This window comes from Bradyrhizobium sp. AZCC 1578 (assembly GCF_036924675.1).
Taxonomy (GTDB): Bacteria; Pseudomonadota; Alphaproteobacteria; order Rhizobiales; family Xanthobacteraceae; genus Bradyrhizobium.
In genome coordinates, this window is sequence record NZ_JAZHRZ010000001.1 from 3,863,923 (window position 1) to 3,975,263 (window position 111,341).

Here is a 111,341-nt window from a genome sequence, read left to right on the forward strand (position 1 = left end):
TGGAGCCTGTACAACACCATGCTCGCGCCCGGCGAGAGCATGCGGGTGTTTCCGCTGTCGAACTGGACCGAGCTCGACGTCTGGGAATACATCCTGATCGAGAACATCCCGATCGTGCCCTTGTACTTTGCCGCGCGGCGGCCGGTGGTCGAGCGCGACGGCGCGCTGATCATGGTCGACGACGAGCGGATGCCGCTGCGCGCTGGCGAGCAGCCGATGTGGCGCTCGGTGAGATTTCGCACGCTCGGCTGCTATCCCCTGACCGGCGCAATGCCGTCGACGGCGGCCAACCTGCCGGAGATCGTCCATGAGATGATGATTTCGCGAACGTCCGAACGGCAAGGACGCGTCATCGACCGCGACTCGACCGCGTCGATGGAACGGAAAAAAGCGGAGGGCTATTTCTGATGTCTTATCACGAGGCGCCCGCGGTAGCCGTTCTCGACGCGTTGCAGCTCGGGCAGGATGACCGGCCGACGCTGCGCTTCGTCACCTGCGGCAGCGTCGACGATGGCAAGAGCACACTGGTCGGCCGCCTGCTCTACGATTCGAAGACGCTGCTCGACGACCAACTGGCGGCGCTCGCCTCCGAGAGCAAGGTCGCCGGCACCACCGGCGGCGATCTCGACTTTGCGCTTTTGGTCGACGGCCTGCAGGCGGAGCGCGAGCAGGGCATCACGATCGACGTCGCCTACCGTTTCTTCGCCACCCAGCGCCGCCGCTTCGTCGTCGCCGACACGCCGGGCCACGCCCAGTATACCCGGAACATGGCGACCGGAGCGTCCGCTGCCGATCTCGCGGTGGTGCTGATCGACGCGCGCAAGGGCGTGATCACGCAGACCCGCCGCCACAGCCATATCCTCGCGTTGCTCGGCGTGCGCCACGTCGTGCTGGCCGTCAACAAGATGGATCTGGTCGGTTTCGATGCCGATCGTTTTGCGGCGATCGCCGCCGACTATCAAACGCTCGCGACCCGCCTCGGCATTCCGCAGGTTCAATGCATTCCCGTCGTGGCGCGCGACGGCGACAACATCTTCGCCGCGAGTACGCGGATGCCCTGGCACGACGGGCCGACGGTGATGGCGCATCTGGAGACGGTCGACGTGACCGGCGACATCGCAGAGCGACCGTTCCGGCTTCCGGTGCAATGGGTGAACCGGCCGAATGCGGAGTTTCGCGGCTTCAGCGGGCGAATCGCCAGCGGCACGGTGCGCATAGGCGACGCGATCAGCGTGCGGCCGTCCGGCCATCTCACCCATGTCGCCGGCATCATCACCGCCGCCGGCGAGCAGGACCACGCCACAGCCGGCCAATCGGTAACCCTCACGCTGACTGAGGAGATCGATGTCAGCCGCGGCGACGTGCTGACCGCGGGCGCCGCGCCGCTGGTATCGGATCAACTGGCCGCGCATCTCGCCTGGTTCGACGGCGACGCCATGCTGCCGGGCCGCCGCTACGTGCTCAAATGCAGCACCGCCTCGACCGGCGCGGTCATCTCGACGCTAAAGCACCGCGTCGCGATCGACACCATGGAGCATCAGGCCGCCACCACGCTCGCCGCCAACGAGATCGGCTACGTCAATCTTAGCCTCGACCGTCCGCTGGTCTGCGAGGCCTATCGCGAGGATCGCGAGCTCGGCAGCTTCATTCTGATCGACCCGATCAGCCACCGCACGGCGGCGGCAGGCATGATCGATTTCTCGCTGCGTCGCGCCACCAATATCCGCCGGCAGGCGCTCGACGTCGACAAATCCGTGCGCGCCCGTCTCAAGCAGCAGCGGCCCTGCGTGCTCTGGTTCACCGGCCTGAGCGGCGCCGGCAAGTCGACCATTGCCAATCTCGTCGATCGCCGCCTTGCCGAACTCGGGCGCCATGCCGCGCTGCTCGACGGCGACAATCTTCGTTACGGCATCAACCGCGACCTCGGCTTCACCAGCGAGGCGCGGGTCGAGAACATCCGCCGCGTCGCCGAGATCGCGGCGCTGTTCGTCGATGCCGGCCTGATCGCGCTGGTCTCGCTGATCTCCCCGTTCCGCGGCGATCGCGAAACGGCGCGGCGCCGGCTCGACGACGGCGAGTTCATCGAGATTCATGTCGCGACATCGCTGTCCGAATGCGAGCGCCGCGATTCCAAGGGACTCTATGCCCGGGCGCGCGCCGGCGAGTTGCCGAACTTCACCGGCATCGACCAGGCCTACGAGACGCCGCTTGCACCGGAAATCACCATCGACACGTCGGAGATGTCGGCCGAAGCGGCCTGCGAGCGCATCATCGCTTACTTGCGGGAACGTCGTTACCTGTAGCGGTCGCGCACCATCCGTTGCGGTGACCGCCGCCATAGCCGCGCGCATGACCTGCCGCGAGCATGGCCGCCGAAACGTTCCCGGTGCGCCGGGTCGCGGCCTCCGCCACGACCCTGCCGCTATATTTGTCCGGTCCAATGTTGAAGATCGTGACGCCGCCTTCGCCGAGCAGCGCGCGCAGGGCACCGGTCGCGGCCTCCGCCATCTGCAATTCCCCAGGGCACGATGCCTTCAATTCGGGCGCGTCGATGCCGCGCAGGCGTATGCGCGTGGTCGGCTCAACGCCGGGCGACAAATGCACCCGCGCCTCAAACGTGTCGCCATCGATGGTCCGGATGACATCGACGGGATGGCGCACGTCAGGACTTCCAGCGCGCTTCCAGACCATCTCGGCATCACGCGCCGCCTGGCTGTCGGCGAAGTCAGGCAACGACCGGCGTACCCAGTCCCGCACCGGCAGCGTCGTCGCCGCCGCGACGCAAAGCACGAACATCCACGGCAAGGCCGCCGCAAACCAGCGGCGCCGCGGACCCCGGCGCGAGGTCCGGTAAGCATTTATCTTCTCGTACGGAGGCATATTCCCGACTAAGGGCTGAGTCGGGCCGTCCGGCAAGAGCCGGTGCCGTCAAAAATCCGAAGCGATCCCTTTGCGCTCCCAATCGCCGTAGCGGGTCGGTTCCAGGCCCTTCGGACCCTGGAATTCCTTCTGCAGCGGCATGGCGCTGGCGTCAGTGGCCTTGCGGCGCGCTTCGGCCTCGGCGAGCGCGCGCTCGGCTGCGGGCGTCAGCTTCTTTCGTTCCGCAACCGGCGCGGGGGATGAATAATTGTCGGCCATCGCAACTCTCCCATAGCACGGGATGAGCGCACAGATGACATCACAATCGAGAAATTGTCTGTGGCGATTCTTACATTTGGCATATTCGCATGCCAAATGAGCGTTTCATTTCATTGGCATGAGCCGAAACCTTTCCGCCTTCCGAGACATTCCTGCTTCATGCCCCCTTCAAGATTCGCAGTACCTTCAGAAGTGCCAGGCCTCGCGGCGCGGCGGATCGCGGCTGATATTCTCGACGGCGTGCTGCACAAGCATCGCACCCTCGACGACCAGCTCGACGGCGCGGGCGCCCATCCCGGACTGAAGGCGCTCGCCGATCGCGACCGCGCGTTGATGCGGCGGCTGGTGGCGACGATCCTGCGGCGGCTCGGCACGCTCGGCCATTTGCTGTCGCGCCTGCTCGATCGCGGCATTCCGACGGATGCGCCGCGGGCACAGAGCGCGCTTCTGATCGGCGCGGCGCAGATTCTCTGGATGGACGTGCCGGATCACGCCGCCGTCGATCTTTCGGTGCGGCTGGTGCAATCGGACCGCCGCGCCGCAAAGTATGCCGGCCTCGTCAACGCCGTGCTGCGCCGCTGCGCGCGCGAGGGACAGCCGCTGATCGAAGAAGTCAAGTCGCAGACGCTTGATGTTCCGCCGTGGCTGTTGACGCGCTGGATCGGCGCCTATGGCGAGACCACCGCGCGCGAGATGGCGCGCGCCATCGGCCACGAGCCGTCCCTCGACATCACCGTGAAGACGGACGCCGCGCAATGGGCGAGCCGCCTGCATGGCGAAGCCTTGCCGACCGGAACCGTGCGCACGCTGCTGCAGGGTTCGGTGACCATGCTGCCCGGTTTCTCCGAGGGACAGTGGTGGGTGCAGGACGCCGCCGCCGCACTGCCGGCGCGGCTGTTCGGCGATGTCGTCGGCAAGAGCATCGTCGATCTCTGCGCCGCGCCCGGCGGCAAGACCGCGCAGCTCGCGCACGCTGGCGCGCGCGTCACCGCGGTCGATCGCTCGCCGGCGCGCATGGCACGGCTGCGCGACAATCTGGCCCGGCTTTCGCTGCAGGCCGATGACGTGGTGACCGATGCAGCCGAATGGCAAGGCAGCGGCAATGGCGGTTACGACGGCGTGCTGGTGGATGCGCCCTGCACCTCCACCGGCACCATCCGCCGACACCCCGATGTCGCCTGGCTGCGTCAGGAAGCCGACATTGCGGCGCTGTCCGCGCTACAGAAACGGTTGCTGCAAAAGGCGGTCGCCCTGCTCAAGCCGGGCGGAATGCTGGTCTATTGTACCTGTTCGCTGGAGCCCGAGGAAGGCGAACAGGCGGTCGCGTCCCTGCTCGCTACCGAACCGGGCATGCGCCGTGTCCCGGTCGAGGCGGACGAGGTCGCAGGCCTCAGCGAGATCGTGACCGCAAGCGGTGATTTACGCACCCTTCCCTGCCATTTGCCCCATGACGACCCCCGGCTCGGCGGGCTGGATGGATTTTACGCAGCGCGGCTGGTTAAAACCTGATTTTAGACCGGAATCACCCTGCCTTCGGGTGATTCGTCGATTTTCAAGATGGTGTCTTACCGGCGTTTCCGGATTAAAAGGATTCGCCAGAATACCCCTCCCTCTCCTTAAGCCAAGGCACGGCGTGTCGGTCGCTCAACGCAGACGCATCTCGACGCTTATCATGAGCCGCTCGGCGCGGACCGTGATCGCGCGCGCGACCGGCGCCACCGTGGCGGTATCGCGGCTGTGGCCGGGGCGCGCCGACCGGCTGATCATCGCCCCGCACGATCTGCGCACCGCCGACGCCACCCGCGCCGCGGAAATCTATGCCGGCCGCTTCGTGTTCGCCGGCAAAATCGTCACTTGCCATGGCCGCTCGATCTTCGATCTGGAGCCGCCGTCGGAAGATTGGGAAGTCGCGCTGCTCGGCTTCGGCTGGCTGCGGCACCTGCGCGCTGCCGACACCGCGCTGACCCGCGCCAATGCCCGCTCGCTGGTCGACGACTGGATATCGAACCCGGCGCGCAGGCGGCCGCTCGAACGCCGCCCCGACGTGCTGGCGCGCCGCGTGATCTCGCTGTTGTCGCAGGCGCCGCTGGTGCTCGGCGACACCGACGGAAAATTCTATCGCAAATATCTGCGCGGGCTGACCCGCGAAATTCGATATCTTCGCTACACGATGCTCGACATCGCCGACGGCGTGCCGCGGCTGCAGGTCCTGATTGCGCTGTGCTACGCCTCGCTGTGCCTGGCCAATCAGGCGCGGCACATCCGCTCCGCCACGCGACGGCTTTCCGACGAATTGCAGCGCCAGATCCAACCCGACGGCGGGCACATCTCGCGCAACCCCGGCGCGCTGGTCGAACTGCTCAGCGACCTCCTGCCCCTGCGTCAGACCTTTGCGGCTCGCAACATCGCGCCGCCGCCCGCGCTGTTGAATGCGATCGACCGCATGATGCCGATGCTGCGCTTCTTCCGTCATGGCGACGGCAGCTTTGCGCTGTTCAACGGCATGAGCAACGCGCCCTCGGACCTGGTGGCGACGCTGCTGGCCTATGACGACACGCACGGCGTGCCGATGGCGAACATGCCGCATACTGGCTTCCAGCGCCTCGACGCCGGCACGACGACCGTCATCATCGATAGCGGCCCGCCGCCGCCGCCGAATGTCAGCCAGGAAGCGCACGCCGGGTGTCTCTCGTTCGAACTGTCTTCGGGGCCGAGCCGGATCGTGGTCAATTGCGGGATGCCCTCGACCGGCCGGGACAATTGGCGCACCTTTGCCCGCAGCACCGCAGCGCATTCGACCCTGACCTATCACGAGGCGTCCTCGTGCCAGTTCGTCGAATTATCGGCGATGAAGCGCCTCTTGCAGGGCGCGCCGGTCGTCAGCGGTCCGGCCAACGTGGAAAGCTACCGCGAGGCGGTGGCCGACGGCGATCTCCTGACCACCTCGCATGACGGCTATCTCGCACGCTTCGGCGTCGTGCATCGCCGGGTGCTGATGATCTCCCATGACGGCGCAAGGCTCGACGGCGAGGACACCGTGTCGCCGGCGCCGGGGACGCGCATCAAGGGCGCCGAGACCGATTATGCGCTGCGGTTTCATCTTCATCCCGCGGTGAAGGCGAGCCGCCTCAGCGATGCGCGCGGCGTCATGCTGGTATTGCCCAACCGCGAAGTCTGGACCTTCGAGGCGCTCGACGACAAGGTCGATCTCGAGGACAGCGTGTTTCTGGCCGGCAATGACGGCCCGCGCCGCACCGCCCAGATCGTGATCCGCCAGGATTCCCGCCACGCCTCCTCGATCCGCTGGAGCTTTGTCCGCTCGAGCACGTCGGCGGGCGCCGCCAACACCCGGCGCAATGCGCGGCGCGAGCCGGAATTGCCGCTCTGAGGCACCGCGCAGAACGTCCGCGAACGATCGGCTTGACCAACGTAAGCTATTTGCTTACATTGCTCGTGTGATCCGGTCCTTCAAGAGCAAGGCCCTCTCCGAGCTGTGGGCGAAGGGCAGGAGTTCGAAAATAGACGCAAAAATGCACAAGCGCATTTTCGCGAGGCTCGATCGTCTCGACGTCGCGGTCCGGCCGGAGGAAATGAACGTGCCGGGTTTTGACTTTCATTCCTTGCATGGATTCAATCCGAGGCGATATTCCGTCCACGTCAACGGACCTTGGTGCATTACCTTCGAGTTCGATGGTGAAGCGTGTCGTGTCGATTTCGAACAGTACCATTAGAGGAGCAAAACATGGCGTATGCGGCCAAGCGCGGCAAAAGCCGCTGCCCCACTCATCCCGGCGCGTTGCTTCGTGATGAGATTATTCCGGCCACCGGCCGGACCAAGTCGGAAATCGCGGGGCTGCTCGGGATTTCGCGGCAGCATCTTTACGACATCCTGCAGGAGAAAAAGCCGGTGTCCCCGACCGTGGCAGTTCGGCTCGGCAAGCTTTTTGGCGATGGGGCGGGAATTTGGACCAGAATGCAAGCCGCCTACGATACTTGGCAGGCGGAGCGAACTGAGGACGTCAGTCAGATCCCGACCATCAAGGCAAAGGCGGCTTGAGACGCCCTCATGCAGTTTCGAGAGCGCCGGAACAGCAATCCGCCCCCCATTGTGAACCCTGCCAAAAGCTGCTAACCAGCCGGCGCTCGCGCGACTGGCGACTTTGGATGGAGCACCATCGGGAAGCGCGAGAGTAATCGCCGCGCGCCTGGGCATAAGCATCCCCTAACAAAGGACCTTGCCCATGACTGATGCCACCCGCCGCGTAACCCGCGCTCTATTGTCCGTTTCCGACAAGACCGGCCTGATCGAATTCGCCAAGGCGCTCGCCGGCCATGGCGTCGAGCTCGTCTCCACCGGTGGCACCGCGAAGGCCATTGCGGCGGCGGGCCTGGAGGTGAAAGACGTTTCCGAACTCACCGGCTTCCCCGAGATGATGGACGGCCGGGTCAAGACGCTGCATCCGAAGGTGCATGGCGGCCTGCTCGCGATCCGCGACAACAAGGAGCACGCCGACGCCATGAAGGCGCACGGCATCGCGCCGATCGACCTGCTCGTCGTCAACCTCTACCCGTTCGAGGCGACCGTCGACAAAGGCGCTGCTTACGAAGACTGCATCGAGAATATCGATATCGGTGGGCCCGCGATGATCCGGGCGGCCGCCAAGAACCACGACGATGTTGCCGTCGTCGTCGAGGCGCAGGACTATCAGGCCGTGCTCGACGAACTCGCCGCCAACAAGGGCGCAACGACGCTCGCGTTGCGCCGCCGCCTCGCCGCAAAGGCCTATGCGCGCACTGCCGCCTACGATGCCGCGATCTCGAACTGGTTTGCCACAGAGCTCAAGGACAACGCGCCGGATTTCCGCGCCTTCGGCGGCCGGCTGATCCAGTCCTTGCGCTATGGCGAGAACCCGCACCAGACCGCGGCGTTTTATGCGACGCCCGACAAGCGGCCCGGCGTCTCCACCGCGCGGCAGTTGCAGGGCAAGGAGCTTTCCTACAACAACATCAACGATACCGATGCAGCTTACGAATGCGTCGGCGAGTTCGATCCGAAGCGCACGGCCGCCTGCGTCATCGTGAAACATGCAAACCCCTGCGGCGTTGCGGAGGGCCCCGATCTCGTCACCGCCTATCGCCGCGCGCTCGCCTGCGACTCGACGTCGGCCTATGGCGGCATCATCGCAGTCAACCGCACGCTGGATGCGGAGGCCGCGCGCGCCATTATCGGCATTTTCACCGAAGTGATCATCGCCCCCGACGCCACCGAAGAGGCGATCTCGATCATCGGCGGCCGACGCAATTTGCGCCTGTTACTCGCGGGCGGCCTGCCCGACCCGCGCACGGTCGGCCTGACCGCCAAGACGGTTGCCGGCGGCTTGCTGGTGCAGAGCCGCGACAATGCGGTGGTCGAGGACATGGACATCAAGGTTGCGACCAAGCGCGCGCCGACCGACGCCGAACTGCGCGATCTCAAATTCGCCTTCCGCGTCGCCAAGCACGTCAAGTCGAACACCATCATCTATGCCAAGGACCTCGCCACTGTCGGCATCGGCGCCGGCCAAATGAGCCGGGTCGATTCGGCGCGTATTGCCGCCCGCAAAGCACAGGACGCTGCGGCCGAAATGAAGCTTGCCGAACCGCTGACCAAAGGCTCCGTGGTCGCATCCGATGCGTTCTTCCCCTTCGCCGATGGCATGCTGGCCTGCATCGAAGCCGGCGCAACGGCGGTAATCCAGCCCGGCGGTTCGATGCGCGATGAAGAAGTCATCAAGGCCGCCGACGACCACGGCATCGCCATGGTGTTCACCGGCGTCAGGCATTTCAGGCACTGATGCGCGGGCAAAAGAGAATGCAAACCTCGGGCGCGAAGCGCCGCGCGATCGCGAAGCTGTATCCACGTCATTGCGAGCGAAGCAATCCATGCCTCAGCGCGGGGATAGATGGATTGCTTCGCTTCGCTCGCAATGACGCGGATGGACCGCGGCAAAACCGGAAACCCGCCTTCGTGGAGAGCAATGCGCGACCGTCGTCCCCCCTCACTCCCGCACGCGCGTCAGCAGCGCCAGGCCCGCGACGAAGAACACCACCAGCAGCGCCATGCCGGCCTTCTGGCTTGCGGTGATGGCCGTGATCGCGCCGATCAGGAGCGGACCGATGAACGACGTCACCTTGCCGGTCAGCGCGAACAATCCAAAGTATTGCGCGATGCGATCCTTCGGCGCGAGACGGATCAGCAGCGTGCGCGACGCGGCCTGCAGCGGGCCGCCGGCCGCGCCGATCAGGCACCCGAGCACGAGATAAGCGCGCTCGGCGGCGCCGGAGAACAGCACGCCGCCCGGAGCTGGTGGCGCGACCTTCACGAACAGGATCGAATCCTTGTCGACCAGCAAGATCGCAGCGAGCGCAAGCAGCAGGATCGTGAGGCTGCCGGCGATGACGCGCTTGGGTCCGAACCTGTCGTCGAGCTTGCCGCCGAGCCAGGCGCCGAAGGTACCCGCAATCGCCAGTAGAATTCCGAACGTCCCGATCTGGATCGTATGCCAGCCGAAGGTGCCGGCGGCGTAGATGCCGCCGAACGCGAACAGCGACACCAGTCCGTCGGTATAGATCATGTTGGCGAGCAGGAACGTCGCCATCGATTTCTGCTTCAGCAATTCGCCGAGCGTTCGCTTGAGCCCGCTCAATCCTTCGCGCAACGCCTCGCGGATCGGACGCTTGGCCGGATAATCCGGTGTGAGCAGAAACATCGGCGTCACGAAAATGACGAACCAGATGCCGGTCAAGGGCCCGGTGATGCGATCGCCCTGGTGCGTGACCGGATCGAGACCGAACAACGGCGCGAGGCCGAACAATGTCCGCCCGGTCTCGGGACTGGCCGCCAGAAAGCCGAGCACGAGGATGAGGCTGAGGATACCGCCGATATAGCCGGTCGCCCATCCGGTGCCGGACAACCGCCCGATTCTGTCCGGCGGCACCAGCGTCGGCATCATCGCATTGTTGAAGACGGTGGCGAATTCGACACCGATGCTCGCAATAGCATAGGCCAACAGCAGTGGCGGGATGACGCTGGGGTCGCCCGGCTTTCCGAACCACATCAGGCAAGAGCCGATCACCAAAAGCGACCCGAAGCCGGCGATCCACGGCTTGCGGCGCCCGCTGGCGTCGGCGATGGCACCCAGCACCGGCGACAGCAGCGCGATCACGAGACCGGCGGCAGCAGTGGCGAATCCCCACAGCGCCTGTCCCCTCGCCGGATCTGGCGCGACGAAGCCCGCGAAATAGGGCGCGAAGACAAACGTGGTGATCAGCGTGAAATAAGGCTGCGCGGCCCAATCGAAGAAGATCCAGCTCACGACGGCGGCGCGGCGCGGATAGGCCTGCGGAATCTCGGCGCCAACTGCCTCGGAAGCGATCACCGCCATGCCGGATATTTCCTTCAAAAGTCTCGCGAAGCGTTTTGCGTGCCGAAGCCGAACCCATATAGCATGCGTCACCAACGCTGGCGCTGTTGCCCACGCGCCACACAGGCTCAAACTGCGGCGGATTTTCGATGACACTCTTTCAAATCAGCCGGCGCAAGGCGATTGCCGCAATCGCGCTGGTATTCGCCTGCGGCACGACTACCTTCGCGCAAGAACGCCGCTTTTATTCGCCGGACCTCTCCGCCGTTCGTTCCATTCCAGCCGAATACGGCATGGTGGTCGCCCAGGAAAGGATCGCGGCGGAAGTCGGCGCCGACATTCTCCGGCAAGGCGGCAACGCGGTTGATGCCGCGGTCGCCACTGGCTTTGCGCTTGCCGTCACCTATCCACGCGCCGGGAACATCGGCGGCGGCGGCTTCATGGTGATCCATTCGGCCGAGCGCAATGAAGACGTCGCCATCGACTATCGCGAGACCGCACCGGCCGCCACCACGCGCGATATCTTTCTGGGACCGGACGGCAAGCCCGATACCGACAAGTCGCGCAATTCCGCGCTTGGTATCGGCGTGCCCGGCACGGTGGCCGGATTGGCGCTGGCGCTGGAGAAATACGGCTCCGGCCGCTTCACGCTAGCGCAAATCCTTAAGCCCGCCATCGAGCTCGCACGAGATGGTTTCGTGATCGCCGACGACACCGCCGACACGCTGCCGGACCTGTATCGCCGGATGGCGCGCTGGCCGAACTCGGCCAAGACGTTCTCCCGTGACGACGGCACGGCGCTGCGAGAGGGCGACCGTCTGGTTCAGGCCGATCTCGCGGCAACGCTGTCGGCGATTGCCGAGCAGGGACCGCGCGGATTTTACCAGGGGCCGGTCGCCGAATGGCTGGCAAAAGCCGTCCGCGATGCCGGCGGCATCATGACGGCGGACGATCTCAAATCCTATGAGGCAGTGATCCGCAGTCCCGTGCGCGGCAGTTATCGCGGCTACGAGATCGTGTCGATGCCGCTGCCCTCGTCCGGGGGCACGGTGTTGCTGGAGGCGCTGAACATTCTCGAAGGGTTTCCCATGGCGGACATGAAGCAGGGCTCGGCGCCCTCGTTGCATGTCATGATCGAGGCCATGAAGCGCGCGTACGCCGACCGGGCGCGCTATCTCGGCGATCCCGCCTTCGTCAATGCGCCGGCGAACATCCTGATTGCGAAGGATTACGCGGCGAAGCAACGCGCCAGCATCGACCTTGCGCGCGCTACGCCCGCCGAGGCGTTATCCGTGAGCCTGCCGCGCGAGGGCAGCAATACCACGCATTATTCCGTCGTCGACGCCCGCGGCAATGCCGTCAGCAACACCTATACGCTGAATTTTTCCTATGGCGTCGGCCTCGTCGCCGATGGCACCGGCGTGCTGCTCAACAACGAGCTCGACGACTTCACCGCAGCACCCGGCGCGGCGAACGCGTTCGGCCTGGTCGGCTTCGAAGCCAATTTGCCGGGCCCGGGCAAAAGGCCGCTGTCGTCGATGTCGCCCACCATCGTGCTGAAGGACGGCAAGCCGGTGCTGGTGACGGGCTCGCCGGGCGGCAGCCGCATCATTTCAGCCGTGCTGCAGGTCGTGGTCAACGTGCTCGATTACAAGATGGACGTCGCCACCGCCGTGGCCGCACCCCGGCTGCACCATCAATGGATGCCGGACGTGGTACGCGTGGAGCGCGGTTTCCCGCAGGAAACGCTGGATGCGCTAAAGGAGAAGGGCCATCAGGTGGTCGAGCCGCTCGGCCAGACCTCGGGCAATTCGATCGCCGTCACGCCCAGCGGCCTGCTCGGCGCCCCCGATCCGCGGACAAGAGGAGCAGCGGCGGTAGGGCATTAAGCGCAGCGATGGGACAATGAAGCCACGCACTCGTGAGGGACGTACCAGTGGAAGGGTTCCCTCCCCCCTTGCGGGGGAGGGTTAGGGAGAGGGGTGCCACTTGCTCGACTGTTCGACGCATCGCACGGACAAGGCTCTCGGCTTCGCCGATCGCTTCGCGAGGTTCGTTGACCCAGGATCAATTATGTCTGCCGTTAGCGCCCGTGGCTTACCCTCTCCCCAACCCTCCCCCGCAAGGGGGGAGGGAGCCGTTCGTTCGTGCGTCCATAACTGGAGGTTCTCGTCATGACATCCCTCAAAGGCAAGACGTTGTTCATCTCCGGCGCCAGTCGCGGCATTGGGCTGGCGATTGCGCTTCGCGCCGCGCGTGACGGCGCCAATATCGCGATTGCGGCGAAGACCGCCGAGCCGCATCCGAAACTCAAGGGCACCATCTACACCGCGGCGGAAGAAATTCGCGCCGCCGGCGGCAAGGCGTTGCCGGTGCTGTGCGACATCCGCGACGAGGCGCAGGTGATGGCGGCGATCGAGCAGACCGTCGCCGAATTCGGCGGCATCGACATCTGCGTCAACAACGCCAGCGCCATCAGCCTGACCAACTCGCAAGCAACCGACATGAAGCGGTTCGACCTGATGTTGGGCATCAACACCCGCGGCACGTTCATGGTGTCGAAATACTGCATCCCGCATCTGAAGAAGGCGGAAAACCCGCACATACTGATGCTGTCGCCGCCGCTCGACATGAAGACGAAATGGTTCGAGCATTCCACCGCCTATACGATGGCGAAGTTCGGCATGAGCATGTGCGTGCTGGGCTTGTCGGGTGAGTTGAAATCCGCCGGCGTCGCCGTCAACGCGCTATGGCCGCGCACCACCATCGCCACCGCCGCGGTCGGCAACCTGCTCGGCGGCGAGGCGATGATGCGCGCCAGCCGCACGCCCGAGATCATGGGCGACGCCGCGCACGCGATCCTGACCAGGCCGGCTCGGGAATTCACCGGACAGTTCTGCATCGACGACAAGGTGCTGTACGCGTCCGGCGTCAGGGATTTCGAGCACTACCGCGTCGATCGGTCCGTGCCGTTGATGTCGGATTTCTTCGTCCCCGACGACGACGTGCCGCCGCCCGGCGTCACCGTGCAGGCGCTGCCCTCGGTCGGCGCCGCGCAGACGTCGCGCTAGAAGCCCGTGGAGCATGTGAACTTGCGAAAGTGGATCGCCCCGGCTGGTGAGGGAAGTGATCGCGGCGGTGCAGCCATGAGAGACCGTCAGTGCGAGGAGATGTCACCGCCCGACCACATACGGCCCGCCCTTTTCCAGCGCGCGCGCATAGGCCGGCCGACCCTGGATGCGTTCGAGAAACGCCATCGCCTTGGGATGGCCCTGCTCCAGCCCGCCGCGCGCCGCGGCGGCTTCCAGCGGAAAGCTCATCTGGATATCGGCGGCGGTGAATTCATTGCCGGCGAACCATTCGCTCTTGCCGAGTTCGCTCTCCCAGTAATCCATGTGCTGCTTGAGCTGCGGATTGACCAGGGTGGTCAGCGCCGTGTTGGAGACCTTGCGCACCAGCGGCCGCAGCAGCGCGGGCGCGCGCTTCGGCATCAGCGTGAACAGCAGCTTCAAAAGCAGCGGCGACATCGCGGAGCCTTCCGCATAGTGCAGCCAATAAGTGTAGCGCAGCCGCTCCGGCGTGTTCGGCGGCGGGATCAGTCGACCATTGCCATAAGTGCCGACGATGTATTCGCAGATCGCGCCGGACTCGGCGATCGTGTTGCCGTTGTCGGTGATGACGGGCGATTTGCCGAGCGGGTGAATGGCGCGCAGCTCCTTCGGCGCGCGCATGTCCGGCTGGCGCTGATAGCGGACGATCTCGTAAGCGACGCCAAGCTCTTCGAGAAGCCAGAGCACACGCTGGGAGCGTGAGTTGTTGAGATGATGAACCGTCAACGTTTTAGAATTCAAGTTATGCCTGCGCCACAAGGGTTTCTTGGATTTTCCCGCGCTGATCTTTCGAAAATTGTACGGCTTTTGCGCGGACGGTTAATTGTATCTTAACAGGACAGTTTCGGCCATAGCCCCTAGAACGCGCTTTCCGGGCCGCTGATGCGTTGGCCGCTGGCGGGCCACTACGGTCCCGGCGAACCGGGGCCACGCAACGCACGCGGCGGGCGCGCTGACGGCCGGGCATGAAAAAGGCGGCCCGTGCTGGACCGCCTTTCGCCGCCATGGCCGGGGAGTGCGAATCTACCCGGTCAGCGTCGCTTCCCACTCGCCGCGCTTGAAGGTCCCGACTTCGACCAACCCGGCGGCGTTCCAGCGGATCGAAAACACCTTGTTCGAATTCACCGGCCACACGTCCAGAAGATCGGTCAGCGGGGGCGGCGGCGCGATGCCGTTAGCTTCCTGCCACGCGACCATGCGCGGACCGGGCGCAGGAACGTTGGGCGTGTAAAGGATATCCAGCCCGCGCCAGTTGCGAACCCATCGGCCGAGTATCCCGCCCGTGTTTTCGTTCACGCCTTCGGCTTCGACGACGCGCAACGCGGCGGCTCTGATTTCCAGCGCGACGGCGGTCCGTCTCTTCGTCTTGGTTGCCATCATGAGCGTTTCGCCTTTCGCTTCGCTTCCACCGTCGCAGCGGCCTTGCGCAATCGGGCGCGGACCTGTTCCGGGGTCGCGTCGGGGTCTTCATCGTTGATGCGCTTCGCCAGCTTTGCCGCCGCCTCTCGCGCGTCGAACCGGGTCGTGATCTTGGTCGTCATCGCTTCGATTCCTTTTTCGTGCGCGCCATATCGGCAGCGTCTTGCGGGGCCAAACCGATCTATCGATTGATACAGCCGGATTGATCGGAATTGTCAGGTAACGTTGGAAATTTTAATAGCGCGGCCATTGCAAACGCTTAGCTGGTTAATGTGGTTGCCTTTCGCCCAAGGATGCGATTCGTGCGCTGATCTTTCCACACCCGCCGCCGGTCGCGGCGCGATGCTGTCCCGGCCGCAAGGGATAGCGCGATTCGACTCTCACGCTGCAAGGGGCGCAACATCGCGTCATGCCGTGGCGTCGAAAACCGAATCCGCGACTCCGCTATTGGTCTGATGGTACGCCATCCGCCATGAAGGCCGAAGGATTCAAGACCATTCTAGTCTACTGTGTCGGCCCGCCAGATGGCGACACGCGCGAACGCTGTTGGCATTCGTCGGCCGTGAAGTTGGATGACCTGCCGGAATGGCAATGGCCGGACATACTGGCACACCTGAAATGCACGAAGTGCGGCAGCGTCGGTTGGGTTGATCCACGCCCGAACTGGGGCGAGGTCACCGACTACAGCAAGGGCGTCAGCGGTTAGGGGCGACCCCCTTCATCCGAATCGGTCGGGGCCTTTGGTCTCCCGGAACGAAAGGAGTCCAGATTGTCGTTCCGCTATCCCCATTACTAACAGCCTTAATCAAGATTCGGGGGTTGATCGCCGTCCTTGCGCAAGATGTGGTATGGTGGAACCACGAGTCGGGGGTGGGGCGATTCGGCGTGCCTAACAAGCGTTCTGTGAACAAACGGAGTCCGCAATGGCGACCAAGCCGAAACACTTCACCAAACTTACGGACGCGGAGCTTCGTGCTCGGCAGCTAGAAATTGACGACCCTCACGACCAACCGAACCTGACTAACCATATCCCGGAAGGCGTCTCGCCAGTCCGCATTTTGAACGTTTATCGCTTTAGCAAGTGGCCCGCAGAGAAAGCGTATTGCTCCAAGTGTGAGGCGCGCCGCCATCGCGACGGCTTCACCGTTGAACTGGACGACGGCACTTCGGCAATTCTCGGCAGCAAATGCGGTGCCGATCTCTGGGGCGAATCCTGGCACGATGTATCCGCGCAATTCGATCTAGAGCTAGAGCGGGCCGGGACCATCAAGGGCTTTAACCGCATCCTTCCCGAGTTGAAGTCGATCATTGTTGCATTCGAGAAATGGCGGCCGATGGTGCGCGTCGTCGCAAAGAACCAGCGTCAGTTTCAATCGACAATGCCCGAAACCTTCCGTCGTCTTCGCAACACCGCCATTCGGGCCGACCGCACCTTAATTGTCCATCAAAGAGTCAGGGACTTCATCGCAGAAGGCGCATTCGAGCGACGATATGGTAAGCCGCCCGACGACCCAATCTATACGATGTACGAACGAAGTTCGCATCAGTTGAGCGGCGGCGGTTTCTTCGAACATACAAACATCGAAGTTCTCTTCGACCTTGCATTACAGGACTTGGAAGCCGCGGTCGCTGTCGGCATGAACACAGCAATCCACAGCCAGCATAAACTCAAAATGCATAGGGCCAAGCTTCGTGATGCATTGGAGCGCTTCGAACGAGTCGGATCAGCATTGAGGGCGCTGCAACTATTCTATACGTCGGACAACCTAGTTCGTGTGGCGCGATGGGTCGAACTCGATTCACCCGGTGAAAAATACGAAGTGCGCGACAACATGCTTATTGATCTCAGCACGGGTTTGAAGATGAAACCCCCGCCTGACTTCATCATGGTCGATATCGAACCCGTAAAGCGTCTTCGAAAGATCAGCTAAATGATCCGGCCTTTCTGGGACAGTGCGCAAACTTGCGCACCCTCCGGCAATCGCCGCCGAGCCTTTTGCTGCTCCATGCTATACTCGCGCCATGCAGGAATCACTTCGCGTTTTCATTGACGAGTCGGGCGTGCACGACAATTCCCCGGTCGTCACCGTCGCAATGTACGCCGGACAGCCTGTAGACTGGCGCTTGTTCGCGCAGGATTGGAATGCCGCCAAGCACCCCATCAACATCATTCACGCCGTAGACTGCGCAAACCGTACGGGCGAGTTTGATGGTTGGGACAGGGACAAGCGCAACGCCTTCGCCGCGAAGCTGTTGCCGGTGTTGCCGCGTCATAACCTTGTCGGTGTGGCTGTTGGAATCAATCTGGAACATTTTCGCGCCGCCATGGCCGCGCATCCTGAATTGGTTGACATGGTCGGCACGCCATATTCCGCGTGCTTTCAATGGGCCGTGCAAACCTTCCTCAACATGATGGGGCAATATGGTGCCGACCAGCCGGTTCAATTTTTTCACGAGCACAACGACTATGAAGCCGAAGCGCGGGTCGCGTTCAAATTCGTCCAAACGCACAGGCCGACGAAAGAGCCAATAGCACTTTCGTTCATTAGCAAAGCCGACGCCGTCGAACTGCAAGCGGCCGACGTACTCGCGTATGAGGCGAATCACGTTCTTCGGTCGCCGAAGGGCGCGCGCCGCCCATCGTGGGACGCGATAGACCCTGACCGCAATATCATCACATTGAAACACTACGGCGAAGACAATATGCAGATTCTTGTTTCAACGTTGCTTGATTTTCGGCGGCGCGCTCTTGCCGCCGGTTGGGACGGCATCGTTGACCCCAACGGTTAAACGACGTTGGCCTTGAATTCTTGATTGACCAGCGGCGCGCACTTCGCCTCTATCTCGGCGCGGAATTCACGCAGTAGCTTTGTCACGCGTTCGGGCTCTTTCACGCCCGAACTACTGTGGTCCCAAATGTCGGATCGCATTTGCAGTATCAAATCCCATTCATCAGTGCCCGCCCTCGGGTCCGGTATCTCGATTAGCATTTCAAGGGCTATCTGGATCATGTTGCGCGCCCGATGCAGCTTCGCGACTGTCGCTTCCATCTCCGGGCCGAACACAGCCATAAGCTTCGGCTGCACCTTTAAGACGCGGTCGAAGAAATCGTTGTGATGACTGAATCTCTTGATGATCGCATATGTGGATTTGGACTGCTCTATCTGCTCTTTGCTCATGCCCTCTGTCGGCATGTCAGCCCATTCATACGGACGCACTAGCCTTCGCCGGATATCGTCGAACACCATGCTAGACTCATAGGCCAGCGTCAGCGCTTCGAATGCGACTTCCAGTTTTCGTTCATGAACTTTTTCCCGTTGCCACTTGTCGAACGTTCGCAATCCTAAAAACGAAATGACGCCGGACATTATGAGTCCGACGCTCGCCAAAAGCTGAGTCCAGCCAAAGGCCCAAGGGTCTGTCATGCAGTCGTCGCCCCACGAATCGGGCCATTCTCGCCTGAGTTGCCCTTAAACACCAACACCTTTAACGGCTGGCTCGCTTGTCGGCGGGGTTGATCCATGTCGGACCCGTCGCGCCGTGGTCAAAGAATCCGGTGCCATCGTATCTATCAAGCATCTTCGCGAGCGCGAGTCTACGCGGCGCTTCGTCGATACCCACGACAGGAATTTCCGCCCCATCGTCTTCGGCGTGTCGCGCCTTGAATGCCGCAACTCTGCAAGCTGGCTGACAATAGCGCTGGAGACGTCCAGCGGCCTTCCGTTCGAAGGGAGTCCCGCAATGTTGGCACGGCACGGCGTCGGCTGACGTCACCACGGGAGCGGTAAGGACTCCAAGCCTGCATTCCTCCGAACAGAATCGCCGATTTCCAGTGTAGCGGTCGCGCGGCGGCATCAACACGCCGCAGCGCAAGCAAGGTCGCCGGACCGGCTGATGGTTCGCCCGTTCGCGCTCGCGTCTCTGCTTAACCCGGCAGACGTCGCTGCACATGGTTTGCGTTCTCTCGCAACCGGGGCGGGGCGTGAAGTCGCCGCCGCATACAATGCACGCCCTCGCCGTCATCGCGTCGCGCCACCGCTCTTCGACTTCTTACACTGCTTTGGCATGTCCGACTCCATTGTCCATCAAGAGCCATGCGAGGAAACTTCCAACTTGGTATCCGCCGGGGCCGCCGGGCGCGCCGCGCTTTAGCGCATCATCGACGCCGGTTTCCGTGAGTCCCAAGATGGCGATTAGTGCTCGCTTCGAAACACGCGGCTCTTTCATGAGGGGGTTTCCTTCGGTTTGTGTTGCGACGGCGGGACCATAGCTTTTTGCTTCCGCCGATACCAAAGGAACGATTCCGCAAATCGTCGCGCTCGCGATTCCATGTTTGCGCGGCGCGAGCGCGCGCCTGCGCGCTGCTTCAGCACCATCACGTTTCGTAAGAGAAATATTTTTCTTACCCATCCGGTGAGCGCGTGCGCTCCGTTTCTGCCCTCATAGCGTTTTTGGCCGTCTGAGGACCCCGGAAAAAATTCTCTTAGTCCAATCGAAGAAAAAATTCTCTTAGTGCTTCGAGAATCGGAATCACAAATAGCGCTGTAGGGAGTCTATCCCGACTCCGGTCTTGCCTCTATGCCTATGCACTGCATGTGCTGGCATCACTGATAGGGGCGCGCTTCCGTTGTTCGATAGTCGTCGAAGTGTTGTCGTGAGCGAACGCGCGATGGGCGGATTAGGTGCCAAAGCAGTAAGATGTTTTAGGGTTCAAGCATTTGGGAAATAAAACCTATATGCCGATTTAGCCGTCACGCTTCCGGGCTATCAATCGGGGCCGCCGATACCATGTGACGACGTGCGAGCGCTGGCGCGTGGCAGGGCGATGGCCGGACCGTGGGAGGGGGCGTCCCCATCCATGTGCATCTGCTCCAGTTGTTTTAAGAAATATCCGGGGTTTGCTCCGCTCCGCTCCAGTCAGTCCCTATAGGGACAGACTGACTGGAGCAACGCGATTCTGCTCCAGTGCTCTAGTCCCTGCTCCAGTGGAGCAAGCCAACTGGAGCAAAACCCCTGCTCAGCCGAAATCTATCATGGGACGCAGGCATTTCTTCGGGCGTCGCGCGTCATCCGTGCCCGTGTACTCTTCTAGCGTGCCGTCTTTGATCCACTCTTCTATTAGGGCCGCAATCTGGGCTTTCACGGCGTCGTCGGTCGGGTCTACCCCGGCGGCCTTCGCAACAGCCAACCCCGCCCATTTGTCGGCCCGCTTGTCAGCGCGCCACGGCCCGCCCTCTTCGAGCGCCGTTACCGCCTCGCGCGCGTCATCGGCGGACAGTTCAAGCGCCAGCTTTTTGTATTCCCATGCGACGACGACGCCGACGCTATCGCCGGGCAGAGGCGCGCCCGTGATTTCGTCCGGCCCGCCGTTCATCAGGTTGACCGACTCGAATCGATACCAATCATTCGCGGCGGTCGGCTTCGTCATCGACGAATTCGCCGTGTCGGCCTTGAAGTAGGACAGCCGCGCCCGGTCGTCCGTTATTCCGGCCCCCTTGGCTTCGGCTGCGGTCATCGTGTTGATGGCCCTACGGGTCCGCGCTGCGTAGTTCAACGACGATGCGCCGCGCGAGTCCTCAATCGACGCCGGGCCGCCGCCTGTCTTGCGCGTATGGTGCGACAGTTGAACGGCGCAGTTGGTCTTGTCGGCGATGGCGGCCCATTTCTTCGCAACGACTTCAATGGCCCCGTTGTCGTTCTCGGGGACTCCATGGGATGACACGAACGGGTCGATGATGACCACGTCCAGTTTGTGCTTCCGAATAGCCCGCACCATGGCGCGCGTCATCGGCTTCGCTATCTTTACCTTCCCATTGTCCAGTTCGGCGATTCGAATCTCCATATCGCGACCTGACATAATGAAGAGTCGGTCGCCTAGGTCGCGCTTCGTCAGCTTGTAATACTTCAGGATGGCTTCCACGCGGCGTTCTAGCTCTTCAAGCGGGTCTTCGCCGTTCCAGTAGAACACACGCAGCGGCGCAACAGGCTTGATGCCTAGCAGGTCTATGCCACACGCCATCGCTACTGCTTCGACCAAGATCAACGACGACTTGCCCGCGCCGCCGGTCGCGGCCGTGAGTCCCATGAACTTGCGAATATAGGTCGGGGCATAGAGCCATTCGCGCTTCGGAATCTTCGTCGGGTCTTTCGGCACATAGGCCGCAAGCTCGAAGGCCAATTCCGGCGGCGTGTCGAAGTCCATGTCTTCGGCTTCATCTTCGTCGGGAATGTCTGGTGCGTCGTCGAAGTCGTCGGCGGCCCCGGTCGCGGCGGACGGGATCAACGAGGAGTCGCCGTGATCGCGCAGCGCCTTGTTTAGAGTCTTGAAGGTCACGCCGTCGTTTTTGTTCGGGTCCAGCGTGTCCCATCGCCGGGCGATCATGTGCCCATCGTTCGCGAAGTTGGAGTCCGACGTTGACCACGCCACGAACGCGTCGCGGCCGTCGCCGCCGGTCGCATGGTGACAGCTTTGCATTAGCGGGAACCAAGTGTCATGCGAGTCGAAGTCGGCTGGGTCGATTGACGCCAGCGCGCGCTCTAGCTGTTCAACGCTGTAGGTGCCGCCGCCGACGCCTTCGCCGCTGCCTTCCGGTCGGCGCGCGAGCGCTAGAAGTTTCTTTGGCGCTTTGACCGGCGCGGCTTCACGTTCGACTTCGTATAAATTGCCGCTTGGGTGCAGCGAGCCCGGCGCGACAATCATCTGCCCTTGACCGTTGCGGAATTCGAGCCCCGCGTTCTCTTCGCCGTCTAGTGACTTGCGGAATTTGCCGACCTGATCTTCAGCGACGACATACGGCTTGTGATATCCACCGCCGCCGGTCTTCCACTTCGGCCCGGCGTCAACGTCGATTCCAAGGTTGGACGCAATGACTAAGAACGGGTCAAGGCCCTTCGACTCCCAATTGCGCCGGTCATTGTCCACGACGAGCACGCGCGGCGATAGGCGGAAACCGACGTTGCGGCCTTCCGCAATGCATCGGTCGATGACCTTCGCCGAATTATAAGCTTTCTTCTGCCATCCGAAGTCAGCGGGGTTCTTCGCACGCTTCGTGCCAGCCTTGCCAAGCGGAATCGCGACGCAGCCGGGCAGGCTCTCCAGGGCCTTCAGCAACCATGCCTTGTCCAGCTTGGGATTCGTTCCTTTGGTGCGCGGGGGTTTAACGGGTATATTCACGGTTTGACTCCATCGTTGCCTTGGCCCCGACACGACTCGCCATCGTGCGGGGCCGCTCTTTTTGGCGACGGGGATTCGCCGTTGAAAATTCTTATCCGAACATCGCGAACAGTTCTTCGCGTTTGCTGCGTTGATGGACCGGACGAACCGGACGGCGTTTCGGCTCAATATACGCGAGCGCCTTTCGATTCAGTTCGACTCGCTTGTCGTGTTGCCTGCCGCTCAATCGGCGCTTGCGGCTTGTATCGCGCAGAAAGTCGTATTCCCATTTCGTAAAAACTCGTTTCTTGAACAGGAAGTTCACCGTTGCGGCGTTCAACGCCCGGCTTATGTCGCCACGGACGCGCTTCACACAGCCGAAAATCAAATCGGAACGAAGCCCAAGGAATCGCTTCACGCAGCAATTGCCAACCCACGCCTCATTACCGTTGTGCCGATTCTTCAGCACGCAGATTTCGATGATAGGTTCATGCGTGCAGAGGCAAGCGTCTGGCCGGTCGGAGTGAAAGACGTGAATCAAGCGCCATTCTGTTTTGGCGATAGGCCAAATCTTCGCATCACTGAGTTCGATAATGCGGCTGGACAGATACCAGAAATTAGAGCCTGATTCCCTCACGACCGGGCCTCCTGTTACGTCGTTTTGCGCCGGTCCGTGCGGTTCGTGAAGTATCGCGCGACCTGACGCATGTCATAGATTTTGTTTTTGCCGACCGTGTACAACGGCGCGGGGAAGCCTGCTTCCGTGGTGTACTGGTAGACGCGATTCTTGCTCCGGCCCTCGCCGAATTGTTCGGTAATGTCGGCAACGGTGCCTTCGTGCTTTTGCATCGTCTAACTCCTAGCTGATATCCAAAACATGTTTTCCGGGAATCTCCAAAGGAACGATTCCGCACTAGCGCGTGTCGCGCAGTCGTGAGTCCAAGTAACGTTGGTAACGCTTCGACGGCGGTCGCCAATGCTTCGCCAACCACTGCTTCGCCGCTGCCAGCGCCTGTTCAACCGGCATTAGTGCGTCGATGCAGTACCCCATAGCGTTGCTAATCAAGCACGTCACTTTGACGTCGCCCTCATAGTAGGGGAATGCGTCTTCGACGAATTTGGTCCGGTTGCAATATCGCCAAACAAGCTTCTGCGTGTCCGTCGCGGTCAACAGCGCTTCGTTGTAAAGGCGCATCGACTCGCGAAGGTAGGCGAGCAAAAATTCGTCGCTCGGAAGTTCGGGGCGGCGGGTCATGATACGGCCTCACCCGAAGTCCATCGCCGCGTCTTCGGCCTTCTCTTGAAGGTCGATTTTCAGTAAGTCCAGTTCGAACTGACAACGATTGTCGTGCTTTGCAATTTTCCGGCCAAAGTATCGGAGCGCGTCGGACCGGTTCTCTTCCGGCACCGTCGCCCATGTGCCGTCAGATGCGCCGAAGTATCTGCAAGACTCCTCGAACCATCGCGCGGCGAATTCACGGTTGTACTGGACCTGCTCGCGGAAGTCGTCGCGTCGATCCTCGGGGACAGAGGCATCCGACGTTTCCGTACCACCAAAATTGAGGCGCAGGAAACGCATACGAAAATCGCTGACCGCAATGGCCTTCTCTGTCGGGTCAATCATTTTTTAGCCTCCGGGAACGGCTCTAGAAACTTGTATGCGGTCCCGCGCAGAAGTGCGGGCCGCTTCATCGCTTCGCGGTGGTACGCTTCCAGTTCGGCAAGCGCGTGATGATCTTCGAGCAAAGCGGCGTCGCGGTTTTCAGGCGACACGTTTGCCCATGATCCATCTGGACTGCCACGATAGAAACAGAGTTCACGGGTCCACTGCGCAGCCCACCGCTTTTCAAAGCGAATTCGCGCACGGAGTCGCGCACGGTCAAACTTGTTGGCGACTCCCTTCACGGTGCCGTCCTTCGAGCCAAAGCTAGTCGCGAGATATTTCAGACGCCAACCGCCGATTAGCGGCGCAGTTTTTCCAGATGATTCGTCCATGGTCATTCTCCGATGGGAAGGGTTGGGGAGCCCCGCCCCAACTCCGTGTTAGTCCCGCTCCACCGGCGGGGGATTATTCCAGCGATCATAGATCGCCACCGGGTCCAGCTTCGTCGCGGCCTTCGGCCGCTCGCGCGTGCCGTAGGCGCGCTCGCGAATGGCTGCGAAGCTGTCGCCGCCGTGGTCGACTCGCTTCGCGTCGGTGCCAGCGCTCGCGCCGTCGATAAGCTTCTGAAGGTCGCGTTGGCATTTCGCGCGATTCGCGGGCGGCACGTCGGGCAGATGGCCTGTCGTTGCGCCGTTCGCCACAAGCACCATCTGCGTTGCGTGTTTCCCTGCGACGCGTCGTGCTTCGCGATAGGTTTTCTGAAGCGGCGTTGATTCGAATTCAGTCATGTTCGTATTCCCTCTAGGTTGGTGAATCTCAAAACGTTCCGGCCCGTGTGCCTCGATGCTTTCACACCTCGCCGAGTGGGGAGTCCTCGACCTTTCCATCGTCACACACGGGCCTTCACGTCCCCGCGCCGTGCCTGTGGAAAGGCTAACCACGCACGGCGAAGCTTGTTGGTTACGCGGGCAGCAAATCGAGGATAGCTAAAACGTTTGCACTGACGCGCGGACCGGGATTTGCGCCCTGACTGCGCGCGACGCGATGAAAATACTCGGCTTTGTATTCAATCTCGCGAAGTTCGGCGTCTACTTGTGCGAGTCGCCGCGCACGTTCGACAGCGTCCAGCGCCTTCGACTCGTCGTGATTTTCCAGCATCAGCGCGGTTAAACGTTCGATCATTTCCGGCGCGAACAGCGCGGCCATGACGCCGAGCGCATCGGGAACGTAGGTTATGTTTCCCAGGCCATCGGGGACAGCAAGGCGCGGCAGATTGAGTCCGCGCGACCTGATTCTGTTTTTGTCGTCCACTTCGACAAATCGAACGCCCTTTAGCAGCGTGGCTGCATACTTCGTGACGCCGCTGGCGATATCGGATCGAATCTCTTCGGCGGTTTGCGGTGCTTTGATAATCGCTTTGCGCTCATTGAGTTTCGGCAAATACTGCGCGCGATAGTGTGCAGCCATTTCCGGGGCCGTCTTACCCGGCAACAATTCGTCCATGGTGTTCGCGGGCTTGTATCGCCGATGCACAGCGGGCGACGACATAAACTCCCGGATGTACTGCATCATTCCGCCGGGCTTGTTGCGCCTGTCCTCTTCGCGGCGGCGATGGTGTTCGGCCTTGTCCGCCTTCAGCTTCTCGATCTGCTGCAACAGACGCTCTTCGCGCTTGTTCGAACGCTGCGGGCTATCCTGTTCGACCATGAGCATATGGCCTAGCTCAGCTTCTCTAACGCGGAAGCCATTGCGCGTCCGTTGGTCGGCTTCGTATTCGGACTGGTCTTCCGCTTCCAACCGCTCTTCGTCGCGGATGATCGGGACCACATGTGGATACTTGGCCTCGAATTGCTCGCGGGCCGTGAGCGGCTGGACGCCTTCGCTGGTGGGGATTTCGTCGATGTTAGACATGTTCGATCCTCGTTGGGTTTGAATTCTGATTTCGATCTAGCCGTCGTCTTCGCCGTCGTCTTCACCCAAAGAATTGGCACCCATTTTTGTGGGTGTAGTTGCTACAGCCGCGAATTGTGCCTGGACGTCGCGAAGCCGTTGCATGTGGGGCGGCGATTCACGAAGCCAGTTCGCGAGTTCTCTTGCTTCATCCCCTAGGGCGGCGTTCTTCAGCGACGCCCCAACAATTTTGGTGATAACCGACCCAGCGTGTTCGGGGTTTCCATAGTGAAGCGCGCCGACACATGGGATCAAAACGGCCGGGCGCTTCTCTTTGATTTCCTGTCGTAACAGGATCACAGACGCGTAAGCCTGCACCATCGTTTGATCGCGGTAAGGTTCGCCGATTCGCTTGCCGCGAAGCCGTTCGGCAATTTCGGGATTGGTGACAAGATCGGCGAGCGCGTGCAGTGAATTCGTCGCCAGCGCTTCGATCACGGCGGCGTCAATCGCTTCGCGTAGCGCTTTCAGTTCGGCGACCGCGTCAGCCAATTGGTCTTTTAATGATGGGGAGCGAGCCATGGCGTCACCGCCTGCGCCGAGTCTTCTTCGGTGGCGCTTGGTCGCGCACTTCGAGCATTGCACGCTTGCACTGTTCTAGTTCGTCTTCGACCCATCGCACGGCATGCGGACCAATGCGGACAGGCTTGGGGAAGCGACCTTCGGCAATGCCTTCGTAAAATGTCGAGCGGCTAATGGGGCTATTTTCGCCGCCTAGAATGGCGCGAGATTTGACTTGGTCACAAAGTTTTATTGGCGCGGACATAGGAACGACTCCCGGCGCGTCGCGACACTGGCGACGGCGTCAAGGTCCGGCTTCCCGCTCTGCCGGTTAGGTCGTTCCTACGGGAACAGTTCAAAGCGCAATGGTTCGTCGCGGGCTATTGGTTATGAATTGCGCGCCGTCCGAATTTGTCCGGCGGCGCATGCGTAGCACGGCCGCCGGGGTTTTTGTCAGGTAACGAATCAAAAAACTTTTTTAGTCCGCTGCGGCCGTCGCCAATACGCAGGCGGTCCACTCGTTGAAGGCTTGCCTCTTCAACTCCATCAATGCCGCCGCCCTGCGTTCCGCCGTGGATTGCTTGGCTTTGATATAGCGTCGCGTGACGGTCGCGCCCGCGTCCGGTCGCTTTTCGCGTTTCGGCGAGTGGTTAAGGCAAAGGCTGATGGTGGACTCGGGGAATCCCATTTCATCAAGGTACGTCGCGCACGTCCTGCGCAGCCCGTGGATTGTGTAGCCCTTCACGCTGCCAAGGCGCTTGCTGATATCGCGGCCGGAAAACAGCACCGTAAGGCGGGGGCCGGTCACGGGCGTGTCGGCGACCAATCCCCATGGGTTGTCTAGGTCGTTGCCCAACAATTCGAGCATGGCGGCGTTAAGCGGGATGGCGTGCGGCTTGGCGTTCTTCGTCCGCTCGCCGGGGATGGTCAGGACGCCGTCGCGAATCTCGCCCGGCTGGATTTCGGCAATCTCGCTGATGCGACAGCCGGTCAATAGCGTCAGCTTCAGGATTCGGGCGTACACGTCCCGGCCCAACGTCGGTAGGGCGTCGCGGATGCCGTTCCAGAAGGCGGCTAGTTCATCGTCGTCCATTGCGCGGACCTTGTCGCCTGTCACTTCGGGTTCGACGGGCTTGGCAAGGGACTCCATCGGATTCGATTCCAATATCGCGACGACCTTCACGGCCCAATCGAAGCACAAGCGCAAATGCGTATGACAACGCGCCGCATAGGTCGCCGCGCCACGCTGGCGGACTCGGTCCAGACATTCGGCAAGGTCGCGCCGGGTCACGTCGGCCGCGATCTTGTCGCCGATAAACTTCCCGAACTCATTGCGCAGAATCCGGGCGGTTTGATCCACGGTCCGAAGCTTCGCAATGTCAGGGTCGGCTAGATATTTTTCGATGACCTGCGTGACGGTTTCTCGGTTGTCTGCGGCGGCCTTGGCGGCGGCCTGTTCGTCGTCACGGACTTTGCGGGGATCACGCGGCGGGACGGCTTCGAGCGCGGCGCGGGCGGACTTGGCGGCGTTCCGGGCGTCGGCCAGCGTGAAGGCCGGGAACTGCCCTAGGTCCATCCGGGCGCGCTTGCCGTTGAACGTGTAATGGAAGGTGAACGTCCGGCGGCCGGTCGGCGCGACTCGGATGGCAAGGCCGGGGGCCGTCTCGCCGGTCCCGTCCGCGAAATACTCGCGGTAGCGCTTGGCGTCGATGTCGTCGGGTTTGGCCTCTAGGGCGAGCAACTTTTGATAGGTGAACTGCATGGGGAACGCTCCGGGGTACGCTATGGCCCGGTTCTAAGCCCGTACAAATCGCCCCGTCAATTTGTACGGGAACGCCGGAACTGGTCGGACATGCCTGGATCAAGGCGGACGAAGATGGACAAATAAGCGAACGCCTACAATGGGTTATGCCTTGCAAGTCGCTGAAGTCAAAGCGCTTTTAAAAACCGGGAAGATGATGAACCGTCAGCATGGCGTCCCCCTGGAGTTGGCGTGGCGTTGGTGCCAGCCGGGGGATGGAAAGTCGAGACGACCTTGAGTCAGGTCATATTTTACCCGGGGAATATTGACATCCAAAATTTATCCGGGTAAATATAGCACACCGAAAATCCAGAGTATCTCCAATGGCTGACGCGTCTCGCCCCCTGTTCACAGCCTTCATCGGCCCGCAACGCCTGGCGGCCGGCCCCCTCGCCGAGGTCGCACTGGCGGTCATGCAGGCTTCCCGCAGGCCTGCCGTGCTGCCGATCATCATATTCAACGACGCGACCGGCCAGCCGATCGATCTCGACCTTCGCGGGGCCGAGGGCGACGTTATTGCCCGCCTGCCGCAACCGGCCTCGCCTCCGGAAGTCGAAGCCGATGAGGCTGCGGCGGCGATTGAGCCGCGCGGACGGGGGCGGCCCAGGCTCGGCGTGGTAGCGCGCGAGGTGACGCTGTTGCCGCGCCATTGGGAATGGCTCGGGGCGCAGCCCGGCGGAGCGTCGGTGGCGTTGCGCAAGCTCGTCGACGAGGCGCGCCGCGCCAATGGCGATGCGGATCGCGCCCGCGCGGCAAGGGACGCCGCCTATCGCTTCATGTCGGTGATGGCCGGCAATCTCGCCGGCTTCGAGGAAGCCTCGCGGGCGTTGTTCGCCGATGACCGGCGGCGCTTCGTCGCTCTCGTCGCCGGCTGGCCCGACGATATCCGCGACCACGTCGTCAAGCTCGCCTTCAGCGATCGCACCGAGCCATAGGCGCGATCGCCCTTCAGCCGAATTTCCAAAGTCGCTCGCCCGCCACGCCTTCCAGAATATTACGATCGTCATAGTGCTGTGGACGCGCCGGCTGCCTTGCGTCACAATGCGCCAAAACGTCCAAGGAGACTGCCGTGAGTTCAAATCCGCAATTCCTGTTCGATTTCGGCAGCCCCAACGCCTTCCTCAGCCATGAAGCGATTCCGGCGATCGAAAAGCGTACCGGCGTCAAGTTCGAATATGTGCCGATCCTGCTCGGCGGCATCTTCAAGGCCACCAACAACAAGTCGCCCGCCGAAACGCTCGCTGGCATCAAGAACAAGCGCGAATTCCTCGCGCTGGAAACCGAACGCTTCGTGAAGCGCTTTGGGGTCAAGCCCTACGTCTGGAACCCGTTCTTCCCGGTCAACACGCTGAACCTGATGCGCACGGCGGTGGCAGCCCAGTTCGAGGGCGTGTTCGAGAAGTATGTCGATGCTGCCTTCCACCACATGTGGGTCGAGCCAAAGAAGATGGATGATCCCGAAGTCGCAGCCAAGGCGCTGACCTCGTCCGGCCTGGATGCTGCCAAGCTGCTGGCGCGATCGCAAGATGCGGATGTAAAGGCCAGGCTGATCGAGAATACGCAAAACGCGGTCGACCGTGGCGCGTTCGGCTCGCCGACGTTCTTCGTGGGCAAGGAAATGTTCTTCGGCAAGGAACAACTTCGCGAAGTCGAGGAAATGATTTCGGGGAAGTAGCTGCCCAGACCAGACCACATGGTAGGCAAGCGAATGGTGAGTAGCGAATAGCGAATAGTTGGGAGTAGATTGCAGCCAGCATCTTCCTACTCGCCATTCGCTACTCGCTATTCGCCCGTTCCAAAATCAACAATAAGGAAAGTTGATCCATGCGTATTCTCGTGGTCGGGGCCGGCGCCATCGGCGGCTATTTCGGCGGCAGGCTGCTTCAGGCAGGAAACGACGTGACGTTCCTGGTCCGGCCGAAGCGCGCATCCGAACTCGCAAGCGCCGGTCTCGTCATCAAGAGCCCCGCCGGCGACGTGACGCTCGAGAACCCGCCGACCGTGCAGGCCGACAAACTCACCGAGACATTCGACGTCGTGCTATTGAGCTGCAAGGCGTTTGACCTGGAGGATGCGATCAAATCTTTTGCTCCTGCAGTCGGGCCGCAAACCGCAATCATCCCGCTGCTCAACGGCATGCTGCACCTCAGCGTGCTGGACAAGAAATTCGGGGCCGACCGCGTGCTCGGCGGCCTCTGCGCGATCGCGGTGACGCTCAACGAGGCCCGCGAGGTAGTTCAGCTCGCGCCGATGCAATCGCTAAATATTGGCGAGCGCGACGGCTCGATGTCGGAGCGGGTGCGTGCGATTGCAAAAGTGTTCGACAGCGGCAAGTTCGGCGCCGCGGCCAGCGAACACATCATGCAGGACATGTGGGAGAAGTGGGTTTTCCTTGCTTCGCTCGCAGCCTCCACCTGCCTGATGCGCACCTCAGTCGGCAACATCCTGGCAGTGGCTGGCGGCAAGGATTTTCTGCTCGGCATGCTCGATGAATGCAGCGCGATCGCAAAGGCGTCGGGCTACGAGCCGACGGGACCGTTCTTCCAGCGTACCAGCGGCTTGTTGACCACCGAGGGCTCGCCGATGACCGCCTCGATGTTCCGCGATATCAAGGCGGGACTGCCGGTGGAAGCCGATCATGTGATCGGCGATCTCGTCGCACGCGCCGACGCGGCGAAGATTCCGGTGCCGAAGCTGCGCATCGCCTATACGCATCTGAAAGCGTATGAGAAGCAGCGGGCGTGAGGTTCACATCCGGTGTCGTCCCTGCGAACGCAGGGACCCATAACCACCAACGCAGATTGTTAGCGCAAACCAGACCTACATCACCCAAACGGAGAAGCCGCGGCGTATGGGTCCCTGCGTTCGCAGGGACGACGTCAGAGATGCGCGAGATAATGCGCGAGCGCCTCGATCTCTTCCTCGCTGAGGGAATAGGCGATGTCCGTCATCGCAGCCATCGCGCCGCCGGATCGCACTCCCGATTTGTACTCGCGCAGCGCCTTGACCAGGTATTCTTCGCGTTGGCCGGCGACGCGGGCGACCCCCTTGGTGCCGGCGTAGCTATCGGTGTGGCATGACGCGCAGCGCCGGCCTACGGCCGCCTGCTCGCCCTTCTTCGACAAATCAGGATTGTCGTCAGGCTTGGGCGCTTTCGGCGGTTCGAGCGAAGCGTAGTAGGCACCGAGGTTGCGAATATCCTCATTATTGAGCTGTTCGACGATCGGCTGCATTTGTTCGTTCTTGCGGGTGCCGGCACGAAAGAACACGAGCTGCCACTGGATGAATTGATCAGGCTGCGCCGCCAGCGAGGGAGTGTTCTCGATCTGCGAAATGCCACCCTCGCCATGACAATCGACGCACAGCTCGGCTTTCGCCTTGCCGGCCGCGATATCGGCGGCGCGGGCGAGCGGCACGCAAATCACGAGCGCCAGCAGCGACCCCATCAATGCACTTCGCATTTCAACTACTCTCCGACCTGTGCATCAAACAGCAAAGGCTGCGGCCACCCGTTCCCCAGGCAAACCGCAGCCTCTGCCAGCTCAAATCCTACTTCTTGGTGTAGCTGATGCGGTAGATCGCACCGGCCCAGTCGTCGGCCACGAGGACCGAACCGTCCTTGTCCAGCAAGATATCGTTCGGCCGGCCGAGGTAGCCCTGGTCGCCTTCGAGCCAGCCAGAGGCAAAGATCTCCGATTTGGCGTTCTTGCCGTCGGCATCGACGATGACCCGCTTGATCCGGGCGCCCTGGTACTTATGCCTGTTCCAGGAGCCGTGTTCGGCGATCAGGATGTTGTTCTTGTACTCGGCCGGGAATTGATCGCCGGTATAGAACTTCATGCCGAGCGGCGCGACGTGCGCGCCCAGATTGACGACGGGCGGCGTGAATTCCGAACACTTGTGGCCCATCGCGAATTTCGGGTCCGGCATATCGCCCTGGTGGCAATAGGGATAGCCGAAATGCTCGCCGATCCTGGAGATCATGTTCAGCTTGTCGCTCGGCATGTCGTCACTGACCCAGTCGCGGGCGTTCTCGGTAAACCAGTATCGCCCGCTGCGTGGATCGATGTCGCCGCCGACGCTGTTGCGGACGCCGAGCGCCCAGATTTCGGCGTTGCCGGTCTTGGGATCAACGCGGCGTATTTGCGAAACGCTGGTCGGCGGAATGCCGATGTTGAAGGGAGGACCGAACGGCAGGTAGAACCAGCCATCCTTGTCGACGGTGATGTATTTCCAACCATGAGCGATGTAGGACGGCATGTCGTCATACATCACCTTGCCGGCGCCGAGGTTGTCGAGATTGGCCTCGGCATTTTCGTATTTGATCAGCTTGTCGACCGCGACGACGTAAAGCGCGCCATCGAGAAAGGCGAGGCCGGTCGGCATCTTGAGGCCCTTGAGAATGGTCTTGACCTCCTTCTTGCCGCCATTGTCCTTGATCGCATAGACATTGCCGAGGTCGAACGAGCCGACGAACAGCGTGCCCTTGTCGCCCCACGCCATCTGCCGCGCGGACAATACGTTAGACGCGTAGACTTCGATCTTGAAGCCGTCGGGCAGCTTGATCTTCTTCATCAGCGCCGCCAGTTCTGCGTCCGAGGCGCCGGTCGGCGGCCCTGACGGCGGAGCGAGGCCCTTTTGTTGTTCGGTCTCATCGCCGAGGAACCAGTCCGGCGGCGGATTATTCCAGAAGTCCTTGGTGCCGGACTCGTATTTCTTCAGGGCCTTCTGCTGCGCGCTGGCCTGGCTGACCCCCGCGACAACGAGAATGGCTGCGAGTGCAAGAATAGATCGATTGAAAGCCGATTTCATCGCGTCACTCCCCTAGTGCAGCCTGGCGGCTGCGCCTGTTATTATTTTGAACGTTCGAGAGGCGAATTTGGTCTGGTGAAGTAGGACAGACCAAAAAATGGTAGCACATCCGCTGCCGGAGAGAAGCGCGCACCGCGCGGCTCAGTACGACCAAGACAAATTGTGAGACGGATTGCCAAACCGCACGTTCAATACGCTCTTGCAATCCGCTTTTGCGCCGCTGCATCGCAATATCCGCGTCGAGCTAACGTGCGCAAACGGACGAGTGGGCGGCGTTCCACATCAAGTGTTCGCTTGTGCTGTCACCCAATTGATCAACGCACAACGCAATTGTGGTCCATTTCATACAGGAGTGGATCAAACCCTGAGAAAACCATTCGGTATATCCTTCAATGTCAGCCTCCCTCGCCCGGGCTGAGCGAGCGTCCGTATGGCCAACAAGCGGATCATTCTGCTCTCGGACGGCACCGGCAATTCCGCCGGCAAGGTCTGGCGGACGAACGTCTGGCGTGTGTTTGAATCGCTGGATCTGACGAGTTCGCAACAGATTGCGTTCTACGACGACGGGGTCGGCACCTCGTCCTTCAAGCCGTTCGCGATCCTGGGCGGCGCCTTCGGCTTCGGCCTGAAGCGGAACGTGCTCGATATCTACAAGTTTGCCTGCCGCAACTATCGCTCGCATCTGGACTATCTGGCGCTCGAGGCGGCCGCTGCGAAGGCCGAGGGTCGCGAGGAGAGATACGGTCCATGGCAGAGCGACGACATCTTTGCATTCGGGTTCAGCCGGGGGGCCTTCACCATCCGCGTGGTAAATGGGCTGATCTGCGAACAGGGCCTGGTGAAATACCAGACCGAAGAGGAGCTCGATCGAAAGGTCGCGACGGCCTACCGGGCGCACCGGGCAGAGACGTTCAAGTCGCAGTTTCAGGTCGAATGGGCATTTCGAAAGCTGCGCAACCTGTTCGTATCGGCCAAGCACGACAAGAACGAGCGCCCGATCGATCACATCGCCTTCCTCGGCCTTTGGGATACCGTCGCCGCCTACGGCCTGCCCATCGACGAAATGACTCGCGGCGTTAGCCGCTATCTCTGGCCGCTCGAACTGCCGGACCGACAGCTTCATCCACTGGTGCGCAAGGCCTGTCACGCGCTCTCGCTCGACGATGAGCGCACCACGTTTCATCCGCTGCTGTGGGACGAGAGTCCGGAGACCGTTGTCACCGGTACCCGGAAGACCAGTTCGGAACGGATCACCCAGGTCTGGTTCGCCGGCGTGCATTCCAATGTCGGCGGCGGATATCCGGACGACTCGCTCGCCCATGTGTCGCTGACCTGGATGTTGTCAGAGGCGCGCAGCCACGGCCTTACCTTGAAGGCGGCGCCGGGAGCCGATCCCGACGCATTCACGCGGGTGCGGTCGACCCAGGACAAGGACGGCCGCATCTACGATTCCCGCAACGGGCTCGGCGGCTACTACCGCTATGGGCCACGGAGCGTGGCCGCGCTGTCGGATACGAAATTTTCCGACGACAAGCGCGATTGCGTGAAGATCGCAGTGCCGAAGATCCACGAAAGCGTATTCGACCGGATCTCCGTCGATGCGCATCTCTATGCGCCGGTCGCACTGCCACCGGTCTACGAAGTATTGACCTACGACGAGAGGATCGTCACCCCGGACAAGCTGACCGTCCCGCCGGGCAGACCGAAATATGAGAGCCTGGCCTCCGCCCGTCGGCGCGAGCTCACCCAAGAGCACGTCGTCGGAAGTTCGATCTGGCGGCGACGCATCATCTATTTCCTGACCGTCATCGCGTCGCTCTATTTGCTGACCTATCCGCTTACAGCCACCGCGCCGGCGGCCGCCGAATTCACCACGCCCCTGCGGCCGCTTTCCGACCTCATTCGGATGGTCGGGCTCGCGTTGCCGGGCGCGGCCTCGCGCTGGATCAACGCCTATGCGAGGGAGCCGCTCTGGTTTGTGCTTTGCGCCGGTCTTGTCGCGCTGCTGCTATGGTTGAGCGCCAGCCTTAAGAACCGGATCACCGATCAGATGCGCCGCGCGTGGCGCGTGAGCCTTGCAAAGGTCGACCTGCACCGGAGCGAATCCAAACCAAGGCTCGGCCTGAGCACATCGCAAATGGTGGTGCTGGCTGGCCTGCTCTTTATCGCGCTCTATCCGCTACCGGGCTGGACCGGCTACAGCCTGCCAAAGCTGTCTGCCTCGCCGCAGACCTTCATCGACCGGATAACCCACCCCTATTTCCAGTTCTTCGCCTTTGCTGTCCTGGTCACCATGTTGCTCCCCGACAGGACGATCGCGCGCTTCAGACTGAAGGACGCCTACCGGCGATTGCTCACCACCATCAAACTCAAGGTCGCGCCTGCATTCTTTGCGGTTTTCTTCCTGGTCGGCGGCATCGCTTTCGCCAGCCACTATCTTTTCAACATTCGCGACAGCCTTGGCCACTTCTGCCAGCCAGCGGAAAAGCCAATCGCGCTGGAGGTGTGCGACCCCGATGATATGAAGCTGTGCAAGCGCGCGCCCGACGGCGGCCTCCCTGGCACCTGCACGTCGGCGGCGTGCCGAGGGGTCGACTTGGCCGCATTCAACACCGCCGACCTTTGCACACCCGTGGGCGTCATGCTCGAGAGGCGCGGACATTATCAGTTCATCCTGGAGAAGGATGGCGACTGGTCGTTTCTCGGCGCGCCATCGGAGCCGGGTGGAATGCCGCTCCGTGCGTTCCTGCCCAACTGGAAGAAGAACGGTGTAACAACCGATCCAACCGTTCCACTGGGCCGATTCGCTTTGCTGGCGGCAGCTTACCCGCTCAAGCGAACGCTCGACCGGCCCTTTGGCCACGTTATCCTTCGCTACGGCGAGACCGGCAATGAAGAGAACTTCATTGATGGCGAGCCAGCGAACGGCCGCCTTGACGAGAAATTCAGAGCGACCCGCGACGGGCAGTTGTTCGTCTATCTGAACCAGCCGGTCAGCGGCGTCTTTCCGGGTCTGTTTCGCAACGTGAATTCGGGAAAGGCCCGGATCTGGGTCTATCGCATCCCGAGATGAGCGACCCGTGAGAAGATGCCGCCGCCGGAGGCGCACCCGTAGCCGGCGGTAAACGAAAGGCCGCCAAATGGCGGCCTGTCGTTGGATCCAGTGATTGCGGCGGCGTCTTCGACCACTTCACGCCACCGCGATGGATAAACCCGGCCGACAGGCACGCAAGTCGTTAATCCTTCGCACGCTCACTAATGAGTGCGCTTGAGCACGTGGATCGTAGGCTCTTTTGAGTCCGTTCCTTCAAAGACACTGATCTCATTGCCGTCTTCACTCAGGAGCATAAACATTTTTTGCTCTCCCGGGGAACCGAGCAGCGAAGCCCCTTCTCGCTCGCGCTTCACTTCGCCTATAACCGAAAGTCCTCTAATCCGACCCGAGTAACTAACCGAGTATTTGTTTTTTGGGACGGGCAGTGCTGGCACTCCAGCTACAGGGACAGACAAAGAAGACAGCAAACCAAGGCCAGCTTCGCGCACGTATGTGCCTTTTACGGTGATTCTATCCCCTTGCGTATGAGCTTGAGCGCGCAATCCGGCCCCTCCCAATCTTCTGCGATTTCATCTGGTGTGTCGAGAGTTGCAGCTCTGCCTAATCGCTGAAGGTACAAGACCTGACTTTCGACGCCATCGAGAAGGTCCTTTTGATGGGATTGCTCATTGTCCTCCACCGACGCAAGCGAAGTGACCAGATGCCCTACATTTGGATGCGGCTTAGGATTCTTTAGCGCGTCGTTGCACTGCTCCCGAGCCAACTCCAGGAAGCCAATATTCATTAGCTTGACTCCCAAGTTGCTCATGGCAAGGGTTTCGCCCATCTTGGCTGCACGTTTGTACGCTGCGACAGCTTTTGTCGGCAGGCCGAGTTGGTCTGCAGTTGCGCCTATATTGTTCCAAGCCATCCCATGCCGCTCGCCGGATGGAATCTTATAATAGTGGTGAAGTGAAATCGCCTCGTTGCCCGCTTCGCTTTGTTTGTAGGCGAGCCGGAAGCGTGCATCGTGGTCATCAGGATTTAGTTCCATGTGGCGCTCCAAAAGCGCAATGGTGAAAGGTTCATCCTTATCGGCCTCCACGATACCCTGCACGGCCTCCGTCAAAATCGCCTCAAGCGAGGGCGCGCTAACGACCAGCTTCCGCAGTTCAGCCAATGTCTCATCGACTTTCTTTTTATTCTTAGCCTTATGGAATTGGCTGATAGCGTCAGAGGCGCGCTTAGCTTTTGTCTCCAGTGACTTTGTAGCCCGCATGGCGGACAAAAACGTGTCTCCGGCAAGTTGGTACTGATCGAATTGCACATAGGCGCGCGCCAAGTAGAATAGCGTTTGATCGCTCTCAGGATTGCTATCAGCGAGTTTCTGTAGGCGCTTCAATTGGCCGCCCTTACCAAATATTATGCGCGCCCATTCGATGGATGCTTGCCACGTTGAGGCGTTATCTCCCTCAGAAAAGTGATCTAACCTTCGATATGCCTCATCGAGGAGCTTAACTTGCGCGTCATCCTTCTGGTGAATTGCGACGAAGATAGCGGAGTCAAATCTGTCGCGATGCCAGCTTTCATCGGGAGTTGATAGAGATTGATCTTCGACAGCGATAAGTTCCTTGGGCGAAGCTGCATCCGCGGCAACCGACGCGGAGGTCAATGCGCCCCTCGCGCTCTTATTCAGCGCCCGAACTTCTGAAAGAAGATTGCGCGAAATAGTTTCTCGAAGCACATCGAGTGAGTTGAAAGAGCCAACCAACCGCGTTCTTGTAGATCGACTCCTTGAAGGCTATCAGGCGGCTATGTTGCTCCGGGTCTATCGTGGTCGGGTCAACCAGCCGGTTGGAAAAATACAGCAGAGCGGGCTTACTGGCGGAAACGAATCTCTCGATCTCTTCAACCGTGCCAGACTCTGCTACTCCAGTTGCTGTTCCGAGCTTTGTCCAAAACATGCCGATTAGTATGTCGGATTGGTCTACAAGTTCCTGATTGATCGCCTCTTGAGGTCGAATGCCCGAACGGGGCGTCGCATGTGTTTCCCACGTGACGGGCAGCAGCACTACCGTCTCAGCCTCAGCGTGTTGAGCATTCCACTGATAGACTGCTTCAATAGCAATCTTGCGTTCTTCAGTGAGATCGGATGGTGATGCGATTAAGACGCGTATCACGTTCGCAGTGAAGGACATATGTAGCTCACAATGGTTTCACTAACTGGATCGTTCGAAGCGTTTCATAATATTGCTACTCATTGCCCGATCTCTAGTTGATCCGAACTATCGATCTCACGAAGCAATTCACCGATACGTTTATGCAATGCATCAAAATAGTCCGACATGTATTGCACCGATCTACTTGCCGTGTCCCGGTCCGCAGCAAAAACGGCGGCCGTCGAAGCGGTCTTCATTTGTCCAACCAAGTCTCGAACCGTCTTATCTTGGACTCGCTCTGAAAGCATCGAATTCCGGGCTTGGGCGACGCGATACCCTTCGTCTAAATCGTCGGGCAGCAACGATTTACGCCAAGCGCGGCTTTCTCGAAATGCCATTTCATCCAAATAATGCGCCTTGCCAGTAGCTCGTGCCAATTGGAGTGACGCTTCCTGTAACTCTAACAGTGTCTCTCGTTGAAATGTGATGCGACGAATAAACCGTTGATCCCGTCTCGCCTCGTCTCTTGCTTCGCGCTCGCGCGCCATGGTTCGCTTGTTCTGAATCCAATCTTCAACCGTCTTTGCGCCGTAGCCTAGGGCAAGGGTAACGAATGGAAGCCAACCTGAAGCATCCGCCATCACGTCAATCCCTCGTTGCGTCGTTGCGAATTCGGGTAAGGTCGCCCGCCGTCGTGGAAACCTTGACGCTTTGTTTCACGTAGGAAGGCCGTCGGGTATTTCGCCACGCGCATCGAATCGTGAAGGGCGTCTCTGGCGGCAATTCATCGAAGCCGGTCAGTTTGACGAGACGACAATAGCGTTCGGAAAGCGGGCCGATGATAAGGGAATTCCGTTCGGGGCTGCTGTCGTGTGCTGCGCCGACAACGGCTTCGATGGTTGAATGAATGTCGTCGCCAAATGCAAAGCTTAATTTGCGAGGTGACACGTCGATTGCGTCGATGAACAGCGTTTCCGTCATGGTGTTCTTGATGACAAGGCACGCCGTCGCGTCGTGAGGCTGAAAGAAAATCGTCGGCTGAGATTTATAAAGCCGGTCATAGATCAGGAATCCCGTTGACAGTATGCCGCCTATTCCGCCGATGAATTTGATTGCTTCTATTGGGTCGAAAATCATTCCCGCGAATCCCCCCGTTTAACGGGACTATACAGCAAAAAGCCCGGCGTGGTTGCCGGGCTTCGTGGTCGATGGCACAAGGTGAAGTCCGTTTAGGGCCAAGCGAACATGCAGTAACCGCATCTACAGGAGTCGGGTCTATAACGTGCCGCTAAGTGAGGCGAGAGAATGAAAGCAGAAAATCGGCTGGCGGTGTTTTGCCTGGTAGTGCTGTCCATCATCATTGCGGGCATCATGGTCGAGAAGTTTTGGGACTGTCGTCTCAAAGGAGGAGCGGAAGAGGCCTGCTTGCGCACGCCTGCTCCTTACACGCCACCATAGAGCGCGCCAACTGAGGCAGCCTAATCGTAGCCCTTGCCATTAGGTCTGCTGGAGCGAAGACCGCAATGGGTCATTCGCGTCGAATGATTGCATTCGTCAGAGGTCCGCCTTTCCTGCAACTGCGGACATGAGTTGTGACGAAAAAATCTGCGTTGTGTTGGGCTCGCGGGGCCTGCAATCGGGCTGGGCGGAATTGCCCCAACCGTGGCCGATTTGCTATGTGTCGCACTACAGGAGGGACCCGCATGACGACGCAGCAATCTAGGGCGGAGCTATAGGCCAGCGACCTTAGGTTTTTGCGCAGCGTCGGCGCGCTGATGGCCGAACGCGTGGCACTGGAAGCCATGGGCAAGGTCCGGGTTCGTGACGCGCTGACGCGGCGGGAATTGCTAGACTTTGCGCGCGGCGGCCATGACCTGATCGGCTCACCATCGACGACTGCGAAAGCCCACCCCGACCGGCGGGCTTTTTCGCTGGTGCAGCCCCGGCCGCACAGATGGACTCTCGAAAATCGGACGCATCAGCAGCCTTAGAGCGGCACGCCCTACCACGAACCCCGCAAACTACCACGACGCTACCACGGCAGAAAACGCACGACTGCCGACCCCCGATGGGGGTCAGCTAAGTCATTACCAATGTTGAGAGAAGTTGGAGCGGGCGAAGGGGCTCGAACCCTCGACCCCGACCTTGGCAAGGTCGTGCTCTACCACTGAGCTACACCCGCATCCGAGATGGCGGCGATCGCTCGCCGTCAACGGCAGACCTATGCCAAATGCGGGCTGCGAATGCAACAGTCCGCGCACGGTCCGAAGCTTTTCCGGATAATCCGATTTCTTTGACTAAATAGGCTCGAATCGGTCCGAAACAACGGCAAATGGAATTGCCGGGCCTCGTGCCATCGCCGGGAACCCAGAATTAGCCGCCAGCGCGATAGCCCGATTCGCGGGGCCCCTGGTCCCGGACGGTTCGGAACGCCGGCCGGATCGGCGGTTGCACCCTTCATCCGTCGAATGCCCCATGGCCAACACAGCCTGCAGAAGACGGCGAAGCCCGGACCGATTGATTTTTGCGGCCAAGCCGCCATCTAGCGAACGAGAACTTGGTGCCGGACCGTGCTAGAAGCAGCGGACCCGCAGCCGATATTCTGCGTTCCTTCTCGAGACATCAGGTGAGGATACCGTGACGATAGTTGAGCAGGGCGGCGGCCCGGCACCGCAGGCAGTACCCGATCTGATCAAGGAGACGACCACCCAGACCTTCGTGAAGGATGTCATCGAGGAATCGAAGCGCCAGCCGGTGCTGATCGACTTCTGGGCGCCCTGGTGCGGCCCCTGCCGTCAGCTCACGCCGGTGCTGGAAAAGGCGGTTCGGGCCGCCAAGGGTAAGGTCAAACTGGTCAAGATGAATATCGACGAGCATCCGGCCATTCCGGGCCAGATGGGCATTCAGTCGATCCCGGCGGTGATCGCGTTCGTGGGCGGCCAACCCGCCGATGGTTTTATGGGCGCGGTGCCGGAGAGCCAGGTCAACGCCTTCATCGACAAGCTCACCAAGGGCATGACGGCGCCGGGTGAGCCGAACATTGCAGAAATTCTGAAAGAGGCTGAGGCCGTGCTGGCGGAAGGCGATCCGGCCGCCGCAGCACAGATTTATGCCGAGATACTCGGTTTCGATGCCACCAATATCGCCGCACTGGCCGGACTGGCGAAGTGCTACGTGACGACGGGTGCCGTCGAACAAGCCAAGCAGACGCTAGCGATGGTGCCGGAATCGAAGCGCAATGATGCCGCCGTCAAGGCGGTGCAGGCCTCGATCGACCTTGCCGAGCAGGCGCAGTCGGTCGGCCCGGTGACCGAGCTCGAACAAAAGGTCGCCGCAAACCCGCTCGACCATCAGGCGCGATTCGACTTGGCGACGGCGCTCAATGCGCTCGGCAAGCGCGCGGAGGCGACCAACCAATTGCTGGAAATCGTCAAGCGCGATCGGAAGTGGAACGACGATGGCGCGCGCAAGCAGCTCGTGCAGTTCTTCGAGGCGTGGGGCGGCACCGACGAGGCAACAGTCGAGGGACGCAAGCGGCTGTCGACGATCCTATTCTCGTAGGACGTATTCCGCGCGCGGGACATGGTTTTGTGAAGAGAACACCCACCGAACCAACGAACTGACCGGGACTGCAGATGCCGATCAATGCCGAATACCGCGGACCCGGCGAGCTTCCCGAAATCATTCCGGTATTTCCGTTGCCGGGCGCGCTGTTGCTGCCGCGCGGCCAGATGCCGCTCAATATTTTCGAGCCGCGCTATCTGGCGATGGTGGACGACGCGCTGCGCGACGGCCACCGGCTGATCGGGATGATCCAGCCGGACATTTCCCACTCCAGGGACGAGACAAGGCCGGTGCTGTTCCAAGTCGGCTGTGTCGGCCGCATCACCCAGCTCGCCGAATCCGGCGACGGCCGCTACATCCTCGAATTGACCGGGGTCGCGCGCTTCAAGGTGGTCGAGGAAATCGCAGCGCTGACTACGTACCGGCAATGCAAGGTGGACTTCTTCCCCTATGCCGATGATTTCGTCGCGCGCAAAGGCGAGGAGGAAGTCGACCGCACGGCGTTGCTCGACGTGCTGAACGATTTTCTAAAAGCCAACAATCTGAAGGTGGATTGGGAAGGTATCGAGAGCGCGCCGAACGAGGCGCTGGTCAATGCGCTCGCGATGATGTCGCCGTATGGTCCGGCGGAGAAGCAGGCGATGCTGGAGGCGCCGGACCTGAAAACCCGCGCCGAGATCCTGATTGCGGTGACCGAAATGGACCTCGCCAAGAAGCGGACCAGCGGCGACACCGGGCTGCAGTAGATGCAAGCCACTCGCCAAAGCGGTTCAGGCACGTTGCGAGGCCTGCCGCTAATCCACGTGTACCCTGCTTGACGCCCCTTCAGTGCGCCATGGTCCGAGCAGCCTTGCGCCGTCGCGCCGGTTGAGCCTGGGGGCGCACCATTGACAGAACGCTGGCGCCACTCATTGGTCGGCCAAGATAATAGCCCTGCATTTCAGTGCATGCCTCTGCATGGAGGATTTCGAGCTGTTCCTCGGTTTCGACTCCTTCGGCCGTCGTCGTCCTGCCGAGATTGACCGCAAATCGAACCACCGCGCGAGCAATCAGGCGCGATTCCTCCTTTGCATCCGACAATGCGTTGACGAAGCTGCGATCGATCTTGATCTTGTCGAATGGAAACCTCTGAACGAGGCTTAGCGATGAATAGCCGGTCCCAAAATCGTCCAGGGCGATTCGCACACCCAATTTGTGTAACTGATCGAGCGCAGCGAACACGGCCTCGCTGTCATGCATGGTGACCGTCTCGGTGACCTCGAGCTCAAGTCTTTGTGGCGCAATTCCCGAATTCGCGAGCGCCGCCACGATGATCGAAACCAGCTCTTTGCTCCTGAATTGAGCGGGTGACAGGTTTACTGCGATCCGCAGATCGGTGGGCCATTTGGCCGCCTCGGCACAGGCGGCCCTCAGCACCCATTCTCCGAGAGGCACGATCAAGCCTGTTTCTTCCGCAAGCGGGATAAAGTCGGCAGGCATGACCAGGCCGCGCTGAGGATGATGCCAGCGCAACAGCGCCTCAAAGCCGCTGGTTTCTCCGCTCGCAACATTGACAATCGGCTGGTAGTGGAGCTCGAATTCACCCTTGGCAAGCGCATCACGCATATCGCGCTCCAGGTTGCGCCGGGCACGCATGAGCTGGTCCAGCTCGGGCTCGAAGAAGCGGAATGCGCCGCGTCCGCCGCTCTTGGCGGAATAGAGCGCGAGATCTGCGCTCTTCAGGATCTCGTCAGGGCTGGTTCCGTCGCGCGGCGCGATAGCAATGCCGATGCTGGTGCCGATGGTCACCCGATGGTCGCCGAGATCGAAAGGTTCGCAGAGCGCGTGGCTGATTTTCTCGGCGAGGGCCGCGGCTTCGACGACGGGATTGGTCACGTAGTCGATAACGGCGAACTCGTCGCCGCCCAGCCGTGCAATCAGCGCCGTATCGCGGATGCATTCGAGCAGCCGCGCGGCGACGGCTTGCAGCAGCTTGTCACCTGTCGGATGACCGAGCGTGTCGTTGACTTCCTTGAAGCGATCGAGATCGAGCATCAAGACGGCAAGACCGGATCCGCCCTCGCGGATGATTGCAAGCGCGTGCTCCATGCGCACTCTCAGCCGCACGCGATTTGGCAGGTCGGTCAGCGCGTCATGCTGGGCCATATGGATGATCCGGGCTTCGGAGCGCCGCTGCTCGGTGACGTCGAGGTGCGTCGCCACCCACCCGCCGCCTGCCATTGGCTGTCGAGTCACGCAGATCAGCCGGCCATCGGCAAACTCGTCGATGCGGCTTGCGGTTGCGTTCACGGGCAGCGCGTTGATGGTCGAGACTAATTGCTGCGCAGCCTCGCCCTTGAGGATACCGGTGGCGATGCGATGCTGGATGATCTCGCGGTGCGGTGTCCCCGGTCTCAGCAGTTCCGGCGGCAGCCTGTACATTTCGGCATAGCGGGCATTGCAGACGACGAGCCGCTTTTCTGCATCGAACATGCAGAGGCCCTCACCCATGTGATTAATGGCGGTGTCCAGCCTGAGCTTCTGTTCTTGCAGTTCTCGCTGGGAGCGTTCGACCTGCTGCCGGGCGACCGAAAGCTGGCTGATTATTTCCTCGAATTTGCTGGTGCGGCTGGCGAGGCGGCGATCCGCCAACACGCCAATCAGGCTCATTCCGAGCACCGATAAAGCCACGCCGGCGATCGCCAAGGCAAGGAAGCCGGGAGAGAGCGACAGCGTGTGGGATGTCTGCGTCGGGTCGGGAACGATCTGCACCGCGCCCATGGCGGTGAAATGATGCGAGACAATTGCAAGGGTCAGCATGAGCGCCGCTGCCAGCGTGCCCCTTTTTTCCTTATAGCCAAGCGCAATCGCCAGCGCGGCAGAACTGAAGAATATGCCGAGGCCGATCGAGACAAACACGAGGTCGAGCGACCAGGTTACGTGGCCCGGCACTTCGAGCGCCCACATGCCGAGATAGTGCATGCTCGCAATGCCTGTGCCTATGACGGCACCGCCGGCTGCCGCGCGCCACCGTCCGGAATTCCTGACAGCAAGTCCAAAGCCACTGGATGTCAGTATCATCGCTGCGGCAAGCGACAGCGCCGTCAGGACGAGGCCGTAGTCGGTTGATACGCCAGGCTCGTAAGCAAGCATTGCGACGAAATGCGTCGCCCAGATTCCGTATCCGATCGCAGCGCCTGCAATTGCGATCCAGATCAGCCGCGTTCGGGCCTGTGAAGCAATTGCGCGATGAAAGATGTTGACGGCAACGGTGCTGGAAACGAGGCAAACCAAACCAGCGAGCAGAACAAGCCGCCAATCGTGCTCGGCAATAAGGCAATTAAAAACGCGGAACATATTACGGGCCCCATCGTCAATGCTGCCGATGAAAGCGCGTAATTGGCATTGTCCCGTTAATTTCGTGCAATACCGGGTTCCATGCTTATTGGGCCGTAAATGCAATCGGCGCAATGACAGCCGAATCCCCGTAAAACCACCGGAAGCTTGTTACCTTGATACCGTAATGATTGCGCAACAGGTCGAGCGACGTAGCACTAGTTGCCAGGAGCGTGGGCTAATATCCCACAATTGCCAGTACCACGACGGCGCCAAGGGCTTTCCAGCCGAAGCCGCGTCCGCGCGACCACCACGCATTGGCGGCGGCGGCAAAGGCGTAGATCGCGACGATCGTTGCGACGATCCAGTGCCGCGCGCTCTCCGATCCAAACGAGGGCGCGGCAATCAGCAGCACTCCGCCGCCGATCCAGGCCACCGTACCCGCCTGCCATACCAGGCGGATGAGGGTGCGCAGGCTTTCGGGCTGAATGGTCGCCTTGGCGAACACCTTGGTTTCCCCGAGCACGCCATGGATCAGGGCCACCGCTATGCCGGCGACGCCGGCGCATTGCAAAATCAGATCGCGCATCGATAACGTCTCCATACACTGCTGTATGGTATGCGCTGCATTCTGGCGCCTGTCAATACAGTGGTGTATGGTGGTAAGATCGCGGAACCCAGATGAGCAATCAACTAGCGGCAAAGGACTGGCTCGATCAGGGCCTGAAGACGTTGGCGACCCGTGGCTTCACCGCACTGAAGGCGGAGCCTTTGGCCAAGGCGATGGGGGTGTCGCGCGGCAGCTTCTATTGGCATTTCGCCGATATTGGCGCGTTCCATGCCGCAGTCCTCGCACGCTGGCATGAGGTCGCGGCCGAGCAGATCATCGCCAATGTCGAGGCGGCCTCGAAGGACGAGAACCCGCTCGCGCTGCTGCTGCGCCGCGTGTTCGGCGAACGGCTGATGCTGGAACGGGCGGTCCGCACCTGGGCGAGCGTCGATCCTGCCGCCCGCGCCGCCGTGCAGGCGATCGACCGGCGCCGGCTCGGCTATGTCGAAGGTCTTTTGGCGCAATCCGGATTGTCGACGGATGTGGCCCGCGCCCGGGCGCAAATCCTGTATTGGGCATTTCTCGGCTTTGCGCTGTCGGATCAGCCATTGCCGAAGGCACGACAAGAGGCCGTGGTCGACGAATTGGTACGGATGTCAGCGTCATGACACCTCGCGATTTGGTATGCTAAGGGCTACGCCTATCTGGAGAGAGTAAATGACAGCCCCGCCCGAACGCCTCGACGGCACCGTCGATCGAAAATTGCTGGAGATCCTGGTCTGTCCGGTGACCAAGGGTCCGCTCGAATTCGATTCGAGCCGGCAGGAATTGATTTCGCGTTCCGCCAAGCTCGCCTATCCGATCCGCGACGGCATCCCGATCATGTTGCCGGAAGAGGCGCGGAAGATCGAGTGACGAAGCCGGCGAGTGGTGAGTGGCGAATAGCGAGTGATCTATTCGCCACTCCCTATTCGCCATTCGCCTTCTACAGCGCCTCGCCCTTCAACAATCGCGGCACCTCGCCCGACAATCCCGCTGCTTGGCGGATGAACAAGTTCTTCAGCGGCGGCGCGCGATCGACGAGGCCGAGCCCGATATCCCGCACGGTGCGCAGCAGCGTCGATTCGTTCGAGAACAGAAAATTCAGCGAGTTGGTCGCAACGCCCATGGCCATGGTGTCGAACCGCCGCCAGCGCTGGTAGCGGTCGAGCACATCGGCCTGCCCAGGATCGATGCCGAGCCGGGCCGCATCGACCACGACTTCGGCCAACGCCGCGACGTCCTTCAGGCCCATATTGAGCCCCTGCCCCGCGATCGGATGAATCACATGCGCGGCGTCGCCGACCAGCGCCAGCCGCTCGGCGATGAATGAGCGCGCAACGAAATAGCCGAGCGGAAACGCGCGCGGCTTGTCGAGCGCCTTGATCTCGCCGAGGTGCAGCCCGAAGCGCTTCTCGAGCTCATCGTGGAATTCGGCTTCGCCAAGCGCAGTGATGCGTGCGGCCTCGTTCCGGTTCTCGGTCCACACCAGCGACGAGCGCTTTCCATTCAGCGGCAGGATCGCGAACGGACCCGCCGGGAGAAAATGCTCTTCGGCACGACCGTGATGATCCCGCTCATGGCCGACGGTGACCACGATGCCGGATTGATCGTAGTCCCAGCCATGGGTGGCAATGCCGGCGCGCTCGCGCAGTCTTGAGCGCGCGCCGTCGGCGGCGACCAGCAGGCTTGCCTCGATGACACCGCCGTCGGCGAGCGTCACGGTGACGCCATCGGAACGTGAATCGTAAGTCGAAACGGCGGTAGCCCGGAGATCGATGCCATCGGCCTCGGCGCGCTCCACCAGCGCGTCGATCAGGCGGCGATTCTCGACCATGTGGGCAAACGGCTCGCCGGGTTCGACATCTCCCGCAAACGTCAGGAATACCGGGCGTGTCGCGTCATCCAACCTGGAGTCGGTAACGACCATGTCGAGGATGGCTTGCGAATCCGACACCTGATTCCAGACGCCGAGCGTCTCAAAAAGCCGCCGGCAGGCGGCCACAATAGCGGTCGCGCGTGGGTCGCGGCTCGGCCGCAGCCCGAGCGCGGGATCGGCGACGACAACGGGAATCTCCGCGCCAAGGCCCTGGCGGAGCGCCAGCGCCAGCGCCAGCCCGGCAAAGGCGCCGCCGCAGATGACAATACTTCGCTGTGTCGCCATGCCATCCGTACCCGGTTACGCCCTCAGACCAGACTTGCTACCTGATAATAGCTGGGCGAAACAGGGCCGAGAAACAAGGTCCTTAACCGGACGTCATTCCGGGCCGCGCTAGCGCGAACCCGGAATCCAGAGGTTTGGCACGAGATTTCGGGTTCGCCTCCTCGAGACGCCCCGGAATGACGGCACCTCCACGAATTGAAAGCACCACCATGTCCAAAGGCCTGATTGACCTGATTTCCATCCTCGATCTGGAGCCGCTCGAGGTGAACCTGTTCCGCGGCAACAGCCCGAAGACGAGCTGGCAGCGGGTGTTCGGCGGACAGGTGATCGGGCAGGCCATGGTCGCGGCATGCCGCACTGTCGAAGGCCGCCTGCCACATTCGATCCATTGCTATTTCATCCTGCCCGGCGATCCGCAGATTCCGATCATCTACGAGGTCGAACGGCTGCGCGACGGCAAGAGCTATTCGACAAGGCGCGTCACCGCGATCCAGCACGGCAATGCGATCTTCTCCATCATGGTTTCTTTTCATGCCGAGGAGGAAGGCGCCTTCGACCATCAGGACAAGATGCCGGACGTGCCGCCGCCGGAGAAACTCACCGCCGAGGAAGTGGCAAAACAGCCGATGTTCCGCGAGATGCCGGAATTCATCCGCCGCTACTACGAATCCGACCGGCCGATCGAACTGCGCCCGGTCGAGCTCGGCCGCTATTTCGGCCAGAAGATCGACGACGGGCGCATCCATGTCTGGATCCGCACCGCGGCCAAGCTGCCCGACGATCCGGCGCTGCACATGTGCGCGCTGGCCTATGCGTCGGATTTCTCGCTGCTTGACGCGGTGATGGCGCGCTACGGCCGCACGCTGTTTGACAAGCGCATGATGCCGGCGAGCCTCGATCACGCGATGTGGTTTCACCGACCGTTCCGCGCCGACGAATGGCTGCTCTACGCACAGGATTCGCCGAGCGCGCAGGACGGCCGCGGATTGACCCGCGGCCTGATCTTCAAGCCTGACGGCACACTGGTGGCGTCGGTCGCCCAGGAAGGCTCGGTCCGCCAGCGCAAGTAAGAGCGTGACCTCTTACGCTTTCGCCAGCGTTCCGCGCTCGGCCAGCGCGAATTGCGACGCGTACCAGCGTGCGTACCAGGCCAGCATCCACGGGATCGGAATGATGAAGATGCAGGCGATCACGAACACGATGGTTCGCCACAGCACTTCCAGTCCGGACGCGGTGAAGATGACCTCGCGCTGCGTGCCGTCGATGTTGCGGCAGATCCAGCGCATCCAGGCCGTGACCACCCAGGCCCAGCCGACGATGGTAATGAAGGACACGTACAACAGCACATGCCAGCCGACATAGCCCAACGCGCTGCCGTTGAAGGCGATCGGAAGCGGCTGGTCGTTGGAGCTCAGGTTGGAAGCGATCCAGCGAATGACCATCCAGGCCAGCACGGCCTGAAGCGGGATCGAGAGGTATTGCAGGTAATAGAGGTCGGCCGAGCCCACATAAGTCAAAATGCCGATGGCGATGAAGACGTACCAGATGTCGAGGGGCTGGCCCGTGAAAGCAAGGTTCGGTCGGCCCGGCACGTAGAGCCGGGAAAAGATCCAGCGATAGAACCAGGTCGCAACCCAAGGCGCCGGAATCACCAGCACCATGCCGATGACGAACACAAGGCTGCGTCCGAGGAGCTCCCACAGCCCGACATCGATCGATAGCGCACCGCCGCCGTACCCTCCACCTGCAGCCGTAGGCGGGCCACCAGGTTGCGCGAAGGCGGGCGGGCCAGATCCGCCGGGTATCATCCCCGGAATTTCTCCTGCCCGCTGCCAGCCCGACATTCCCTCGGTCCAGACCAGCGTATCCGCCCCGACCATGCCGCGGGTGATGAGGTCGCGAAGCTGGGCCTCCGGATAAGGGCCCTGTTGCTGTCCGTTGGCTGCATAAAACCACGATCGGTTCGACATTTTATTTCCTTGAGCCGTGGAAAATGGAGGTAGCCGGCGGGCGGCTGGGGGTGAAACCGCATTTTGGCGGACGTTACAGGTGCCTGTACAGTGATCGATGTCACCAGCTCGAAATGTTTTCCCCTTCTACCTGCAACTTTTTTGTGCCATTTGCCCAGAAAGATGCCAGATTTGCGTCGGCGGTCCGCCGTCGGGGCACCCAGCCTGTTGCGTGCTCAAAAATACCCCAGAGAAATGAAGGCCTGACCATGAAGCTTGTCGTCGCGATCATCAAACCCTTCAAGCTTGACGAGGTACGCCAGGCGCTGACGGCCATCGGCGTCCACGGCATGACGGTGACGGAGGTCAAGGGTTACGGCCGCCAGAAGGGCCACACCGAAATCTATCGGGGCGCCGAATATGTCGTGAACTTTCTGCCCAAGCTCCGAATCGAAATTGCGGTCGCCTCCGACGTTGCGGACAAGGCGGTCGAGGTCATTACCGCGAACGCGCGTACCGGGCAGATCGGTGACGGCAAGATCTTCGTCACGCCGATCGACCATGCACTGAGAATCCGCACCGGCGAGACCGATAGCGACGCGCTCTGAGACATCACGGAATTCGAGGCGCGGCGGCAACGACGCTGAACGCGCGAAGCCAAGAAGCGGCAACGAAACGACAACCGGCCGGGGGAATTTTATGGGGGCACCATCGTATCGTGCAGCAGGCAATGCTGCGCTCATTGCTCTTGCGGCGAGCTTCGCACTCATCACGCCGGCGCAAGCCGAGACGTCCACCATCAGTGCCGCCGACACCGCGTGGATGATCGTCGCCACCGCGCTGGTGTTGATGATGACGATACCGGGCCTGGCGCTGTTCTATTCCGGCATGGTGCGCAAGAAGAACGTGCTGGCGACCATGGCGCAAAGCCTCGCCGCCGTCGCGATCATCTCGATTCTCTGGGTGGCCTTCGGCTATTCGCTGGCTTTTGTCGGCGATGGCGCCTGGATCGGCACGCTCGATCGCTGGTTTCTGACCGGCATGACGATGGAGAGCGTCAATCCGGCGGCGAAGACGATTCCGGAAGCGCTTTTCATGCTGTACCAGATGACGTTTGCGATCATCACGGTGGCGCTGGTGGCGGGCGCGGTGGCCGACCGGATGCGGTTCTCGGCCTATCTCCTGTTCTCCGTCGGCTGGTTCATGTTCGTCTATGTGCCGCTCGCGCATTGGGTGTGGGGCGGCGGTTTTCTTGCCACCATGGGCGTGCTGGATTTCGCCGGCGGTCTCGTCGTGCATCTTTCCGCCGGCGTCGGCGGACTGGTGGCTGCGATGGTGATGGGCCGACGTCACGGCTATGGCAGCGAGAACCTCGCGCCGTTCGACCTCTCGCTCGCCGTGATCGGCACCGGATTGCTGTGGGTCGGCTGGTTCGGCTTCAACGGCGGATCGGCGCTGGCCGCGAACTCGCGCGCGGTCATGGCGATCACCGCGACGCATCTGGCCGCCTGCGCCGGCGCGCTGACCTGGGCCGCGATCGAATGGGCAACACGACGCAAACCGTCGGTACTCGGCATGATCTCGGGCGCGGTTGCGGGCCTCGGCACAATCACGCCAGCCTCCGGATTCGTTGCGCCCTGGCATGGCGTCGTGATCGGCGTCGTCGCGGGAACGCTCTGCTTCTGGGCCTGCACCTGGCTCAAGCAGCGCTTCAAATATGACGACTCGCTCGACGTGTTCGGCGTTCACGGCATCGGGGGATTGACCGGCACATTGCTCGCCGGCGTCTTCGCGGTGAACGCGATCGGGGGCACTGCCGGCCTGATCGAGGGCAATGCGCAGCAGGTACTGACCCAGCTCTATGGCGTCGCGGTCACGCTCGTCTGGTCTGGCGGCATTACCTTTATCCTGCTCAAGCTGGTGGGCGTGTTCGCGCCGCTGCGGGTATCTTTCCAGCAGGAGCTGGAAGGCCTCGACATCTCGCAACACGGCGAAGCCCTGCAATAGGCCACCCACCGAATTACCGTTTGCTCTGCTGCTGGGCACGATTGCGGCCGGCCGTCAGGCCCTGCCCACGTTTTGGGCACCTCTGACTACGCTTTGGGCGCGGCGGAATGGCGCGGGAAGATGCAACTCTCGCAAAGGGCGAAAAGGTCCGGATTCATAGTCTGTTAGGGAACGATCCCGATCTGGCACGGCATTTGATTCTAAGGGTCTCGGCTGTGCCCGCGTAGTGAACATCTCCGCGTGGTGAACCTCAGTCGAGAACGCCCGGTCCGCTGACCCGGGCCCAAGCGGGGACCAAGACCCATGAAAATTGTTATGGCGATCATCAAGCCATTCAAACTCGAAGAAGTCCGGGACGCCCTGACCGCCATAGGCGTTCACGGCCTCACGGTGACGGAAGTCAAAGGCTATGGCCGCCAGAAGGGCCATACGGAAATCTATCGTGGCGCCGAATACGCCGTGAGCTTCTTGCCCAAGATCAAGATCGAGGTCGCGGTCGCCTCGGATCAGGTCGACAAGACCATCGACGCCATCACATCGGCTGCCAAGACCGGACAGATCGGCGACGGCAAGATCTTCGTCATCAACCTCGACCATGCGGTACGCATCCGCACCGGCGAGGCAGATGCCGCGGCCCTCTGATTTCGCGCACAAACCTTACCACTCAGGAGTAAAATCAAATGACGTTTAAACGTCCCTATAGCGCGGGACTGGCGGCCCTCGCAGTCGGCCTGTTCGCCGCGAACGCTGCCTACGCCGAGCCTACGGTCAACAAGGGAGACAACGCCTGGATGCTGACGTCGACAGTGCTGGTGCTGTTGATGACGATTCCGGGTCTGGCGCTGTTCTATGGCGGTCTCGTCCGCTCCAAGAACATGCTCTCGGTGCTGATGCAGGTTTTCTATACTGTCTGTATCGTCACCCTGCTCTGGGCGCTCTACGGCTACAGCCTTGCCTTCACCGGCGGTTCCGACTTCATCGGCGGCTTCTCCAAGGCGTTCCTGATGGGCGTGACCACAGATTCGAAGGCGGCGACCTTCAGCGTCGACGCCAACATCTCGGAGCTGGTCTATATCTGCTTCCAGATGACCTTCGCGGCGATCACGCCGGCCCTCATCGTCGGCGCCTTTGCCGAACGCATGAAGTTCTCGGCGATCGCGTTGTTCATCCCGCTCTGGGTCACGCTGATCTATTTGCCGATCGCCCACATGGTCTGGTACTGGCCTGGTCCGGATGCGATCACCGATGCCGCCAAGGCGCTTGCCGCTGCGGCTGATGGTGCAGCCAAGACCGCGGCGCAGGCCAAGCTCGACGAGATCAACGCCGACGCCGGCTGGATCTTCAAGAAGGGCGCTATCGACTTCGCGGGCGGCACCGTGGTGCACATCAACGCCGGCATCGCCGGTCTGGTCGGTGCGCTCCTGATCGGCAAGCGCGTCGGTTACGGCAAGGAGCTGATGGCTCCGCACTCCCTCACCATGACCATGATCGGCGCTTCGCTGCTCTGGGTCGGCTGGTTCGGGTTCAACGCCGGATCGAACCTCGAAGCCTCCGGCGGCGCCGCGCTCGCCATGACCAACTCCTTCGTTGCGACCGCAGCGGCGGCGATGGCCTGGATGTTCGCGGAATGGATCGTCAAGGGCCACCCCTCGGTGCTCGGCGCGCTGTCGGGCGCGGTCGCGGGCCTCGTCGCCGTCACGCCCGCGGCCGGCTTCGCCGGTCCGATGGGAGCGATCGTGCTCGGTCTCGTGGTCGGCGTCGTCTGCCTGTTCTTCTGCACCGTGGTGAAGAACTCGCTCGGCTATGACGACTCGCTCGACGTGTTCGGCGTCCACTGCGTCGGCGGCATCGTCGGCGCGCTCGGCACCGGTATCCTGGTGAATCCGGCCCTCGGTGGCACCGGCGTCATGGATTACGTCGCGGGCAAGATCGCAGACTACGACTTCGTCGCGCAGATGACCTCGCAGCTCTGGGGTGTCTGCACCACGCTGGTGTGGTCCGGCATCGGCTCGGCGATTCTGTTCAAGGTCGTCGATGTGATCGTCGGGCTGCGCGTCAACGTCGAGACCGAGCGTGAAGGCCTCGACGTCACCGAGCACACCGAGCGCGCGTACAATATGTAAGTTCTCCCGGGGTGCGATCTCTTAGAAGGGATCGCATCCACAACTCCGGTTCGGGCACATACCCGGCAATGCCCTGACCGTTGAGGGGCTCCAGCGCAAGCTGGAGCCCCTTTCTTTTTGTGCCCTCGCCTCGCCCGAAACTCGATGGCGGATGCTTTGCGGCGAGGTGCGCCGCATCCCTGAGAGCATGCTCAGCCTTGAGCGGCTACCGGCGCAACAGGCCTCAGACACCACGCGCCTGTGTCGCTGTTCGGTGCGATCAACGTCACTGTCGGAAAGTAAGTTCGATAGCGGCGCGTATCGCGTGTCAAAAGCGGAAGCTGTTCGACCGCCGCATGGGCGCCAATAAAGAAATCCGGAAGTACGCTGCAGGCACCGCCCGCGTTACGGTACTGAATGGAGGCCTTACCCGCGAGCAATAGCGCCATTCTCGGTATCGGCGCGACGGTGATGCTCGCCTGCGACAAGGCTGCTTCGAAATCTTCGATCATCGGAAAGCGGATGGACGTTTCAGCAAAAATCACGTCATTGATCAGCAGCGGGCCTTGGCGGGCGGCGTCCGCCAGACGAGCAAGGGACCACTCCCACCGGCCCGGAGTCTGGATAAAGACATCCAGAAGGACGTTGGAATCGACCAGCGTCACACGCTAGTCCCCGCGCGTGATCGCCATGATCTCATCCGTGGAAAGACCCGGGCCGACGATACCAACCAGTTTGGCAAAACGACTGGGCTCGCTTGTATCGGCTTTTTCGATCACGATGGTACCATCCGCAGCGCATCGGAACTCGACCTTGCTTCCCGGAACGATCCCCAGATGTTCACGGACAGGCTTGGAAATTGTCACCTGGCCCTTACTCGTAACTGTCGTCGCCATAGCGGAACTCCCGGAAGTAATACCCGCTCAAAACATGGTAATACCCCGCAACTTGTCCAGACCAGCCGATGGTTAATCGCGTCTTAACCTCGCCGTATCTATGGTGGTTTGATCGGTTTCCGGGGCTCGCTTAAGTCCTTTGATCGCTTTTGAAAGTGCTGGCGTTTCAGACATGGCAATGACCGCCTCTTCCGGCGTGGCGCAGGGCGCCGGCAGTGCAACCCCTGCCGGTCAGGCCGAACGCTCGCCGTTCTTGCGTACGACCGAGCTGCTGGCGCCCTACCAGCCGGCCAAGCCATTGATTACGCTGTCCCTCGGAGAACCGCAGCACCCGGTGCCCGACTTCGTCGGGCCGATCCTGGCGAAGCACATTGCCGAGTTCGGCCGCTATCCGCTTGCCAAAGGCATCGAGCCGTTCCGACGCGCCGCCGCCAACTGGCTTTCGAGCCGGTTCCAGCTCCCTCGCCCGATCGACCCCGAGAGCGAAATCCTGGTGCTGAACGGCAGCCGCGAAGGGCTGTTTTTCGCGGCGATCACCGCCGCCCGCTATGTTGGCCCACGCAAGGGCAGGCCCGCGATCCTGATGCCCAACCCGTTCTATCCGGCCTATGGCGCAGGCGCCCGAGCCGCTGGTTGCGAACTGATCTACCTGCCGACCACACTCGCCAACGGATTCCTGCCGGATCTCGATACGCTCGACGAGGCGACACTGGCCCGAACCGTCGCGATGTTCATTGCCTCGCCCGCCAACCCGCAAGGCGCCGTCGCCTCGCGCGACTACTTCACGCGGCTGAAGACCCTCGCCGACCGCTACGGCTTCATGATCCTGAGCGACGAGTGCTATTCGGAAATCTACACCAGGCAGGCGCCGGGCAGCGCCCTGGAATGCGCCGGGCCTGATTTCACCAACGTCGTTGCATTCCAGTCGCTGTCGAAGCGTTCCAACCTGCCGGGCATGCGCGTCGGCTTTGCCGCCGGGGATGGAAAGTTCCTCGCTGCCTTTCACGAGTTGCGCAACGTCGCGGCACCGCAGGTGCCGGTGCCGCTGCAACACGTCGCGGTCGCCGCCTATAGCGACGAGACGCATGTCGAAGAAAACCGCAGGCTTTATCGCATCAAGTTCGATCTTGCCGATCAGATCCTGGGCAGCCGCTACGGCTATGTGCGGCCTGCCGGCGGCTTCTGCGTCTGGCTCGACGTATCCCAGCGCGGCGGCGACGAGGCGGCGGCGGTGAAGCTTTATCGGGATGCTGGCGTCCGCGTGATCCCCGGCAGCTATCTGTCGCGGCTGCAGCCCGACGGCTTCAATCCCGGCGCGGGCTACATCCGTCTCGCGCTGGTCTCAGACAGTGAATCAACGGCCGAGGCATTGCACCGGCTGGTCGAAATTCTGGATTAATCGCAGGGCCCCAATGAGCATGCCAGCGATCGAACGTGTCATTCCCCTGGTCGGTCATCTGCCGGTCTCGATCCGCGAGGCCCTGGCGCGGCGGCTGCGCGAGCTTGCCGGCCTCAGCCTGATCGCGCTGTCCGGCGTGGCGGCGGCGGCGCTGATGACGTGGTCGGTGCAGGACCCAAGCTTGAGCCACGCGACGTCGCGCCCGATCCGCAACGTTCTCGGCTACCCCGGCGCAATCGGCGCCGATCTGTTGATGCAGATTCTCGGCCTCGGCGCGATCATGCTGATCCTCCCCGTCGCGGTGTGGGGTTGGCGCATGCTGACCCATCGCGCCTTCGACCGCGAAGCGCTACGCCTTGGGTGCTGGATTCTATCCACGGTGATCGCGGCAGGCTTTGCAAGCTGCTGGCCGCATGGCGGCGCGTGGGCACTGCCGACCGGGCTTGGCGGCGTCGTCGGCGACGCGCTGGTGCGTGCCCCCGCCGTCGTGTTTGGCCCAGCCGGCTTCACCTATCGTCTCGTGCTCGGCATCATCCTGTTTGCGGCGATGGCTGCGGCCTTTCTGTTTGCCAGCGGCTGGGGCTCGCGCCCGAAAGAGGAAGAGCTGACGCCGATCGAGGACGATGACGCGCCCTTCGTTGAAGAAGAGGATCGCAGTTCGGTATCGCTCGGATGGGTGTACCATGCCCTGATGAGCGCAAAGGCTCGGCTCGGATGGCTGATGGGCGTGGCCTACCGATCGCTGGTGTCGAGTTCGCCGCCGCCTCGCAAGTCCTCATTCGAACGTCAGGAACCGAGCCTCGGCGGTCGCTCCGCGCCGGCATTGGCCCCGCAGCAAGAGGAATTCGAGGACGAGGAAGAAGAGGAAGAGGACGAGGAAGTCCCGGCCGCCCGCGCTCCGCGCAAGAAGCCTGCACCGCGCGCAGCGGCGCGCAAGTCCGACAAGTTCGAACTCCCTTCGGTGTCGATGCTGACGGCGCCGAAAGCGTCGGACCGGCAGCCGCTCAGCAAGGCTGAACTGGAGGCCAATTCGCGCGCGCTGGAAGGCGTGCTCGGCGATTTCGGCGTCCGCGGCGAGATCGTCAAGGCCAATCCCGGCCCGGTCGTGACGCTGTACGAACTCGAACCGGCGCCCGGCATCAAATCCTCGCGCGTCATCGGCCTTGCCGACGACATCGCCCGCTCGATGAGTGCGCTTTCGGCGCGCGTCGCCGTGGTTGCCGGCCGCAATGCCATCGGCATCGAGCTGCCGAATGCGCATCGTGAAAAAGTTTATCTGCGTGAATTGCTGACTACAAAGGACAGCAACGAGTCGACGGTGAAGTTGCCGCTCTGCCTCGGAAAAAACATCGGCGGCGAATCCATCATCATCGATCTTGCTCGCACGCCGCATATGCTGATCGCGGGCACCACCGGCTCCGGCAAATCAGTCGCCATCAACACCATGATCCTCAGCCTGGTCTATCGCCTGAGGCCGGATCAGTGCCGCCTGATCATGGTCGATCCCAAGATGCTCGAGCTCTCCGTCTATGATGGCATCCCGCATTTGCTGACGCCGGTCGTGACCGACCCGAAGAAGGCGGTGGTGGCGCTGAAATGGGCTGTGCGCGAGATGGAGGAGCGCTACAAGAAAATGGCCAAGCTCGGTGTGCGCAACATCGACGGCTATAACCAGCGCCTCGTCGAAGCCAAGGCCAAGGGCGAGGAGCTGACGCGCACGGTGCACACCGGCTTCGACAAGGAAACCGGGAAGGCGATCTACGAGGAAGAAAAGCTCGAGCTCGAGCCGCTGCCCTATATCGTCATCATCGTCGACGAAATGGCCGACCTGATGATGGTGGCCGGCAAGGACATCGAAGGCGCGGTGCAGCGCCTGGCGCAGATGGCGCGCGCCGCCGGCCTGCACGTCATTCTCGCGACGCAGCGTCCGTCGGTCGACGTCATCACCGGTACCATCAAGGCTAACTTCCCGACCCGCATCGCATTCCAGGTCACGTCGAAAATCGATAGCCGCACCATTCTCGGCGAGATGGGCGCCGAGCAACTGCTCGGCCAGGGCGACATGCTCTATATGGCCGGCGGCGGTCGCATCAGCCGCGTGCATGGACCATTCGCTTCAGACGAAGAAGTCGAGAAGGTGGTGCGTCACCTCAAGACGCAAGGCGCACCGGAATATCTGGAAGCGGTCACTGCGGAGGAACCGAGCGAAGAAGACGGCGCGGTATTCGATTCCACCGGCATGGGCGGCGATGGTGGCGGTGACCTGTTCTCGCAGGCGGTTGCGATCGTCAAGCGCGACCGCAAGGCCTCGACGTCCTATATTCAGCGCCGGCTGCAAATCGGCTACAACCGCGCCGCTTCGCTGATGGAACGAATGGAACAGGAAGGCATCGTTGGGCAGGCGAATCACGCCGGCAAGCGCGAAATTCTGGTCGAGGAGGAAGAGGGCGGATTCTAAAGCGCCGAACGTGGATTCGGCGCAACGATTTCACGGAAAAACGATATCTCCTTTGGTCGAAGCGCGATAAACTGGCCGGCAGCGGGATGCCTCGTCGAATAGAGATCCGAAATATCTGATGACACAACAACCCACCCATCGCGGGCTGCGCTCCGGACTGGCCCTTTTGATCGCCACATCCATCGCCGGCTTCGCGACATCGGCTCTCTCGCAGACCGTGCCGGTTCCGAAGCCCGCGCCCAAGGCCCGCGACGCCAGCATGCAGATGAGCGCACAGGAAAAAGCGCCGATAACCACCGGCGCCACCCAGGCGCCGCCAAATCCGGTGCTTCCGGACCCGCGCCGCAATGTCCCGGCCAATGTTTTTGCAACCTTTGATGCCAACCAGAAGGCGCAGGCTGCGCGGGTGAGTTCATATCTATCGTCGCTACAGACGTTGGTCGGAAATTTCGTGCAAGTCGGCCCAGACGGCAGCAGGACCAAGGGCGATTTCTACATTCAGAAGCCGGGCAAGGTACGTTTCGAATATGACGACCCGAGTCCGATCGCGATTATCGCCGATGGTTCATCGCTGGCCGTGCGCGATCGCAAGCTCGCCACCCAGGACATCTATCCGCTGTCGCAAACGCCGCTGCGTTTCCTGCTGTCGGACAGGATCGATCTGTTGAAGGACACCAATGTCGTCAGCGTCACGGCCGATGACGTCTACATCAGCGTCACCATCGAGGAGAAGCAGGCCCTGATCGGCACCAGCCGATTGATGCTGATGGTTGGCGTCAAGGACGGCCAGCTCAAGCAATGGACGGTGACCGACCCGCAGGGTTACGACACCACGGTTGCGGTCTACAATCTGGACTCGTCCAAGAAGGTCGACCCCGGCCTGTTCAAAATCGACTTCACCAACTACTTCACTCCGGCGAACTGAGCGACGGCGTTCGTTCTCCTTCTTTCTGCGGAGCCGCAGGGTGGGCAAAGCCACCGGTCGCGCGAATGCGCGCCCAGCGACGAGCGCAGGGCGCTCGCGGAGTGATGACAGGCTCCGCGTGCCCACCATTTTCATCGAGATTGGGGTGCATGGTGGGCACGGCGCTGAGCACCTTTGTCCCACACTACGAAATTCCACCTGTGGACAAAGCGCGCGACGTCATCATGAACCGTGGTAAGACGCGGCTCCCATGCGTTTTTCCCTGACAACGTGGAATATCAACTCGGTGCGCCTGCGCATCGATATCGTCGCCAAATTCCTCAAATCGGCGCGACCGGATGTATTGTGCCTGCAGGAAACCAAATGTATCGACGATGCTTTTCCGCTGAAGCGGTTCAAGCGTCTCGGCTATGAGCATGTCGCGCTGAACGGGCAGAAGGGCTATCACGGCGTCGCTATCGTCTCGAAACTGCCCTTCGATACCACCGATATCAGAACCTTCTGCGAAAAGATCGATTCGCGGCATATTTCGGTAGCTTTCGGCGAGAAGGCCCAGCTTGCAAAGCCACTGGTGCTGCACAATTTCTACGTTCCGGCCGGCGGCGACATTCCCGATCCCGCGCTCAATCCGAAGTTTGATCACAAGCTGAAATTTCTCGACGAGATGAAAGCCTGCGAACCGCTGCATCCGCGTGGTGACGACCGGCATATCCTGGTCGGCGACCTCAACGTTGCACCACATGAAAACGATGTGTGGTCGCACAAGCAGCTTCTGAAGGTCGTCTCGCATACGCCGATCGAATGCGAAAAGCTCCTGGCCGCGCAGGCCCATGGCGAATGGTTCGACGTCGCGCGCGAGCGGATCCCGCTTTCGGAAAAGGTCTATACGTGGTGGAGCTACCGCGCCGCCGACTGGACGGTGGGCGACCGTGGCCGTCGGCTCGACCACATCTGGGTCTCGCGCGCGCTGAAGGACGCAGTCAGCGATTTCAGGATTACCCGCGATGCGCGCGGCTGGGAGCGTCCATCGGACCACGTGCCTGTCACGGTGACGCTGGAGGTGTAGTTCTCCGTCGCCCCTACGAACGCAGGCACGACGGGGCTCAAATACTCAGTTTCGCGCCCGCCATCAGAATATCGCTGGCGAGCTGGCTGGTCCGGGTGGCGAGTTCATCGCGCAGGCGGCGCGCCGCAGCGGGGTCACTTTCGAGCACGCGCTGAAACAGGCTGCGTGACACCCGGATAACCGAGGAATGAACAAGCGCGACCGCGCTGGACGGCCGTTTCATGGCCACGATCAGCGCCAATTCGCCGATCAGGGCCCCGGGGCCCGCAACGACTTCAGCGCCGCCGTCCTCGACGCGGAACGAACCGCGCTGAACGATGTAGCCCGCATCCGCTTCATCGCCCGCATTGAACAGATAATCGCCGGGAGAGAAATCGCGCTGCTCCGAGCCGATCGCCAGCATGCGCAGCGCCGCCGTTCCCAACAGGCGTAATGTCGGGACCCGCTCAAGCAGGGCTACATCATCGTCGATCGACATGGACCGTTGACCGGGATGCGCGAAAATTACGAATCGTGGTTGCGAATCGTATCACGGCACCAGTTTGTAACCACCGGCTTCCGTCACCAGGATTTCCGGGTTGGCCGCATCTTTCTCGATCTTCTGCCTGAGGCGGTAGATGTGGGTTTCCAGCGTGTGCGTGGTAACGCCCGAATTGTAGCCCCAGACTTCCTGCAGCAGCGTCTCGCGCGACACCGGCAGTTGGCCGGCGCGATAAAGGAAGCGCAGGATCGCGGTTTCCTTCTCGGTCAGTCGCACCTTTCTGGCATTGGCGGCGGTCAGCATCTTGGAGCCGGGCCGGAAGCTGTAAGGACCGACGGAGAATACCGCGTCCTCGCTGGCCTCGTGCTGGCGGAGCTGCGCCCTGATTCGGGCGAGCAGAACGGCAAACCTGAACGGCTTGGCGACGTAGTCGTTGGCACCCGATTCGAGCCCCAAAATAGTGTCGGAGTCGGTGTCGTGGCCAGTCAGCATGATAATTGGCGCCTTGAAGCCGCCCTTGCGAAGGCTGCGCACGACCTCCCTTCCATCCGTATCCGGCAGGCCGACATCCATCAGCACCAGATCGGGGGAATTGGCTTTGGCGGCGCTGGCGCCCTTGGCGCCGGTATCGACTGCGGAGGCTTCGAATTCCTCATGCAGCGACAATTGCTCCACCAACGTATCGCGCAGATCGGTGTCGTCATCCACGATCAGGATCTTGCGGGCATTGGGCATAGGATACGATCCTCTTGAGGCAGGCGGCGGACACAAGCGAGAGCGTCTCAAAGCCGGGTCTTGGTCGATAACAACCTGATTCGCAGGCAAACTTCACAAGCAAGCCGGGTTATCAGGCACTGATTCGCATTGAGGTAGGAGATTGTTACAGTTTCACAAGCCGAACCGCAGTCTATCCCAAATTTGAGGCGCGTTTGGATGAATGTCCTGTAATGCCGCCAAATAGAGCAATTGAGGTAGGGCAAGCAACCCCAGGGTTCGGGTATTGGCATGGAAAGTAACGCCATTTCAATCACTTATCAGACATATGCGCGTGATCGGCCGTTGACGGCAATCCGGGTCCGCAGGGCTGCCGGCGACCCCTGCCGGGGCTGGCTGACGGCGGACGGTTGGACCGTGCCGGTGGCACTTGGCCGCGGCGGCATCCTCGTCAACAAGCGGGAGGGCGACGGCGGCACGCCGCGAGGCACCTATCATCCGCTGCAATTGTGGTGGCGCGCCGACCGCCATCCCAGGCCGCGGACCTATCTGCCGGTCCGGCCGATCCGGCCCGAAGATGCCTGGTGCGAGGACCCGCAGGACCGCCATTATAACCAGCCAATCCGTCTGGTCCGGGATCAGGCCGGTGACCGGCTGACGCGCGAGGATCACCTCTACGACTTCATCATCGAAATCGATCACAACAGCGCACCGCGAATTGCCGGCCGTGGCAGCGCCGTGTTCCTGCATCTGGCGCGGACCAATTTCTCGCCCACGGCGGGATGCGTCTCGATGACGAAATCCGCCATGCTGCGGCTGCTGCGGCGGATGGGACCGCAGACTAAAATCATCATCGGCTGATGGGGAAGCGAAAACAATGCTCGACAGGAACGCAATAACGGCCGCGTCAAAGATCCTGCACGACCACTGGCGCGCCGGCACCAAATTTTCCGGCCTCGACGAATCGCTGCGGCCGTGCGACCGCATTGAGGCCTACGCGATCCAGGCGGGAATCGAAAAATACTCGTCCGATAGCTTGTTCGGCTGGAAGATCGCGGCCACCAGCGAGGCCGGACAAAAGCACATCAACGTCGACGGCCCGATGGCTGGGCGCATTCTGGCCGAAACCGTCATCCACGACGGCGGAACGGCTTCGATGGCAGGCAACGAAATGCGCGTCGCCGAACCCGAATTCGCCTTTCGCATGCGTGTCGATCTGCCGGCGCGCTCCACGCCCTATACGACGCAGCAGGTTCTCGATGCGGTCGACACGCTGCATCCGGCCATCGAAATTCCGGATTCGCGGTTTGAGAATTTCGTTACCGCCGGCGAAGCCCAACTCATCGCCGACAATGCCTGTGCGCATCTGTTCGTATTGGGGCCGGCGGCAACCGCCGACTGGCGTTCAATGGACCTCGTCGAGGAACGGCCGATTATCACGATGCGCGGCCACCAATTCGTTGGCCACGGCAAGAACGTGTTGGGCGATCCGCGCATTGCGCTGACCTGGCTCGCCAATGAACTGCGCCAGCTTGGCGTGGTGCTGAAGGCCGGCCGCGTCGTCACTACCGGCACCTGTCATGCACCGCTGCCGATTCAGTCAGGCGATTTTTGCGCGGCTGATTTCGGTTCGCTCGGCAACGTGTCGGTGAGGTTCGGATAAGCGTTGCTCACAATCGATGTCGTCCCTGCGAACGCAGGGACCCATAACCACCGTCGCTCGTTGGCACGGAAAGTAACTACCCCATCACCTTACCGGTAAGCCCGCGGCGTGGGTCCCTGCGTTCGCGAGGGACGACGGCACAGACTTTTATCGCGCGCCAAAAATCGCCGAGCCGATGCGCACATGCGTCGCACCCATCTGGATCGCGACTGCAAAATCGGCGCTCATGCCCATCGACAGATTTTTCAGCCCGTTGCGCGCGGCGATCTTGGCCGTCAACGCGAAATGCGGCGCCGGCGCCTCGTTGACCGGCGGGATGCACATCAAACCGGAAATGACCAGGCCGTATTTGTCGCGGCAGCTCGCGATAAAGGCATCTGCCTCGCCGGGCGCGATGCCGGCCTTCTGCGGTTCCTCGCCGGTGTTGATCTGAACGAACAATTCCGGACGCTTGTTCTGCGAATTGATTTCCTTGGCGAGCGCTTCGCAGATGCTGGGTCGGTCGACCGAGTGGATGGCATCAAACAACGCGACGGCCTCCTTCGCCTTGTTGGATTGCAGCGGCCCGATCAGGTGCAACGCAGTTCCGGGATAGGCCAACACCAGCGCCGGCCATTTCGCTTTGGCCTCCTGCACGCGATTTTCGCCGAACACGCGCTGCCCGGCCCCGAGGACAGGCGAGATGGCCGTGGCGTCGAACGTCTTCGACACCGCGATCAGCGTCACCGATGCGCGCTCGCGGCGCGCCTCCTTGCAGGCGCGCGCGATCTCTTGCTCCACCTGAGCCAGGCCATTTGGTAAAGACTTGGTTAGCGGTGTCGCCATCTCTCTCGCGTCATGTCCCGATTTTCGGCCGAAAATTTTACGGCATTTCCTCGAATTTTACCAAGTTCGAGAAAGCCTTTTTGAGCCCTTCACACTACCGTGCCGTGTGGGGGGCATGATGCCTGGCGTTACTTTCAACCGCAAACGGGTCAAACTCAAGAAGCTTCTGGGAATCCGGGCACGGCTTGCGCTGCTCGCCGTGATGCTGGTGGCGCCCTTGATGCTGGAACGGGTCCGTTCGCTCGAAGACGCGCGCGCCAAGCAGATCGCGATGGCTTCGGAGGAGTACGCCAACATTACGCTGCACACTGCGGAGACCCAGCGCGAGGTCGTCTCCTCGGTCGAAGCCATGCTGAAATCGGCTGCCTATATCCGCGCCTCCAGCGGCATCGGACGCAGTTGCGAAATCTTGCGCGCCAGCCTGCCGACCAACCTGCCCTGGATCCGCAGCATCATGATCGTCAGCAAGGACGGCGTGGTGCAGTGCTCGACGCTGACACATGCTGGTCGGCCTCAACATCGGCGACCGTGAGTATTTCCGAAAAGCACAACAGACCCGCGATTTCGTTTTCAGCGACTATTTGTTCGCCAGGGTAAGCAATAGACCGATCCTGATGGCGGCCTATCCGGTAGCCGCAATCAATCAAGAAGAAGACGCCGTGGTGGTCGCCGGCATCAATCTCGACTGGATGTCGAAGATCATGGCCAAGCTCGGCGGACGGCCGGGGATTTCAGCGCTGCTGGTCGACGGCGCCGGCGTCGTGCTGGCCGCGCCGGCGGATGAGGCCAGCATGATTGGCAAGCCGCTCAACAACGTGCCGCTGCTGACGGCCATCGCTCACAAGGCACTCGTTTCCGACACCCCGATGGGCTCGCTTTCCTTCACCGCAGCCGACGGGTCGCAACGCGCGATCAGTTTCGCGCGCATTCCCGGCACGCAGTCCCGCCTGATCGTCAGCATCGACGAGGCCAAAATCACGGCGGCGATCAACCGCGATATTCGCACCGCCTACCTGCAGCTCGGACTAGTCTGCCTGTTCGTGTTGCTCGGCGCGCTGATCGGCGCGGAAAAGCTCATCATCAACCCAATCGAAGTCATGACCGGCATGGCCAGGCGATTCGGCGAAGGCGACTGGTCGGCCCGCGTCTCGCACAGCCGCCTGCCGTCGGAATTCATGCAGCTGGCCCGCGCCTTCAACGCGATGGCGGCGCAACTCAGCCAGCGCGAACGCGAGCTCGTTGCCACCAACGACCGGCTCACCGTGATGGCCTCGATCGACATGCTCTCCGGCCTCGCCAACAGGCGCGGTTTCCAGAGCCGGCTCGATTTCGAATGGATGAAGGCGCAGCAGTATCATAGCGAGCTGTCGCTGCTGATGATCGATGTCGATCACTTCAAGCTCTACAACGACACCTATGGCCACCCGGAAGGCGACGCCTGCCTGACCCGGATCGGCGAAGCGCTGGCCGGCATCGCCGCCGACAATCTGGGCTTTGCCGGCCGCTATGGCGGCGAGGAATTCTGCCTGCTGCTGCCGAACACCGGCACGCAGAAAGCACTCGAGATCGGCGAAACCGTGCGCGCCACCGTTCAAGGCCTCGGCCTGCCGCACATCACCTCCAGCCACCGCACCGTCACCGTCAGCGTCGGCGTCGCCGCGACGCTTCCGAACGACGCCCAAACCCCCGGCGAGCTGATCGAGGCGGCGGATGCCGCCCTCTACGCCGCCAAACACCGCGGGCGAAATACCGTGGTCGAGCACGGCTTTGCAAAGCTGGTGGACGAGGCGGGGATCGCGATGGCCGGGTGAGCGGACGCTCCACGCCATCGGCTAAAACGCTCTTCTCACTGTCCCAACCCGTTGACCCCGCAGCCGCTTCTGTGGCCTAGTCCGCCGTCCTCTGGATGGGACCCGAATCCACAAAAAGCCTGCGATTCCATGACTTCCGAACGTTACAACGCCCGTGATTCCGAGCCGCGCTGGCAACGCCAGTGGGACGAAAAGGCGATCTTCGCCTCGAAAAACGACGATCCGCGGCCGAAATACTACGTGCTCGAGATGTTCCCCTACCCGTCCGGGCGCATCCATATCGGGCATGTCCGGAACTACACGCTGGGCGACGTGCTGGCCCGCTTCATGCGCGCCAAGGGTTTCAACGTGCTGCACCCGATGGGCTGGGACGCCTTCGGGCTGCCGGCCGAGAATGCCGCGATCGAGCGCAAGGTCGCGCCCAAGGCCTGGACCTACGACAATATCGCCGCGATGAAAAAGCAGTTGCGGTCGATCGGGCTGTCGCTCGACTGGTCGCGCGAGTTCGCGACCTGCGATCCCGCCTATTACAAGCATCAGCAGAAGATGTTTCTGGACTTCTTGCGCGCTGGTCTCGCCGAGCGCGAGAAGCGCAAGATCAACTGGGATCCGGTCGACATGACCGTGCTCGCCAACGAGCAGGTGATCGACGGCCGCGGCTGGCGCTCCGGCGCCGTCGTCGAGCAGCGCGAGATGAACCAGTGGGTCTTCAAGATCACGAAGTACTCGCAGGAACTGCTGGACGCGCTGGATGGGCTGGATCGCTGGCCGGACAAGGTCCGGCTGATGCAGCGCAATTGGATCGGCCGCAGCGAAGGCATGCTGGTGCGTTTCGCGCTCGATCCGGCCACAACGCCGACGAGCGAATCCGAGCTGAAAGTCTTCACCACGCGACATGACACGCTGTTCGGCGCAAAATTCATGGCGATTGCAGCGGACCATCCGCTGGCGCAGGCTGCGGCTGCGAAGAACCCGAAGCTTGCGGAATTCATTGCCGAGGTCAAACGGATCGGCACCGCGCAGGAAATCATCGATACCGCCGAGAAGCAGGGTTTTGACACCGGCATCCGCGCGGTCCATCCGTTCGATCCGAACTGGAAGCTGCCGGTTTACGTCGCCAACTTCGTGCTGATGGAATACGGCACGGGCGCGATCTTCGGCTGCCCGGCGCATGACCAGCGCGACCTCGATTTCGTCAACAAATACGGGCTCGGCAACACACCGGTGGTCTGTCCCGAAGGCCAGGACCCAAAAACCTTTGTTATCACCGATACCGCCTATGACGGCGAGGGCCGCATGATCAATTCTCGCTTCCTCGATGGGATGACCATCGAGCAGGCGAAGGAAGAGGTGGCGAAGCGGCTCGAAGCAGAAGTTCGCGGCAATGCGCCGGTCGGCGAACGCAAGGTGAATTTCCGACTGCGCGACTGGGGCATTTCGCGGCAGCGTTATTGGGGCTGCCCGATCCCGGTGATCCACTGCCCGAAATGCGACGTGGTGCCGGTGCCGGACGATCAGCTTCCGGTGACGCTGCCGGAGGACGCCACCTTCGACAAGCCCGGCAACGCGCTCGACCATCACCCGACCTGGAAGCACGTCACCTGCCCCAAATGCGGCGGCAAGGCGCAGCGTGAAACCGACACCATGGACACCTTCGTGGATTCGTCCTGGTATTTTGCGCGCTTCACCGATCCCTGGAACGAGAAGGCGCCGACCACGCCCGATGTCGCCAACCGGATGATGCCGGTCGACCAGTATATCGGCGGCGTCGAGCACGCGATCCTGCATCTGCTCTATAGCCGCTTCTTCACCCGCGCGATGAAAGCGACCGGCCACATCGGCATGGATGAGCCGTTCGCCGGCATGTTCACGCAAGGCATGGTGGTGCACGAGACCTACCAGAAAGCCGACGGCTCCTATGTGACGCCAGCCGAGGTGAAGGTCGAGACCGGCGGCAATGGCCGCCGGGCCACGCTGCTCGACAGCGGCGAAGAGGTCACGATCGGCGCGATCGAAAAGATGTCGAAGTCGAAGAAGAACACCGTCGATCCCGACGACATCATCGCGACCTATGGCGCCGACGTGGCGCGCTGGTTCATGCTCTCGGACTCGCCCCCAGATCGCGACGTGATCTGGAGCGACGAGCGCGTGCAGGGTGCCTCACGCTTCGTGCAGCGGCTGTGGCGACTGGTCAATGAATCCGCCGAAATCGCCAAGGTGGCCCCGACCGCGCGGCCGGCTTCGTTCGGAGTGGACGCGCTTGCCTTGCGAAAAGCGGCCCATGGCGCGCTGGACAAGGTGTCGTCCGGGATCGAGCGGCTGCATTTCAATGTCTGCCTTGCTCATATCCGGGAATTCACCAATGCGCTGGCCGAGGTGCTGGGCCGTGAGGAGAAGCCGGCGCCGGATCTGGCCTGGTCCGTCCGGGAGGCGGCAATCATCCTGGTTCAATTGTTCTCCCCGATGATGCCGCATCTGGCCGAGGAGTGCTGGCAGGTTCTGGGGCAGTCCGGGCTGATTTCGGAGGCCAACTGGCCCCAAATCGAACGCGATCTGCTGGTTGAAGACACTGTGACGCTGGTGGTCCAGGTCAATGGCAAGAAGCGGGGTGATGTTACCGTGCCACGGGTCGCCCAAAATCCGGAAATTGAGGCTGCCGTTTTGGCGCTCGATGCGGTAAAACTCGCCCTCGGCGGCAAGACCGTCCGCAAGGTAATCGTAGTTCCCATGAGGATCGTGAATGTCGTTGGCTAGGACCCGGATCGCCGTTCGGCTCATCGCCGTCGCCGCTCTGGCGGCGCTCACAGCGGGCTGTTTCCAGCCGATGTATGCCGAACGCACGGACGGCAAGCCCGGCTTGCGCGAAAAGCTGATGGGCGTGGAAATCCCGCCGGTCGACAAGAACAACGCCTCGCGGGAAGCCCGAATTCAGGTCGAGATCCGCAACGCGCTGGCGTTCAAGCTCTACGGCAACGCCACCGGCATGCCGCCGACCCATCGGCTGGTGCTGCGATTTAACACCACGCGCAGCTCGCTGATGATCGATCCGAACACCGCGTTGCCGACGAGCGAAAACTACGGCATCGATGCGCAGTACAATCTGATCGACCTTGCGACCAACAAATCGGTCATGACCGGGACGACCTTCTCCCGCGTGTCCTATGACACCTTCCAGGGCCAGTTGCAGCGCTTCGCCCGCGCCCGCGCCTTCCGCGACGCCGAGGACCGCGCCGCCAACGAGATCGCGGAAAACATCCAGACTCGGCTCGCGTCCTACTTCTACGCCGGCACCTGACAACGATCGTCATTCCGGGGGCGCGCGAAGCGCGAACCCGGAATCTCGTTCCGACAATCTCCAGATTCCGGGTCTAAGGCCTTCGCCCGCATCCCGGAAATGACGAATGAAGGTCCGTCGTGGTCGCGCTCCGCGGAAAAGACATCGACGCTTTTCTCGCCCGGCCCGATGCCGGCCGCCCTATCATCCTGCTGTACGGTCCTGACGCCGGTCTCGTGCGCGAGCGCGCCGACGCGCTGATTGCATCGGCAGTCGACGATCCCAATGATCCCTTTTCGCTGGTGCGGCTCGACGGCGACGAGCTGGCGGCCGAGCCATCGCGACTGGTCGACGAGGCGATGACGATCCCGATGTTCGGCGGCCGGCGCGCCATTCGTGTGCGCGCTGGCTCCCGCAGTTTTGCCAGCGGCGTCGATACGCTGGCTGATTCGCCGATCAAGGATTGCCGCATCGTGATCGAGGCCGGCGAGTTGCGGCCGGAATCGCCGCTGCGCAAGGCCTGCGAGCGCGCCAAGAGCGCAGTCGCCATCGCCTGCTATCCCGACACCGAGCGCGACCTTGCTCGATTGATCGACGAGGAGCTACGGACTTCCAATTTGCGCATCGCCTCCGATGCCCGCGCCGTGCTGATGTCGCTGCTCGGCGGCGACCGCCAGGCCTCGCGCAACGAGCTCCGCAAGCTTGCTCTCTATTCCCACGGCAGGGGCGAGATCGCGCTCGACGACGTCATGACCGTCGTGTCCGATGCGTCCGAACTAAAACTCGATCCGATCGTCGATGGCGCGTTCGCCGGCAAGCCTGACCTGGTCGAAAGCGAATTCGCCAAGGCGATGGTCGCCGGCACCTATCCCGGCGTCATCATTTCGGCCGCCCAGCGTCAGGCTGCCTGGCTGCACAAATCGGCGCTTGCGGTTGCTGACGGAACGCCCGTCTCCACCTTGCTCGAGGGCGGCTATCCGCGCCTGCACTTCTCGCGAAAGGGCGCCGTCGAAATCGCGCTGCGCAATTTCAGCGCGCCGCGGCTGGCCACCATCATCGATCAGCTCGCGACCGCCGCGCTCGACATGCGCAAGCAGGCCTCGCTGGCGTCAGCCATCGCGCTGCGCACGCTGCTGTCGATTGCGGCGAATGCGAAGCGAAGGGGATAAGCTATCAGGCCAGAATCTCGGCGTCGTCCCTGCGAACACACGGACCCATAACCACAGGATCTTGTTGACTAGGAAGGCCGTCGAGCAGTTCGCCTAATAAATTCCGCCGCGGCGTATGGGTCCCGGGTCGCGCGGAGCCTGTCATCGGGCGCGCGTTCGCGCGACCCGTTGGCTTGCCCGGGACGACGGAGATATCTCAACTCCCCTTCTCCAGCCTTCGCATCACTTCGTCGAGTTGTTCGAGGTTGCGGTAGCTGATCTGGACGGTGCCGCCGGGATCGCGGTGGTTGACGGTCACTTTGAGGCCGAGCGCGTCGCTGACGCGTTTCTCCAGCGCGATGGTGTCGGGATCCTTTGTCTTGCCGCCACCACTGCGCGCCTTCTGCGGCTTGCGCTCTGGCACGCCCTCTTCGTGGGCAAGCGCCTCGGTCTGACGGACGTTGAGGCCTTCGGCGACAATGCGCTTGGCGGCCGCCAGCGGATCGGGCACGCTGATCAGCGCGCGGGCGTGTCCCGCCGACAATTCACCGCTCGCGATAAGGGCCTGCACCTCCGCCGGCAGCTTTGTCAGCCGCATCATGTTGGCAACGTGGCTGCGGCTCTTGCCGACTTCCTTGGCGATGTCTTCCTGGCTTCGTTTGAATTCGTCGGCCAGCGCGTGATAACCTTGCGCCTCTTCCATCGCGTTGAGGTCTTCGCGCTGCACGTTCTCGATGATCATGATCTCGAGTGCGTCGCTGTCGCTGACATCGATGGGGACGATCGGCACCTCGTGCAAGCTGGCGAGCTGCGCCGCCCGCCAGCGCCGTTCGCCAGCGATGATCTCATAGCGGTCCTGCGCGCCTTTCACCGGCCGCACCACGATCGGCTGGATCACGCCGTGCTGCTTGACGGAGGAGGCGAGCTCGCCCAGTTCGGCATCGGAAAATGTCCGGCGCGGGTTGCGGGGATTTGGTTTTAAAAATTCGATCGGTACCTTGCGCTGGTTGCGCGGCCGTTCGACATGCGCGGCCTCGCCGCCGACATCCCCGATCAGACTTGCGAGACCACGACCCAGTCGCGAACGCGTTTCGTCGGCCATCGCCGCCAACTCCCTAGGATTCACTTGGCTACTCCACTACAGAATTCGATTGCCAGTAGGGTGGGCAAAGCGACGCGTGCCCACCAGCTTTCGCGACGGCGCGCGCAGGATGGGTAGAGCGAAGCGAAACCCATCTCCTTCATCGCGCGCCTTGATGGGTATCGCTGCGCCCATCCTACATTCCCTCTAATGCGTCCTCAGCTCGCGCTCGCGCTGGATCACTTCCGTCGCAAGCTTCAGATACGCTTCGCTGCCAACGCATTTGAGATCGTAGACCAGCACCGGCTTGCCGTAGGACGGCGCCTCGGAGATGCGGACGTTGCGCGGGATCATGGTGTCGTAGACCTTGGAGCCCATGAATTGCCTGACGTCGGCGACCACCTGATTCGACAGGTTGTTGCGCGAGTCGAACATCGTCAGCACGATGCCGTGGATCGACAGGTTCGGATTGAGCGTCGAGCGCACCTGCTCCACCGTCTGCAGCAATTGCGACAGACCTTCGAGCGCAAAAAACTCGCACTGCAGCGGCACCAGGATCGCGTCCGACGCTGCCATCGCGTTGACGGTGAGAAGATTGAGCGACGGCGGACAATCGATCAGCACATAGGTGTAGTCGGTGTCGGGCGCCGCGTTCTTGTTCAACGCCGCGATCGCATCGCGCAGGCGGAACGCGCGGCCCGGCGTGGTGCCGAGTTCGAGCTCGAGGCCCGACAGATCCATCGTCGAGGACGCGATGTGCAGCCGCGGCACCGCGGTGGCAACCACCGCGTCGCGCAGCGGCGCTTCACCGATCAGCACGTCGTAGGTCGAGCAGTTGCGGTTGCGGCGATCGATGCCAAGGCCTGTCGAAGCGTTGCCCTGCGGATCGAGATCGACGATCAGAACGCGCTCACCAATCGCGGCGAGCGCGGTGCCAAGATTGATCGCTGTGGTAGTCTTGCCGACGCCACCCTTCTGGTTGGCGAGCGACAGGATGCGTGGATGAGGCGGCGGAGTTTGTTCCCTATCCTCTTGATATAATTCATCTAATTCGGTCATGCCCGATCGCCATGTGTGATCGCGGAGGGATTGCGCCGCTCGATCCGATCGAGTTCGACGATCCAGCCGTGCCCGCCCGTTCGGCTGGAATGGAGTCGCGGTTCAATATTCCAATATTTGGTGGCCTTGGTCAATTCGGCCTCTACATCTTGACCCTTGAGAAACAGCGCTTTCGCACCACTGCTCACAAACGGTTCCGCGAAACCGACAAGCTGATGTAACGGAGCCAGCGCCCGCGCGGTGACGCAATCGACGTGGCTACCGATTCTATCCACAATATCCCCGATTCCCGCCAAATGCACGGTTGCGGCCGCAGAAGTTACGCGGACCGCCTCGCGCAAAAAGGCTGCCTTTTTGGCGTTGCGCTCGACCAAATGGACGTTGGCGCCCGGCGTCTCCGCCAATGCGCAAGCGAGCACCACGCCGGGGAAACCTCCACCGCTGCCGAGATCGACCCAGGTCTTTGCGGACGGCGCCAGATCGAGGAGTTGCAGCGAATCGGAGATGTGACGGGTCCACAGATTCGGAAGCGTCGATGGCGCCACGAGATTCGTTTTGATCTGCCATTCGATGAGGAGATCGACATAGTGATTCAGCCGTGCCTCCGTTTCACGTGAAACGGGGGTGAGGACCAGAGCGGCGGCCTTGTCTGAGGGCAAGGCTGGGGAGAGGCTGGGGGCGGCGGCCTTCGCCATAATGGTCTCGCTGAGCGCAGCATGGGTAGGGTGGGTGAAACGAAGCGACACCCATCAATCGCCGAAGCACCCGGCGATGGGGTATCGCTACGTTCCATCCTACATTCTTGTTTCACGTGAAACAGATTTTTACGCGCTCACCTTCGCGTTCTTGCGCCGCGCTTCGCGACGCAGATACGCCGCCAGGATACCCAGCGCCGCGGGCGTCAGACCGTCAAGCCGACCCGCCTGCCCCACCGTCCGCGGCCGCGCCACTTCGAGCTTGGCGCGCGCTTCGTTGGAAAGTCCGGGCACGTCGGCATAGTCGATATCGGTCAGGACCAAACCCTCATCGCGCCGAAAGGCATCGACGTCGGCGGTCTGGCGCTTGAGATAGACATCGTATTTGGCGTCGATCTCGAGATGCACGGCGATCGACGGATCGATGGCCAAGAGCTCCGGCCAAATGCTGCGCAGGGCAGTCCACTCAATCTCCGGGTAAGCAAGCAATTCAAACGCCGAGCGCCGATGGCCATCCCGGTTCAATGCCAGGCCATGCTTCGCAGCTTCGCTGGGGGTGATCGCCAGCGACTTGGCGAGCGACTTCGCGGACTCCAACGCGGCCATCTTGCCGCGATGCCGCTGCGAGCGCACCTGTCCTACGCAGCCCAAGGCGATGCCCTTGTCGGTCAAACGCTGGTCGGCGTTGTCGGCTCGAAGCGTCAGGCGGTACTCGGCCCGCGAGGTGAACATCCGATATGGTTCGGTGATGCCGCGGGTCACGAGGTCGTCGATCATCACCCCAAGATAACCGTCAGCGCGATCGAGCACGATCGGATCGGCGTCACCCGCCATCAATGCAGCGTTCAGACCGGCAACGATTCCCTGGGCCGCCGCCTCTTCATATCCCGTCGTGCCGTTGATCTGCCCGGCCAGGAAGAGACCCGGCAGGCGCTTGGTCTGCAGGGTCGGCTCCAGTTCGCGCGGATCGACGTGATCGTATTCGATGGCATAGCCCGGCCGAACCATCTTCACCCGTTCGAGCCCGGGGATGGTCGCGAGGATCGCGAGCTGAACTTCCTCCGGCAGCGAGGTCGAGATGCCGTTGGGGTAGACGGTGGAGTCGTCGAGCCCCTCCGGCTCCAGGAAGATCTGGTGGCCATCACGATCGCCGAATCGGACAATCTTGTCCTCGATCGAGGGACAATAGCGTGGGCCGCTGCTCTTGATCTGCCCGGAATACATCGGGGAACGATGCACATTGGCCCTGATCACCTCGTGGGTCGCCGGGGTCGTCCGGGTGATCCCGCATTGAATCTGCGGCGTCGTGATCCGATCGGTCATGACCGAGAACGGCTCAGGCGGATCGTCGCCGGGCTGCATTTCAACGGCGGCCCAGTCGATGGTCGTGCCATCGAGCCGCGGCGGCGTGCCGGTCTTCAGCCGTCCAAGCGTAAAGCCGGCGCGCTCGAACGAGGCCGACAGCCCCATCGCAGGCGCCTCCCCGACCCGGCCCGCGGGCCAGTTCTTCTCACCGAGATGGATCAGCCCGCGCAAAAAGGTCCCCGTCGTGATGATCACGGCGCCCGCCGAAAGCTGCCTTCCCTCGACCAAGCGAACTCCAGCGACCCGGCCGTTCGAGACGATCAGTTCGTCCGCTTCACCTTCGATCACGCTGAGATTGGCTGTCTCCTGGATCGCCGTCTGCATGGCCGCAGCATAAAGCTTGCGATCTGCTTGGGCGCGCGGTCCGCGGACGGCCGGACCCTTGCGGCGGTTCAACACCCGAAACTGTATACCGCCGGCGTCGGCCACCCGGCCCATCAGGCCATCGAGAGCATCGACTTCGCGGACCAGATGACCTTTGCCGAGACCGCCGATAGCGGGATTGCAGGACATTGCCCCGATGGTCGCAAACCGATGGGTCACCAAGGCCGTCTTCGCACCCATCCGCGCAGCCGCGCTCGCGGCCTCACAACCGGCGTGGCCGCCACCAATAACAATGACGTCGAAGGCGTCTGCTTGGAAAATCATGCCGCGACTTCTATCGCGGAGTTGGAGAACGCGGAAGAAAGAATTGTTTGGATGGGAATTTGAGGGGCCCGGTGTTTCACGTGAAACATTCCAGGCGGATCTGTTTCACGTGAAACGGGATGGTAGGGAAGGCTCACTTACCCACACAGAACTCCCGGAAGATAACGTCCAGAATGTCCTCGACATCCACGCGCCCCAAGAGCCGCCCCAGCGAATGGGCTGCCATGCGCAATTCTTCCGCCGCCAGCTCCTCGCCCCGCCCGACTACCTGAACACAGCGCCGCAACGAGGCCGCGGTCTCCTGCAAGAGTAGGCGCTGCCGGGTTCGGCCGATCAGGCCACCCTCGCTTCCGCCAAAGTAGTTCTGCGTGAAACCAACCAGGGCCGCGATCAGCTCGGGCAAGCCATCGCCTCGGCTCGCCGAGATCTGAAAACCGCCCTGCCCTGACGCATCGGCCAATGGCCGACCTATCTGTTCGAGATCGATCTTGTTTCGCACGCTCCAAACCGGCGCATCCCAATCGTGGTCGATCGTTGCCCCCGGCGAGTCGGAGAGCCACAGCACGAGATCCGCATCCGTGGCCCGAGCCCTGGCGCGACGGACGCCCTCCTGCTCGACCGGATCGTCCGTCTCACGAATCCCAGCGGTATCGATCACGGTGACCGGATAGCCGTCGAGATCGAGCTGCACCTCGATGACATCACGCGTGGTGCCGGCGTGCGGCGAGACGATCGCGACCTCCCGACGCGCGAGCTGATTCATCAGCGTCGACTTGCCGACATTCGGCGGTCCGGCGATCGCGACGACGAGGCCATCGCGAAGCCGCTCACTCCGCCCCTGCTCCGCCAGGACTTCCTCGATCTCAGCCAACAGCACTTCGACTTTCGCCAACGCCGGCGCGATCAATTCGGCAGGCACGTCTCCCTCATCCGAAAAATCGATCCCAGCCTCGATCAGGGCCGACGCTTCGATGATCCGCGCACGCCAGTCGCGAGCTCGGTCACCAAGCAGCCCCTTCAATTGGCGCAGCGCCTGGCGCCGCTGCCGATCGGTATCGGCATGGATGAGATCGTCGAGTCCTTCGGCTTCGGTGAGGTCGAGCTTGCCGTTCTCGAAGCCGCGCCGGGTAAATTCGCCGGGCTCGGCCGGACGCACATTTTCAAACGCAGAAAGCGCCGCGAACAACGCGTCCAGCACCGCGCGCCCGCCATGGACGTGAAATTCCGCGACGTCTTCCCCGGTCGCGCTGGCCGGACCCGGAAACCACAACACCACGGCATCATCGATCGGCCGCTGGCCGACATCATGGAGGAGCGCTCGCGTAGCCATTCGCGGCGACGGCAATTTACCAGCCAGTGCCGTCACGAGCTTCCCGGCCTGCGGACCCGAGACGCGCACCAAGGCAATCGCGCTCGGTGGCCGGCCCGACGATAGCGCAAAAATGGTTTGGTCCCGCGGATGCATAGCCTATTTGTGCGGGAGGTCCTGAAAAGGCAACGCGATTCGATTCGGCGGCTGAGAACGCAGGCCGACGTCCGCTGACCTTATTGCAGCAAAGGTGCAGCAGCTATGCTGCAAAACTGGAAGAGGCGCCCTGCCCTGATCTCAGGTCGAAATAAACTATATTAAATTCAATGGCTTATTTGGTTAACCAATCAATAACGCCAATTTTCCGATGCTGCATCGGTGCCGCAGCGATGACCGCAGCATGAAAAAAGGGCGCCCCGCGGTGCGAGACGCCCTCCCCTAAGCTTGGCTTGGCGGCTCAGGTATTCATCGAGTCGAAGAACTCGGAATTGTTCTTGGTGTTGCGGAGCTTGTCGAGCAAGAAGTCGATTGCGTCCATGGTGCCCATCGGATTGAGGATCCGGCGCAGCACGTACATCTTCTTCAGAAGCTGCGGATCGGTGATCAGCTCTTCCTTGCGCGTGCCGGAGCGCGAGATGTCGATCGCCGGGAAGGTCCGCTTGTCCGAGACCTTGCGGTCGAGGATCAGTTCGGAGTTACCGGTGCCCTTGAATTCTTCGAAGATGACTTCGTCCATGCGGCTGCCGGTATCGACCAGCGCGGTGGCGATGATCGTCAGCGAACCGCCCTCCTCGATGTTGCGCGCGGCGCCGAAGAATCGTTTCGGCCGCTGCAGCGCGTTGGCGTCGACACCGCCGGTCAACACCTTGCCGGATGACGGCACCACGGTGTTGTAGGCGCGGCCAAGACGCGTGATCGAGTCGAGCAGGATCACGACGTCGCGGCCGTGCTCGACCAGGCGCTTGGCTTTCTCGATCACCATTTCGGCGACCTGAACGTGACGCACCGCCGGTTCGTCGAACGTCGAAGACACCACCTCGCCCTTCACCGATCGCTGCATGTCCGTGACTTCTTCCGGACGCTCGTCGATCAGAAGCACGATCAGATAGCACTCCGGATGATTGGCCGTGATCGAGTGCGCGATGTTCTGCATCAGCACGGTTTTGCCGGTGCGCGGCGGCGCCACGATCAGCGCGCGCTGGCCCTTGCCGATCGGGGCGACGATATCGATCACCCGTGCAGAAAGGTCTTTTCGCGTCGGGTCTTCGAGCTCGAGACGAAAGCGCTGATCCGGAAACAGCGGCGTCAAATTATCGAAATTGACCTTGTGCTTGGACTTTTCCGGATCTTCGAAATTGAGCGTGTTGACTTTCAGCAGCGCGAAATAGCGTTCGCCTTCTTTCGGGCTGCGGATGTGGCCTTCGATGGTGTCGCCGGTGCGGAGTCCGAAGCGGCGGATCTGCGAGGGCGAGACGTAGATATCGTCGGGGCCGGGCAGGTAGTTGGCGTCGGGCGAGCGCAGAAAGCCGAAGCCGTCGGAGAGAACCTCGACGACGCCTTCGCCGATAATGTCGATTTCCTGGATCGCGAGTTGCTTGAGAATGGCGAACATCAGCTCCTGCTTGCGCATGGTGCTGGCGTTCTCGACCCCGCTCTCTTCGGCGAACGTAACGAGCTCGGCCGGCGTTTTCGATTTGAGGTCTTGGAGTTTCATTTCCCGCATTGGGGTGGTCCTGTGGAGTGTCTTTTAAGAAGGATGCGAAGCTGGCTTTGGGGAAAGCCGGACACGAAAAATGGAAGGTCCGCAGGTCTAAGCAAGGAAAGCGCCGGTGAGGCTTCAAACCTGATGCGGCGGCCGGTCCAATGAAGGAGCCGGAACGCAGCCACATCCGCCTGCGTGGGGTGGGATTTCGATAATATAGAAAATCGGCCGCCGCTTCGCAAGCAGGTGAAAAACCGACCGACCCACGAAAAGGGCGCCCTAGAACGGCTTCACGATCACCAGGATGACGATAAAGATCATCAGGACGGTTGGTACCTCATTGATAATACGAAAGAATTTCTGGCTTCTGGTATTCCGGTCGGCAGCAAAATCCTTAACCCAGCGAGAAAAAAAGCCGTGGACACCCGACAGGATGAGCACCAGCGTCAGTTTGGCGTGAAACCAGCCGGAAGTGTACCAATGTCCGCTCCAGGCCATATAGATGCCGGCTAGCCACGTGACGATCATCGCGGGGTTGATGATCACCTTCAGCAGGCGCCACTCCATCACTTTGAAGGTTTCGGATTGCTTCGATCCGACCTCGGTTTCGCAATGATAGACGAACAGCCGCGGCAGATAGAGCATGCCGGCCATCCACGAGATGACGGCAATCACATGCAGCGCCTTGATCCACGGGTAGGCCGTGATCGTGATCCACTCGTACATTGCAGCCGCCCTGATCTCCGGAACGTTCCGATCTTCTGAAGCGTTGCGAAGAAGCTCCGCAAGCGTGGGACGCAAGACATATCCGCAAAGCACCGCTTCCCTAAACTAATAATTTTAGAATCTTAGGTTTGAGTCTAAGTGACGGTGATTTGGACTCATACAAAATCGTCCAGCCTCTTTGCGAGGCTTGTTCACATCCATCACCAATTCTGGCCAAACACCGGATCGTCCTGATAACACCACGTGCATCAATCGCTTGCGATGTTTTGTGGTCAGCTTATGAAGAGACAAATCCACATCTTCTCACTATCATTGCCGCGAGGCGTTGGACTTGTCCTCGCGTGAGGCCCTGTGAAGAAACCAAGGGTTTTCCCGAAGGCGACGATCCAGGGCCCGATATCTCGGTTAAGCTCCACAGGATTCACAGGAATACACAGGGGTTCTGGTGCCCACGACCGGCAACTATTTTCATCTTCATCTGGTCTCGGACTCGACCGGCGAGACGCTGATCACGGTGGCGCGCGCGGTCGCCGCGCAATACGCCAACGTGACGGCGGTCGAGCATGTCTATCCGCTGGTGCGCAGCCAGAAGCAGCTCGACCGCGTGCTCGACGAGATCGAGGAGGCACCGGGCATCGTGCTCTTCACATTGCTGGAAAAGGACCTAGTCGCCCGGCTGGAAGCCAAGTGCAGGGATATCAACATACCGAGCCTCTCCATCATTGGTCCGGTGATGCAGTTGTTCGAAGCCTATCTGGGCGCGGCGACGACGGGCAGGGTAGGCGCCCAGCACGTTCTGAACGCGGAATATTTCAAGCGCATCGACGCCCTGAACTACACCATGATGCATGACGACGGACAGCACGTCGAAGGCCTGGAAGAGGCGGATGTCGTTCTCGTCGGCGTATCCCGCACCTCGAAGACGCCGACTTCGATCTATCTCGCCAACCGCGGCGTCCGTACAGCGAACGTGCCGCTGGTCCCTGGCATTCCGCTGCCGCACCAACTGGAGGCACTGAAAAAGCCGCTGGTCGTCAGCCTTCATGCGACGCCGGAGCGGCTGATCCAGGTCCGGCAAAATCGCTTGCTGAGCATGGGCGCCGATACCCCCAATGATGATTACATCGATCGTCAGGCAGTGGCCGATGAAGTAGCCTATGCCCGAAAACTGAGCGCCAGATTCAGTTGGGCGCAGCTCGACGTGACACGGCGTTCGATCGAGGAAACCGCGGCGGCGGTGCTAAAATTGTTCACCGATCGCCAGCGGCAGCGGCTTCCGGAATGACGCAGCCAAGATGACCATTTGGCGTGGACAACACCAGCTGATTCTCGCCTCTCAAAGCCGCGCGCGGCAAATGCTGCTTGCCAATGCCGGCATTTCCTTCGACGCCGTTCCTGCCGATATCGACGAACGATCCGTGCAGGAGAATTCAGGCCTTTCCGCGCCCGGTGAAATCGCCGGCCTCCTGTCGCGCGAGAAGGCGTGTTTCGTATCGTCGAAAAATCCCGGCCGTTATGTCGTCGGCGCCGATCAGACGCTGGCTTTGGGAAGCCGGCTGTTCACCAAGCCGGCTGGCCGCGCACAGGCCGCAGAGCAATTGCGCCTGCTTGCCGGCCAGACGCACGAGCTGCACTCCGCCGTTGCGGTTGCCCGCGACGGCAAGCTAGTGTTTTCCGATGTTTCGGTCGCCCGCCTGACCATGCGCGCTCTAAGCGGGGCGGAGATTAGAGCGTATCTGGACGAGGCCGGCGAAGCCGTGACATCCAGCGTTGGCGCCTATCAGCTCGAAGGACTGGGCATACATCTATTCGATCGCTTCGAAGGCGATCACTTTACGATTCTCGGCCTGCCGTTGTTGCCGCTGCTTGCATTCTTGCGCCGCGAACGACTGTTGGGAATTTGATATCCTCATGAGAGTGACGAACCCTATGCGGATTCTCGGACTCACCGGCTCGATCGGGATGGGGAAATCCACCACCGCAAAACTGTTCACCGAGGCGGGCGTGCCGGTTTACGACGCCGACGCAGCCGTTCACAAAATCTATGAAGGCGAGGCGGCGCCCGCGATCGAAGCCGCGTTTCCCGGCACGACGGTGGACGGCAAGGTCGATCGCGCCAAATTGTCCGCCAAGGTGGTGCATGACCCTGCTGCCATCAAGCAGCTCGAGCGGATCGTTCACCCAATGCTCGGCGCGTCCCGCCAGAAATTCCTCGATGAGGCCGAGCGGTCCGGCGCGCCGGTTGTCGTGATGGACATCCCGCTGTTGTTCGAAACCGGCGGCGAGAAACGCGTCGATGCGGTAGTCGTGGTCACGACCGATCCGAAAACCCAGCGTGAACGAATTTTGACGCGCGGCACCATGACATCAGAGGCGCTCGACGCCATTCTGGCGCGGCAATTGCCCGATGCCGAAAAGCGCAAGCGCGCGGATTTCGTGGTGGATACCTCGCATGGGCTGGACCCGGTGCGCGCGCGGATCCGCGACATTCTGGCCAAGGTTGTTAAGATGCCGCAGCGGCGGACCTGATTCGTCGAAACTTCGGTCTCTCACATCCATGCGCGAAATCGTTCTCGATACCGAAACCACGGGCCTCGATCCGCTGCGCGGCGATCGGCTGGTCGAAATCGGCTGCATCGAGATCTTCAACCGCATGCCGACGGGGCAGACGTTTCACCGCTACATCAATCCCGAGCGCGACATGCCGGCGGAAGCCTTTGCCGTGCACGGCCTGTCGACCGAGTTCCTCGCCAGCAAGCCGCTGTTCACCGAAGTGGTCGAGGAGTTCCTGGAATTCATCGGCGACGCACCGCTCGTCATCCACAACGCCTCATTCGACATCAGCTTCATCAATGCCGAGCTCGACCGCATCAAGCGGCAGCCGATCTTGCGCGACCGGCTGGTCGATACGCTGCTGTTGGCGCGCCGCAAGCATCCCGGTGTATCGAACCGGCTGGACGATCTCTGCTCGCGCTATGCGATCGACAATTCCCGCCGCACCAAGCATGGCGCGCTGCTCGACGCCGAGCTCTTGGCCGAAGTCTATATCGACCTGATCGGCGCGCGGCAGTCGCAACTGATCCTGGCGTCGGAAACCCGCATCACGGTTGCCAGCGGAATTGGTGATACGCCACGCCGGCAGCGCGAAATACCGCTGGAGCCGCGAATCACCGAGGCCGATCGCGAGGCCCATCGCGCCTTCATCGCCACGTTGGGCGACAAGCCGATCTGGAACGATTTTCTTCCGGCAGCGGTCTAGCGGCATACAAGCCGCCGCTCGCCCTTTAGCTCGGCTTTGCGCCCGAGGTGGCCTGTGCCGCAGCCTGCCGTTCCATGTTCTGGCGGTACAGGCCGACAAAATCGACGGGATCGAGCATCAAAGGCGGGAAGCCGCCGTCGCGCACCGCGGTTGCGATGATCTCGCGCGCGAACGGGAACAACAGCCGCGGGCATTCGATCATGACCAGCGGATGAAGCTGTTCCTGCGGCACGTTGACGATGCGGAACACGCCCGCATAGGCGAGTTCGAAACTGAACATCACTTTGCTGGCATTTTCAGCCTTGCCCTCGATCGAGAGCGTCACTTCGAACTCGTTTTGCGCGAGATTGTTCGCCGAAACGTTGATCTGGATGTTGATCGCCGGCTGCTGCTGTTGCGGCGCCAGCGAGGAGGGCGCGTTCGGATTCTCGAACGACAGGTCCTTGGTGTACTGGGCCAGCACGTTGAGCTGGGGAGGGGCCTGTTCGGGAGGCGCGCCGTTGCCGTTGGTCATGAAATCTCTCCTGAAGCGCTCGCGAGCGCGGCCCGGGTTCGTCTGAGAATGCGTTTTCCGGGCGAGTGGCTATCATAGCCGCGGCTCATTCCACAAGGACGACGGCTCGCGGGCAGACCAGCCCGGCCGTCAATTATGGCGGATATGCCTAATACCGCCCCGCCAGCCGCGCAAAATGCACCGTAAATAATTGAATGTGCGTGATTTCCGGCCATGATCGGGTTTCCCCTCGCCGCCAAAACGCGCTACAATTAGCCCGCGCCAAAACGCGCCATTGGCCGGGCGCAGTTTCATGCCTACATGCTGCAGTCTCGATCGATGATGTAATCTCTGCCGTTCTCAGGGAAATCTCGTAAGAGAGCTTCTCACCAGGGAACGCTCGACCGCCGGGCCCGTTGCCGGCGCTGGAACCAGAAAGCGAATACGACGTGGATATTTATACCATCATCTTCCTGGCGCTGGCGGTCTTTATCTTCCTGCGCCTGCGCAGCGTCCTCGGACAGCGCACCGGGAGCGAACGTCCGCCCTATGATCGCGCCGCTCCCAACGTCGTGCAGCGTACGCAGGACAACAACGTCGTTCCCATGCCGGGTACCGTCATCGATCAGACGCCGCTGGCGCCGAATGCCGATGTTGCGCCGGCCGATCGCTGGAAAGGCATTGCCGAGCCGGGCACGCCGCTCGCCGCAGGCCTCGACGCCATCACCGCCCAGGATTCCTCATTCGATCCGCGGCACTTTCTCTCCGGCGCCCGCAGCGCCTACGAGATGATCGTGCTGGCCTTCGCCAATGGCGACCGCCGGGCGCTGAAGGATCTCCTGTCGAGCGAAGTCTATGAGAGCTTCGAGGCCGTGATCAAGGATCGCGAGAGGCACGAGCAGAAAACCGAAACGCGGTTTGTTTCGATCGACAAGGCCGAGCTGGTGAATGCGGAAGCCCGCGACCGCGCGGCGCAACTGACGGTTCGCTTCGTGTCGCAGATGATTTCGGTCACACGCGACAAGACCGGCGCCATTGTCGATGGCAACCCCGATAAGGTCGCCGATATCACCGATGTCTGGACTTTCGCCCGCGACACGAGCTCTCGCGATCCGAACTGGAAGCTGGTTGGCACTGGAAGCGCGGGCTAAGACGCGAAGCCTTGCGGGGCTTGCGCTGGGCGTGCTCGCGTTGGCGTGCTCGATCGCACCATCGGATGCCGCGGCAGTGCGCCATTCGCGTGCGCAAAAGCCTTCGCATCCGCTGCCTGTCCGGCAGCTGCCATACCCACTACTCGAATTCCCGTTTCAAATTAGCGGCGGCCAGTATGCGCCGGTCGCCTGGTCCGAGATCGCGGGCTGGCGCGAGGACGATCATCTCGCCGCCTACAAGGCATTTCGCACGAGCTGCAGGCCGATAGCGGCGCAGCAAAAGCCGCCCGCCGATCCAAAGGCACTCGGTATGTCGCTCCGCGATCCCTGCCTTATCGCCAAGGGCCTCGAACTATCAGATGGCGTGAAGGCGAGGGCCTTCTTCGAGGAGCACTTTCTTCCCTTGCGCATTTCGCGGCTTGGTGAAGGCGAGGGTTTTGTTACCGGCTATTACGAACCCATCGTCGACGGCTCACGGACGGAGAACGAGGTCTACAAGGTACCGGTCTATCGCCGGCCCTCGAACCTGTTCGTCCGGGGCACCACGCAGAGCTCGGCCGGCTTGCCCAACAAGGGCCAGGTGTTCCGCAAGATCGGCCGCCGCAAGCTGGTGCCCTATTACGATCGCGCCGAGATCGAGGATGGCGTAATCGCCGGCCGCGGCCTCGAAATCTGTTGGCTGAAGGACCAGACCGACCTGCTATTCTCGCAGATCCAGGGCTCGGCGCGGGTCAGCCTCGACGACGGCTCGACCGTTCGCATCAATTACGATGCGCATAATGGTTTTCCCTATACGCCGGTCGGCCGCATCCTGATCGAACGCAACATCATCCCCAAGGATCAGATGTCGATGCAGAAGATCCGGGAATGGATGGAACAGAATCCTAACGAGGCCGACGAGCTGCGGCGGCAGAACAAGTCCTACGTCTTCTTCCGCGAGGTGCAGCTTTCCGACAAGGACGAGGCGGTTGGTGCCCAGGGTGTGCCGTTGACGCCGGGCCGGTCGATCGCGGTCGACAAATCACTGCATGTCTATGGCACGCCGTTCTTCATCGAAGGCGAACTGCCGATCGAATCGGAGCGATCGAAGACACCGTTTCGCCGCCTGATGATTGCGCAGGACACCGGCTCCGCCATCGTCGGCCCCGCGCGCGCCGATCTCTACTTCGGCGCCGGCCTCGACGCCGGCAAGGTGTCCGGCCGCCTCCGCCACAGTGCCCGCTTCGTGATCCTGGTGCCGAAGAGCCTTGATCCGGTGGCGCGTGGCCGCAAGATGCCGGTGCCCGACGAGCGGCCATCGGAGACGATCGCAAAACTGTTCCCGCAAACCGATCCATCGAAGGATCCGTCCAAGGATCCGAAGAATGCCGGAAAGCCGTCCGATGTAACGGCGGCGACCAACGCCAAGCCCGCGATGCAGGTGACGACATCGTCTGCAACCAGGCCCTCGTCGGCCCCGGCCGTCCAGGCCGCCGTAGCAGAGCCAATACCGCTTCCAGAACCGCGGCCGAAGGTTGAAGCGGTTTCGGCAAAGCCGCAGCCGCGTCACATGCGCCGATATCGCTATCGTCGATGAAACGCCGGTCGTCGAGTTTGATTCCCGAATTGCCGGAGCCGCCGCGCCGCAAGCGCGGCCTGAGCGAAGAGGAGCGCGCGCTGTGGGAGAGCGTCGCCAAGCAGGTCAAGCCGCTGCGCAAGCGGCACCGAGCCTCGAAGCCGTCGGCTGCTCCGGCGGAAGCCGAGCACAAGATGGCTCCGAAAGCCGCCGCTTCACCGAGGCACGTTGCGCCGGCGCGAATGGTTGCGCCTTCAAAGCCGGAACCGCCGCCGCTGGCGCCGATCGGCCGTCGCGAGCGATCGCATCTGTCGCGTGGTCGCAAGGAGATCGATGCAAGGCTCGACCTGCATGGCATGACGCAGACGCGCGCGCATCGCGCGCTGTTCGGTTTCCTGCAGCGCGCCCATCATGACGGGCTGAGCTTCGTGCTTGTCATCACCGGCAAGGGCAAGATGGGTGCTGAGTCCGAGCGCGGCGTGCTGCGCCGTCAGGTGCCGCAATGGCTCGGACTACCGGAATTCCGCGCGCTGGTAGTCGGCTTCGAGGAAGCCCATATCGGCCATGGCGGCGAGGGTGCGCTGTACGTGCGCGTGCGACGTGCGCGTTCTAACCTCGCTTAGAGCGCTTTCAAGCGAAAGCCCGCCCCGGACTTGATCCGGGGTGGACACCGGTTCGCATCAAGAAAACGCGTCAAAACAAGGATCTGTTGATGGCTACAAAATAAACCGGCTCAGATCCGAGTTCTTGGCGAGATCGCCGATGTGGTTCTGCACGTATTCGGCATCGACCTTGATGGTCTCACCATGACGATCCGGCGCGGCGAATGAAATCTCGTCGAGCACACGCTCCATCACCGTTTGCAGCCGCCGTGCGCCGATGTTCTCGACCGTCGAGTTGACGGCGACCGCGATATCAGCCAGCGCGTCGATGGCGCCGTCGGTGATATCGAGCGTCACGCCCTCTGTCTGCATCAGCGCGATATATTGCTTGATGAGCGACGCTTCCGGCTCGGTCAGGATGCGGCGCATGTCGTCGCGGGTCAACGCCTCCAACTCGACGCGGATCGGCAGGCGGCCCTGCAATTCCGGCAGCAGATCCGAGGGCTTGGCAATATGAAACGCGCCGGAGGCGATGAACAGGATGTGGTCGGTCTTGACCGCGCCGTGCTTGGTCGTGACGGTGGTGCCTTCGATCAGCGGCAGCAGGTCGCGCTGCACGCCCTCCCGCGAGACGTCGCCGCCGAGGCGGTTTTCGCGCACGCAAATCTTGTCGATCTCGTCGAGGAACACGATGCCGTTGTTCTCGACCGCCGCGATCGCTTCCAGCACGACCTGGTCATTGTCGAGCAGCTTGTCGGACTCTTCGTTGACGAGAATTTCGTGCGAGCCTTCAACCGTGAGCCGGCGGGTCTTGGTTCGCCCTCCAAGTTTGCCAAAAATGTCGCCGATCGAGATTGCGCCCATCTGCGCGCCCGGCATCCCCGGAATCTCGAACATCGGCATGCCGCCGGAGGATTGCGTCTCGATCTCGATTTCCTTGTCGTTGAGCTCGCCGGCGCGCAGCTTCTTGCGAAAGGAATCGCGGGTCGCCGGGCTGGAGGCCGGTCCGACCAGCGCGTCCAGCACGCGTTCCTCGGCGGCAAGTTGCGCGCGGGCCTGCACATCCTTGCGCTTTCGCTCGCGCACCTGCACGATCGCGACCTCGACGAGATCGCGGATGATCTGCTCGACGTCGCGCCCGACATAGCCGACCTCAGTGAATTTCGTGGCCTCGACCTTGATGAAGGGTGCGCCGGCGAGCTTTGCCAGCCGCCGCGCGATCTCGGTCTTGCCGACGCCGGTCGGCCCGATCATCAGGATGTTTTTCGGCAGCACCTCTTCGCGAAGCGAGCCGGTGAGCTTCAGCCGCCGCCAGCGATTGCGGAGCGCGATCGATACCGCGCGCTTGGCGTCGGCCTGGCCGACGATGAAGCGGTCGAGTTCGGAGACGATTTCACGGGGAGAAAAGTCGGTCATGGGTCCTAGGTAGGTGTCCAATGTTGCGAGAGCAAGCGGTGCACGAGACTGCTAAATGATCGGCGGGCCACCCTGCCACAGCTTGATCGCCTCGAAGGGGTGAATCAGCATGATAATGTTGAGCGCCAGATTGTCGCGAATGTGGAGCGTCATCACCAGCTCGAACAACATCGCAAGAGCGACGGTGACTGCCACGGGAAGTTTCCTCGCCAGCAGGAAGCCACCGATCATGAAGAGCATATCGGAAATCGAATTGACTATGGTGTCGCCGAAATAATCCAGCGAGATCGTGCCGGCGCGGTAGCGGTTGATGATCCAGTCGGAATTCTCGACCAGTTCCCAGCTGCCTTCGACCAGCATGGCGAGTATCAGCCGGCCCTGCCAGGCCAGGCGCGGGAACGCGAGGAAGGCCGCGCCGTAGAACAGGAAGCCGTGCAGGATATGCGATAACGAATACCAGTCGGCGATGTGCTGGGAGTTTTCCGAGCTCTGCACGACGCCGTGCCAGAGCTTGACGTAGCCACAGGCGCAGATCGGCAGGCGTCCCATCCCGTACAGGATCGCAGCTTGCGCCGCGAGGATGCCGGCTGCAATTAATATCCAGTGTCGGCCCGAAAGCGTGACTGGAGCTTTCTCGATACTGTTGGTGGAGGTCATGCGTTGCGGACCATCAATAAAGCGGGGCCATCAGGTGTATCGACCATACCGACTTTTTCAAAGCCCGCCTTCTCGTAGGCACGCACGGCTCGGGTATTGGCTGGATCGGGATCGGTCACAATGCGCGGCGCGCCGTGCCTCAACCGGTCCTCGACGAAGGCCCGGATGAGCGCCGAACCATGGCCGCGCCCGATCATGTCCGGCTCGCCGATGAAGAGGTCGATGCCGCGGGTGCCGCGCGGATGTTTGCCAAAGCCTGAATTCCACGCCGTCAGGTCGTAGCACTGCAGGTAGGCGAAATCGTTACTTCCCGCCGAGACGATGAACTGATCCATCGCCGGTTCTTCGAGATCGCCGCTGACCAGTTCATATTGTTCAGAGGGGTTGCCCCACCATTCGCGCACATGCGCTCGCGCGAGCCACTGCCGGATCAACGGCAGGTCGTCCATAGCCATCGGGCGGAAGACATATTCCGGCGCCATGACCGGCGGCTCCCCTCAGAGCGTTTCGATCGTGACGTTCCGGTTGGTGTAAACGCAGATGTCGGCAGCGATATCGAGCGCCCGGCGCACGATGGTTTCGGCGTCCTTGTCGGTATCGACAAGCGCGCGGGCGGCCGCCAGGGCATAATTGCCGCCGGAGCCGATCGCCATCACGCCGGCCTCCGGCTCCAGCACGTCGCCGGTGCCGGTCAGGACCAGCGAGACGTCCTTATCGGCGACGATCATCATCGCCTCCAGCCGGCGCAGATAGCGGTCGGTCCGCCAGTCCTTGGCCAGTTCGACCGCCGCGCGGGTCAATTGCCCCGGATATTGCTCAAGCTTGCTCTCCAGCCGCTCGAACAGGGTGAAGGCATCGGCGGTCGCCCCGGCAAAACCGCCGATCACGTCGCCCTTGCCGACTTTCCGGACCTTTTTGGCGTTAGCCTTGATGACGGTCTGCCCGATCGAGACCTGACCGTCGCCGCCGATTACCACTCTGCCGCCCTTGCGGACCGTCACAATCGTGGTGCCGTGCCAAATCGGCAGGTTGTTTTCAGATGCTTGCATGGATCGCCCTCTTTCCAGTCAGATTTAGGGGGTGAGGGGAGGGGTTACAATCGCGCCGTTTCACCCCCGAATCCGGTCACCATGGGCTGAAGTTCAGCCCTTCAAACGTCATCCCGCAGTGGCGAAGGTGACATCCGCCTGTTAAAAGGGCCGCGTTTTCGGCCCCAAGCGGCCCAAGGGAAGCAGTTTTCATGCGCACAGCGTCCATCAAGCGCAAGACCAAGGAAACCGACATCGAGGTCGCGGTGAACCTCGATGGCACGGGCGTGTCCAAGGTTTCGACCGGCATCGGCTTTTTCGACCATATGCTCGATCTCTTGGCCAGGCATTCCCGCATCGACATCACGGTCAAGGCGGATGGCGATCTGCATGTCGACCACCACCACACCACCGAGGACGTCGGCATCGCGCTGGGCCAGGCCGTGAAGCAGGCGCTCGGCACCATGGCCGGCATCACCCGCTATGCCTCGATCCACATGCCGATGGACGAAACGCTCTCGCGCGTCGTCATCGACATTTCGGGCCGGCCGGTGCTGGTGTTCAAGGTCGACTTTCCGCGCGACAAGGTCGGTCAGTTCGATACCGAGCTGGTGCGCGAATGGTTCAACGCCTTCACCATCAACGCCGGCGTGACTTTGCACGTCGAGACCTTATATGGCGAGAACAGCCATCATATCGCCGAATCCTGTTTCAAGGGTCTGGCGAGGGCGCTTCGTGCCGCGGTTGCGATCGATCCGCGCGCGGCGGGCGAGGTGCCTTCCACCAAGGGTCAGCTCGGCGGCTGATTGCCTGTTCTCGTTTTCGTTCGCGGCGGAGAGATTCGATGCCGGTCTACACAGTGCATGCTCCCATAGCCAATGGCGCCGATCTTCCGGCGACCGACAAATTCGTGTTTGTCCGTGACGGCTTCCATTTCTGGGCTGCGGTCGCGGGCGTGATCTGGCTATTGTGGCATCGGCTGTGGCTGGCGCTGATCGGCTGGATTGTTCTGATGACAGCCGTGCAGTTCGGGATGTCGGCGCTGGGCGCCAGCCGCGGGACGATCTTCGCTGTTGATGTCCTGCTCGCCATCCTGATGGGCCTCGAAGCGGCCAGCCTGCGGCGCTGGACGCTGTCACGGCGCAATTGGCGCCAGCTCGATATCGTGGTTGCCGACGACGAGGAAGCTGCCGAACACCGCTTCTTCGAACGCTGGACCGGCCGGCAGCGGGGGCTGATCAACGACCAACGATCGGTTGATCGCGGCGCACCGCCGCCGACCCGCAACATTCCGGGCCAGTCGTTCTCCAAACCACCGCCGCCCTTGCCGCAAGGCGGAATCATCGGCTTGTTTCCGGAGCCGGGAGGGCCACGATGACCGTTGCGATCGTCGATTACGGCTCGGGCAATCTTCACTCGGCGGCAAAGGCCTTTGAGCGCGCCTCGCGTAGCATGGAAGATCCGCAGAAGGTCATGGTGACGCGCGATCCGGAGGCCGTGTACCGCGCCGACCGCATCGTGCTGCCCGGCGTCGGCGCCTTCGCCGATTGCCGCCGCGGCCTCGATGCGGTGGACGGCATGCTTGACGCGATGACGGAAGCCGTGCGCGTCAAGGCGCGGCCTTTCTTCGGCATCTGCGTCGGCATGCAGTTGATGGCGACGCGCGGCAAGGAGCACGTCACGACCGAGGGCTTCAACTGGATTGAAGGCGACGTCGAGAAGATCTCGCCGCGCGAGGAAAATCTGAAAATCCCGCACATGGGCTGGAATACGCTTGACCTGGTCCGCGAGCATCCGGTGCTGGAGCGGCTGCCGCTCGGGCCGAAGGGCCGCCATGCCTATTTCGTGCACTCCTATCACCTCAACGCCTCCAATGAGGCCGATGTGCTGGCGCGTGCCGACTACGGCGGGCCGGTGACCGCGATCGTCGGCCGAGACACCGCCATCGGCACGCAGTTTCACCCCGAGAAGAGCCAGCGTTTCGGCCTGGCCCTGATCTCGAACTTTTTGAAGTGGAAGCCGTGATCCTCTTTCCTGCCGTCGACCTGAAAAACGGCCAATGCGTGCGCCTCGAGCAGGGCGACATGGCGCGCGCGACCGTGTTCAACCTCGATCCTGCGGCGCAGGCGCGCGCTTTTGCCGAGCAAGGGTTTGAATATCTCCACGTCGTCGATCTCGACGGTGCCTTTGCCGGCAAGCCGATGAACGCGCGGGCGGTTGAGGCGATGCTCAAAGCGGTCACCATGCCGGTGCAACTCGGCGGCGGCATCCGCGATCTCAAGACTGTGGAAGCCTGGCTCGACAAGGGCATCGCGCGGGTCATCATCGGCACCGCGGCGGTGCGCGATCCGGAGTTGGTGAAGGGTGCGGCGAAAAAATTCCCCGGCCGCGTCGCGGTCGGACTCGATGCGCGCGATGGCAGGGTTGCGGTGGAAGGCTGGGCCGAGACCTCGCAGGTGACCGCGCTCGAAATCGCGCAACGGTTCGAGGATGCCGGTGTCGCTGCCATCATTTTCACCGACATCGCGCGCGACGGCCTGCTGAAGGGCCTCAACCTCGATGCCACGATCGCGCTCGCAGAACGCATTTCCATTCCCGTGATCGCATCCGGCGGGTTTGCCTCCATTGAGGACGTCAAGGCGCTGCTCGAGCCGCGCGCCAAGAAGCTCGCTGGCGCCATTGCCGGCCGCGCGCTCTATGATGGGCGGCTGGATCCCGCCGCCGCTTTGACGCTGATCCGCAGCGCGCGCGCCGCGGCCTAGGAGTTTTTGCGATGTTCAAGGTCCGCGTCATTCCCTGTCTCGACGTCAAGGACGGCCGCGTGGTCAAGGGCGTCAATTTCGTCGACCTGCGCGACGCCGGTGATCCTGTCGAGGCGGCGATCGCATATGACGCGGCCGGCGCCGATGAATTGTGCTTCCTCGACATCACTGCCACCCACGAAAACCGTGGCATCATGCTCGATGTGGTGCGGCGCACGGCGGAAGCCTGCTTCATGCCGCTGACGGTCGGCGGCGGCGTCCGTACCATCGAGGACATCAAGACGCTGCTGCGTTCCGGCGCCGACAAGGTCTCGATCAACACGGCAGCCGTCTCCAACCGTGAGTTCGTCAAGCAGGCGGCGGAAAAATTCGGCGAGCAGTGCATCGTGGTCGCGATCGACGCCAAGCGGGTCAAGCGCGGCGGCGGCTCGGACCGCTGGGAGATTTTTACCCATGGCGGGCGCAACTCCACCGGGATCGACGCCATCGAATACGCGCAGGAAGTGGTCTCGCTCGGCGCCGGCGAGATCCTGTTGACCTCGATGGATCGCGACGGCACCCGCCAAGGCTTCGACCTGCCGCTGACGCAGGCCATCGCCGACAGTGTCCCCGTACCGGTCATCGCCTCTGGCGGCGTTGGCAATCTCGACCACCTCGTCGACGGCATCCGCCAGGGCCATGCCACCGCGGTGCTGGCCGCCTCGATATTCCACTTCGGCGAATTTACCATACGCCAAGCCAAGGAGCATATGGTGCGCGCCGGGCTGCCGATGCGGCTCGATCCCTGACGACTCCCTGTCACAAAAGTGCTAAGTCCTTGCTTGGGACGGCGTCCTGGCCTTTGGTCGCGAGTGTTGAGTTCGGTTGATGTCGCGTTTTACGATCCATGATCTGGCCGCCACCATCGATGCACGGGCCGCATCGGGAGGAGAGGCGTCCTACACCCGCAAATTGCTCGACAGGGGCGCCGAGCACTGCGCCAAGAAGCTGGGCGAGGAAGCGGTGGAGACCGTGATCGCGGCGGTCGAGAACGACCGCAGCCACCTGATTGCCGAAAGCGCCGACCTGCTGTTTCATCTGCTGGTGTTGTTGAAGTCGCGGGGCGTGAAGCTGGAGGACGTCGAAGCCGCGCTGGCGCAGCGGACCTCGATGTCCGGGCTCGAGGAGAAGGCGTCGCGCGAGCGCGACTAGCCGAGAGGGCAGCTCATGGATATCCGCACCCCGGAACAGCAATACAATCCCTACCGTATCTTCACGCGCGAGCAGTGGGCGCGGTTGCGCGACGACACGCCGATGACGCTGGAGCCGGGCGAATTCGAGCGGTTGCGCTCGATGCATGACCGCCTTGACCTGCAGGAGGTCGAGGACATCTACCTGCCGCTGTCGCGACTGTTGTCGATCTATGTCGATGCGACCGATCGGCTCTTCCGGGCGCAGCGCCAGTTTCTCGGTATCCGCGACCGCAAGGTCCCCTACATCATCGGCGTCGCCGGCTCGGTCGCCGCCGGCAAATCGACCACCGCCCGCGTGCTGCAGGCGCTGCTGGCGCGCTGGTCGCCCCGCCCCAAGGTCGACCTGGTGACGACCGACGGGTTCCTGTTTCCCAATGCCGTGCTCGAGCGGCAGGGGCTGATGCAGAAGAAGGGCTTTCCCGAGAGCTACGATCTGCCGATGCTGCTGGCGTTTCTTTCCGACATCAAAGCCGGTCGCCGGCCGGTACGCGCGCCGGTCTACTCGCATCTGGTCTACGACATCGTGCCGAACGAGTGGATCGAGGTCGATCGCCCGGACATCCTGATCGTCGAGGGCGTCAACGTGCTGCAGACCGGCCGACTGCCGCGCGACGGCAAGGCGGTGCCGGTGGTGTCGGACTTCTTCGACTTCTCCGTCTACATCGATGCCGAGGAACCGGTGCTGCGCGAATGGTATGTGCGGCGCTTCCTGGCGCTCAGGGACACCGCGTTCCACGACCCCAAATCGTACTTCCATCGCTACGCGGTGCTCTCCGACGAGGAGGCGACCGCGACCGCGATCGCGATCTGGGAGCGCACCAATCTCGCCAACCTCGAGGACAATATTTTGCCGACCCGGCCGCGGGCGACGCTGATCCTGAAAAAACGCGCCGATCATCTGGTCGAGACGGTGGCGTTGCGGCGACTGTGATTGCTGTCGTCCCTGCGTTCGCACGGACGACGTCGAGTTTTTGTTTCGACCTCACGCCGCGATGTGCCGTGACGCGATCAGCCCGGCGAGCGCCTCGGCGAGTTTTTCGCGGTCGAGCGGCTTGATCAAGAATCCGTCCATGCCGGCTTCGAAGCAGGCGTAGCGATCTTCCACCAGCGTGTTGGCGGTGAGTGCGAGGATCGGCGTCCGGCTGCCCGGCTCGCCGGATTCGAGGGTACGAATCCGCTTGGTGGTTTCGATGCCGTTGAGCTGCGGCATCTGGATGTCCATCAGGACGAGATCGTAGGGGCTGCCCGCGGATTTCGCCGACAGCCAGGACTCCAGCGCTTCGGCGCCGTCGGTGGTGATGACGGCGTGATGGCCGAGCCGGCTGAGCAACGATCGGATCAACAGCGCATTGATCTGGTTGTCCTCGGCAACCAGGATCGACAGGCCCTTGGCTGACGGCTCGGCTGGCGTCTCGCTTGGGTCGATGGCCGGATCTAGGCTCGGTGCGGCCACTTCCGGCGCGGCCGTCATGCGCGCCGCGAGCGAGGCTGCGCGCAGCGGTTTGACCAGATAGCCGGTGAGGGCGGAAGTGGCGGATGGTTGCATTTCGTGCCGCGTCGCCGGCGTAAACATCACGATGCGCTGGGTGGCATGAAGGCGCGCGGCTTCGCCGAGCCGTTCGATTTCGGCGAGCCCCAGCGCGTGATCGATCAGCACGGCGTGCCAGGCGCGCTCGGGCAGCAGGGCCTCTGCGACGTTGGCGTCTGATACCATGCAGGTCTGCCCGCCCCAGCGCTGCAGCCGCCGCGCGGTCAGCGAGGCCTCGATGCTCGCGGGGGAGACCAGCATGATCGAGTGGCCGGAAAGATCCGGCGCCGCAAATGAGATTTGTTCGCCGCCCGCGGCGGCAAGGGGAAGCGATACCTCGAATGTCGAGCCCATGCCGGGCGTGCTCGCCAGCGCGATGCGGCCGCCCATGCGCTTGACGATACGGTCGGAGATGCTCAAGCCGAGACCGGTGCCGCCGTAGCTGCGGGCGATCTTGTCGTCGGCCTGCTCGAACTCGCGAAAGATCCGCTCGCGTGCTTCGGGGGCGATGCCGATGCCGGTATCGCGCACCAGGAAACTGATTTCATTGGGCCAGATGCCGGGCTCGACGATCAGGGCGACACCGCCGGTGGAGGTGAATTTTATCGCATTGCCGGCGAGATTGAGCAGCACCTGCCTCAAGCGAGCTGCGTCGCCGATCACGTGCGTCGGCAGCCGTTCGTCGACATAGGCGGCCACCTCGATCTTCTTGGCCTCCGCGCGCGGCGCGAGCAATTCGGTGATGTCCTCGATCAGGCCCGACAAGGCGAACGGACGATGTTCGAGGTCGATCTTGCCGGCCTCGATCTTGGAATAATCCAGCAGTTCCTCGATCAGCGAGAGCAGCGCGTCGCCGGAGCTCTTCACCGCCTTGACATAGGTCGCCTGTTCCGGCGTCAGCGGTGTATCCATCAATAGGCCGCTCATGCCGATGATGCCGTTGAGCGGCGTGCGGATCTCGTGGCTCGCCATCGCGAGGAAGCGCGACTTGGCGCGGCTTGCGGCGTCCGCCTGATCGCGGGCCTCGGTCAGCGCGCGTTCGCTCTCGGTGCGATCGGTAACGTCGCGGCCGACGCTTTGCATTTCCGCTCGTTCTCCGGCGTCGTTGCGGACGAACCCTTCGCGCCATGCGATCCAGCGCGGGCCGAGCGGTCCTTCGATCCGCTGGTCGTGAACGCGGGTGCCGCTCGGTTCGAGCGCGGTGTCGCCCTGCTCGAGAACGGTAAGCGCGAAGCGGCTGCCGATCAGCGCGTCGCGCGGCATTTGCGCCAGCTCGCAATAGGCGTCGTTGGCGTAGGTGATGCGACCCTCGCCGTCGCGCAGAACGATCAGATCGCCCTGCGATTCGAACAGCCGTCGGGTACGCTGCTCGGCTTCCTGCAATTCCCAGTTCCGGTCAGCCAACGCTTCGTTATGCAACGCGACCTTGCGCATCTTCTTGCGCAGCAGGCGGAGCCGGAAGCTGAAGGTGGCGAGCCCGACGCAGGCGATAGCAAACAGGAAGGCGACGCCGATTGCAAAAGAGTGCGGATCATAGCCGGAGTTTTCCGTCTTGGCTCCAGTGATGAAGCCAAAGGCTCCGCCGAACACGACCGAGAAGATCATTAAGGAGCGCAGCGCGAAGGTAAGCCAGGGATGACGGCGGCCGAAGCGACGAGAGCGAAGTTTGATCCGGAAAGTCCGTCCCATCGCCAATGACCCTAAGCTTGCTGCTTGAATTGAACCGGCCTGCTTCGCCGCCTCTCGCGGAAGAACGATGCGTCGCCGATGTTGCAAAGTGCTTGAGGCTCCCAGCGGCATCACGGCCGCGATGAGAACAAGGTGAATGAAAGGTTAACCGAGCATGGTCCGGACCCGGAGGGCCGCGTTCGCGCAAAGTGGCAACCGGCTTTCCGAAAAGACCATGCTCCAAACCTAGAGCGACGCCGCTTCGATGCGGTGGCGCTCGCCACGAGCGCCGACGATCAGGGCGGCGGCATCGAGCAGCGAAAAGCTCTTCGAAGACACGAAGATGCGGTGCTCGGCCGGTCCATCCCTGGAAAGGTAGATCACGGGATCGGAGCTTGAGGGATTTCGGGAGATCGCAACCAGAAGCGGCGGCGCATTGCTCGCGCAGGCGCCGGCTTCGGCCGTATCGATATCGTCGATCACGGTGAAGTCGGCCGCTTCCGCGTTGTCGGTAATCTGGACCCGCACCGTCGCGCGGCCCGGATCGCTGGTGAAACTGACGTGCCGGTGCGCCTGCCAGGAGAGGGCGGCGATCTGTACGGAAGTGCCTGATAATTCGATGCAGGGCCGCGGACCGGCCAAAAATTCGCCGCGCGCGAACAGCGCGACAATTGCCAGCGGAATCACCGAGGCCAGAATCTTCAAACGCAACATGACACGCTACTCGCTCACCATAAGTCCGCGACATGGGAACTATGGTTGGCAGAGGGTAAAGGAAACTAGTTACCGCCGCGTTGACGCGGGTTGTTTTTGCGCGGCTCAGCATCTTTGGTGCGAGTGAGGCGAAGCGGGCTGGCGGGCGAGCGACGTGGTGGATGTCACACCCCGCGAAGGCGCGGTATTCAGTACGCTGCGGCCCATCCACGTCATTGCGAGCGGAGCGAAGCAATCCATCTCTGCGCGCATGTGGTGACGATGGATTGCTTCGCTCCGCTCGCAAGGACGGGAAGATAGCGACGCACACACCACTGTCGTCCCCCGCGAAGGCGGAGGATCCAGTGCGCTGCGGCTTATCGGTTCTATCACCGGCGTCTCTGGGTCGCCCGGTCAAGCCGGGCGATGACGACTGAGTATGAGGAGCCGATCTCGCGACGCGTTGCGCCCGGCCTGCTCTCAACTGTCGAGATCATCACGCAGGCTGTGCCCGGCCGCGCGTTACTGTTCGGCTGCGGTGACGACCACCGGCCGGATGAAGGCGGCGATGACAGCGAAGACGAACAGCTCAGCACGACGACCGGTCTCAGGTACCTTGCCGGGCTGCGCATCATCTTTCGTTGACGTGTCGACCATGTACCGACCTGCCGTCTCGGAAATCGAACAACCAGCGAGCCGGCCACACGTTCCCCTTGTGCTAGGCTATTCTGCCGCCATCGGACGAAGGCGACGCCATTCCGCCCCACTTCTAGATGCGCCACCGGGCCCGCTGGCAGCATGATTGCGTGCCAGGGGTCACTCATTGATCAGGATCAAAAGAAGAATGATAAATGAAGGAATTATTTTATGCTCTTTCGGCATTCCGCGCGCCGAGCAGGGATGGCGCGATGCACTACGCCGCCCTTCGCAAATCCTCCGCCAGCGCGCGATACGATAGCGCCTCCGCCAGATGCAGCCGGCCGATCTTTTCCGCACGATCGAGATCGGCGAGCGTGCGCGCGACGCGCAGCACGCGGTGATAGCCGCGTGCAGTCAGCTTCATGGTTTCGGCGGCGTCGCGTAGAAGTTTTTGCCCCTGTGCATCCGGCTGCGCAATTGCTTCCAGCAGCGAAGCCGGCGCTTCGGCATTGGTGCGGATGTGCGGCATGCCGGCCGCGGCGTAGCGCGCGAGCTGGATACTGCGGGCAGCGGCGACACGCGCGGCGACTTCGGCAGAGCCTTCGCTTGGCGGAGGAAGTATCAGATCGGCGGCGGTGACCGCCGGTACCTCAATGCGCAGGTCGATGCGATCCATCAGCGGGCCGGAGATGCGCATCTGGTAATCCGCGGTGCAGCGGTCGACCGGTGCGCGCCTGCAGGAATAGCCGGGATCATAGGCCTGGCCACAGCGGCAGGGATTCATCGCCGCGACCAGCATGAAGCGCGCCGGGTAGGTGACACGGTGGTTGGCGCGGGACACCGAGACCTCGCCGTTCTCCAGCGGCTGGCGCAGCGAGTCGAGCACGCGCGGATCGAATTCGGGCAGTTCGTCGAGGAACAGCACGCCCTGATGCGCCAGCGAAATCTCGCCGGGTCTGGCGCGCAGGCCGCCGCCGGTCAGCGCAGCCATGCTGGCGGAATGATGCGGTGCGCGGAACGGCCGCCGCGCGGTCAGCGCGCCGTCGCGGATTTCGCCGGCGACGGAGGCGATCATCGACACTTCCAAAAGTTCGGATGGCGACAGCGGCGGCAGGATCGAAGGCAGCCGCGCCGCCAGCATCGACTTGCCCGCACCGGGCGAGCCGATCATCAGCAAATGATGTCCGCCGGCCGCCGCGATCTCCAGCGCACGCTTGGCGCTCTCCTGACCCTTGATATCGCGCAAGTCCAGATGCGTCGCTTCCGGCTCGTGCACTTTCGGCTGCGGCCGCGACAGCACCTGCGTGCCTTTAAAATGGTTGGCGATCTGGATCAGCGATTTGGCCGCGATGATCTGGATGTCCGGGCTCGCCCAGGCCGCTTCCGAGCCGCACGCCGCGGGACAGATCAGCCCTTCCTCGCGCGCGTTCGCGCCGATCGCCGCCGGCAACACGCCCGCAACGGGCGCGATCGAGCCGTCGAGCCCGAGTTCGCCGAGTACGGTAAAGCCGTTGAGCGCATCCGGCGGGATCGCGCCGATCGCCGCCATCAGGCCGAGCGCGATCGGCAGATCGTAATGGCTGCCTTCCTTCGGCAGATCGGCCGGCGCGAGATTGACGATGATCCGCCGCGCCGGCAGGGCCAGCCCCGAGGCGATCAGCGCCGAGCGCACCCGCTCACGCGCCTCCGACACCGCCTTGTCGGGCAGACCCACAATGGCAAAGGCCGGCAGCCCAGGCGCGACCTGCACCTGCACGTCGACCGCGCGGGCCTCGATCCCCTCAAAAGCTACGGTAGATACCCGCGCAACCATGCTGCCCCCCGCGACGCAATCGAAGGTAGCGGGGAACCGGGGAGCAAGTCAAGAACATTAAGAGAACATTGTGCGCCTAGGGCCAGTCAACGCACATCCTGCATCGACATACCGGTGCTCAACCGATCGTCGACATTTCGACCCGCGCTAGCGCTCCGTTCGCATGTACGGGCTGTGCTCAGAAACAAGCTTCAGCGCCGGATCATCAGCGAGAACGCGCACCGCCTCTGTCTTTGCAGGGCTCTCATTCTCGGGGGTACCCCGGACGCTCCACACAGCGAGCCAGACGACGAGCATCCCGGCTCCGATAGCTACCATATCCTTGGTCACTTGCCGGGCCTCCAAACTGGCTGCCAAGCGCTGAAGGAAGACCAATTTCGGCGAAGCGGGATGGTTCCTAAGGTGGGCCTTTCGATGAAGGCCCTCGACGACGCATCTCACCCGCACGCATGCAGGTGTGCGGCAGCACCTGGATGATCCGGGGCCGACCACCGGCCGACCCCAAATCAAGCGTTCTTCTCAGAGCTGCATGTTCATCGGTTCGGGATAATACCTGAAACCGTCGCCGTTCTTGGCGACGTGGCCGTAGCCGGGCCAGGCGAAGTGATAGGACATGACCGGGATCTTCTGGGCGGCGAGCATGTCCAGCATCTTCACCCGCGAGGCGGCCGCCTGCTTTGGGTCGCTGTCGTAGGAGAATTCCATCCGCGGTTTCTCCAACAGCAGCACCGCGTGATGCGAGAGGTCGCCGAGGAAGCAGAAGGATTTGCCTTTCGAACTGACCATGAAGATGGTGTGGCCGACGGTGTGGCCGGGCGCTGCGAGCGCGGTGACGCCGGGCAGGAATTCCTGGTTGTCCTTGATGAAGACGATGCGGTCGCGCACCGGCATCAGGTTCTTGCGGGCGTGGATGATAAAATCCTTCAACGGACTGCCGAGCTTGCCTTCATCGGTCCAGAAATCGAAATCGCTCTGGGCGATGTAGACCTGCGCGTTCGGGAATAGCGGCTTGTCGTCGGCGCCGACCAGGCCGCCGATGTGATCGATATGGGCGTGCGAGCACACCACGGCGTCGATGTCTCCAGGCTTGATGCCGGCCGCCATCATGTTCTTCTGCTGCTGGCCGGTGGTCGGGCCGAACGCCTTTGACGTGCCCATGCCGGTATCGAACAGGATCAGCTTGTCGCCGGTGTTCACGATCGGCGAGTTCTGTTCGAGCACGACGTGGTCCGGATTGAGGAAGTTGTCGGACAGCATCTTCTTCACTTCCTCCTTCGGCACGCCGGTAAATGTGCCGGAGGGATCGCCGAGCGGCAGCGGGCCGTCGGAGACGACGGTCACTTCGGCGTCGCCGAGCATGAAGCGGTGCCAGTAGGGCGTCTGCGTGCCGAGTTTTGGCGCCTTGGCCAGCGCGCTGCCGCCGAGCATCGTTGTCGCACCGAACCCGGCGCCGAGCGCAAGCAAAGACCGTCGCGAAAGATTCGTCGTCATGCCTCTTCCTCCACAAATTTAATTGATTGCAGTACGTGCCCGGACGAACTCATCCGTGCCTGCAGGCTGCTCCCGCTTCCCGAAATTGGCAAGTGGGATGAGGAGGCACGACAGGGATGCGAAAATGACGATGACACCGCGGCGCGTCGCGGCGATATTGCAGGACAGATTTCGAAGGTCGGCATCGACAGCTACCAATCGTAGTCGTCGTACATCCACTCCCTTGGGTATCGAGGCCGCGATCTCGCTTGCGGCGGCGACCGCTCTGGTTTGCGCAAGGTCGGAGCCGGCTGGGTCGGACGCGCTGACGTCTTGGGCGGGGTCTGCTCGGAAACCTTCGCGAGATCGCGCTTCATCTCTTCCTGGCTCGTCTTCAACTCGCCAATGGCTTTTGCGTTGTCGCTGGCCATTTGTTGCTGGTTCGCCTTGAGCTGTTCGATGGTTCGCTCCAGGTTCGCGAGGTCGCGCGCGATCGTTTGCAGCAACTGTGTCTGTTCGGGGGACATGGCGGCCGTTGGCGGCGGGGAGTCTTGCGGCGGTGCGGCCTGAGCCAAGGTCGGTGCTTGCGGTGGCGATACTTGTGGTGGTGATGCTTGCGGTGGTGGTGCGGTTTCAGCCGCGGCTACGTGAACGGTTGATGGATCGGGCTGCGCGGGAGATGGCGGATCTTCCGGCGGCGACGATGGCGTTGAAAACGGGCTGCGGCGCCCACCAGGCGATAACCGGCTTGGCCCCGTCGCCATAGGACGATTGCAAAACGAGGGCAGCGACAATGATGCACGCTGCCAGAGGCAAAGCAACGAGGGTCCGGAGCGCCGGCCTTTTCTCCGGTGATGGCGCGCCAGGTCGCGGCGGGTCGGGTCGAGGCGGAGCCGATGCATCGCGTTCCATCTTTGCAAGCTGTTCAGTCAAGCGCGTGAGCTGCTCATCCGCGCGCTTGATCTGTTCGTGGGCGTGCGAGAGCCGCTCGTCGGCGCTCACGACCTGGGGATCGCGCCTTTCATTTTCTTTCGGAGGTGGTGTGGAGTTCATTGGCGTTTTCCTCTTCGTCCAATGTCGTCCGAAGGTGGCCGGTCGGCCATCCGGCAGCGCTTCGTGCAGTCTTGCCCACAGCATGGCCGCATGATGGTAGAATATGGGATCACACGGCGATAGCGCATTCAAATCCGGCAGGCTACGGCCGACGACGCAGAACGACGCGGCTCTCCCGCCGGTTCCAATCGGCCAGCGCACGCAATTCATCCGGCCTAAGTCGCGTATGAGCGCGCAGCGAAATTATTTCCCGGCGCGCTTCTTCTCGATGGTATCCCAGATCTTTGCCGCCACGTCCGGGCCGTTGAGACGCTGGATAGCGCGGATGCCGGTCGGGCAGGTCACGTTGATCTCGGTGAGGTTGCCGTCGATCACGTCGATGCCGACGAACAGCAGGCCGCGTTCGCGCAAGTCCGGGCCCAGCGTGTCGCAAATCTCGCGCTCGCGCGGGGTAAGGTCGGTCGCCTGCGCAGCGCCGCCGCGCACCATGTTGGAGCGGAGGTCGTCGGGGGCCGGCACGCGGTTGACGGCGCCGGCGAACTCGCCGTCGACCAGGATGATGCGCTTGTCGCCGTGCTTCACCTCGGGGAGGAAGCGCTGGATCACCCAGGGCTCCCTGAAGGTGACGGAAAACATGTCGAACAGCGAGCCGAAATTCATGTCCTGCGGCATCACGCGAAACACCGCCGCGCCGCCATGGCCGTGCAGCGGCTTCATGACGACCGCGCCATGCTCATCACGGAACGAATTGATTTCGTCGAGGTCGCGCGAGATCAGCGTCGGCGGCATTAGCTGCGGAAAGTTCAGCACGAACATCTTTTCCGGCGCGTTGCGCACGCTGGCGGGATCGTTGACGACCAGCGTCCTGGGATGGATTCGTTCCAGCAAATGCGTCGAGGTGATGTAGGCGATATCGAACGGCGGCTCCTGCCGCAACAGGATGACGTCGAAGGCTTCGAGCGGCTCGCGCTTCGGCTCTCCCAACGTAAAGTGATCGCCGACCTCGTCGCGCACCGTGAGGCGCTGCACCGGCGCCACCAGCTCCTCGCCGCGCAGCGAGAGCTGGTCCGGCGTGAAATAGGAAAGGCTGTGCCCGCGCTTTTGCGCTTCCAGCATCAGGGCAAAGGTCGAATCGCCGCGGATGTTGATACGCGCTATGGGTGTCCATCTGGACGGCGATATTCAGTTTCATGAGTTGAGGGTCCGCAGGTCAGGAGGGATTGGTTCAGGTGCTGGCGTCGAATGCCGCTAACAGATGGCGTGGCAGACGCCTGGGCGCAATCAGGACGGCGTCAAAACGGAGCTCGAATTCGGCATGCTCGGGATGCGCCATCAGCCAGGCTTGGGCGGCGTCGATGATGCGGGCCTGCTGGCGCGGCGTGACGGCATAGGCGGCGTCATCGAGGCTGGCGCGCGCCTTGACCTCGATGAAGGCAATCAAACTGCGCTTCCTCGCCACCAGGTCGATCTCGCCATAAGGGGTGCGGAAGCGTTTGGCCAGGATGCGGTAGCCTTTTGCCATCAGATAGGCCGCGGCGCGGCTTTCGGCGGAAAGCCCGGTGCGAAATGCCGCAACCCGCTCGGGCGCAGCGAGTTTCGTGGTCGCGTCAGGCGGCGTGGTGCCGTCAGTCTTCGCCATCGTCGCCCCTGACTTCTTTGGCGAGCTCCAGCGCGCGGGCATAGACCTCACGGCGCGGGCGGCCCGAAAGCTCGACCGCATGCGCGACGCTGTCCTTGACGCTTTCGCGCGCCAGCGACGATCGCAGCAGGTCGTCGAGGTCGTGCTGGGTCATGACATCGGCGTTCTTGCGCGGCGGGCCGACCACGAGCACGAACTCGCCGCGGGTTTCCAGCGTGGCGGCCGTCCTTGCCAGCTCGGCGATGGGGGCGCGCTTGATGTCCTCGTGCAGCTTTGTGAGTTCGCGGCAGATCGCGGCGTCGCGCCCGGCCATGATCTCGGCGAGGTCGGCGAGCGTTTCCTGCACGCGGTTGCCGGATTCGAACATCACCAGCGTGGCATCGATCCTTGCCAATTCGGCCAGCCGCGTCCGCCGCGAGACTTGCCTGGCCGGCAAAAATCCCTCGAAGTAAAACCGGTCGGTCGGGAGTGCTGCGACCGAAAGCGCCGTCAGCACCGAGGACGCACCGGGCACCGCGATCACGGCATGGCCGGCGGCAGAGACCTCGCGCACCAGCTTGAAGCCGGGATCGGAGATCAGGGGCGTGCCGGCGTCCGACACCAGGGCGATGGAAGCGCCCTGCGCCAGCCGCTCCAGGATTTTCGGCCGCGCCATCGCCGCGTTGTGCTCATGATACGGCTTGAGTTCCGCCGAGATCGCATAGCGCTCGATCAGGCGCCGGGTGATGCGGGTGTCCTCGCAGGCGATGATGTCGACGCCGGCCAAGGTCTCCAGCGCGCGCAAAGTGATGTCGCCGAGATTGCCGATCGGGGTTGCCACCAGATAGAGGCCGGGAACCGGCTTCGGGGCATTCAGAAGGTGGCCGCCAATCAAAAATGTTCTGTTGGCCGAACCCGGTTCGGTATCGGAGCCGTAGCTTGAACTGGGTTTGGCGCGCATGACGGCAATCTAAAGGGGTCTTGGGGCAAGCGCCATATCTGGCGGGATGGCGGCAAGGGCGGAGTTCCCCGCGGGAAGACAATGCGCGGCGAGGTGTTAATCCTTTTGTTTTGGTTAACTAATCCTCGACAATATGCAGAATCCCAATTGGGTTCAGTAGCGGTTCAGGTGCCTCGGCCCAGAAGGCCGGAATCCTGGCCGACGGCGGTCGGTCAAGAGAAGAGACAGAATGGAAGGCCCGTTCAATCGCAAGCTTGGATCCCCGGACTCGCGGCCGTCGGGCCCGACCCGGCGGACGGCAGTCGGTCTTATCCTCGGCGCGCCCCTGCTCGGCGCCTGCTCCGGTGGTGGACAGATTTCCAACCCGTTTGGCCCGTCCGCGCCCGAGGGGCCGCCAGGCCCGCAGCAGCAGCCGCTCGCCGTCGGCACCGGGCAGGTCAAGGTCGGCCTGATCCTGCCGCTTTCGGCCGCCGGCAATGCCGGTGTCGCCGCGCAATCGATGAAGAACGCGGCGGAGATGGCGCTGGCGGAATTCCAGAATCCGAACATTCAGCTTCTGATCAAGGACGACGGCGGCAGTCCGCAGGGCGCCCAGCAGGTCACCCAGGAGGCGCTCGGCGAGGGCGTGGAAATCGTTCTGGGCCCGCTGTTTGCGGCCTCGGTGCCGGCGACTGCGCAACTGACACGCGCGCGGAGCATTCCAGTGATCGCGTTCTCGACCGATTCCAGCGTCGCCGGACGCGGCGTTTATCTGCTGAGCTTCCTGCCCGAATCAGACGTCAACCGGATCGTCGATTATTCGGCCAGCATCGGAAAGCGATCGTTTGCGGCGCTGTTGCCCGACAACGCCTATGGCAATGTGGTGGAAGCGGCGTTCAAGCAGGCGGTCGGCCGCAAAGGCCGCATCGTCGCCTTCGAAAAATACACCGCCGATCGTGCCGGCGCGGCGCGGACGGTGGCGCAGTCGCTCGGCTCGGCGGACGCGCTGTTCATCGCCGACGACGGCGAATCGGTCGTGGCAGCGGCGGATGCCTTGACCTCGGCGGGTGCGAACTTGCGCAACATCCAGTTGCTCGGCACCGGGCTCTGGGACAATCCGCGCATCTATGCGAGCGCGACGCTGCAGGGCGGGCTTTATGCTGCGCCGGATCCGTCCGGCTTCCGCGCCTTCTCCGGCCGCTACCGCGCCAAATACGGTACGGACCCCGTGCGCACCGCAACGCTCGCCTATGATGCCGTCGCGCTGGTTGCTGCGCTGTCGAAACAGCAGGGCGGCCAGCGCTTTGCGCCGGAGACGCTGACCAACCCGTCGGGCTTTGCCGGCATCGACGGGCTGTTTCGATTCCGTTCCGACGGCACCAACGAGCGCGGGCTTGCGGTGATGAAGGTCGCAAGCGGCGGCAGCACGCCGGTTGCCGGATCGCCGAAGAGTTTTGGGGCGTGATCCTTCGTCGCCCCTGCGGAACGCAGGGGCCCAGAGCCACCATCGTTGGTTTTGAGAGAAGCCGTCGCCTTGTGCCCTTTACGCGGGTTGCGGCGTATGGGTTCCTGCGTTCGCACGAACGACGGCTGTTAGGCGGCGAGATCCGCCACCACCGCGTCGAGCACCGGAAAACCTTCCTTCGTCACGCGCAATCTTCCGTCGGAGTCGACGGATATCGCGCCTTCCGCGCGCAGGATGGCGATGCGGCTCGGATCAAGCGCGCGACCCGACAGTGCCGCATAACGCCTGGGATCGATGCCTTCGGCGAGCCGCAAGCCCATCAGCAAAAATTCGTCGGCGCGCTCTTCGCTGTTGAGGTGGTCGTCGGTGACGACGCCGTGGCCGTTGGCCTCGACACGCATCAGCCAGGCCTCCGGGCGCTTCTCGGTCGCGGTGGCGTGTCGCGCGCCGTCGATGTCGAGGCGGCCATGCGCGCCGGGACCGATGCCGGCATATTCCTCGCCGCGCCAATAGACGAGATTGTGCTGGCACTCCGCGCCTTCGCGCGCGTGATTGGAAATCTCGTAGGCCGGCAAGCCATGATGCGCGCAGACTTCCTGCGTCACGTCGTACAGCGCACGCGCCACCGCCTCGTCCGGTGTCTTCAGTTTGCCCGCCGCATGCAGGCCGAAGAACGGCGTGCCTTCCTCGATGGTGAGTTGGTAGAGCGAGAGATGCTCGGCGGCTTCGGAAATCGCGAGCTTCAGTTCATCCGCCCACATAAGCGGCGTCTGGTCGGGGCGGGCGTAGATCAGGTCGAATGAATAGCGATCGAACGCGGCACGCGCGATCGCGACCGCGTCGAGCGCCTCGCGCGCGGTATGCAGCCGTCCGAGCGCTTTCAGCGAGGCGTCGTCGAGCGCCTGCACGCCGAGCGAGACGCGGTTGACGCCGGCTGAGCGATAGCCGCGAAACCGCGTCGCTTCTACGCTGGTCGGATTGGCTTCGAGCGTGACCTCGACATTGCCGGCGACGCGCCAATGCTTTCCGATTGCATCCAAAATCGCGCCGACGGTCTGCGGCTGCATCAAGGAAGGCGTGCCGCCGCCGAGAAAGATCGATGTGACGGTTCGCCCCGGTGCGCGCGCCGCCGTGGTTTCGATCTCGCGCGCAAACGCGCGCGCAAAACGTTTCTCGTCGATCGGTGCGTGGCGGACGTGGCTGTTGAAATCGCAATAGGGGCATTTCGACAGGCAGAACGGCCAGTGCACGTAGACGCCGAAGGCATCTTTGGGGCGGGGTCGCTCGCGACTAGCCAAGGCAGATCTCCGCCAGTTTGACGAAGGCCCGTGCCCGGTGCGACAGGCCAAGCCCAAGCGGCGGTAGGCCGTGCTTTTCGATGGAAGTCATCTCGCCAAAGGTCCGCGTGTGCCCGTCGGGCAGGAATACCGGATCATAGCCAAAACCGGCGGTGCCGCGCGGCGGCCAGACCAGGGTTCCGTCGGCGCGGGCCTCGACCTCTTCGAGATGGCCATCGGGCCAGGCGACGCACAGGGCCGAGACAAAATGCGCACTTCGCTCGTCGGGCGTGGTGGCGCCGCGCTCCTGCAACAGGCGCTCGACCCTGGTCATCGCCGCGATGAAATCCTTGCCATTGCCGGCCCAGCGCGCCGAATAGATTCCGGGCGCGCCGTCGAGCGCATCAACTACGAGACCGGAATCGTCGGCAAAGGCCGGCAATTGCGCGGCTTTCGCCGCCGCGATCGCCTTGATCGCGGCATTGGCCCGAAACGTCTGGCCGGTTTCCTCGGGCTCGCCGAGACCCAGCTCGCCCGCGGAAACCGCCTCGACGCCGTGCGGCGCGAGCAATTCCTGCATCTCGGCGAGCTTGCCGGGATTGTGGGTCGCGATCACGAGCCGGCCGGTGATTCGACGGTGCATGTGCGATCAGACTACGCCACAGCCAGCTTCTGCAAGTCCACCAGACGCGCGACACCCTTGCGCGCCAGTTCCATCAGCGCCAGGAACTCGTCTTGTGAAAACGGCGTCTTCTCAGCGGTGCCCTGCACCTCGATGATGCGGCCGTCGCCGGTCATGACGAAATTGGCATCGGTCTCGGCCTCGGAATCCTCGGCATAATCGAGGTCGAGCACCGGCGTGCCCTGATAGATGCCGCAGGAGATCGCGGCGACATTGTCGCGCAGCACGTTGGCTTTCAGCATGTTGCGGTTCTTCATCCAGCCGATGCAGTCGGCCAGCGCCACCCAGGCGCCGGTGATCGAGGCCGTGCGCGTGCCGCCATCGGCCTGGATCACGTCGCAATCGACCGTAATCTGGCGTTCGCCGAGCGCTTCGAGGTTGACGGCTGCGCGCAAGGAGCGGCCGATCAGCCGCTGGATCTCGACGGTGCGCCCGCCCTGCTTGCCGGCGGCGGCCTCGCGGCGGGTGCGCTCCAATGTGGCACGCGGCAGCATGCCGTATTCGGCGGTTACCCAGCCGCGACCCTGGCCCTTCAACCAGGGCGGCAACCGTTCTTCCAGGGTGGCTGTGACCAGCACATGGGTGTCGCCGAACTTCACCATGCAGGAACCTTCGGCATATTTGACCACGCCGCGTTCCAGCGACACGGGGCGCAACTGATCGGGCGCACGGCGGCTCGGCCGCATGGGGAATCCTTCCAAAAATCGAGCGAAAATTCGTTCGCGGTGCTTGTAGGAGGGGGAGCGGGCAGCGGCAAGGGTTTTTGCCTTGTTTCGGGGTAGAGGTTCGGTTCTGAATCAATCAGAACCGAACCTCTACCTTCTTGTTTTGATGCGTTTTCTTTACGCGAACCGGCGGCCGCCCCCGGATCCAGTCCGAGGGCATGCTTCGCTCGAAAACGCTATGTGAAGCGGACGCTTGTCATCGGCGCGCCGGATCGACAAATTAGGGTATCAGGGAGTTAACAGTGGCCCACCACGATCCGATTGGCCTGATCGCGCCGCATGCGGGGCTCGCCCAGCTCAACGAGCGCTCGCGCGACATTTTTCGTCAAATCGTCGAGAGCTATCTCGCGACCGGCGAACCCGTCGGTTCGCGCAACATCTCCCGCTTGATCGCAGTGCCGCTGTCGCCCGCTTCCGTGCGCAATGTGATGTCGGACCTCGAAGCGCTCGGCCTGATCTACGCGCCGCATACCTCGGCCGGCCGCCTGCCGACCGAACTCGGCCTGCGCTTCTTCGTCGACGCGCTGATGCAGGTCGGCGACCTCACCGAACCCGAACGGGAATCGATCCAGAACCAGCTTGCCTCCGTCGGTCGGGCGCAGTCGGTCGAGGCGGCGCTCGGCGAGGCGCTGACGCGGCTGTCCGGCCTGACCCGCGCGGCCGCCGTGGTGCTGACCGCAAAATCCAATTCGCGGCTGAAACACATCGAATTCGTGCGGCTGGAGCCGGAGCGCGCGCTGGTGGTGCTGGTCGGCGAAGACGGCCAGGTCGAAAACCGCGTGCTGACGCTGCCGCCCGGCGTGCCTTCCTCGGCGCTGACGGAGGCGAGCAATTTTCTCAATGCTCGGATTCGCGGCCGCACGCTCGCTGAGGCGCGCCTCGAACTCGAAACCGCGATGGCGCAGAGCCGCATCGAGCTCGACCAACTGACGCAGAAGGTGATCGAGGCGGGGATTGCGAGCTGGTCGGGCGGCGAAAACGAGGACCGGCAATTGATCGTGCGCGGGCATGCCAACCTGCTGGAAGATTTGCACGCGCTCGAAGATCTCGAACGCGTCAAGTCGCTGTTCGACGATCTCGAGACCAAGCGCGGCGTGATCGACCTGTTGGGCCGGGCCGAGCGCGCCGAAGGCGTGCGGATCTTCATCGGATCGGAGAACAAGCTGTTCTCGCTGTCCGGTTCCTCGACCATCATCGCACCCTATAGCGACGCTTCGCACCGCATCGTCGGGGTTCTCGGCGTGATCGGGCCGACCCGGCTGAACTATGCGCGGGTGATTCCGACGGTGGATTACGCCGCCCGCATTGTCAGCCGGATGCTGGGCGGCTGATCCGCCACGAATCGACCTTAATCAGGGCTGGTTGCGCTTGATTTTCGGCCCCTAAAGCACGATATCCCCGGCAGCAAATCCCCATCCAACCAGAACCGTTTTTTGAGAAGGCAGTCTTATGACCGATCCCAACCGGCCGAGTGACGACGGGGCACAACCCGCCAACCAGACCGGCGAGCCCGTGGTCTCAAAACCCTACATCATGCCCGACGATCCCGAGGAAGGATCGGTCGAGGCGTTGACGAAGGAAGCGGCGGGAGCGCGCGACAAGATGCTGCGCACGCTGGCTGAGATGGAAAATCTGCGCAAGCGCACCGCCAAGGAAGTCGCCGACGCGCGCGCCTACGGCATCACCGGCTTCGCCCGCGACATTCTCGAAATCGCCGACAATCTGCAGCGCGCGCTCGATGCCATGCCGGCCGAGACCAAGGCCACCGCCGATCCGGCGCTGAAGGCGTTCATCGAAGGCGTCGAGCTGACCGAGCGCTCGCTGCTGAACACGCTGGAGAAGAACGGCGTCAAGAAGTTCGATCCATCGGGCGAGAAGTTCGATCCCAATTTCCAGCAGGCGATGTACGAAGTGCCCGATCCGTCCGTTCCCGCAGGGACGGTGGTTCAGGTCGTGCAGGCCGGCTTCATGATCGGCGAACGCATACTGCGCCCGGCGCTGGTCGGCGTGTCGAAGGGCGGCGCCAAGGCGGCACCGGCCGCCAACAATGAGCCGAACAGCGCGGCGTAAATAGGCGCGCAAGTCGTTTCGAACCATGAGGGCCCCGCTGCGGAAGCTCGGCCTTCATCCTTCGAGACGCGCGCAGGCCCGCTCCGCAGGGATGAGCGGTCTACGGAGTATCACCGAAGGCGGTTGACGCGGGCCTATGCTTACAGCGGCCTCTCGTCCGCCCTCGGCCGGTAGGTCCCAAAACTCCAGAGATTGCCTTCCGGGTCGCGGCAGGCGAAATCGCGGCTACCATAGTCGGTGTCGCGCAGGTCCATTTCAATGATGGCGCCGGAGGCTTTGACCTTCGCATGTAGGGCGTCGGGATCGTCGACCGCGACATACAGCGCGTCCGTGCGACGGCCGCCGATATCGCCGACGAGCTTGCCGTATTCGTCCTCCCTGCTCTGGCCGAGCATCAGGATCGAGGGTCCAAAGGCAAGCTCGGCGTGATGGATGGTGCCGCCGTTCCGGTAGACGGCGCGTTCGGTGAAACCAACAACCTCCTTGAGCCAGCGGATCATCGCTTCGGCATCCCGGCAGCGCATCGT

Annotated in this window: 114 protein-coding genes, 1 tRNA gene, 2 pseudogenes and 1 riboswitch (2 of these 118 only partly in view); of the genes and pseudogenes, 57 read left to right on the forward strand and 60 right to left on the reverse strand. The window is 62.3% G+C overall.

From position 1 onward, the window contains the following. Together cysD and cysC are read left to right on the forward strand one after the other, a co-directional pair. On the forward strand, positions 1 to 408 hold the 3' portion of the coding sequence (gene cysD, locus V1290_RS18365) for a sulfate adenylyltransferase subunit CysD (RefSeq protein WP_334365710.1). It extends 555 nt beyond the left edge of the window; the window shows 408 of its 963 coding nt (coding positions 556-963); the start codon falls outside the window, past its left edge; the stop codon is at positions 406 to 408. After that, positions 408 to 2,303 carry an adenylyl-sulfate kinase gene (cysC, locus tag V1290_RS18370; RefSeq protein ID WP_334365711.1) on the forward strand — a complete coding sequence of 632 codons (1,896 nt, stop codon included), beginning with the start codon at positions 408 to 410 and terminating at the stop codon, positions 2,301 to 2,303. The genes cysD and cysC overlap by 1 nt, the downstream gene beginning before the upstream one ends. Here cysC and V1290_RS18375 read toward each other — a convergent pair. After that, on the reverse strand, positions 2,269 to 2,880 hold the full coding sequence (locus tag V1290_RS18375) for a thermonuclease family protein (protein WP_442894996.1): 612 nt from the start codon (positions 2,878 to 2,880) through the stop codon (positions 2,269 to 2,271). The genes cysC and V1290_RS18375 overlap by 35 nt on opposite strands. Before the next feature lie 48 nt (positions 2,881 to 2,928). Next, positions 2,929 to 3,138 carry a DUF1674 domain-containing protein gene (locus V1290_RS18380; RefSeq protein ID WP_334365712.1) on the reverse strand — a complete coding sequence of 70 codons (210 nt, stop codon included), beginning with the start codon at positions 3,136 to 3,138 and terminating at the stop codon, positions 2,929 to 2,931. 159 nt (positions 3,139 to 3,297) lie between these two features. Here V1290_RS18380 and V1290_RS18385 point away from each other — a divergent pair, with 159 nt between their 5' ends. The 5 genes from V1290_RS18385 to purH all read left to right on the forward strand — a co-directional run bounded on the left by V1290_RS18385 (position 3,298) and on the right by purH (position 8,972). After that, the gene (locus V1290_RS18385; protein WP_334365713.1) at positions 3,298 to 4,647 is read left to right on the forward strand and encodes an RsmB/NOP family class I SAM-dependent RNA methyltransferase; all 1,350 of its coding nucleotides are present in this window, start codon (positions 3,298 to 3,300) and stop codon (positions 4,645 to 4,647) included. 163 nt (positions 4,648 to 4,810) lie between these two features. Continuing rightward, positions 4,811 to 6,526 carry a heparinase II/III family protein gene (locus tag V1290_RS18390; protein ID WP_334365714.1) on the forward strand — a complete coding sequence of 572 codons (1,716 nt, stop codon included), beginning with the start codon at positions 4,811 to 4,813 and terminating at the stop codon, positions 6,524 to 6,526. Between the two features lie 67 nt (positions 6,527 to 6,593). After that, positions 6,594 to 6,869 (forward strand): type II toxin-antitoxin system RelE/ParE family toxin, encoded by a 276-nt coding sequence (locus V1290_RS18395; RefSeq protein ID WP_334369084.1) that lies wholly within the window; start codon positions 6,594 to 6,596, stop codon positions 6,867 to 6,869. Positions 6,870 to 6,880: 11 nt separating this feature from the next. Beyond that, positions 6,881 to 7,195, forward strand: coding sequence for a HigA family addiction module antitoxin (locus V1290_RS18400; protein ID WP_334365715.1), 315 nt, complete (start codon positions 6,881 to 6,883; stop codon positions 7,193 to 7,195). A gap of 80 nt (positions 7,196 to 7,275) precedes the next feature. Then, a riboswitch (ZMP/ZTP riboswitch) is annotated at positions 7,276 to 7,356 on the forward strand. Between the two features lie 23 nt (positions 7,357 to 7,379). Further along, positions 7,380 to 8,972: a bifunctional phosphoribosylaminoimidazolecarboxamide formyltransferase/IMP cyclohydrolase gene (gene purH / locus V1290_RS18405; RefSeq protein WP_334365716.1), complete on the forward strand. Its 1,593-nt coding sequence runs from the start codon at positions 7,380 to 7,382 to the stop codon at positions 8,970 to 8,972. 204 nt (positions 8,973 to 9,176) lie between these two features. On the opposite strand, the gene V1290_RS18410 is transcribed toward purH, so the two are convergent. Then, on the reverse strand, positions 9,177 to 10,562 hold the full coding sequence (locus V1290_RS18410) for an MFS transporter (RefSeq protein ID WP_334365717.1): 1,386 nt from the start codon (positions 10,560 to 10,562) through the stop codon (positions 9,177 to 9,179). A 128-nt stretch (positions 10,563 to 10,690) separates the two neighbouring features. Here V1290_RS18410 and ggt point away from each other — a divergent pair, with 128 nt between their 5' ends. Together ggt and V1290_RS18420 are read left to right on the forward strand one after the other, a co-directional pair. Beyond that, on the forward strand, positions 10,691 to 12,430 hold the full coding sequence (ggt, locus tag V1290_RS18415) for a gamma-glutamyltransferase (RefSeq protein WP_334365718.1): 1,740 nt from the start codon (positions 10,691 to 10,693) through the stop codon (positions 12,428 to 12,430). Between the two features lie 285 nt (positions 12,431 to 12,715). Beyond that, the gene (locus V1290_RS18420) at positions 12,716 to 13,612 is read left to right on the forward strand and encodes an SDR family oxidoreductase (protein ID WP_334365719.1); all 897 of its coding nucleotides are present in this window, start codon (positions 12,716 to 12,718) and stop codon (positions 13,610 to 13,612) included. A gap of 102 nt (positions 13,613 to 13,714) precedes the next feature. Here V1290_RS18420 and V1290_RS18425 read toward each other — a convergent pair whose 3' ends face one another. The 3 genes from V1290_RS18425 to V1290_RS18435 form a co-directional block, all read right to left on the reverse strand. Continuing rightward, positions 13,715 to 14,392 carry a glutathione S-transferase family protein gene (locus V1290_RS18425; protein ID WP_334365720.1) on the reverse strand — a complete coding sequence of 226 codons (678 nt, stop codon included), beginning with the start codon at positions 14,390 to 14,392 and terminating at the stop codon, positions 13,715 to 13,717. Positions 14,393 to 14,674: 282 nt separating this feature from the next. Continuing rightward, on the reverse strand, positions 14,675 to 15,031 hold the full coding sequence (locus V1290_RS18430) for a hypothetical protein (protein ID WP_334365721.1): 357 nt from the start codon (positions 15,029 to 15,031) through the stop codon (positions 14,675 to 14,677). Then, the gene (locus V1290_RS18435; RefSeq protein WP_334365722.1) at positions 15,028 to 15,192 is read right to left on the reverse strand and encodes a hypothetical protein; all 165 of its coding nucleotides are present in this window, start codon (positions 15,190 to 15,192) and stop codon (positions 15,028 to 15,030) included. Before V1290_RS18435 ends, V1290_RS18430 begins: the two co-directional genes overlap by 4 nt. A 350-nt stretch (positions 15,193 to 15,542) precedes the next feature. Between V1290_RS18435 and V1290_RS18440 the strand changes: the two genes are divergently transcribed. From V1290_RS18440 to V1290_RS18450, 3 genes are all read left to right on the forward strand, one after another. Further along, entirely contained in the window at positions 15,543 to 15,776 is a 234-nt protein-coding gene (locus V1290_RS18440; protein ID WP_334365723.1) for a hypothetical protein, read from the forward strand. Between the two features lie 217 nt (positions 15,777 to 15,993). Then, complete coding sequence (locus tag V1290_RS18445; RefSeq protein ID WP_334365724.1) at positions 15,994 to 17,001, forward strand: hypothetical protein; 1,008 nt, start codon at positions 15,994 to 15,996, stop codon at positions 16,999 to 17,001. Positions 17,002 to 17,092: 91 nt separating this feature from the next. After that, the gene (locus V1290_RS18450) at positions 17,093 to 17,860 is read left to right on the forward strand and encodes a DUF3800 domain-containing protein (RefSeq protein WP_334369085.1); all 768 of its coding nucleotides are present in this window, start codon (positions 17,093 to 17,095) and stop codon (positions 17,858 to 17,860) included. Here V1290_RS18450 and V1290_RS18455 read toward each other — a convergent pair. Continuing rightward, positions 17,857 to 18,438, reverse strand: coding sequence for a hypothetical protein (locus tag V1290_RS18455; protein WP_334365725.1), 582 nt, complete (start codon positions 18,436 to 18,438; stop codon positions 17,857 to 17,859). The genes V1290_RS18450 and V1290_RS18455 overlap by 4 nt on opposite strands. A gap of 172 nt (positions 18,439 to 18,610) precedes the next feature. Between V1290_RS18455 and V1290_RS18460 the strand changes: the two genes are divergently transcribed. Next, positions 18,611 to 18,838 (forward strand): hypothetical protein, encoded by a 228-nt coding sequence (locus tag V1290_RS18460; protein WP_334365726.1) that lies wholly within the window; start codon positions 18,611 to 18,613, stop codon positions 18,836 to 18,838. Between the two features lie 282 nt (positions 18,839 to 19,120). On the opposite strand, the gene V1290_RS18465 is transcribed toward V1290_RS18460, so the two are convergent. The 12 genes from V1290_RS18465 to V1290_RS18520 form a co-directional block, all read right to left on the reverse strand. After that, a complete protein-coding gene (locus tag V1290_RS18465; RefSeq protein ID WP_334365727.1) occupies positions 19,121 to 19,480 on the reverse strand; it encodes a hypothetical protein in 360 nt (119 codons plus the stop codon). Positions 19,481 to 20,087: 607 nt separating this feature from the next. Beyond that, on the reverse strand, positions 20,088 to 22,244 hold the full coding sequence (locus V1290_RS18470) for an AAA family ATPase (protein ID WP_334365728.1): 2,157 nt from the start codon (positions 22,242 to 22,244) through the stop codon (positions 20,088 to 20,090). 91 nt (positions 22,245 to 22,335) lie between these two features. Next, positions 22,336 to 22,860, reverse strand: a complete 525-nt coding sequence (locus V1290_RS18475) for a hypothetical protein (RefSeq protein WP_334365729.1) — start codon at positions 22,858 to 22,860, stop codon at positions 22,336 to 22,338. A 14-nt stretch (positions 22,861 to 22,874) separates the two neighbouring features. After that, entirely contained in the window at positions 22,875 to 23,072 is a 198-nt protein-coding gene (locus tag V1290_RS18480; protein ID WP_334365730.1) for a hypothetical protein, read from the reverse strand. Positions 23,073 to 23,136: 64 nt separating this feature from the next. Continuing rightward, a complete protein-coding gene (locus V1290_RS18485) occupies positions 23,137 to 23,478 on the reverse strand; it encodes a hypothetical protein (RefSeq protein ID WP_334365731.1) in 342 nt (113 codons plus the stop codon). A gap of 9 nt (positions 23,479 to 23,487) precedes the next feature. After that, positions 23,488 to 23,847: a hypothetical protein gene (locus tag V1290_RS18490; RefSeq protein ID WP_334365732.1), complete on the reverse strand. Its 360-nt coding sequence runs from the start codon at positions 23,845 to 23,847 to the stop codon at positions 23,488 to 23,490. After that, on the reverse strand, positions 23,844 to 24,218 hold the full coding sequence (locus tag V1290_RS18495; RefSeq protein ID WP_334365733.1) for a hypothetical protein: 375 nt from the start codon (positions 24,216 to 24,218) through the stop codon (positions 23,844 to 23,846). The genes V1290_RS18490 and V1290_RS18495 overlap by 4 nt, the downstream gene beginning before the upstream one ends. Before the next feature lie 48 nt (positions 24,219 to 24,266). Beyond that, positions 24,267 to 24,614, reverse strand: coding sequence for a hypothetical protein (locus V1290_RS18500; protein ID WP_334365734.1), 348 nt, complete (start codon positions 24,612 to 24,614; stop codon positions 24,267 to 24,269). A 172-nt stretch (positions 24,615 to 24,786) separates the two neighbouring features. Continuing rightward, positions 24,787 to 25,737 (reverse strand): hypothetical protein, encoded by a 951-nt coding sequence (locus V1290_RS18505; RefSeq protein ID WP_334365735.1) that lies wholly within the window; start codon positions 25,735 to 25,737, stop codon positions 24,787 to 24,789. 36 nt (positions 25,738 to 25,773) lie between these two features. After that, positions 25,774 to 26,298 (reverse strand): hypothetical protein, encoded by a 525-nt coding sequence (locus tag V1290_RS18510; protein WP_334365736.1) that lies wholly within the window; start codon positions 26,296 to 26,298, stop codon positions 25,774 to 25,776. Between the two features lie 4 nt (positions 26,299 to 26,302). Beyond that, a complete protein-coding gene (locus V1290_RS18515; protein WP_334365737.1) occupies positions 26,303 to 26,542 on the reverse strand; it encodes a helix-turn-helix transcriptional regulator in 240 nt (79 codons plus the stop codon). Positions 26,543 to 26,755: 213 nt separating this feature from the next. Next, the gene (locus V1290_RS18520) at positions 26,756 to 28,039 is read right to left on the reverse strand and encodes a tyrosine-type recombinase/integrase (protein WP_334365738.1); all 1,284 of its coding nucleotides are present in this window, start codon (positions 28,037 to 28,039) and stop codon (positions 26,756 to 26,758) included. A 362-nt stretch (positions 28,040 to 28,401) separates the two neighbouring features. Here V1290_RS18520 and V1290_RS18525 point away from each other — a divergent pair, with 362 nt between their 5' ends. The 3 genes from V1290_RS18525 to panE all read left to right on the forward strand — a co-directional run bounded on the left by V1290_RS18525 (position 28,402) and on the right by panE (position 30,823). Beyond that, entirely contained in the window at positions 28,402 to 29,013 is a 612-nt protein-coding gene (locus tag V1290_RS18525; RefSeq protein WP_334365739.1) for a DUF2239 family protein, read from the forward strand. Between the two features lie 134 nt (positions 29,014 to 29,147). After that, positions 29,148 to 29,753: a 2-hydroxychromene-2-carboxylate isomerase gene (locus V1290_RS18530; protein WP_334365740.1), complete on the forward strand. Its 606-nt coding sequence runs from the start codon at positions 29,148 to 29,150 to the stop codon at positions 29,751 to 29,753. Positions 29,754 to 29,902: 149 nt separating this feature from the next. Continuing rightward, complete coding sequence (panE, locus tag V1290_RS18535; protein WP_334365741.1) at positions 29,903 to 30,823, forward strand: 2-dehydropantoate 2-reductase; 921 nt, start codon at positions 29,903 to 29,905, stop codon at positions 30,821 to 30,823. A gap of 134 nt (positions 30,824 to 30,957) precedes the next feature. Here panE and V1290_RS18540 read toward each other — a convergent pair whose 3' ends face one another. Both V1290_RS18540 and V1290_RS18545 read right to left on the reverse strand, forming a co-directional pair. Then, positions 30,958 to 31,539 carry a c-type cytochrome gene (locus V1290_RS18540; RefSeq protein WP_334365742.1) on the reverse strand — a complete coding sequence of 194 codons (582 nt, stop codon included), beginning with the start codon at positions 31,537 to 31,539 and terminating at the stop codon, positions 30,958 to 30,960. Positions 31,540 to 31,627: 88 nt separating this feature from the next. Then, the gene (locus V1290_RS18545; protein WP_334365743.1) at positions 31,628 to 32,890 is read right to left on the reverse strand and encodes a PQQ-dependent sugar dehydrogenase; all 1,263 of its coding nucleotides are present in this window, start codon (positions 32,888 to 32,890) and stop codon (positions 31,628 to 31,630) included. 430 nt (positions 32,891 to 33,320) lie between these two features. Here V1290_RS18545 and V1290_RS18550 point away from each other — a divergent pair, with 430 nt between their 5' ends. Beyond that, positions 33,321 to 35,963, forward strand: a complete 2,643-nt coding sequence (locus V1290_RS18550; protein ID WP_334365744.1) for a DUF2235 domain-containing protein — start codon at positions 33,321 to 33,323, stop codon at positions 35,961 to 35,963. A gap of 481 nt (positions 35,964 to 36,444) precedes the next feature. Here the strand turns inward: V1290_RS18550 and V1290_RS18555 are convergent, their stop codons facing one another. From V1290_RS18555 to V1290_RS18570, 4 genes are read right to left on the reverse strand one after another with little or no spacing between them, the layout of a single operon-like run. Then, positions 36,445 to 37,596, reverse strand: a complete 1,152-nt coding sequence (locus V1290_RS18555) for a tetratricopeptide repeat protein (protein ID WP_334365745.1) — start codon at positions 37,594 to 37,596, stop codon at positions 36,445 to 36,447. 16 nt (positions 37,597 to 37,612) lie between these two features. Continuing rightward, positions 37,613 to 38,122, reverse strand: coding sequence for a DUF4062 domain-containing protein (locus V1290_RS18560; RefSeq protein ID WP_334365746.1), 510 nt, complete (start codon positions 38,120 to 38,122; stop codon positions 37,613 to 37,615). Positions 38,123 to 38,181: 59 nt separating this feature from the next. Next, positions 38,182 to 38,724, reverse strand: coding sequence for a hypothetical protein (locus V1290_RS18565; RefSeq protein WP_334365747.1), 543 nt, complete (start codon positions 38,722 to 38,724; stop codon positions 38,182 to 38,184). A gap of 4 nt (positions 38,725 to 38,728) precedes the next feature. Continuing rightward, positions 38,729 to 39,220, reverse strand: a complete 492-nt coding sequence (locus V1290_RS18570; protein WP_334365748.1) for a hypothetical protein — start codon at positions 39,218 to 39,220, stop codon at positions 38,729 to 38,731. Positions 39,221 to 39,388: 168 nt separating this feature from the next. Between V1290_RS18570 and V1290_RS18575 the strand changes: the two genes are divergently transcribed. Both V1290_RS18575 and V1290_RS18580 read left to right on the forward strand, forming a co-directional pair. After that, complete coding sequence (locus V1290_RS18575; protein WP_334365749.1) at positions 39,389 to 39,541, forward strand: hypothetical protein; 153 nt, start codon at positions 39,389 to 39,391, stop codon at positions 39,539 to 39,541. A gap of 317 nt (positions 39,542 to 39,858) precedes the next feature. Continuing rightward, entirely contained in the window at positions 39,859 to 40,074 is a 216-nt protein-coding gene (locus V1290_RS18580; protein WP_334365750.1) for a hypothetical protein, read from the forward strand. 116 nt (positions 40,075 to 40,190) lie between these two features. On the opposite strand, the gene V1290_RS18585 is transcribed toward V1290_RS18580, so the two are convergent. After that, positions 40,191 to 40,265: transfer RNA gene (locus tag V1290_RS18585), tRNA-Gly, on the reverse strand. A gap of 455 nt (positions 40,266 to 40,720) precedes the next feature. Here V1290_RS18585 and trxA point away from each other — a divergent pair. Beyond that, entirely contained in the window at positions 40,721 to 41,644 is a 924-nt protein-coding gene (gene trxA, locus V1290_RS18590) for a thioredoxin (protein ID WP_334365751.1), read from the forward strand. A 74-nt stretch (positions 41,645 to 41,718) separates the two neighbouring features. Beyond that, positions 41,719 to 42,393 carry an LON peptidase substrate-binding domain-containing protein gene (locus V1290_RS18595; RefSeq protein WP_334365752.1) on the forward strand — a complete coding sequence of 225 codons (675 nt, stop codon included), beginning with the start codon at positions 41,719 to 41,721 and terminating at the stop codon, positions 42,391 to 42,393. A gap of 79 nt (positions 42,394 to 42,472) precedes the next feature. On the opposite strand, the gene V1290_RS18600 is transcribed toward V1290_RS18595, so the two are convergent. After that, a complete protein-coding gene (locus V1290_RS18600) occupies positions 42,473 to 44,920 on the reverse strand; it encodes an EAL domain-containing protein (protein WP_442895065.1) in 2,448 nt (815 codons plus the stop codon). On the opposite strand from V1290_RS18600, the gene V1290_RS18605 reads away from it, so the two are divergent. Next, on the forward strand, positions 44,876 to 45,025 hold the full coding sequence (locus V1290_RS18605; RefSeq protein WP_334369290.1) for a hypothetical protein: 150 nt from the start codon (positions 44,876 to 44,878) through the stop codon (positions 45,023 to 45,025). The genes V1290_RS18600 and V1290_RS18605 overlap by 45 nt on opposite strands. Before the next feature lie 175 nt (positions 45,026 to 45,200). Here the strand turns inward: V1290_RS18605 and V1290_RS18610 are convergent, their stop codons facing one another. Then, the gene (locus tag V1290_RS18610) at positions 45,201 to 45,551 is read right to left on the reverse strand and encodes a hypothetical protein (protein ID WP_334365753.1); all 351 of its coding nucleotides are present in this window, start codon (positions 45,549 to 45,551) and stop codon (positions 45,201 to 45,203) included. Between the two features lie 92 nt (positions 45,552 to 45,643). Between V1290_RS18610 and V1290_RS18615 the strand changes: the two genes are divergently transcribed. Both V1290_RS18615 and V1290_RS18620 read left to right on the forward strand, forming a co-directional pair. After that, positions 45,644 to 46,180 (forward strand): TetR/AcrR family transcriptional regulator, encoded by a 537-nt coding sequence (locus V1290_RS18615; protein ID WP_334365754.1) that lies wholly within the window; start codon positions 45,644 to 45,646, stop codon positions 46,178 to 46,180. A gap of 49 nt (positions 46,181 to 46,229) precedes the next feature. Next, the gene (locus V1290_RS18620; RefSeq protein ID WP_334365755.1) at positions 46,230 to 46,427 is read left to right on the forward strand and encodes a Trm112 family protein; all 198 of its coding nucleotides are present in this window, start codon (positions 46,230 to 46,232) and stop codon (positions 46,425 to 46,427) included. Between the two features lie 70 nt (positions 46,428 to 46,497). Here the strand turns inward: V1290_RS18620 and V1290_RS18625 are convergent, their stop codons facing one another. Beyond that, positions 46,498 to 47,715: a ubiquinone biosynthesis hydroxylase gene (locus V1290_RS18625; RefSeq protein WP_334365756.1), complete on the reverse strand. Its 1,218-nt coding sequence runs from the start codon at positions 47,713 to 47,715 to the stop codon at positions 46,498 to 46,500. A 209-nt stretch (positions 47,716 to 47,924) separates the two neighbouring features. Between V1290_RS18625 and tesB the strand changes: the two genes are divergently transcribed. Further along, positions 47,925 to 48,785, forward strand: coding sequence for an acyl-CoA thioesterase II (tesB, locus tag V1290_RS18630; RefSeq protein ID WP_171578739.1), 861 nt, complete (start codon positions 47,925 to 47,927; stop codon positions 48,783 to 48,785). A 12-nt stretch (positions 48,786 to 48,797) separates the two neighbouring features. Here tesB and V1290_RS18635 read toward each other — a convergent pair whose 3' ends face one another. After that, the gene (locus V1290_RS18635; protein ID WP_334365757.1) at positions 48,798 to 49,685 is read right to left on the reverse strand and encodes a DUF4339 domain-containing protein; all 888 of its coding nucleotides are present in this window, start codon (positions 49,683 to 49,685) and stop codon (positions 48,798 to 48,800) included. Between the two features lie 248 nt (positions 49,686 to 49,933). On the opposite strand from V1290_RS18635, the gene V1290_RS18640 reads away from it, so the two are divergent. The 4 genes from V1290_RS18640 (at position 49,934) to V1290_RS18655 (ending at position 53,794) form a co-directional block, all read left to right on the forward strand. Next, entirely contained in the window at positions 49,934 to 50,272 is a 339-nt protein-coding gene (locus V1290_RS18640; protein ID WP_028348351.1) for a P-II family nitrogen regulator, read from the forward strand. Positions 50,273 to 50,363: 91 nt separating this feature from the next. After that, entirely contained in the window at positions 50,364 to 51,671 is a 1,308-nt protein-coding gene (locus V1290_RS18645; protein WP_334365758.1) for an ammonium transporter, read from the forward strand. A gap of 303 nt (positions 51,672 to 51,974) precedes the next feature. After that, the gene (locus tag V1290_RS18650) at positions 51,975 to 52,313 is read left to right on the forward strand and encodes a P-II family nitrogen regulator (RefSeq protein WP_008142813.1); all 339 of its coding nucleotides are present in this window, start codon (positions 51,975 to 51,977) and stop codon (positions 52,311 to 52,313) included. 38 nt (positions 52,314 to 52,351) lie between these two features. Next, positions 52,352 to 53,794, forward strand: a complete 1,443-nt coding sequence (locus V1290_RS18655; RefSeq protein WP_334365759.1) for an ammonium transporter — start codon at positions 52,352 to 52,354, stop codon at positions 53,792 to 53,794. 191 nt (positions 53,795 to 53,985) lie between these two features. Here V1290_RS18655 and V1290_RS18660 read toward each other — a convergent pair whose 3' ends face one another. Together V1290_RS18660 and V1290_RS18665 are read right to left on the reverse strand one after the other, a co-directional pair. Then, positions 53,986 to 54,438 (reverse strand): type II toxin-antitoxin system VapC family toxin, encoded by a 453-nt coding sequence (locus V1290_RS18660; RefSeq protein ID WP_334365760.1) that lies wholly within the window; start codon positions 54,436 to 54,438, stop codon positions 53,986 to 53,988. Between the two features lie 3 nt (positions 54,439 to 54,441). Further along, positions 54,442 to 54,669 (reverse strand): AbrB/MazE/SpoVT family DNA-binding domain-containing protein, encoded by a 228-nt coding sequence (locus tag V1290_RS18665; protein WP_334365761.1) that lies wholly within the window; start codon positions 54,667 to 54,669, stop codon positions 54,442 to 54,444. 172 nt (positions 54,670 to 54,841) lie between these two features. On the opposite strand from V1290_RS18665, the gene V1290_RS18670 reads away from it, so the two are divergent. The 4 genes from V1290_RS18670 (at position 54,842) to V1290_RS18685 (ending at position 60,517) form a co-directional block, all read left to right on the forward strand. Further along, positions 54,842 to 56,068, forward strand: coding sequence for an aminotransferase class I/II-fold pyridoxal phosphate-dependent enzyme (locus V1290_RS18670; RefSeq protein ID WP_334365762.1), 1,227 nt, complete (start codon positions 54,842 to 54,844; stop codon positions 56,066 to 56,068). A 13-nt stretch (positions 56,069 to 56,081) separates the two neighbouring features. Next, a complete protein-coding gene (locus V1290_RS18675) occupies positions 56,082 to 58,526 on the forward strand; it encodes a DNA translocase FtsK (RefSeq protein ID WP_334365763.1) in 2,445 nt (814 codons plus the stop codon). A gap of 118 nt (positions 58,527 to 58,644) precedes the next feature. Beyond that, positions 58,645 to 59,451 (forward strand): outer membrane lipoprotein carrier protein LolA, encoded by an 807-nt coding sequence (locus V1290_RS18680; protein WP_334365764.1) that lies wholly within the window; start codon positions 58,645 to 58,647, stop codon positions 59,449 to 59,451. A gap of 250 nt (positions 59,452 to 59,701) precedes the next feature. Next, complete coding sequence (locus V1290_RS18685; RefSeq protein WP_028348342.1) at positions 59,702 to 60,517, forward strand: exodeoxyribonuclease III; 816 nt, start codon at positions 59,702 to 59,704, stop codon at positions 60,515 to 60,517. 37 nt (positions 60,518 to 60,554) lie between these two features. Here the strand turns inward: V1290_RS18685 and V1290_RS18690 are convergent, their stop codons facing one another. Then, positions 60,555 to 60,995 carry a cyclic nucleotide-binding domain-containing protein gene (locus V1290_RS18690; RefSeq protein WP_334365765.1) on the reverse strand — a complete coding sequence of 147 codons (441 nt, stop codon included), beginning with the start codon at positions 60,993 to 60,995 and terminating at the stop codon, positions 60,555 to 60,557. Positions 60,996 to 61,046: 51 nt separating this feature from the next. Continuing rightward, positions 61,047 to 61,733 carry a response regulator transcription factor gene (locus V1290_RS18695; RefSeq protein ID WP_028348340.1) on the reverse strand — a complete coding sequence of 229 codons (687 nt, stop codon included), beginning with the start codon at positions 61,731 to 61,733 and terminating at the stop codon, positions 61,047 to 61,049. 270 nt (positions 61,734 to 62,003) lie between these two features. Here V1290_RS18695 and V1290_RS18700 point away from each other — a divergent pair, with 270 nt between their 5' ends. Together V1290_RS18700 and V1290_RS18705 are read left to right on the forward strand one after the other, a co-directional pair. Beyond that, the gene (locus V1290_RS18700) at positions 62,004 to 62,573 is read left to right on the forward strand and encodes a L,D-transpeptidase family protein (RefSeq protein ID WP_334365766.1); all 570 of its coding nucleotides are present in this window, start codon (positions 62,004 to 62,006) and stop codon (positions 62,571 to 62,573) included. Between the two features lie 16 nt (positions 62,574 to 62,589). After that, positions 62,590 to 63,375: a 2-keto-4-pentenoate hydratase gene (locus V1290_RS18705; RefSeq protein WP_334365767.1), complete on the forward strand. Its 786-nt coding sequence runs from the start codon at positions 62,590 to 62,592 to the stop codon at positions 63,373 to 63,375. Positions 63,376 to 63,522: 147 nt separating this feature from the next. Here the strand turns inward: V1290_RS18705 and V1290_RS18710 are convergent, their stop codons facing one another. Further along, entirely contained in the window at positions 63,523 to 64,200 is a 678-nt protein-coding gene (locus V1290_RS18710; RefSeq protein WP_334365768.1) for a YggS family pyridoxal phosphate-dependent enzyme, read from the reverse strand. Between the two features lie 118 nt (positions 64,201 to 64,318). Here V1290_RS18710 and V1290_RS18715 point away from each other — a divergent pair. The 4 genes and pseudogenes from V1290_RS18715 to holA all read left to right on the forward strand — a co-directional run bounded on the left by V1290_RS18715 (position 64,319) and on the right by holA (position 70,454). After that, positions 64,319 to 66,011 (forward strand): annotated as a pseudogene (locus V1290_RS18715) (diguanylate cyclase domain-containing protein). 129 nt (positions 66,012 to 66,140) lie between these two features. Next, positions 66,141 to 68,765 carry a leucine--tRNA ligase gene (gene leuS, locus V1290_RS18720; protein ID WP_334365769.1) on the forward strand — a complete coding sequence of 875 codons (2,625 nt, stop codon included), beginning with the start codon at positions 66,141 to 66,143 and terminating at the stop codon, positions 68,763 to 68,765. Beyond that, the gene (gene lptE, locus V1290_RS18725; RefSeq protein ID WP_334365770.1) at positions 68,752 to 69,306 is read left to right on the forward strand and encodes an LPS assembly lipoprotein LptE; all 555 of its coding nucleotides are present in this window, start codon (positions 68,752 to 68,754) and stop codon (positions 69,304 to 69,306) included. Before leuS ends, lptE begins: the two co-directional genes overlap by 14 nt. 119 nt (positions 69,307 to 69,425) lie before the next feature. Then, the gene (gene holA, locus V1290_RS18730) at positions 69,426 to 70,454 is read left to right on the forward strand and encodes a DNA polymerase III subunit delta (protein WP_334365771.1); all 1,029 of its coding nucleotides are present in this window, start codon (positions 69,426 to 69,428) and stop codon (positions 70,452 to 70,454) included. Positions 70,455 to 70,650: 196 nt separating this feature from the next. On the opposite strand, the gene V1290_RS18735 is transcribed toward holA, so the two are convergent. The 7 genes from V1290_RS18735 to hemJ form a co-directional block, all read right to left on the reverse strand. Continuing rightward, positions 70,651 to 71,535 (reverse strand): ParB/RepB/Spo0J family partition protein, encoded by an 885-nt coding sequence (locus tag V1290_RS18735; RefSeq protein ID WP_334365772.1) that lies wholly within the window; start codon positions 71,533 to 71,535, stop codon positions 70,651 to 70,653. Positions 71,536 to 71,721: 186 nt separating this feature from the next. Next, positions 71,722 to 72,573, reverse strand: coding sequence for a ParA family protein (locus V1290_RS18740; RefSeq protein ID WP_334365773.1), 852 nt, complete (start codon positions 72,571 to 72,573; stop codon positions 71,722 to 71,724). Continuing rightward, positions 72,570 to 73,268 (reverse strand): 16S rRNA (guanine(527)-N(7))-methyltransferase RsmG, encoded by a 699-nt coding sequence (gene rsmG / locus V1290_RS18745; protein ID WP_334365774.1) that lies wholly within the window; start codon positions 73,266 to 73,268, stop codon positions 72,570 to 72,572. Before rsmG ends, V1290_RS18740 begins: the two co-directional genes overlap by 4 nt. A gap of 129 nt (positions 73,269 to 73,397) precedes the next feature. After that, positions 73,398 to 75,281: a tRNA uridine-5-carboxymethylaminomethyl(34) synthesis enzyme MnmG gene (gene mnmG / locus V1290_RS18750; protein WP_334365775.1), complete on the reverse strand. Its 1,884-nt coding sequence runs from the start codon at positions 75,279 to 75,281 to the stop codon at positions 73,398 to 73,400. 133 nt (positions 75,282 to 75,414) lie between these two features. Then, the gene (gene mnmE, locus V1290_RS18755; RefSeq protein ID WP_334365776.1) at positions 75,415 to 76,746 is read right to left on the reverse strand and encodes a tRNA uridine-5-carboxymethylaminomethyl(34) synthesis GTPase MnmE; all 1,332 of its coding nucleotides are present in this window, start codon (positions 76,744 to 76,746) and stop codon (positions 75,415 to 75,417) included. A 301-nt stretch (positions 76,747 to 77,047) separates the two neighbouring features. Further along, positions 77,048 to 78,313, reverse strand: coding sequence for a transcription termination factor Rho (rho, locus tag V1290_RS18760; protein ID WP_057834504.1), 1,266 nt, complete (start codon positions 78,311 to 78,313; stop codon positions 77,048 to 77,050). 258 nt (positions 78,314 to 78,571) lie between these two features. Further along, positions 78,572 to 79,018, reverse strand: coding sequence for a protoporphyrinogen oxidase HemJ (gene hemJ, locus V1290_RS18765; protein WP_334365777.1), 447 nt, complete (start codon positions 79,016 to 79,018; stop codon positions 78,572 to 78,574). Between the two features lie 445 nt (positions 79,019 to 79,463). Between hemJ and V1290_RS18770 the strand changes: the two genes are divergently transcribed. From V1290_RS18770 to dnaQ, 4 genes are read left to right on the forward strand one after another with little or no spacing between them, the layout of a single operon-like run. Beyond that, positions 79,464 to 80,303 (forward strand): pyruvate, water dikinase regulatory protein, encoded by an 840-nt coding sequence (locus tag V1290_RS18770; protein ID WP_334365778.1) that lies wholly within the window; start codon positions 79,464 to 79,466, stop codon positions 80,301 to 80,303. Between the two features lie 10 nt (positions 80,304 to 80,313). After that, positions 80,314 to 80,922, forward strand: a complete 609-nt coding sequence (locus V1290_RS18775) for a Maf family protein (protein WP_334365779.1) — start codon at positions 80,314 to 80,316, stop codon at positions 80,920 to 80,922. A gap of 25 nt (positions 80,923 to 80,947) precedes the next feature. Beyond that, positions 80,948 to 81,547 carry a dephospho-CoA kinase gene (gene coaE / locus V1290_RS18780; protein WP_334369088.1) on the forward strand — a complete coding sequence of 200 codons (600 nt, stop codon included), beginning with the start codon at positions 80,948 to 80,950 and terminating at the stop codon, positions 81,545 to 81,547. After that, entirely contained in the window at positions 81,471 to 82,277 is an 807-nt protein-coding gene (dnaQ, locus tag V1290_RS18785) for a DNA polymerase III subunit epsilon (RefSeq protein WP_334365780.1), read from the forward strand. The genes coaE and dnaQ overlap by 77 nt, the downstream gene beginning before the upstream one ends. A gap of 25 nt (positions 82,278 to 82,302) precedes the next feature. Here dnaQ and secB read toward each other — a convergent pair whose 3' ends face one another. Further along, positions 82,303 to 82,791, reverse strand: a complete 489-nt coding sequence (secB, locus tag V1290_RS18790; RefSeq protein WP_334365781.1) for a protein-export chaperone SecB — start codon at positions 82,789 to 82,791, stop codon at positions 82,303 to 82,305. A 428-nt stretch (positions 82,792 to 83,219) separates the two neighbouring features. Between secB and V1290_RS18795 the strand changes: the two genes are divergently transcribed. The 3 genes from V1290_RS18795 to V1290_RS18805 are packed head-to-tail and all read left to right on the forward strand — an operon-like array spanning position 83,220 to position 86,099. After that, positions 83,220 to 83,921, forward strand: coding sequence for a Tim44/TimA family putative adaptor protein (locus tag V1290_RS18795; protein ID WP_334365782.1), 702 nt, complete (start codon positions 83,220 to 83,222; stop codon positions 83,919 to 83,921). Beyond that, positions 83,899 to 85,497 carry an MltA domain-containing protein gene (locus tag V1290_RS18800; RefSeq protein WP_334365783.1) on the forward strand — a complete coding sequence of 533 codons (1,599 nt, stop codon included), beginning with the start codon at positions 83,899 to 83,901 and terminating at the stop codon, positions 85,495 to 85,497. The genes V1290_RS18795 and V1290_RS18800 overlap by 23 nt, the downstream gene beginning before the upstream one ends. Then, positions 85,494 to 86,099 carry a Smr/MutS family protein gene (locus tag V1290_RS18805; protein WP_334365784.1) on the forward strand — a complete coding sequence of 202 codons (606 nt, stop codon included), beginning with the start codon at positions 85,494 to 85,496 and terminating at the stop codon, positions 86,097 to 86,099. Before V1290_RS18800 ends, V1290_RS18805 begins: the two co-directional genes overlap by 4 nt. 93 nt (positions 86,100 to 86,192) lie before the next feature. Here V1290_RS18805 and hslU read toward each other — a convergent pair whose 3' ends face one another. From hslU to hslV, 4 genes are read right to left on the reverse strand one after another with little or no spacing between them, the layout of a single operon-like run. Continuing rightward, a complete protein-coding gene (hslU, locus tag V1290_RS18810; protein WP_334365785.1) occupies positions 86,193 to 87,494 on the reverse strand; it encodes an ATP-dependent protease ATPase subunit HslU in 1,302 nt (433 codons plus the stop codon). A gap of 51 nt (positions 87,495 to 87,545) precedes the next feature. Further along, positions 87,546 to 88,151 carry a DUF2585 domain-containing protein gene (locus V1290_RS18815; protein ID WP_334365786.1) on the reverse strand — a complete coding sequence of 202 codons (606 nt, stop codon included), beginning with the start codon at positions 88,149 to 88,151 and terminating at the stop codon, positions 87,546 to 87,548. Then, positions 88,148 to 88,633 carry a GNAT family N-acetyltransferase gene (locus tag V1290_RS18820; protein ID WP_334365787.1) on the reverse strand — a complete coding sequence of 162 codons (486 nt, stop codon included), beginning with the start codon at positions 88,631 to 88,633 and terminating at the stop codon, positions 88,148 to 88,150. Before V1290_RS18820 ends, V1290_RS18815 begins: the two co-directional genes overlap by 4 nt. Before the next feature lie 15 nt (positions 88,634 to 88,648). Continuing rightward, the gene (gene hslV, locus V1290_RS18825; RefSeq protein WP_334365788.1) at positions 88,649 to 89,200 is read right to left on the reverse strand and encodes an ATP-dependent protease subunit HslV; all 552 of its coding nucleotides are present in this window, start codon (positions 89,198 to 89,200) and stop codon (positions 88,649 to 88,651) included. Between the two features lie 191 nt (positions 89,201 to 89,391). Here hslV and hisB point away from each other — a divergent pair, with 191 nt between their 5' ends. From hisB to coaA, 7 genes are all read left to right on the forward strand, one after another. Beyond that, positions 89,392 to 89,985, forward strand: a complete 594-nt coding sequence (gene hisB, locus V1290_RS18830; protein ID WP_028348312.1) for an imidazoleglycerol-phosphate dehydratase HisB — start codon at positions 89,392 to 89,394, stop codon at positions 89,983 to 89,985. A 38-nt stretch (positions 89,986 to 90,023) separates the two neighbouring features. Then, positions 90,024 to 90,557, forward strand: coding sequence for a DUF2628 domain-containing protein (locus V1290_RS18835; RefSeq protein ID WP_334365789.1), 534 nt, complete (start codon positions 90,024 to 90,026; stop codon positions 90,555 to 90,557). Further along, entirely contained in the window at positions 90,554 to 91,204 is a 651-nt protein-coding gene (hisH, locus tag V1290_RS18840) for an imidazole glycerol phosphate synthase subunit HisH (RefSeq protein WP_334365790.1), read from the forward strand. Before V1290_RS18835 ends, hisH begins: the two co-directional genes overlap by 4 nt. Continuing rightward, positions 91,192 to 91,941 carry a 1-(5-phosphoribosyl)-5-[(5-phosphoribosylamino)methylideneamino]imidazole-4-carboxamide isomerase gene (gene hisA / locus V1290_RS18845; protein WP_334365791.1) on the forward strand — a complete coding sequence of 250 codons (750 nt, stop codon included), beginning with the start codon at positions 91,192 to 91,194 and terminating at the stop codon, positions 91,939 to 91,941. Before hisH ends, hisA begins: the two co-directional genes overlap by 13 nt. A gap of 11 nt (positions 91,942 to 91,952) precedes the next feature. Beyond that, complete coding sequence (gene hisF, locus V1290_RS18850; RefSeq protein ID WP_334365792.1) at positions 91,953 to 92,729, forward strand: imidazole glycerol phosphate synthase subunit HisF; 777 nt, start codon at positions 91,953 to 91,955, stop codon at positions 92,727 to 92,729. Positions 92,730 to 92,808: 79 nt separating this feature from the next. Then, the gene (locus V1290_RS18855; protein ID WP_334365793.1) at positions 92,809 to 93,132 is read left to right on the forward strand and encodes a phosphoribosyl-ATP diphosphatase; all 324 of its coding nucleotides are present in this window, start codon (positions 92,809 to 92,811) and stop codon (positions 93,130 to 93,132) included. Between the two features lie 15 nt (positions 93,133 to 93,147). After that, complete coding sequence (gene coaA / locus V1290_RS18860; RefSeq protein WP_334365794.1) at positions 93,148 to 94,104, forward strand: type I pantothenate kinase; 957 nt, start codon at positions 93,148 to 93,150, stop codon at positions 94,102 to 94,104. 51 nt (positions 94,105 to 94,155) lie between these two features. On the opposite strand, the gene V1290_RS18865 is transcribed toward coaA, so the two are convergent. After that, a complete protein-coding gene (locus tag V1290_RS18865) occupies positions 94,156 to 96,390 on the reverse strand; it encodes a PAS domain-containing hybrid sensor histidine kinase/response regulator (protein WP_334365795.1) in 2,235 nt (744 codons plus the stop codon). Between the two features lie 225 nt (positions 96,391 to 96,615). Continuing rightward, entirely contained in the window at positions 96,616 to 97,083 is a 468-nt protein-coding gene (locus V1290_RS18870) for a hypothetical protein (protein WP_334365796.1), read from the reverse strand. A 405-nt stretch (positions 97,084 to 97,488) separates the two neighbouring features. Here V1290_RS18870 and V1290_RS18875 point away from each other — a divergent pair, with 405 nt between their 5' ends. Continuing rightward, on the forward strand, positions 97,489 to 97,707 hold the full coding sequence (locus tag V1290_RS18875) for a hypothetical protein (protein WP_334365797.1): 219 nt from the start codon (positions 97,489 to 97,491) through the stop codon (positions 97,705 to 97,707). Between the two features lie 268 nt (positions 97,708 to 97,975). Here the strand turns inward: V1290_RS18875 and V1290_RS18880 are convergent, their stop codons facing one another. From V1290_RS18880 to rsmI, 7 genes and pseudogenes are all read right to left on the reverse strand, one after another. Further along, the gene (locus tag V1290_RS18880) at positions 97,976 to 99,514 is read right to left on the reverse strand and encodes a YifB family Mg chelatase-like AAA ATPase (protein WP_334365798.1); all 1,539 of its coding nucleotides are present in this window, start codon (positions 99,512 to 99,514) and stop codon (positions 97,976 to 97,978) included. 519 nt (positions 99,515 to 100,033) lie between these two features. After that, positions 100,034 to 101,005 carry an MBL fold metallo-hydrolase gene (locus V1290_RS18885; protein ID WP_334365799.1) on the reverse strand — a complete coding sequence of 324 codons (972 nt, stop codon included), beginning with the start codon at positions 101,003 to 101,005 and terminating at the stop codon, positions 100,034 to 100,036. A 191-nt stretch (positions 101,006 to 101,196) separates the two neighbouring features. Then, positions 101,197 to 101,559 (reverse strand): hypothetical protein, encoded by a 363-nt coding sequence (locus V1290_RS18890; protein WP_334365800.1) that lies wholly within the window; start codon positions 101,557 to 101,559, stop codon positions 101,197 to 101,199. 58 nt (positions 101,560 to 101,617) lie between these two features. Beyond that, on the reverse strand, positions 101,618 to 102,037 hold the full coding sequence (locus V1290_RS18895) for a hypothetical protein (RefSeq protein WP_334365801.1): 420 nt from the start codon (positions 102,035 to 102,037) through the stop codon (positions 101,618 to 101,620). Positions 102,038 to 102,280: 243 nt separating this feature from the next. Beyond that, positions 102,281 to 103,229, reverse strand: a pseudogene (gshB, locus tag V1290_RS18900) (glutathione synthase). Between the two features lie 33 nt (positions 103,230 to 103,262). Then, the gene (locus V1290_RS18905) at positions 103,263 to 103,676 is read right to left on the reverse strand and encodes a YraN family protein (protein WP_057844830.1); all 414 of its coding nucleotides are present in this window, start codon (positions 103,674 to 103,676) and stop codon (positions 103,263 to 103,265) included. Beyond that, a complete protein-coding gene (gene rsmI / locus V1290_RS18910; RefSeq protein WP_334365802.1) occupies positions 103,663 to 104,616 on the reverse strand; it encodes a 16S rRNA (cytidine(1402)-2'-O)-methyltransferase in 954 nt (317 codons plus the stop codon). Before rsmI ends, V1290_RS18905 begins: the two co-directional genes overlap by 14 nt. Before the next feature lie 229 nt (positions 104,617 to 104,845). Between rsmI and V1290_RS18915 the strand changes: the two genes are divergently transcribed. Further along, positions 104,846 to 106,060, forward strand: coding sequence for a penicillin-binding protein activator (locus V1290_RS18915; RefSeq protein ID WP_334365803.1), 1,215 nt, complete (start codon positions 104,846 to 104,848; stop codon positions 106,058 to 106,060). Positions 106,061 to 106,188: 128 nt separating this feature from the next. On the opposite strand, the gene hemW is transcribed toward V1290_RS18915, so the two are convergent. From hemW to rph, 3 genes are read right to left on the reverse strand one after another with little or no spacing between them, the layout of a single operon-like run. Further along, the gene (hemW, locus tag V1290_RS18920; protein ID WP_334365804.1) at positions 106,189 to 107,358 is read right to left on the reverse strand and encodes a radical SAM family heme chaperone HemW; all 1,170 of its coding nucleotides are present in this window, start codon (positions 107,356 to 107,358) and stop codon (positions 106,189 to 106,191) included. Beyond that, positions 107,351 to 107,980: an RdgB/HAM1 family non-canonical purine NTP pyrophosphatase gene (gene rdgB / locus V1290_RS18925; protein ID WP_334365805.1), complete on the reverse strand. Its 630-nt coding sequence runs from the start codon at positions 107,978 to 107,980 to the stop codon at positions 107,351 to 107,353. The genes hemW and rdgB overlap by 8 nt, the downstream gene beginning before the upstream one ends. 11 nt (positions 107,981 to 107,991) lie before the next feature. Then, positions 107,992 to 108,705: a ribonuclease PH gene (rph, locus tag V1290_RS18930; protein WP_334365806.1), complete on the reverse strand. Its 714-nt coding sequence runs from the start codon at positions 108,703 to 108,705 to the stop codon at positions 107,992 to 107,994. 281 nt (positions 108,706 to 108,986) lie between these two features. Here rph and hrcA point away from each other — a divergent pair, with 281 nt between their 5' ends. After that, positions 108,987 to 110,075: a heat-inducible transcriptional repressor HrcA gene (gene hrcA, locus V1290_RS18935; RefSeq protein WP_334365807.1), complete on the forward strand. Its 1,089-nt coding sequence runs from the start codon at positions 108,987 to 108,989 to the stop codon at positions 110,073 to 110,075. A gap of 118 nt (positions 110,076 to 110,193) precedes the next feature. Further along, positions 110,194 to 110,814 carry a nucleotide exchange factor GrpE gene (gene grpE, locus V1290_RS18940; protein WP_334365808.1) on the forward strand — a complete coding sequence of 207 codons (621 nt, stop codon included), beginning with the start codon at positions 110,194 to 110,196 and terminating at the stop codon, positions 110,812 to 110,814. A gap of 140 nt (positions 110,815 to 110,954) precedes the next feature. Here grpE and V1290_RS18945 read toward each other — a convergent pair whose 3' ends face one another. After that, positions 110,955 to 111,341 carry the 3' portion of a VOC family protein gene (locus V1290_RS18945; RefSeq protein WP_334365809.1) on the reverse strand. It continues 42 nt past the right edge of the window, so only the last 387 of its 429 coding nucleotides appear in the window; the start codon falls outside the window, past its right edge; the stop codon is at positions 110,955 to 110,957.

Bases quoted from the DNA above. Each gene is read 5' to 3' on its own strand.
- leuS (WP_334365769.1), top strand. From the start codon at position 66,141: ATGACTTCCGAACGTTACAACGCCCGTGATTCCGAGCCGCGCTGGCAA.
- V1290_RS18915 (WP_334365803.1), top strand. From the start codon at position 104,846: ATGGAAGGCCCGTTCAATCGCAAGCTTGGATCCCCGGACTCGCGGCCG.
- V1290_RS18680 (WP_334365764.1), top strand. From the start codon at position 58,645: ATGACACAACAACCCACCCATCGCGGGCTGCGCTCCGGACTGGCCCTT.
- V1290_RS18655 (WP_334365759.1), top strand. From the start codon at position 52,352: ATGACGTTTAAACGTCCCTATAGCGCGGGACTGGCGGCCCTCGCAGTC.
- V1290_RS18505 (WP_334365735.1), bottom strand. From the start codon at position 25,737: ATGTCTAACATCGACGAAATCCCCACCAGCGAAGGCGTCCAGCCGCTC.
- V1290_RS18895 (WP_334365801.1), bottom strand. From the start codon at position 102,037: ATGAACTCCACACCACCTCCGAAAGAAAATGAAAGGCGCGATCCCCAG.
- hslU (WP_334365785.1), bottom strand. From the start codon at position 87,494: ATGACCGACTTTTCTCCCCGTGAAATCGTCTCCGAACTCGACCGCTTC.
- cysC (WP_334365711.1), top strand. From the start codon at position 408: ATGTCTTATCACGAGGCGCCCGCGGTAGCCGTTCTCGACGCGTTGCAG.
- V1290_RS18835 (WP_334365789.1), top strand. From the start codon at position 90,024: ATGCCGGTCTACACAGTGCATGCTCCCATAGCCAATGGCGCCGATCTT.
- V1290_RS18445 (WP_334365724.1), top strand. From the start codon at position 15,994: ATGGCGACCAAGCCGAAACACTTCACCAAACTTACGGACGCGGAGCTT.
- ggt (WP_334365718.1), top strand. From the start codon at position 10,691: ATGACACTCTTTCAAATCAGCCGGCGCAAGGCGATTGCCGCAATCGCG.
- V1290_RS18500 (WP_334365734.1), bottom strand. From the start codon at position 24,614: ATGACTGAATTCGAATCAACGCCGCTTCAGAAAACCTATCGCGAAGCA.
- V1290_RS18705 (WP_334365767.1), top strand. From the start codon at position 62,590: ATGCTCGACAGGAACGCAATAACGGCCGCGTCAAAGATCCTGCACGAC.
- V1290_RS18575 (WP_334365749.1), top strand. From the start codon at position 39,389: ATGAAAGCAGAAAATCGGCTGGCGGTGTTTTGCCTGGTAGTGCTGTCC.
- V1290_RS18510 (WP_334365736.1), bottom strand. From the start codon at position 26,298: ATGGCTCGCTCCCCATCATTAAAAGACCAATTGGCTGACGCGGTCGCC.
- V1290_RS18490 (WP_334365732.1), bottom strand. From the start codon at position 23,847: ATGATTGACCCGACAGAGAAGGCCATTGCGGTCAGCGATTTTCGTATG.
- rsmG (WP_334365774.1), bottom strand. From the start codon at position 73,268: ATGGCGAAGGCCGCCGCCCCCAGCCTCTCCCCAGCCTTGCCCTCAGAC.
- V1290_RS18540 (WP_334365742.1), bottom strand. From the start codon at position 31,539: ATGCGAAGTGCATTGATGGGGTCGCTGCTGGCGCTCGTGATTTGCGTG.
- V1290_RS18665 (WP_334365761.1), bottom strand. From the start codon at position 54,669: ATGGCGACGACAGTTACGAGTAAGGGCCAGGTGACAATTTCCAAGCCT.
- V1290_RS18635 (WP_334365757.1), bottom strand. From the start codon at position 49,685: ATGTCGAACCGATCGTGGTTTTATGCAGCCAACGGACAGCAACAGGGC.
- V1290_RS18620 (WP_334365755.1), top strand. From the start codon at position 46,230: ATGACAGCCCCGCCCGAACGCCTCGACGGCACCGTCGATCGAAAATTG.
- V1290_RS18435 (WP_334365722.1), bottom strand. From the start codon at position 15,192: ATGACGACCAAGATCACGACCCGGTTCGACGCGCGAGAGGCGGCGGCA.
- hisF (WP_334365792.1), top strand. From the start codon at position 91,953: ATGTTCAAGGTCCGCGTCATTCCCTGTCTCGACGTCAAGGACGGCCGC.
- V1290_RS18905 (WP_057844830.1), bottom strand. From the start codon at position 103,676: ATGGCGAAGACTGACGGCACCACGCCGCCTGACGCGACCACGAAACTC.
- V1290_RS18550 (WP_334365744.1), top strand. From the start codon at position 33,321: ATGGCCAACAAGCGGATCATTCTGCTCTCGGACGGCACCGGCAATTCC.
- hisH (WP_334365790.1), top strand. From the start codon at position 90,554: ATGACCGTTGCGATCGTCGATTACGGCTCGGGCAATCTTCACTCGGCG.
- lptE (WP_334365770.1), top strand. From the start codon at position 68,752: ATGTCGTTGGCTAGGACCCGGATCGCCGTTCGGCTCATCGCCGTCGCC.
- V1290_RS18740 (WP_334365773.1), bottom strand. From the start codon at position 72,573: ATGACCGAATTAGATGAATTATATCAAGAGGATAGGGAACAAACTCCG.
- rph (WP_334365806.1), bottom strand. From the start codon at position 108,705: ATGCGGCCGAGCCGCCGTGCGCCCGATCAGTTGCGCCCCGTGTCGCTG.
- coaA (WP_334365794.1), top strand. From the start codon at position 93,148: ATGGATATCCGCACCCCGGAACAGCAATACAATCCCTACCGTATCTTC.
- V1290_RS18605 (WP_334369290.1), top strand. From the start codon at position 44,876: ATGAAAGATGTTGACGGCAACGGTGCTGGAAACGAGGCAAACCAAACC.
- V1290_RS18815 (WP_334365786.1), bottom strand. From the start codon at position 88,151: ATGACCTCCACCAACAGTATCGAGAAAGCTCCAGTCACGCTTTCGGGC.
- V1290_RS18495 (WP_334365733.1), bottom strand. From the start codon at position 24,218: ATGGACGAATCATCTGGAAAAACTGCGCCGCTAATCGGCGGTTGGCGT.
- V1290_RS18525 (WP_334365739.1), top strand. From the start codon at position 28,402: ATGGCTGACGCGTCTCGCCCCCTGTTCACAGCCTTCATCGGCCCGCAA.
- V1290_RS18805 (WP_334365784.1), top strand. From the start codon at position 85,494: ATGAAACGCCGGTCGTCGAGTTTGATTCCCGAATTGCCGGAGCCGCCG.
- V1290_RS18380 (WP_334365712.1), bottom strand. From the start codon at position 3,138: ATGGCCGACAATTATTCATCCCCCGCGCCGGTTGCGGAACGAAAGAAG.
- V1290_RS18465 (WP_334365727.1), bottom strand. From the start codon at position 19,480: ATGGGTAAGAAAAATATTTCTCTTACGAAACGTGATGGTGCTGAAGCA.
- rho (WP_057834504.1), bottom strand. From the start codon at position 78,313: ATGCGGGAAATGAAACTCCAAGACCTCAAATCGAAAACGCCGGCCGAG.
- V1290_RS18570 (WP_334365748.1), bottom strand. From the start codon at position 39,220: ATGATTTTCGACCCAATAGAAGCAATCAAATTCATCGGCGGAATAGGC.
- V1290_RS18735 (WP_334365772.1), bottom strand. From the start codon at position 71,535: ATGGCCGACGAAACGCGTTCGCGACTGGGTCGTGGTCTCGCAAGTCTG.
- V1290_RS18695 (WP_028348340.1), bottom strand. From the start codon at position 61,733: ATGCCCAATGCCCGCAAGATCCTGATCGTGGATGACGACACCGATCTG.
- V1290_RS18710 (WP_334365768.1), bottom strand. From the start codon at position 64,200: ATGGCGACACCGCTAACCAAGTCTTTACCAAATGGCCTGGCTCAGGTG.
- tesB (WP_171578739.1), top strand. From the start codon at position 47,925: ATGTCCAAAGGCCTGATTGACCTGATTTCCATCCTCGATCTGGAGCCG.
- mnmE (WP_334365776.1), bottom strand. From the start codon at position 76,746: ATGCATCCGCGGGACCAAACCATTTTTGCGCTATCGTCGGGCCGGCCA.
- V1290_RS18855 (WP_334365793.1), top strand. From the start codon at position 92,809: ATGTCGCGTTTTACGATCCATGATCTGGCCGCCACCATCGATGCACGG.
- V1290_RS18480 (WP_334365730.1), bottom strand. From the start codon at position 23,072: ATGCAAAAGCACGAAGGCACCGTTGCCGACATTACCGAACAATTCGGC.
- V1290_RS18450 (WP_334369085.1), top strand. From the start codon at position 17,093: ATGCAGGAATCACTTCGCGTTTTCATTGACGAGTCGGGCGTGCACGAC.
- V1290_RS18870 (WP_334365796.1), bottom strand. From the start codon at position 97,083: ATGTTGCGTTTGAAGATTCTGGCCTCGGTGATTCCGCTGGCAATTGTC.
- V1290_RS18625 (WP_334365756.1), bottom strand. From the start codon at position 47,715: ATGGCGACACAGCGAAGTATTGTCATCTGCGGCGGCGCCTTTGCCGGG.
- purH (WP_334365716.1), top strand. From the start codon at position 7,380: ATGACTGATGCCACCCGCCGCGTAACCCGCGCTCTATTGTCCGTTTCC.
- V1290_RS18670 (WP_334365762.1), top strand. From the start codon at position 54,842: ATGGCAATGACCGCCTCTTCCGGCGTGGCGCAGGGCGCCGGCAGTGCA.
- hslV (WP_334365788.1), bottom strand. From the start codon at position 89,200: ATGCAAGCATCTGAAAACAACCTGCCGATTTGGCACGGCACCACGATT.
- V1290_RS18675 (WP_334365763.1), top strand. From the start codon at position 56,082: ATGAGCATGCCAGCGATCGAACGTGTCATTCCCCTGGTCGGTCATCTG.
- V1290_RS18400 (WP_334365715.1), top strand. From the start codon at position 6,881: ATGGCGTATGCGGCCAAGCGCGGCAAAAGCCGCTGCCCCACTCATCCC.
- V1290_RS18595 (WP_334365752.1), top strand. From the start codon at position 41,719: ATGCCGATCAATGCCGAATACCGCGGACCCGGCGAGCTTCCCGAAATC.
- V1290_RS18820 (WP_334365787.1), bottom strand. From the start codon at position 88,633: ATGGCGCCGGAATATGTCTTCCGCCCGATGGCTATGGACGACCTGCCG.
- V1290_RS18875 (WP_334365797.1), top strand. From the start codon at position 97,489: ATGACGACTGAGTATGAGGAGCCGATCTCGCGACGCGTTGCGCCCGGC.
- V1290_RS18775 (WP_334365779.1), top strand. From the start codon at position 80,314: ATGACCATTTGGCGTGGACAACACCAGCTGATTCTCGCCTCTCAAAGC.
- V1290_RS18430 (WP_334365721.1), bottom strand. From the start codon at position 15,031: ATGATGGCAACCAAGACGAAGAGACGGACCGCCGTCGCGCTGGAAATC.
- V1290_RS18685 (WP_028348342.1), top strand. From the start codon at position 59,702: ATGCGTTTTTCCCTGACAACGTGGAATATCAACTCGGTGCGCCTGCGC.
- V1290_RS18885 (WP_334365799.1), bottom strand. From the start codon at position 101,005: ATGACGACGAATCTTTCGCGACGGTCTTTGCTTGCGCTCGGCGCCGGG.
- V1290_RS18375 (WP_442894996.1), bottom strand. From the start codon at position 2,880: ATGCCTCCGTACGAGAAGATAAATGCTTACCGGACCTCGCGCCGGGGT.
- V1290_RS18420 (WP_334365719.1), top strand. From the start codon at position 12,716: ATGACATCCCTCAAAGGCAAGACGTTGTTCATCTCCGGCGCCAGTCGC.
- mnmG (WP_334365775.1), bottom strand. From the start codon at position 75,281: ATGATTTTCCAAGCAGACGCCTTCGACGTCATTGTTATTGGTGGCGGC.
- coaE (WP_334369088.1), top strand. From the start codon at position 80,948: ATGCGGATTCTCGGACTCACCGGCTCGATCGGGATGGGGAAATCCACC.
- V1290_RS18865 (WP_334365795.1), bottom strand. From the start codon at position 96,390: ATGGGACGGACTTTCCGGATCAAACTTCGCTCTCGTCGCTTCGGCCGC.
- V1290_RS18640 (WP_028348351.1), top strand. From the start codon at position 49,934: ATGAAGCTTGTCGTCGCGATCATCAAACCCTTCAAGCTTGACGAGGTA.
- V1290_RS18545 (WP_334365743.1), bottom strand. From the start codon at position 32,890: ATGAAATCGGCTTTCAATCGATCTATTCTTGCACTCGCAGCCATTCTC.
- hisB (WP_028348312.1), top strand. From the start codon at position 89,392: ATGCGCACAGCGTCCATCAAGCGCAAGACCAAGGAAACCGACATCGAG.
- V1290_RS18645 (WP_334365758.1), top strand. From the start codon at position 50,364: ATGGGGGCACCATCGTATCGTGCAGCAGGCAATGCTGCGCTCATTGCT.
- V1290_RS18580 (WP_334365750.1), top strand. From the start codon at position 39,859: ATGGCCGAACGCGTGGCACTGGAAGCCATGGGCAAGGTCCGGGTTCGT.
- V1290_RS18455 (WP_334365725.1), bottom strand. From the start codon at position 18,438: ATGTCCGGCGTCATTTCGTTTTTAGGATTGCGAACGTTCGACAAGTGG.
- V1290_RS18700 (WP_334365766.1), top strand. From the start codon at position 62,004: ATGGAAAGTAACGCCATTTCAATCACTTATCAGACATATGCGCGTGAT.
- V1290_RS18690 (WP_334365765.1), bottom strand. From the start codon at position 60,995: ATGTCGATCGACGATGATGTAGCCCTGCTTGAGCGGGTCCCGACATTA.
- secB (WP_334365781.1), bottom strand. From the start codon at position 82,791: ATGACCAACGGCAACGGCGCGCCTCCCGAACAGGCCCCTCCCCAGCTC.
- V1290_RS18385 (WP_334365713.1), top strand. From the start codon at position 3,298: ATGCCCCCTTCAAGATTCGCAGTACCTTCAGAAGTGCCAGGCCTCGCG.
- panE (WP_334365741.1), top strand. From the start codon at position 29,903: ATGCGTATTCTCGTGGTCGGGGCCGGCGCCATCGGCGGCTATTTCGGC.
- dnaQ (WP_334365780.1), top strand. From the start codon at position 81,471: ATGGGCTGGACCCGGTGCGCGCGCGGATCCGCGACATTCTGGCCAAGG.
- V1290_RS18650 (WP_008142813.1), top strand. From the start codon at position 51,975: ATGAAAATTGTTATGGCGATCATCAAGCCATTCAAACTCGAAGAAGTC.
- V1290_RS18615 (WP_334365754.1), top strand. From the start codon at position 45,644: ATGAGCAATCAACTAGCGGCAAAGGACTGGCTCGATCAGGGCCTGAAG.
- V1290_RS18410 (WP_334365717.1), bottom strand. From the start codon at position 10,562: ATGGCGGTGATCGCTTCCGAGGCAGTTGGCGCCGAGATTCCGCAGGCC.
- V1290_RS18440 (WP_334365723.1), top strand. From the start codon at position 15,543: ATGAAGGCCGAAGGATTCAAGACCATTCTAGTCTACTGTGTCGGCCCG.
- V1290_RS18610 (WP_334365753.1), bottom strand. From the start codon at position 45,551: ATGCGCGATCTGATTTTGCAATGCGCCGGCGTCGCCGGCATAGCGGTG.
- V1290_RS18520 (WP_334365738.1), bottom strand. From the start codon at position 28,039: ATGCAGTTCACCTATCAAAAGTTGCTCGCCCTAGAGGCCAAACCCGAC.
- grpE (WP_334365808.1), top strand. From the start codon at position 110,194: ATGACCGATCCCAACCGGCCGAGTGACGACGGGGCACAACCCGCCAAC.
- V1290_RS18390 (WP_334365714.1), top strand. From the start codon at position 4,811: ATGAGCCGCTCGGCGCGGACCGTGATCGCGCGCGCGACCGGCGCCACC.
- V1290_RS18485 (WP_334365731.1), bottom strand. From the start codon at position 23,478: ATGACCCGCCGCCCCGAACTTCCGAGCGACGAATTTTTGCTCGCCTAC.
- V1290_RS18560 (WP_334365746.1), bottom strand. From the start codon at position 38,122: ATGTCCTTCACTGCGAACGTGATACGCGTCTTAATCGCATCACCATCC.
- rdgB (WP_334365805.1), bottom strand. From the start codon at position 107,980: ATGCACCGTCGAATCACCGGCCGGCTCGTGATCGCGACCCACAATCCC.
- V1290_RS18880 (WP_334365798.1), bottom strand. From the start codon at position 99,514: ATGGTTGCGCGGGTATCTACCGTAGCTTTTGAGGGGATCGAGGCCCGC.
- rsmI (WP_334365802.1), bottom strand. From the start codon at position 104,616: ATGCGCGCCAAACCCAGTTCAAGCTACGGCTCCGATACCGAACCGGGT.
- V1290_RS18565 (WP_334365747.1), bottom strand. From the start codon at position 38,724: ATGGCGGATGCTTCAGGTTGGCTTCCATTCGTTACCCTTGCCCTAGGC.
- V1290_RS18515 (WP_334365737.1), bottom strand. From the start codon at position 26,542: ATGTCCGCGCCAATAAAACTTTGTGACCAAGTCAAATCTCGCGCCATT.
- hemJ (WP_334365777.1), bottom strand. From the start codon at position 79,018: ATGTACGAGTGGATCACGATCACGGCCTACCCGTGGATCAAGGCGCTG.